The organism is Agrobacterium vitis, assembly GCF_014926405.1.
In the GTDB taxonomy this organism is placed as follows: Bacteria; Pseudomonadota; Alphaproteobacteria; order Rhizobiales; family Rhizobiaceae; genus Allorhizobium; species Allorhizobium vitis_H.
In genome coordinates, this window is sequence record NZ_JACXXJ020000005.1 from 2,235,862 (window position 1) to 2,349,629 (window position 113,768).

A 113,768-nucleotide genomic window follows, 5' to 3' on the forward strand; every position below is an offset into this window, starting at 1 on the left:
ACTGCGTCGACGTGATTACAAGAGAAGAACCTCGCTTCTGCTGGGTCAATTCCAACACCGAATAGGTTGGTTTGACTTGAAATAGTTAGCCACTGTCGGCCCTTTGCAGACATGTTGGCACATGATAGGCAAGACTATTACATTTGCAGACCCACAGGATCACCGATTTTGAAACAAGCTCTTGTTATCGTTGATATGCAGATGTACTTGCAGGACCGCCTTGATGGCGGGCGGGATCATGTCAATGGCGATGCCATCGTCAAGATCGCCGCACTAGCTGCGAAATTTCGTAAAGACAGTGAGACGGTAATCCATGTTCATCATGGCGACCCCGATCCGGCATCGCCTATGCACCCAGGTGCACCAGCACAACGGTTGATGCCAGGCGTCGAACCCCTTTGCGGGGAACCAGTTTTTGTCAAAAGCACATCATCGCCCTTTGCATCGACAGACATGGAAAACTATCTTCGAGACAATCACATCGAAACTCTCGTCGTCACGGGTGCCGTTGCAGGTTACTGTGTTAACACGACCGTTCGAGTTGGGTCAGATCTTGGGTTCACGATAATCGTGGTCCGCGATGCCGTCATGGGTTTCGACCTTCCCGATGAAAATCTATCTGCTCGTGCGATTTTTGATGTCACCATGGCCCATCTCAAATCCGATTTCGCCAATGTTGTCGACAGCTCCGAAATCATGGCGCCCCTTAGCGAATGACCTCACTTGGCGCAAAGCGGACCTCTAGCTCAAGAGAGTGACACGCTTACCCCTCCTCCCAAACGACAAAAGGCCGGTCCCGCCAGACCGGCCTTTCTCACATCCCCTACCTCAGCCTCAGGCCAGCGTAGCGGATACTTCCGTTGCTGTGCGCATGGCGTGGCTGTAGGGGCAGACAATGTGGGCGGCGGCGACGAGTTTTTCGCCGGTTTCGCGGTCGATGCCAGGCAGGTCAACGCTGATGGAGACTTCGATGCCGAAGCCGGTGCCGTCTTCGCGCGGGCCGATACCGACCGTGGCAGTGACCTTGGCGTCTTCAGGCACCTTCACCTTCTGCTGGCCGGCGGCAAATTTCAGCGCGCCGAGGAAGCAGGCGGAATAGCCAGCGGCAAACAGCTGCTCGGGATTGGTGCCGGTGGCGCCATTGCCGCCCAATTCCTTCGGCGTCGTCAGCGTTACATCCAGAACGCCGTTTTCGCTGACGGCGCGGCCTTCGCGACCACCGGTTGCAGATGCTTTGGTTGTGTAGAGAATAGCCATGAGAGTCTCTCCTTTTTGAAAACTGGTCGTTTTGGTTGGTTGAAGGCCGGAACAGTGTGCCAGCCGCTGCGTCTGCATTGTTAGTATCACGCAATTTAATTGTACGCAATTGTTTTTTGCACATTGCATTTTTATGACAAGGCTGGGAGAATGCGCCCTCACCTGCATGAAGGATAAGGCCGATGGACAAGACGGATCTGGTGCTGGACAAGCAGCTCTGCTTTGCGCTTTACGGCGCATCGCTGGCGCTGACGCGCACTTACAAACCGCTGCTGGAGCCGCTGGGCCTGACCTATCCGCAATATCTTGTGATGATGGTGCTGTGGGAAACCGACCATCTGGCGGTCAAGGCGCTGGGGGAGCGGCTGGGGCTGGATAGCGGCACGCTATCGCCACTGTTGAAACGGTTGGAACAGACCGGCTACGTCACCCGCCAGCGCCAAAGCCAGGATGAGCGGCAGGTGACTGTCTCGCTCACCCCCACAGGTGCCGCCGTGCAGAACAAGGCTCTCGGCGTTATGGCGGCAATTGGTACGGCCACCGGCTGTAGCCTGGAAGAAATCGCAGCGCTGCGCGATCAATTGCAGGATTTGCGCGGCAAGCTGAATGCCGCCGCGCAGGACTCTTGATCCCTATTGCAGGACGATGATCCGCGCCTTGTTCGGCACGCGGTCATAGAGGTCGATAATGTCCTGGTTCATCAACCGCACGCAGCCCGACGACATCGCCTTGCCGATCGAGTTCCATTCCGGCGAGCCATGCAGACGGTAGAGCGTGTCCTGACCGTTCTGGAAGATGTAGAGCGCGCGTGCGCCCAGCGGGTTCATCAGGCCCGGTGCCATCCCACCATTGGCGGAGGAATATTTGGCCAGCTGCGGCTGGCGGGCAACCATTTCATCCGGCGGCGTCCATTTTGGCCATTTCTGACGCCATTGGATCACGCCTTCGCCCTGCCAGGCAAAGCCCTCGCGGCCAATGCCAACGCCGTAGCGCATGGCGGTGCCGCCCTGTTCCACCAGATAGAGGAAGCGGTTGGGCGTATCGACCACGATGGAGCCCGCCGGATAGCCGGTCGGATCGCTGACCCGCTGGCGATAGTAGCGCGGCGGAATCTGCTGGTAGGGAATGGCCGGAATGACGAAGCCGCCATCGACCACTTCGCCATACATGGCGTCCAGCTCCGGCGTGGATGGCGCCATCGGGCCCGTGGGCTGCACCATGCCGCCCAGCGAACCCTGATCATAGATCGGAGGGCGATAGGACGAGGCGCAACTGGACAAAAGAGCTGCTGCGCCAAGGCCAGAAAAGGAGAGAAAGGCACGGCGGGAAAAATCGGGGCTTGTCATATACGGTGGTACATCCTGCTGGTCAGCAGCGCACAAACGCACGCTACGCGGTTTTGTTCCGCAAGATCCTATCTACAGTGATTTATCCGAATTTCACCGCCAATAGCGCACACAGACGTTCACATTTGCGCCATTGCGTGTCGTTCCGGCAACAGGCCGATAAGCGGACCCACAACCGTGGCTGCCTACACCTTACATAACCACGATCTCCGCTTTGTCCCGCACACGGGCATAAAGATCAATCACGTCCTGATTGAACATGCGTACGCAACCTGACGAAACGGCCTTGCCGACGGATTGCCAATCGGGCGTACCATGGATGCGGTAGAGCGTATCGCGGCCATTCTGGAAGATATACAGCGCGCGCGCACCGAGCGGATTGCGCAGGCCCGGCTCCAGCCCGCCTTGCGCGGCGGCAAACTGGCGCATGTCGGGCTGGCGCTCGACCATGTCGTCGCTTGGCGTCCAGCGCGGCCAGGTCTTCTTGAATTGAATGATGCCCCGGCCCTGCCAGGCAAAGCCCTGCTTGCCGAGGCCAACGCCATAGCGCATCGCCCGGCCATTGGCCTCAACCAGATAGAGATAATGCGCCTTGGTATCGACCACGATGGTGCCGGGCCGTTCCGTGGTCGGATAATCAACCTCCTGCCGCAGGAAGCGCTTGTCCACCCGGTCGAGCGGAATGGCAGTCAGCGTGTGGCCGTCATCGCTCATCTGCCCGTAAATCGCCTTCTGCATTGGCGTCGCAAAGGGCGAAACATAGGGCTCGGCTGCTGGCATACCATAGGTCTGGTGGAAAGGCGTTTTGAACAGGCCGAGGAATTTATTGGGCTTTTCCGTTGGCGGTGCAGCCATCGGCTGGTTCCAGGTCGGCGCGGTCTGGGCCGCAAACACTTCCGTATTCATCCGCTGCGTATCCGTCACGAAATAGCAGCCGCCAAGCACAGACAGCGACAGGCAACCAAGCCCTGCCAACAGGGCGCGAGCGACACGGGAAAACGGGCGGACAAAAACAGTAGACGACATTGCGCAACCTGGCCTGGTTCGAGATTGCCACAAGACTGACAGACGCGGCTGGCGCGAAGCTGGTGAAGGGATGAGCTTTGCGCAAAACGAAAACAATTAGGCCGCCGCCCCAATCACCATGGAGAAACATCGATTTGCAATCAAAGATAGAAAGTTACACGCAAGTTTTGATTGATAATTCGATTAAAAATTAAAGCCGGAGGTCGAGTTGAACGCAACGATTTCATCCACCACCACGACATCGTCCAGCGCCGTTTATCAAACGAAGCAGACGCCGAAGCTGCCAGACGATTTTTACGAAACCGAATACACAACGCTGGAAGATCTTCCCGCAGAAGCAAGCGCGGAGACTGAAACATCGGAGGACTTCGATGCTAACCTCTGGGGGGTATTACATATTGGCGGCCAAACGGTGAGAATCGGTGCATCCGGTGGGGTTGCATACTCGGTCAATCCGGAAGCCGAAGACTTTCTCGGAGAAGGCAAAGGCTTCGATCTCGACTGGGACAACCTCGATACGCCGGAAGAGATCGCCGACGCCATCATGTCCAAATACGGCGGCAAACTCACAGCAAGCTCTGTCGAAAGCGGGAGCAAGAGCCTGACCAGCGAACTGATGAGCAAGATGTTCAGCAGCGATGCGCTGGTGGACCGGATGTTGATGACCAGCTCCGGTGAAAGCCTGCAAGAGGGCTTACTGTCGTCCGATGAAGAGGCGAATGGGTCGCAAGCGAGTGCCTCGGCCACGTCAGCCACCAGCGCACCGCAAGCGCAATCCACAGCCGCCTGATCGAGCGCCGCATTGCGGCGTCGGGGTTTTTCATGTCCATGCTCACAGGAGGGGTCCGATGAGCACTACAATTTCATCCACCGCCGTTTATGCAAACACCTATACTCCAAGCCGATCCGAGGGCGTCACGGCGCAGTCAACGCAAACGACATCGAGCCAAAGCGATTCAAGCAGCACGATGGCGACGAGAGTCGCGCAGAGGTGGGCGGAAATAGCTGCCGCAGAAGCAAGCACGGAGTTAGACACGACGCCTCGCCAGATCTGGGCGACGCTACAAATCGGCAACACGCCCGTCGCCATCGATACGGAAGGCGGTGTTTCCTATAGCGGCACCGAACTGGATATCGATATCGACTGGGAAAACCTCAATACAGCCGAAGAACGCGCCGAGGCCATCATGTCCAAATACGGCGGCACGCTCACCACGAGCGCGGTCGAAAGCGGGAGCAAGAGCCTCACCAGCGAACTGATGAGCAAGATGTTCAGCAGCGATGCGCTGGTGGACCGGATGTTGATGACCAGCTCCGGTGAAAGCCTGCAAGAGGGCTTACTGCCCTCAGACGAAGACGCGAATGGGGCGCAAGCGAGTACCTCGGCCACCTCAGCCGCCAGCGCACCGCAAGCGCAATCCACAGCCGCCTGATCGAGCGCCGCATTGCGGCATCGGGGGTTTTCATTTCCATGCTCATAGGAGGGGTCACATGAGCACGACAGTTACACCCGGCATAGCGTATGCCTATGGCTATTCCTCGACCAAGGCTGCGGAGGCCGATACCGAGTTTATGGCGAGTTTGCCTGACGATAGCCAACCCAAGACCGCCTTGCAGGTGGAAATGGAAGCGATGTGGACGGAGGCGGCAGAGGCGGAAGCCAAGATGTGGGCCGAGAGCAAGCCTGCAACAATCTATTCAAAGATGGAAATCAGCATCGGAACGGTTACCATCTACAATGAGGGCGCCTGGATGTTTACTCCTTATAAACAAGGAGAAGGAAGTGCCGATGTCATGCAACAGTTTAGAAACAGTATCGACTGGGACAATCTCGACACGCCGGAAGAACGCACCGCTGCCATCATAGCGGAATATAGCGGCAAGCTCACCGCAGACGATTTCGAAAGCGGTGAAAAGAGCCTTAAGACCGAGCTGATGAGCAGGATGTTCAGCAGCGATGCCATGGTCAACAGGATGTTCCTGACCGATACCGGTGAAAATATTCAGGACGATTTGGCCGAGACGGATGAAGATACGGCGACGGATCAAGGCGCGGACGCTGCACCGTCTCCGGCCACCACCGCGGCGGCGGCCAGCGAGTTGTTGGCGGTGCAGGGGCTGGCCGCAGCCGTCTGATCGGCCTCCTCTGTCTCACCCATGACACAGATCTGCGGTTTGCTGATACCCAACCATTGATGGCAAAGGAGGATCGCCCATGGCCTTGCAGAATTATCGCTACGTTCCCGGCACGATCATCATCATCGGCAAGCAGCCGGATGGCGATTCGGTGCGGTTTCGCCCGGATGATGAAAACCTGCTTGCCGATATCTACCGCGCCCATCTGCTGCGACCCGCCAAGGATGGCAGCCATCAACTGCGGCTGGAAGGGATCGATACGCCCGAAACCCATTACGAGAGCAAGGCACAGCCGCGCGGCGGGGTGGCGCGGGATTATCTGCTGCGCGATCTGATCGGCTTTTCCTCCTTTTCCCTCTCGAAAGAAACCGTCACCGCTGCCGAGCCGCAAACCATCCAGGCCGGGATTCTGACGGCCTCCGCCGATGTTCACGGGCGGCCAATTTCCTATCTGACGTTTGACGGCAATCCGTTTTCCTCCGGCGATACCGGCGCGATTTCAACCAAGACCCTGGAGGCCAGCGCCAATTACCGGTTGATTTCCAGCGGCATGGCCTATCCCATGCTCTATAGTTCCGCGCCGGTAGACCAGCGCGAGACGATTTCCGAGGCCGCAAGACAGGCGCGGGATGCGGACCTTGGCGTCTGGGCGGTGGATAAGACGGAACGGTTTGCCCTCACCGACCTCACCGATCTTGGCTGGGCGAGCGGCAGCAAGCCGGGCGAGGAAGAGGAAGAGGAAGAGGAAGAGGAAGAGGAAGACGGCACCGGCAAGGCCCAATTGATCTTTCCGAAACTCTTCCGCCGTGGCTGCGATTTTCTCAAATCCGGTGAGACCGATCTGGTCGAGTGGCTGCGCAAGACGGAAAGCGAAAACGACAAGGTGATTATCGACAACCGCAGCGAAGTGCCGCTCTCGCAATTGCTGCGCCGGGAAAACGACCGCTACCGTTTCGATGCCGACCTGACACAGGCGGTGTTTGTTGAGAAATAGCTTCGCTATTCCATGCAGGGTGAACGCTGTATTCATCATCCTGCACGTTGCGAATGACCGCCTGCCCGCCTACATCGGGCAAGCAATTCTCCTCCAATAATAAGAACTGTCATCGAAGATGGCAGTTCGTATTTCCTTTTCGAATATCTCAAGCCTTTGCTGCATGTGAGATATTCGAAATTCTTCAAGGCGAGGATGCGTGAGCATTTTCGCCCCTTCGCATAAGGATAGTATCGTGCTGCTTGATAAGTTGAACTGGCGTTATGCCGCCAAGAAAATGGACCCGTCGAAGACTGTTGCCGAAGACAAGGTCGAGCGTATTGTCGAGGCGGCCCGGCTGGCGCCGACCTCCAGCGGCTTGCAGCCGTTTTCCGTACTTGTCGTGACCAACAAGGAGATCCGCGAGCGGATCAAGCCAATCGCCTGGAACCAGGGCCAGATTACCGATTGCTCGCATCTGCTGGTGTTTGCCGCCTGGGACAATTACACGGCGGAACGGATCAACACGATGTTTGATCTCACCAATGCCGAGCGCAATTTCACCAATGAAGGCTGGGAAAACTATCGCAAGATGCTGCTGGATACCTATCCGCCGCGCGACCCCCAAGTGAATTTCGAACATGCGGCCCGCCAGGCCTATATTGCGCTGGGGCTGGCCCTGGCGGCTGCCGCCTTCGAAGAGGTTGATTCAACGCCGATGGAAGGTTTCGACCCGGCAGCGCTGGACGAAATCCTCGATCTGCGCGCCAAGGGCCTGCGCTCCGTCGCCATCCTGCCGCTGGGCTATCGTCAGCCGGATGGCGACTGGCTGGTCAACCTGAAAAAGGTCCGCCGCGCCAGAGAAGACTTCGTTATCGAGGTGAAGTGAGAGCGTTCCTCGTCATCACTCCCGGCAATCGGCCAGTGCCGTCACCGGCGCATTGACGATCAGCACCCCGGAAGCCGGATAGACCCGGCTGAGAACGGCTGTTACATCGGGATTAACCACCCAGACCTCCCGGCCCTCGCCACTGCATTGCGCATGGTGGGGGCCGAAAGTGGCTTCCAGCGCCTCTTGCGCCTTGCGAGAGCCGAACAGGTCGTTTTCGCCGGTGGACAGGAAAAGGCTGGACGGTTTGCCGAACCTCGACACGGGGCAAAGGCGCAGGCTGGCTGAGAATGTGCCAATGCCGCCAAGCTGCTGCTGCGGTCTAGCGATATCCAGTTGCGCCGAGCAATTGTCCGGCCTTTCAATGGCGCTTTCACCATAAGGCTTCAGCCAGGCCGCCATGGCGTCCGCGTTGGTCCATGGCACCGGCTCGTTTTTCAGCCGCGTGAATAATGCCGTCAAAGCCGCTTTGTCCACCAGCGCATTGGGCGGCGCTGAATTGACTTTGCAATTGGCATCCGGTGGGGCAGATGCAAGCAGCGTCAATTGCGCAATGGTTTCCGTCTTATAGACATCAATCCGCAAGGCAAGCGAGTGGTCAGGGTGTGGTGCCCAATAGGCGTGGGTTTCATCGCGACAGGCCGGATCGGATGGCCCGAAGGCTTGATCAAGCTTTTGACGAAAACCATCCGCCGCCGCCTTATCGGTAAAACGCATGTCGATCAGCGTGCCGCGCACCTCGCCGTGAATGACCGGCAGGATATAGGCCAGACCCGGCACATTGCCCGTCAACTGGTGCAGGCTGGCCGTTTCTTCCGGCGGGGAGACCAGACCGGCGAAATGCCCGGCCAGAACCGCTTCATCCGCCAGCGCCTTTTCCAGATCGCCGACTTTTTCGACGATCCGCGCCGCATCCTCATCGCCCAGAAAGCCCGGATCACGGGCCGTAAACGGCTCCTCCGCCATGGTGGAGACGGTAAGGGAGAGGGCCAGCAAAACAGCAGCCGCAAGGGCGAAAATTATGCGGTGTACCGGGGCCATGCTCGCTATGCTACCAAAGAGTGCTTTGCTCTGTGGTAGCATAGCACCCTTATGCCGGGCAAATCACTCCGCCACGGCCTCCACCGGTTTCGGGGCCCCGCCGGTCGGCAACCGGACGTTTTTCAGGCAGCAGGACGCGATGAAGCCGCAGCCAATGATCAACGCCATACTGATGAATACCGGCCCGAACGCATGGGCATAGGTGGCCGAGACCGCTGCGCGGGCTGCCGGGTCCAGCGCCGCAATGGCCGCCGGTGTCAGGCTTTCGATATTACTGACGCCAGGGATTGCTGCACCGCCAGTCATGAAGGCCGACAGCACCGCACCATAGATGGAAATAGCGATAGAGGCACCACCCATGCGGGTCAGCGTCACCGTGCCGGTCGCCGCCCCGACATCCTTCTGGGCCACCGCATTCTGCACGCCAATCACCGGGATCTGCTGGCCGATACCGACGCTGATGCCATGCATCAGCATCAGCACGCCAATCACCGCGATCGGCGTGCCAACAGGCAATTGGCTGAACAGGATAAAGGCAATGCAGCTGCCCGCGCCGCCGATGATACCGAAAATCTTGTAGCGGCCAGTCGAGGAAATCAGCCGTCCGCTGCTAAGCGAACCGATGGCGATGCCGCCGGTGACCGCAATGAACAACAGACCAGCCAGCGTCGGCGACAGCCCGGTGGTGGTTTGCAGATAGAGCGCGACATAATTAACCGAACCGATGCCGACAGCACCGCTGGCGAGTGATATGATCCACAACAGCCGGGCGGTGGAATTGCGCATCAGGCTGATCGGCACCATTGGTTCTGCGGCCCGCTTTTCCACCTGCACGAACAGCACAGCACAGACCAAGCCGAAGGCAACGACGCCGAGGCTTCCCGGTGCCACCAGCGAACCGAAAATCTGGCCGCTATCGGCCCAAAACACCACGCTGGTCACAGCGCAGGCCAGCAGCAGCGCACCGGCATAATCGATCTTCGGACGGCGATGCGGCTTGCGATAGGGCAGATAGAGGCCAAGCCCGATCAGAACAAGGATGCCGATCGGCAGATTGACGAGAAAGATTGACCGCCAGCCGAACAGGTCGCTCATCGTGCCGCCCAATGTGGGGCCGACCGCGCCTGATGCCATCAGCACCAGGCTGGAATAGCTCTGATAACGGGCCCGCACCCGCGGCTCGAACAGATCGGCATTGATGGAAAAGATCGACACCATGATGCCGCCGCCGCCAAGCCCTTGCAGCACCCGTGCTGCAATCAGCGTGTTCATCGAGACCGCCGAGCCGCAGATCAGCGAGCCGACAGTGAAAATTGCGATGGCCGTCATCATTACATATTTGCGGCCGAACAGATCCCCCAACTTACCATAGAGCGGCATGACCGCGCTGGTGGCCAGAAGATAGGCGGACCCCACCCACCCGAACCGCTCCAGTTGGCCGAACTCGCCAACGATGGTCGGCAATGCCGTCGACACGATCTGATTGTCCAGCGTCGCCATGAACAGCGCCGTCATCAGGAACAAAAACAACATCGTCCGCAGGCGCGGGTCCGGCACCAGCGACTGGAAGGGGGGCGGCTCGACCGTCTTGGGAGCGACGGCCGGATCGGACAGGGCAGTATCCATGCGGAAATCTCTTTGGTTGCAAGGCAGAAGGAGGTGCAAAGGCTCGATTGTCTGGGATGCTACGGTCGGAACGAGCGAAGAACGGAATGTTCATTGCTCTTGTCATATATGTGATAAAAGCATATATTGCATTTTATTGTCAATGTGCACATATATGATAAAAGCACATATTTTCGTGAACTCCGATCTGCACTGGCTTGCGCATGACCCAACCTCAAGACCGCGCCGAACACGCAACCGCCCTGGGCGCCGATCTTGTTGGTGAGCAAGCCCCTGCGGGCGTCGAAAATGCCTTGGACGGCATTTCCCAGACCATGGCCCGGCTGCGGATGATGATGGGCCGGCGCTTCATGTCGCGCATTGCCCTCAGCCGGATGAGCGAGGGCCACGGCATGGAGCTTTCGCATTTCGATGTGGTGAAGGTGGTTTCCCATGCCGCGCGTGGTCAGGAAGTAACCGTCGGGGTGATTGCCGAGCAGATGCGCATCGATCCATCGCGGGCAAGCCGAGTCGTGGCCGATCTCGTCCGGCGCGGCGCCCTACGGCGCGAGGCGTCACAGGCCGATGCGCGGCGTACCATCGTAACCCTGACGCCAATCGGCGAGGAATTGTTGCATCACTTCGACACTGTGCGCCGCGAGGTGATTGGCCAGACCGTGGAAGACTGGAGCGCTGACGACATCATCACATTCGAAACCCTGTTCGACCGCTTCATCTGTGGGCTAGAATGCCGGGGAACGATACTGGCCAAAGAGGCCGGAGATAAGATTTAATACGAAGGGGCGCCTTCCAGTCATACCTCAGATTGTCGCCGGTTTTGCATGACATCGGGTGCGCATGAAACGATCGATCTGAAAATCGGTCTGATCTTGCCGATGCCGTGGTTGCAAGATCCGTTATGGGTGATACCTTTCGACCTCGCCGGATGACCGTATTTTCTTTCGGCCAATGATTGCCCCGGAAAAGGGAAATCCGATTTTTCCGAAAAGACAAACGAAAACCTGTTGTGCTCCAGAGGTCGTTTTCATGATTATGTTCCGCTCCAGATCTTGGTTGTTTCCATCATCGAGCCTGTTGACAGCGCTGGTACTGGTGCTTGCGCCGATGACATCGCTTCATGCCGCCTCGCCTGCTCCGGTCGAAGGCCGCAATGGCATGGTGGTCACGGCGCAGCATCTGGCCACCGATATCGGCGTCTCGGTGCTGAAATCCGGCGGCAATGCTGTGGATGCCGCCGTGGCCGTGGGCTATGCGCTGGCGGTCACCTATCCGACCGCCGGCAATATCGGCGGCGGCGGCTTCATGACCATCCGGCTGAAAGATGGCCGCACTGATTTCATCGATTTCCGTGAAAAAGCACCGCTGGCCGCCAAAAAAGACATGTATCTCGACGACAAAGGCGAGATTGTGCCGCGCGCCAGCCTGGATGGCTATCTGGCCGTCGGCGTACCCGGCACCGTCAAGGGCCTGGAACTGGCGCGGGACAAATACGGCGCCAAGGACCGCGCCACCCTGCTTGCCCCGGCGATTGCGCTGGCCCGTGACGGATTCACGCTCAATCAGGGCGATGCCGCCATTCTCGCCGGTGGCGCCAAGCGGCTGGCAAAAGACCCGGCGGCGGCAAAAATCTTCCTGAAAGCCGATGGCGCACCCTATGCTGTGGGCGAGGTGCTGAAACAGCCCGATCTGGCACAAGTGCTGGCCAGCATTGCAGAAAAAGGCCCTGACGCCTTCTACAAGGGCATGCCTGCCCAGGCGATTGCCAAAGCCAGCGCCGATGGCAAGGGCATTTTGACCGCCGCCGATTTCGAAACCTATGCGGTGCGAGAGCTAAAGCCGGTCGAGTGCGACTATCGCGGCTACCACATCATCTCCTCGCCACCGCCATCGTCGGGCGGGGTGATCATCTGCGAAATCCTCAATATTCTGGAGGCCTATCCGCTGGCTGAACAGGGCTATGGCGCAGCTACGACCGTCCACCAGATGGTCGAGGCGATGCGCTATGCCTATGTTGATCGCAATGCGGCGCTGGGCGATCCTGATTTCGTCAACAATCCGCTGCCAAAAATGCTGGACAAGGCCTATGCCGCCGAGATCCGTGCCAAGATTACCCCCGGCAAAGCGGGTCAATCCGCCAACCTGAAACCGTTCGGGGGCAAGGAAAGCACCGAGACCACGCAATATTCAATCATCGACGGTCAGGGCAATGCGGTGTCCGTCACCTATACGCTGAACGGTTCGTTCGGGGCGGGCGTGGTCGCCCCAGGCACCGGTATTCTGCTCAACAACGAGATGGACGATTTCACGTCCAAGCCCGGTGTGGCCAATCTCTACGGACTGGTGCAGGGCGAGGCCAATGCGATTGCCCCGAAGAAAACGCCGCTCTCCTCGATGAGCCCGACCATCGTCACCAAGGATGGCAAGCCCTTCATGGTCATTGGCAGCCCCGGCGGCTCGCGCATCATCACCATCACGCTGGAAGCGATCCTCAATGTGGTGGATTTCGGCATGGACATTTCCGCCGCCGTCAACGCGCCGCGCATTCACCATCAATGGCAGCCGGACAAGATCTATTATGAGCCCTATGCGCTATCGCCCGATACGCTCCAGAAGCTGAAGGATATGGGCTATACGCTCGATGGCGGCAATGACGGCCCGGTCTGGGGCCAGGCCGCCGGCATTCTGGTCGGCGGCAAGAGCGTCTCTGACATTGCCAAGGCCGCAGACAAGGCATCCGGCTATTTCGGCGCCATCGACACCCGGGCCGTCGCCGGTTCCGCCAAGGGTTATTGACGCAGCTTGCCGACAAAGACGGTGGCCTGGGCCGCCGTCACAGGCCGATCAAGGCCAGGGCGTCCGACGGCGGACGCCTTTCCACCCGCCGGTAGAGCCGGCAATCCAGCGTGCGCGACAACAGCCTGTTGTTGACCATTTCCCGACGCAGCAAGACATGGTCGCCAAAGCCGTTCAGGCTTTTGAGCAATGCATTGACCTCCGCTTCTGGCAGATCCCTGTCGGCGGAAAAGGCCGCCCAAAGCTTCCACAGGCTCAACCGCTGATGGCTGGTTTTCGATGGCCAGCGGATCAGCACGCCCTTGTCATCGAAGCAGCGCGCCACTGCCTCGACAAGCCGATAATCGACCGGCGGATCGGCGGCCTTTGGCAGAGCCAGCCTTGCCTGGGCCGCACGCGACGCTTTCCAGTGCTGGAAATTGGCGTGGCCTGAGGCGCGGGCGAGCATATTGAGAAGCTCGACATGGCCAGGCGCTCCGCCATGCTTCTGCAGCTCACGGCCAAGACTGCGGGCGAGATCGGAAATATCTGTGATTTCATAAGAGTAAGTCAGACGCGACATCGCTTTATCCTTCGATAGATGCGCCCATGCCATGCCGGTAACCACCGTCCTGCCAGCGGGCGCAATAAAGCGTGCCGTGGATCTACAGCGCCGTGCGCCATATATGGCGCACAAAGGTTCGCTGTAACTCTTTCATACCTACTGCATAATTTTCTCTTTAAACCGGAATGGGTTTAAAGAGAAAATTATGCAGTAGGATGATGCAGGTTTAGCTCTCCTTTGCAGGAGCGGTGATGTCTGGGTGAACTGCGGACCCTGTTAAGAGTGATAGAAGCAAATTGTTTTCAGTGTCAATCCCGTGCTTCCCAATGCTGCATTTCAAGGATAGCCTCACCTCCAAATCACCCTTGGGAGACACCGATGTTGAAAGTCTATGGCTGCTATAAATCCCGCGCCACGCGCGTCATATGGCTTGCGGAAGAGCTGGAACTGGCCTTCGATCATATCCCGGTCTTGCAGGCGGTGAAGCTGGACAATCCGCTGGCACCGGATGCGCCGATCAATACGCAGTCTCCGGCTTTTCTGGCGATAAATCCGTTCGGGGCCATTCCGGCCATTGAAGATGACGGGTTGGTTCTGTTCGAATCGCTTGCCATCACCCTCTACCTTGCCAAGCAATATGGCGGCGAGATCGGTCCGAGGGATCTGGAGGAAGATGCGCTGATGATGCAGTGGTCGCTGTTTGCTGCCACCGAAATCGAAGGCAATGCGCTGAAAATCTCCCGGATTGCCATGGATGGCCGGCTGGACAGCGAGGCCGGTCAATCGGAAGCCGCGGCTGCCGCCCGGTTGCTAAAGAGGCCACTGTCTGTGCTGGAAAAGCATTTCTCGGCCAAGGAATTCGCCGTTTCCGACCGTTTCACGGTGGCTGACATCAATCTCGCCGAAATCGTTCGCTACGCCCAACCTTATACGCCGGTGATGGACGCCCATCCGAGCGTCAGTGCCTGGCTTGACCGCTGCCAGAGCCGCCCTGCCTTCCAGGCCATGTGGGAACGGCGGGCTGCGGAGTAACCGATGTACCCGGCTCTGACCCTGGCGCCGCTGGCGCGCGACGACCGCGCCCGCGTGCTGCATCTGGCTTTGCCACCGGAGCAGCAGATGTTTGCCGGGCCCATCGAAAAAGTTATCGACGACGGTGATCAAACTGTGGATTTTCACATCGGCAGTGTCAGCGATGACCCTGTCTGCTTCTTCAAGATCGACCGGGACTATAATGCCCGCCTCTCCGGTTTTGATCTGGCGGAGCAAGGTTTCCAGCCCGGCGATCTCGGCCTGCGGGCGCTGATCGTCGGCAGCCAATTTCAGGGAAAAGGCTATGGCAAGGCAGCCATGGCCGCCCTGCCCGCCTATCTCGCCAACTATTATCCGGCCAGACACTGTTTCCTCACCGTCAACCTGCGCAATCCGGCGGCGATCGGCCTTTACACAAAAAGCGGCTGGCAGGATACCGGCCAAACCTATCTCGGCGGCAAGGCCGGGCCACAGATCCTGACGCGTCTGGAGCTTTGACAGGTCCGACAACGGCTCACCAGCAGTTAGGGAAACCTACACCCCTAAAACAATATGAAATTGCTTTTATCGCCAATACATTCTGTGGAAAGGTCTGCTTTTCGCGCCTGAATTTGTCTTTTAGCATTTTCCGATATTCAGCTTGCTGTCAGGACTGCGTGCCATGCGACCGACATAAAACGGTCATGTGGAGGATGTTGCTTGAATTATCGTGCCGGAAAAGCCAGTGTCTTCATGTTCAGACCGCAAATCGGCAGCGTGACGCTGTGCATCCTGACCACAGCCTATCTGCTGGCGGTGACCAACACCACTTTCTGGATCAAGGCGCATGGCTATCTGGCGGATACCTCGCCATTGGCCTTCGGCCTGTTTGCGCTCGGCATTTCCGCCATGTGCCTGGCGATCCTCACGCTGTTCTCGGCGAAATATCTGGTAAAGCCGGTGCTGATCTTCCTGGTGATAACCGCCTCGCTATCGTCATGGTTTACCGACCAGTTCGGCACGATCATCGACCGTGAAATGATCCGCAATGCGGCGGTTTCGACCGGGGCGGAGACGGCCCGTCTGCTGACGCCCCGTTTTATGATGCATGTGGTTCTAACCGGTCTTTTCCCCTCGTTGCTGATTGTCTGGCTGCGGATCCGCCACCGGCCGTTCTTCAGCAAGCTTGCCCATAATGCTGGCATCATCGTCGCCTGTGTCGCGGTGTTTGCCGCCGCCGCCTTCAGCGATTACCGAACCTTTGCGGGCGTCGGGCGCGCCCATAACGATATTCTCGACCGGCTGAACCCGTTCCTGCCGATTGCCAATGCCGTGCGCTATACCATCGACGCCAACCGGGACCGTAATATCGTCGCCCAACCGATTGGCACCGACGCCCACCGGATCAATACCGCCGCCCTCACCAAACCGCGCGTCACTGTCATCGTTGCCGGGGAAACCGCACGGGCCGCGAATTTCTCGCTGGGCGGCTATCAGCGCAACACCAATCCGCAACTGAAAGCCCGGGGCGTGACCTATTTCAGCAACACGACCAGCTGCGGCACGGCGACGGCCGTGTCCATCCCTTGCATGTTCTCCGACCTGACACGGTCGAGCTATAGCCACCGCAAGGCCGCCGAGCGGCAGAACCTGCTGGATGTGCTGGGCTATGCCAAGGTCTCCGTGACCTGGCTGGACAATGACACCGGCCATTACAATGTCGCCGACCGGGTGCCCTATACGTTTCTGCCACCGTCTGCCGATCCGCGCTTTTGCAAGGATGGCGAATGTCTGGATGGCATCCTGACCGACAAGCTGAACGGCTGGCTGGACGGGATCAAGGGCGACAGCGTGCTGGTGCTGCATCAGCTTGGCAGTCACGGCCCTGCCTATTACGCCCGCTATCCGGAGGAATTCCGCAGGTTCCAGCCGGATTGCCGCGCCAATGATTTTGGCAAATGCAGCCCGCAGGAAATCCGCAACGCCTATGACAACACCATTCTCTACACAGACCATATCGTTGCGCAGGTGATCGACACGCTGAAACAACGGTCCGGCACGTTGGCTGGCGCTGTCGTCTATCTGTCCGACCATGGCGAGTCGCTCGGCGAAAATGGTATCTACCTGCACGGCATGCCCTATATGGTCGCTCCAACAGAACAAACCCATGTGCCTCTGCTGTTCTGGCTGGCCGATGATCTCGCCAAGGATGCCGGATACGACCGGGACTGCCTGGCAAAAACCACAGCCGAACCGCGCTCCCATGACAATCTGTTCCACAGCGTGCTGGGCCTGATGGATGTGTCGACCAAAGTGTACAATCCCGCCCTCGATGTGTTTTCCGGCTGCCGGCGCGCACCGGGAACCGTGGCAGCGGCTGAGCCGGTCAACTAACCGACACCAACGTCTGTGCTCTCAACTATTCGTGTCCGCGCCTTGAAAGAGCAGCGGCAGAGGTCAGATCTGTTAGGATTATGGCGACAGGTTCAACAGAAAGAGCAGCACCATGCTACGCACAAAGATTGTAAGATCGAAAACCACCCTCTCCCTCCTCGCAGGCACCCTGCTGGCGATGGGTATCGGCATGAGTGCAGAGGCGGCGGAAGCGCTGCGCATTCGCGGCACGGTTGAAAGCTTTGAGGGCAAGGTGCTGACGGTCAAGACCCGCGAGGGCGAGACCGCGAAGATTGCTCTGAAGGACGGCTGGAAAATCTCCAGCGTCGCCAAGGCCTCAGCAGATGCGATCAAGCCCGGCGATTTTGTCGGTATTGCCTCGGCCCCAAAATCGGATGGCGGCAACAATGCGCTGGAAGTGGTGATCTTTCCCGCCGCCATGAAAGGCACCGGCGAAGGCAGCCGCCCCTGGGATCTTCAGCCCGGCAGCACGATGACCAATGCCACAGTGGCCAATGCCGTCAAAGCCGTCGATGGCCCGACCCTGACCCTGACCTATAAGGGCGGCGAAAAGACCATCTCCATTCCCGAAGGCACGCCCATCGTCACCTTCGCCCCCGCCGTTGAAGCCGACCTGAAGAGCGGCGCCACCGTATTCGTGAACGCCGAAAAGGCCGAGGACGGCACAATCGCCTCAAGCCGCGTGGTTGTCGGCACCAAGGGCGTCGTGCCGCCGATGTGATGCTACTAAGCTCTGGCTCTCGGCAGATTTCCGGTGGCCAGAGCTTACGTGCTTTGGCGAGGGCAAGCTTTAATAATAGCAGCCCCAAGGTCCGCAGCGACGATAGTAATGGTGCCGGTTGTCCAGGCTGGCACCAAGAACGGCCCCTCCCAGGACGCCGATTGCTGCGCCGGCAGCCACATTGCTTTCAGCCTGCTTGGCCTGAATGCGATTGCTTTGATAGGTGGCCCCGACACATTTCTGATAACGCGAGGTACCCGGCTTCAAGCCTTGCGCGCTACAGGTCATTTCCGCGTTGCTGGCAGATTCCTGAGGTGTCTGGCATGAGACCAGACCAGACAAAACCACCAGACTAAAAAGCCCATGCAAAACTCTTCTCATCAACATCTGTCCCCTATTCTCTCCACAATCCTGGCCACAATCCTGGCAGAAACTGCGATTTGATCGCTCCTGCCGGTCACCGCCGCAATCCTGCGGGTAATGCCGGGTCATCCAGTGGCATGGGAGATAGAGGGAATCCATTAGCTCATGTGTTCTATTGGATTTGCAACCGCGCCTCCTTTATGATCACCGGCCAAAACCGGGCAAATGCCCGGCTTCGGCTTGTCTGTTCTACGAAGGTTCGCTATCGCGCCTCCTCATATTACACGACCACATCGGGCACATCCTCCAGCCGGGTCCACACGGGAATGCCCCGCTCATTGGCAATCCGCACATCATTGTCGGCGCCTTTGGAAGCACCGGGCAAGCGCAAGACACCATCGCAAAGCGCCAGCAGCCGACCCGCGACCGGGTGGAAAATCTCCTCATAGAGCGCGTCGCCGACAGCCGTTCCACCCGCTGCGTGCCAGATCGGTAGCGCCACCCATTCCCCGATCATTGGCACATGACCCGCCTGAAACAGCGCATAGGACGGTGCCTCCAATGCCCTCAGGTTGGCCGCCATTTTCACCGGGTCGTCACCGGTGCCCGATCGATAAGGGCCTGCAATCAAAATCAGCATTTCTCTCTCCATTAAACTGCACGAATGTCCATAAATCTGCATGTTTTCTCTTGAGAGTCGAGTCAAAATCGTCAATATATGTAGTTATGTGAAATTTCAGGTAATTTCGTGCAATGCTGACTCATCAACGCAAGGCTCTCATTCTCTCCCGGCTACAACGCGACGGACGGGTGATCGCCAAGGATTTCGCCGCTGAACTCGACCTGTCGGAAGACACCGTTCGCCGTGACATGCGCGACATGGCAGCAGCGGGATTGCTCGCCCGTGTGCATGGCGGGGCGCTGCCACTTTCGCCAGACCTGCCGGATTTCTCGGCCCGGAAAAGCCGGGCGGGCAGCGAGAAACAGGCTTTGGCAACCCGTGCCGTAGCGCTGGTCCAGCCGGGGCAGATGATCTTTCTGGATGGCGGCACCACCAATGCTGAAATTGCCCGGCTGCTGCCGCAAAATCTCGGCCTGACCGTGATGACCCATAGCCCGACCATTGCTGTCGAGCTGGAAAGACGCAGCGATATCGAGGTTATCCTGATCGGCGGGCGGCTCTATCGGCATTCGATGGTGGCGGTGGGTGCAGTGGCGGCGGAGGCGATTGCAAGGCTGCGCCCGCACCTGTTCTTCCTGGGTGCGACATCCGTCCACCCCCAGCATGGTGTCACCACTGGCGATGCTGAGGAAGCGGCAATCAAACGGATAATCGCCTCGGTCAGTGCCGAAACCTATCTCTGCCTGACCTCGGAAAAGCTGGATACACTGTCGCCCTGCCAGATTCTGCCACTGCCAGCCCTGGCGGGATTGATCGTCGGGCCCAGTGTGGAGGCGGAGCGTCTTACCCCCTATCAGGCGACAGGGATCGCGCTTTTCCAGGCATGAGCCGTCGTCAGGATATGAAATCGCGAGAGATCAGGAAAACAGCACGTCGGTCACCCTGACATCACCGACATGGCGGCCTGTCCAATTGTGCATCGGCTTATTGGCCATGGCCAGCAGCGCCAGCCGCTCGGGACTGTCCTTTTCGAAATAGCGGGCCAGCAGCGCCGTCACCATCGCCTCGGCGGCGCGGGTCGCGCCGTCATCCGCCTTGACCGCAATCGACAGGCCCTGCTGCGGCAGAACGGCGCAAAACACCCCTTCAGCACCGGTCTTGGCGAAGATCTTTCCCGGAGCGACCTGCATCATCTTCGTGCAGGCGCGGGCGGTTCCTGCCACGTAATAGGGCTCCGCCATGCAGGCATCGATCAGCCGTCTGGAGGCCTTGGCGCGCAGCGGCTCCAGCCCCTGCCCCGTTGTCATCCTGGCAAAACCATGGGCCAGCGCCTTCAACGGCACTGCATAGCTTGGAATGGAGCATCCGTCGGTGCCGCAATGGTCGCGGTCCAGCACGGCGCCCGTCAGGCTTTCCATAGTCGCCCGGATATCGCGTTGCAGGGGGTGATCGTATTCCACATAGCCTTCAACCTGATAGCCAGCATGTACGCAGGCGCAGACGAAACCGGCATGTTTACCGGAGCAATTGTTATGCAGCGCCTGCGGCTTTTCCAATGTGCGGGCCTGATGGATCAGGGTTTTCTGGTCGAAAGACCAATGAGCGCCGCATTCCAGCGCATCCACATCCAGCCCGGCCCTGGCCAGCATCAGCGCCGCCAGCACCACATGCTCATCCTCGCCGGAGTGCGAGGAACAGGCCAGCGCCAGTTCCTTGTCGCCGAACCCATAAGCATCCGCAGCACCACTTTCCACCAAAGGCAGGGCCTGCATGGCCTTGCAGGCCGAGCGCGGAAACACGCCAGCCTCGATATCTCCGGCGGAAAACACCACATGTCCATCGCCATCCACCACCACGGCCACGCCATGATGGCGGCTTTCGACGCGGTTTCCACGGGTGACTTCAACAGTAATGGGATTGGTCATGATGGCGAGGCCTTACGTGTTTGGGGAGCCTGTTTGATTAACGCAGAATGCGACAGGGCGCATCCCTAAACAAGCTGGCAAGATTCTTACAGTGCTGTGCGCACCTATAAAGGCATTGACCGGATCGGCAGGGCCGGCACGTCGATATGGTCGGGCGCAAGCCCTGCCCTGGCCCGCGCCGCCATCATCTCATAGGCGCGTTCCAGATGCCGGGTGAAGCGCTCGGTGTCAAACAAAGGCTCCTTACGGCGGTTGGCTTCGAGCTTTTGTTTCAGGGCGACGATCTTTTCCGGGTGAGCGGCGAACTCTACCGCCCTTTCGACAAACTCTTCACCGTCCCGCGCCACCATTTCGGGCAGGCCGATAGCCGTCAGCAGGCTCTCAGATACTCTCGAAGCAAAGCTTCGGCCCTTTTTCGTCAGCACCGGCAGGCCGCCCCAGAGCAGATCCGAGGTCGTGGTATGGCCGTTATAGGGGAACGTGTCGAGCGCGAGATCGGCAAGACCCACCCGGCTGAGATGATCAGGATAATCGACCCCTTCAGCAAAGACGATACGGTCGCGGCCAATGCCGAGGCGAGCGAATTCCTCGGCGAAATTCGCCTGCAATTGCGGCCCGCTGCACAATATCCACAGCAGGCTATCCGGCACGGCGTTCATGATCGAGGCCCACAGGGTGATGCTTTGCGGACTGATCTTGGCGGGCGAGTTGAAGGAAGCGAAGACGAAGGCTCCTTCCGGCAGACCGTGATCGGCCCGCTTCAAGACTTTGGGGCGCGGCTTGGTCAGGCTGCAATTGCCCTGATAGGTTTCCGGCAGGCGGCAGAGCTTTTCCTCAAACCACGGCTTGGCATCGTCGGGTGTGACGATGGGGTCTGTTACGTGATAATCCAGCCCCGCACCACGCACCGAGCCGGGATAACCGATCCAGCTGGCCTTGACCGGTGCATCCGAAAGAGCGACGGCGGCAAGCCGGTTGCCCGCCGTGTGTCCCTTCAGATCGATGAGAATATCGATGCCGCGCCGGCTGATTTCCTGGGCGATCCCGTCATTATCCATCTGGCCGACAGCGATAATTTCCGATTGTAGCACCGGATCCCAGGTCTTCTGGATGGCGGCCTGACCAGGCGGCGTATGGCAAAAGAAAGTAATGTCGAAACGGCTGCGGTCATGGGCCAGAAAGACATCGTAAAGAAGATACATGGTGGCGTGGATGGTCAGATCCGAAGAGAGATAACCGATCTTGAGTTTTTCGCCCAAAGGGCGAACCGCGCGCCGTGGCATGACAGTGCCCACATTGCGCTGAAGCAGATCGGTGCCGCCGCAAGGACCGTTGATCACCGCCTGATCGTCGCTCCAGTAGCAGCGCGATAGAGGCTGGTCACGATAAAGGATCTCCGCCGTCAACGGATCTTCAGGCGTTTTCATCATGTCCAGCCATTGTCTTGCCACCGGAAAGAACAGGCTGGAGCGGCAGAACATGAAATAATTCACCGCGACAAAACTGTCCCCGGGGCTTTCCGCATAGCGCTTTTCGATGATCGGCTTCAGCTTGTCCGGTTTGCGTGTCAATTGGTAATGGTTGATGACGATCTGCAAATGCCAGTTATTGGTCATATCGAGAAGCGGCACCAATTCATCCAGTGGCGGATGCATGCCTGCCCCCAGCAGCATGTTGGCGATCTCGCCGACAAAACCCGCATCGTCTGAATTGGCGCGCGCTGCTGCAACAGCGATGCCTTCCAGAAGATCGGCCCGCCGCTCGGCCAGATAGAGCTTGGCGGCGAATTTCAGGAATTCGGCGCGCTTTTCCGGCAAAGCCGCGGCCGACCGGGCGAAGGCTTGCGCCGCCTCGATTTTCTGGCCGAGCTTCAGATGGATATTAGCGGCGAGCATTTCGGCCTGCCCAGCTTTTCCGGCCCGCGCCAATTGCCTGGCTGCCGCCTGCGCATGGCCCAGAGCCTTATCAAACGCGCCCTGCCGGTAGGCATTGAGCGCCAAATCCATATCCTGAGCCATGATCCGCCAAGCCACCTGCATGTTCAATCCATGCGACGGCAGGAACATGCCGCAGCATCATCTCGGATAGAGGAAAACCATTGCCCGAGGCTTGCCCGGCGGCAGCGTTAAACACTTACCCCGGCAAGGCCGGAACATCGATCCGGGCTGGCGCCAAGCCCGCGCGGGCGCGCTCCGCCATCATCTCATAGGCTCGTTCCAGATGTTGGGTGAAGCGAAGCGTATCAAACAGCGGCGCGGCATGGCGGCTGGTGGCAAGGTGGTTTTTCAACGCGGCGATCTTGTCCGGTTGCCGGGCCAGCTCTGCGGCCAGACTGACGAACGCCTCCTCATCATCAGCCACCAGTTGATCGAGGCCGACAGCCTTCAACAGGCTTTCCGACACCCGCCCGGCAAAACAATGCCCACGTTTGGTCAAGACCGGCAGCCCGCCCCAAAGCATATCGGAGGTCGTCGTATGGCCGTTGCAGGGGAAGGTATCGAGCGCCAGATCGGCCAGCGGCAGCCGGTGGACGTGGTCGCCATAATCCTGCTTGGCGGCAAACAGGATGCGGGCCGGATCGATGCCTTCCGCCACAAAGGCCGCCTCCAGGTTGGTTCTTGCAATGGCATCCGGGCAAAGCATCCACAACAGGCTATCGGGTGCGGCCCGCAATACTCTAGCCCACAGGGACATGGTCTGCGGCGTGATCTTGTGGACGCCGTTGAAGGACGCAAAAACGAAGGCATGCTCCGGCACCCCATGATCGGCACGCCGCGACGGCCTTGGTTGCGGACGGCTGGCAGCGCTGTTGGCCTGATAGCACTCCGGCAGGCGGCAGAATTTTTCCTGGTAAAAAGCCTCGGCACTGTCAGGCGTCACCACCGGATCGGTGATGGCATAATCCAGATCGACGCCGGACACCGGGCCGGGAAAGCCGAGATAGGTTGCTTTAACTGGCGCCGACGACAGATTGACGATGCCGAGCCTGGCACCCGGCGTATGGCCTTTCAGATCGACCAGAATATCGACTTTCCGACGGTCAATTTCGGCAGCGGCGGCCGCGTCGGAAAGATCGCGCAGGCTGACAAGCTCCTGGCGTAGCTGCTCCGGCATGGCCTGCTGATCGGCGCTGTAGGTCTTTGCGGTATAGCAAAATAGCGTGATCCTGAACCGACTGCGGTCATGGGCCAGCAGGCTGTCGAGAAACAGCGTCATGGTCGCGTGGGCGTGAAAATCGCTGGAGAGATAGCCGATATGCAGGGGGTGATCGCCGTTCCCGATTGTCCGGCCGACCATTTTCCGGCGAAGGGGGCGGGCGGCAAAGCTTTGCGACAGGGCCCGATGCTCGCGCACGGGCTTGGCCTGCACACTCTCGTCTTCGCACCAGAGCACACGGGACAGCGCCTGCTCGACCTGCAAGACAGCACGCGCGTAAGGCTCGTCCGGGGTGGTCATCAACGCCTGATGACGGGCGATGGTGGCGAGATCGACCAGATCATGGGCGCTGGCAAAGCGCAGGCCTTCGATGGCGGCATCGTCAGGCACGGTTTCGCGGGCCTCGTCCAGCAGCGTTTTCAGCTCGGGCAGCTGCCAATTGGCGCGGTAGAAACTGGCGGCAAAAAACATCGCCGGGCCACTCGTCCGGTCAAGATAAGGGATCAGTTGTGTCACCGCCTGACGGGCCGGGTCGTCCCAAGCTGCCAGTAGGGTCTGAGCCATAACAAGCACAAAGGCCGGATCGTTGCGATTGAGCAGACCCGCCTCTAGCCCGATCCGGCGAACATCATCCGTCTGTCCGGTCTGGAGAAACAGCGTCGCCGCCAGTTTCAGAAAGGCAGGTGCCTCGGCGCGATTGGCGCTTGCCGCCTGGGCAAAGGCGCTGGCGGCGGCTGGCTTATCGCCGCATTTCAGCAGAATATTACCAACCAGGGCCTGTGCCATCGCATGGTTAGGCGCTTTTTTGGCAATCACAGACCGCGCCGCACGCAGCGCCGCCTCGAAATCCCCGGTCTGATAGGCCTTTACCGCCACATCAAACGTTGCCATGGCCTGCCTCTTGCGGCGTAAAAAACGGCTCCTTGCGCGCAGGCAAGGCGGGAACATCAATATGATCGGGCGCAAGGCCCGCCCGCGCCCGCTCCGCCATCATCTCGTAGCCACGCTCCAGATGGCGTGTGAAGCGCTCGGCATCAAACAGCGGCGCGGTTAAAATCTGGGTGCGCAGCCGTGCTCGAAGGTCTTCCAACCGGTCTGGATGCTCGGCAAGATCAACGGCGCGGGCTATAAAATCATCCGCATCCTGGGCCACCAGTTCCGGCAGGCCGACGGCCTTCAGCAGGCTTTCGGAAACACGACCAGCGAACGCCTTGCCTTTCTTCGTCAGGACAGGAACCCCTGCCCACAGCGCATCGGATGTGGTGGTGTGGCCGTTGTAAATAAAGGTGTCGAGCACCAGATCGGTTGCCGACATCCGGGCCAGAAACTCCGCACTCGGGCAATTATCGAAGAAGATCAATCGCCCGGCATCGATGCCCTGCTGCGCGAAGGCGACGCGCAGATTGTCCGCCACCGCAGCTCGCGCGCAGCTTATGGAAAGGACGGCCTCAGGCACGCGCTTCAGAATCTGCGCCCAGATACGGATCGCCTGACGGTCGATCTTCTGCGACCCGTTGAACGAGCCGAACACAAACAGACCAGATGGCAACCCAACCGACTCGCGGCTTGCCCTCTGCTGCCAAGTCCGGCTAGACACGCTGTTGGCCATATAGGTTTCCGGCAAGCGGCAGAGCTTTTCCTGATAATAGGGCTTGCTGCTATCGGGCGTGATGATCGGATCGGTGATCGCATAGTCCAGATCGACCCCCATCACCGCACCGGGAAATCCCATATAGGTAACTTTGATCGGCGCGTCGCAAAGGTCAACGACATCAAGCCTTGCCCGCGCCGTATGCCCATTCAGATCCACCAGGATATCCACCTCATTTTGGCGTATCCATTCGATGATGGCGGCGCTGGACAGGTCGCGAACCCGGACGACTTCGCCGCGCAATTGCTCCGGCCACGTCGATTGATAAGTCTCGCAACCGACGGGAGAATGGCACAGCAGGATAATATCGAACCGCGAACGGTCATGCTGCAACAGGGCGTCATAGATCAACGTCATCATCGGATGAAGGCGAAGATCGCTGGAAAAATAGGCGATGCGAAGTCGGCCCTGCGGGCGGATCGCCCGGCGCGCGAGAGGTTCTGCCACTTGCGCACGGTGACGCATGACTTCGAGCGCTCCGAAAAACGGCTTTGCCGCCTCACGCTCATCATCGGTGCGGATGATCCTTGCCAAACCCAGCTCAAAAGCTGCCAGACGCTCCCCAAAACCCGGTTCCCGCAACCTGGCCGCAAAATGATCCGTCACCGCGAAATCGCAGCGCTCCAGGGCGCGTAGCGCTAGAGCGGCAAGCAGGAAAGCATTGTTGGGGTAGCGCGCGGCGTTGGCCAGCAGAACGGCATAGAGCCCGTCCCTGTCCCTCGAGGTCGCAATGAAAGCAATGAGAAGATTGAGATGCGGACGTTTTTCACAATCCAGTGCGCCGATGATCGCATGGGCCTCGCCGAGCCGTCCAAGCGTGGACAAGGCAGTCACAACCTTGAACACCGCTGTCTGATGATCGGCAAGCCGTTTTGCCACGAGATCGACAAGCCCGGCAAGCGGCTCGAACTGGCTCTCGGAAAACATCAGATCAATGGCCAGCACCAGACAATCATTCGCCTTGGCCGATGCACTGTGTGCCACCTTCAGAAAAGCCTTGGCCGCCCCGGCCCTGTCGGATTGCTTCAACCGGATGCCGCCGGTGAGGAAATCCAGATCAGCGATCCGATCCGGGTCCGTTTCATCGGTCGCATTGGCCAGCGCCAGCGCCTGGTCCAGATCGCCGCTTTGATAGGCCGAAAGTACCAGTTCCAGGGTGGCCACGCGATGCTCCAACAACAAACACCCGTGTCACCGGAATTATCGAATTCACAAGGCAACACCGGGTTCCAACGCCGGATACAGATGGCCCGGCCCTCTCATCCATAAAAACAAGAGTTTGCGCGGGGCTGGAGAGACATCATGGGATGAAGAGGAACGATCAACGGAACAGCAAAAAGGGCCGCTTTCGCGACCCTTTCCTCCTGGCCTTGCGGCCATGAATTTTGCATGAGTTTGGCCTGACTGAAGACCCGGCGGCACAGCTGCCGCCGAAGGAAGATGGGATCAGATCGAGGGCTGCCCCTTTCCGACCATCACCATTCCAAAGCCCTCTACGCAGACCGAAATCTCATTAGACATTGGATCACCTTCCTTTCTTTCTGTTGAAGTTGATAAGAAGGTAGGTGACGAATCGCGGATCGACAAGGCACATAAATTAAAAAGCTGCATTACTGAGTGATTGATCAACTTACCGTTGGCAGAACATCATACGAGCGTCAGCACAATCTTGCCGATATGTGTGCTGTCTTCCATCAGCCGATGCGCATCCGCCACCTTGTCGAACGGCAGAACGGTATGAATGACCGGTGCGACGGTGCCCTGCTCCAGAAGCGGCCAGGCGCTCGCCAAAAGGTCGTCGCGGATGGCGCGTTTTTCTTCCGCGGTGCGCGGGCGCATCGTTGATCCCGTCACCGTCAGGCGCTTGACCATGATCGGGCCGAGATTGACCTTTTCGGCCACGGCACCGCCTAGAAAAGCAATGATCGATAGGCAGCCGTCCTTGGCCAGTGATGCAATATTCTTTTCGAAATAGGACGCGCCGATCATGTCGAGGATGATATCGACCCCCTTACCATCCGTCTCGGCCTTCACCACCTCGGCGAAATCCTCACTCCGGTAATTGATGGCCCGGCGAGCGCCGAGCTTCAGGCAGGCCTCGGCCTTTTCAGCCGAACCAACCGTGGTCAGCACGTCGGCACCGAAAGCACGGGCAAGCTGGATCGCCGTGGTGCCAATACCCGAGGAGCCGCCATGGATGAGGACCGTTTCGCCTTCGGTCAGCCCCGCCATCTGGAACAGGTTGGCCCAGACGGTGAAGAAGGTTTCCGGCACCGCCGCCGCTTTCACCGCATCGAATCCCCTGGGCCAGGGCAGGCTTTGCCCTTCCGGAAGAATGCAGAACTCGGCATAACCGCCGCCATTGGCCAGCCCGCAGACCTTGTCGCCAATGGCAAAGTCGCTCACCCCTTCGCCCACCGCCACCACGGTGCCAGCCACTTCCAGGCCGAGAACAGGGCTTGCGCCCTTCGGCGGCGGATAACTGCCCTGGCGCTGCGCCACATCCGGCCGGTTGACACCTGCCGCTTCGACCTTCACCAGAATTTCACCGGCGCTTGGCTCCGGCAACGGACCCTGGGCAATTGTCATGACCTCAGGCCCGCCGAAGGATGGGGTATCGACATAGCGCATGTGCGTGGGAAGCGTCATCTTTTGCCTCTGGACTAAGTGTACCTCGACCTTATCTAGAGACCGAGAGACGAAAAGAAAAGAAGACGGATCGACGCGGGGCGGCATAAGTCCTTCTAATACCGAACGAATGACCAGGAATCCCGATAGTTCAGGACCATTTGAATGCACAAAAAGCCCCTTGCCCCGCATCTCTTCACCCGTCGCAGCGTTCTTGCCGGGGCGGCTGGCCTCCTGGCTTTCGGTAACGCCACAGGCACCTTCGCGCAGCAGCGCAAGGCTGGCCCTTATTTCAAGACAAAAGACGAACTCGACCAGTCGTTGAAGACGTTCGGCGTGGGGTCCTGGGATCGAAGCAGCTTGCTGAAACAGGCCCGGCCAACGACAATTCTCAGCTCGACAGCGCTGGAGGATAAGGACATTCCGGTCGGCGCAAGCAAGATCGGCGGCGCGCCGGACATGCCTGAGAACACGGACTGGCCAATGCGCAAGCCGTCCTCGAGCGGCAAAAGAGACGTTGACGTCCTGCGCAAGCTGAATGCCGAGAACCCCAGCCCCTATTACCAGCAGATGATTGCCGAGAAGGAACCTCTCGCCAACCGGGATGCTCCGCTTGCCTTCGTCCTGCAATTCGATCTTGCCGCAGCCGGCCCTGTCGATCCCGATATTCCCACGGACGGCCGGCTTCTGGTGTTTTTCGACCTGGTGCTGCTGCCTTGGTTTGGCGAGCAGCAGGCGGAAAAATCCTTTTCCCTTCTCTATCTTCCCGCCGCGCAGAGCGAGTTGAAACGCCGTCCCGTCCCTGATCTCGGCATGGCGCTTTGGGGTGAGCGGCGTGAGGGAGACACCGACGAGCAGGCGATGCGATTGCCATCCGCCCGGATCGATCCAACCTTTTCCTATACGCTGCCGGGCGATGGGTCCTATCCGATGCTGACCCGCTATCCCTATCCGCAGGAGCCGCCGCATCGGGCCTGGCTGGATGCGCTGACCAGCGGCCCCGGCGACGGTTTCCAATTCTACGGTTGGCCGAACTTCGTTCAATCCGACCCGGCCATCGATCTCGGTGCCGAAGACGTGAAATTCGATCTGCCGCGCAATGACGATTACATCCGCACCATAAGGGGTCTTGCGGGCCCCATCGAAAACTGGATTCCCCTGCTGACGATCACCGGCTATGCCAGCGACGGCGTCGATTTCAACGGCGGTTATTATGTGATGATCCGCCGCACGGATCTGCGCAACAAGGATTTTTCAAAGGCGGTCATTGTTTATCAGACCGATTGAGCCGAAACCCACCTCACCCGATCGGCTGCGGCGAACGGATGCCGGAGACAAAAAGGCCGCTATCGCTATCCTTGGCGCTTTTCTTGACGCTGGCGATTTCCGACGACAGGCGGCTGACATCATCGACAACCAGCCCCTGCGGTAATTCCAGAACACCGATGGAGCAGCGCATCAGCGGAAAATCGCGGTCGATACCATGACGGTCCGTGCCACGAATACGGCCTTGCGCCCGGTCTTCCGGTGAATAGAGAGCGGCGACATCGCCGTGGAAATCCGAGAGCAGCCGGTCGAGGATCTCGACGACTTCCTCGCCCGTCCAACCGATCAGGCCGATGAAGAAATCGTCGCCGCCGACATGGCCGAGAAACACGCCATCGGCGAAGAAATAACGGCGCATCAGCGCGGCAAACAGCGAAATGGCGTGGTCGCCCAGGTGAAAGCCGTAGTGATCGTTGAAGGGTTTGAAACTGTCGAAATCACAATAGCAGAAATGGCGAAGGTCATCGCTATCACGACCACTGTCCTGCATGAAATCGCGAATGGCGCGATTGCCTGGCAGGCCGGTCAGCGGGTTCTGCTCCTGAGCGGTCTTCAACTGCTTTTCATTGATGATGCGCACCAGCGAGGCCGCAGAAACCACGCCCGCATAGCGCAGGTTTTCGGTCAGCAGCACGCAATCGCTGCCTTCGGTATTAGAGAAGATCGCCATCAGCCGGTCGGCATCGGCATCGAGCCCCACGACTGGAGCGTGATCGACGAATTGCGATATGGTCCGCTCATAGACCTTGTTCTTCAGAAGATCGCGCCCGAAGGGCTGATAGATATATTCCTTCAAATGCACTTCGTGGATGATGCCGCGTGGTTCGCCATTGGCGTTCAGAACCGGAAAGAACGACTGGCGCGGATTGCGGCGAAACAGGTCGAACACGCTATCGACACTGTCATTTTCATAGACTGTCGGCAGGCGCTCGATCTGCTTGCGGATCAGGATTTCGTCCAGCGACTGGCTGGAGCGCCGTGACTGGCCGATATCCTTCAGATGCCGATAGTGGGATTTCAGCTCAGCCAGATGGGTGGTGGGCCGGGCAATGTACCAGCCCTGGACGAGATCCACGCCAAGCTCGCGACAGGCGATGAACTCGCCTTCCGTCTCGATCCCCTCGGCAATCACCCGCACGCCAAGCACATGGGCGGTCTGGACGATGTTTTTCACCAGATGGCGTTTGCGCGAATGACTGTCCAGCCCTGAGATGAAATGCCGGTCGATTTTCAGATAGTCGATGGGGAAATCGCAGAGCAGCTTCATCTCGGCATGGCCAACGCCGAAATCGTCAATGGCAATCTTGAAGCCGGCGCTGCGCAGCCGCACCATCAGACCGGCAAATTCCGGCACTTCGGTATTGTTGAACCGCTCCGATAATTCAAAACACACAGACGACGGCGCAATCCCGGCGGCGCGCAGATGCGCCAAAAGCCCGTCGATAATCGTCTCTCCTTGCGCAATCAGCCGCACATCGAGATTGAGAAACAGCGTATAGGCCGCATGATCGGGCAGGCTGGCAAATTTGGCCAGCGCCCTGCTCGCCACCATCTGCTCCAGGGCCAGCAATTGACCCGTTTCATGGGCCTGGTCGAGAATATCGAGCGGGGTCTCAAAGCCGATTCGTTCCTGACCGCGCATCAGCGTTTCATAGCCGAAGACCGCCCCGGTCTGAACCTCGACAATCGGCTGCATGGCATTTTCCATCACGACTTTCGCCAGCGTCAGCAATTGATCGCTGGCATAGCGGCGCAATACTCCGCGTTCCGTCGCAACCGCTACCATTGAAAATATCCCTGCGCCCAAATTGTTTAAGTTTACGGCACGGTGACGGCAAAGCCTGAAGGAAATCTTTACCGGGGATGAAAGTTTTGTGACAGTCCCCGGACTGGCTAAGTCCACCTGGTGTCAGCCCACGCTCGGCAATCATCTGGACCTCGGACCGGCATCCCGCTGGCTGATTTTTATTGATTGATCAGTCAATCAAGAATAGATTGATGATTATCAGAAAGGATAGGCCATGCCGAAACTGGGAATGGAGCCGGTCAGACGAAAAGCCCTTGTCGATGCGGCCTTGAAAGCCATCGGCACGCATGGTTCGCTAACCGTCACCATGTCTGAAATTGCCCGCACTGCTGGGGTTTCTCCCGCTTTGGCCCATCATTATTTCGGCTCCAAGCAGCAATTGCTGATCGAAACGATCCGCTCGCTGTTGAGACAATTGCAAGCCGATGCCGCCAGCGCGCTGACCGCGGCAACCACCCCGCGCCAACGGATTAGCGCCGTGATCCGTATCAGCTTCCAGGCCGACCAGTTTGCGCCCGATACCGTGGCGGCCTGGCTTGCCTTTTATTCCGAAGCGCAACGCTCGGAAGCGACCCGCCGCCTGCTGGTGATCTATGCCCGGCGGTTGCGCTCCAATCTGGTCGACGCCCTGTTGCCTCTGGCCAGCCGGTCCGACGCCGAGCGTATTGCCGAAGGCACGGCAGCAATGATCGACGGGCTTTACATTCGCCAGAGCCTGCGGGCTGCACCGCTGTCCATTGATGCCTCTGTCACACTGGTGGAGGACTATGTCAGCGGGCAGTTACATGCCATTAACCTTGGGGAGCCCAGACCGTGACCAGAGCCAATATTCTCATCATCATGGTCGATCAGCTCAACGGCACACTGTTTGCCGATGGCCCGGCAGACTGGCTGCATGCGCCGCATTTGAAAGCGCTGGCGGCGCGCTCCGCCCGGTTTCAAAACAATTATACCTCCTCGCCACTCTGCGCTCCTGCCCGCGCCTCCTTCATGGCCGGACAATTGCCCAGCCGCACGCAGGTTTATGACAATGCGGCGGAATATGTGTCGTCCATACCCACTTACGCCCATCATTTGCGCCGTGCGGGTTATTACACAGCGCTTTCGGGCAAGATGCATTTTGTGGGGCCGGATCAATTGCATGGCTTTGAAGAACGGCTGACCACCGACATTTACCCTGCCGATTTCGGCTGGACGCCGGATTATCGCAAACCCGGTGAGCGGATTGACTGGTGGTATCACAATCTCGGCTCGGTGACGGGCGCTGGCGTTGCCGAAACTACCAACCAGATGGAATATGATGACGAAGTGGCGTTTCTGGCCAATCAGAAACTCTACCATCTGAGCCGTGAGAGTGATGATGCAGATCGCCGCCCGTGGTGCCTCACCGTTTCTTTCACCCATCCGCATGACCCTTACGTGGCCCGCAAAAAATACTGGGATCTCTATGAGGATTGCGCCCATCTTCTGCCCAAAGTTGGCGCATTGGAGGATCAGGACCCCCATTCCAAGCGACTGATCTACGCCTGTGATTATGACAATTTCAACGTCACAGAAGAAGACATCCGCCGCTCGCGTCGCGCCTATTTCGCCAATATCTCCTATATTGATGATAAAGTGGGCGAGTTGATCGACACGCTGACCCGCACAAGGATGCTGGACAACACCGCCATCCTGTTCTGCTCCGACCACGGCGATATGCTGGGCGAGCGGGGCCTGTGGTTCAAGATGAATTTCTTTGAAGGTTCTGCCCGCGTGCCGCTGATGGTCGCTGGTCCCGGCATTACGCCCGGCCTGCATCAGGCCCCAACCTCCAATCTGGATGTGACGCCAACGCTGTGCGATCTGGCTGGAATTTCGATGGATGAGGTCATGCCCTGGACCGATGGCATAAGCCTCAAGGGCATGATCGGTGGCGAGGCCCGCACCGCGCCCGTGTTGATGGAATATGCCGCCGAAGGCTCCTATGCGCCGATGGTCTGCATCCGCGAGGGGCAATGGAAATATGTACATTGTGCGCTCGATCCCGACCAATTGTTTGATCTTGGGAGCGATCCGCAAGAACTGACCAATCTGGCCGCTGATCCGGCTTATGCCGATGTTCTGGCCGATTTCATCACCAAGCGGAAAGCCCGCTGGGACATGGCCCGCTTTGATGCGGCGGTGCGCGAAAGCCAAGCCCGCCGCTGGGTGGTTTATGAGGCGCTGCGCAACGGTGCCTATTACCCATGGGATCACCAGCCGCTGCAAAAGGCATCCGAGCGCTACATGCGCAACCATATGGACTTGAATGTGCTGGAAGAGAGCAAACGCTATCCGAGGGGAGAATGACAATGCTGACGATCTGGGGCCGAAAATCCTCCTCAAACGTGCAAGCGCTGATGTGGTGCATTGGCGAACTTGGTCTTGACTATGTTCGTCATGATGTTGGCCATCGCTATGGGGGCAATGACACGCCGGAATTTCTGGCGATGAACCCAAATGGCACGGTGCCAGTTCTGCAAGATGGCAATAGTGACCCTCTGTTTGAGACAGGGGCTATCCTTCGCTATCTCGCCAGCCGTTATGCATCGTCGCCATTCTGGCCAGATGATCTGGCGGGTCGCACCCGGGTTGATATGTGGGCGGAATGGTCCAAAGTGAATATTGCGCAAGAGTTTACCTATCCCATATTCTGGCGCGTGGTGCGCACTGCGCCAAAAGATCGTGATCCTAGCGCCATTGCAAAAGCCATGGGCGTGCTGGGCGCAAAGCTGGATATTGCCGAACAACGGCTGGCACACCACACCTATCTGGTGGGTGATGAACTGACCTTGGCTGACATTCAATTCGGCCATGTGCTGTTTCGCTATTTCGATATCGATATCACCCGGCCAGAGCGCCCCGCCCTTCACCGCTATTATCAAAACCTGACCACGCGCCCCGCGTTTCGCGAGCATGTGATGGTGTCTTACGAAGAATTGCGAGTTTTATGATGAAAGCCCAACCCAAAGCCTCCCACTTCATTGATGGCGAATACGTTGAAGACGCAAGCGGCACCGTGATTGACAGCATCTACCCCGCCACGGGTGAGGTGATTGCGCGGCTGCATGCGGCCACGCCTGCGATTGTGGAGCGGGCAATTGCAGCGGCCAAGCGGGCGCAGAAGGAATGGGCCGCTCTCAGCCCCACTGCCCGTGGCCGCGTGCTGAAAAAGGCCGCCGACATCATGCGCGAGCGTAACCGCGAATTATCGGAGCTGGAAACGCTGGACACGGGCAAGCCTATACAGGAAACCATCGTGGCAGACCCAACATCAGGCGCGGATAGTTTCGAGTTTTTTGGCGGTATCGCAGCGGTTGGACTCAACGGCAGCCATATTCCGCTGGGCAATGATTTTGCCTATACCAAACGGGTTCCCCTTGGCGTCTGTGTTGGCATTGGCGCGTGGAATTATCCGCAGCAGATCGCCTGCTGGAAATCGGCACCGGCCTTGGCCGCTGGCAATGCCATGGTGTTCAAGCCATCGGAAATGACGCCGCTGGGTGCGTTGAAGATTGCCGAGATTTTGATTGAGGCGGGTGCGCCAAAGGGCGTATTCAACGTCATTCAGGGCGATCGGGACACGGGACCGCTGCTGGTCAATCATCCCGATGTTGCCAAGGTGTCTTTGACAGGATCAGTGCCAACGGGACGGAAAGTTGCGGCTGCTGCGGCTGGGCATTTGAAGCATGTCACCATGGAGTTGGGCGGCAAATCGCCCCTGATCATATTTGATGATGCTGATATCGACAGCGCCATTTCCGGGGCAATGCTGGCGAATTTTTACTCCACTGGGCAGGTCTGCTCCAACGGCACGCGGGTGTTTGTGCACACGACTATTAAGCAGGTCTTCCTTGAGCGCTTGAAGGCCCGCACGGAAGCCATTGTGATTGGCGATCCGCAAGATGAGGCCACCCAGATGGGGCCTTTGGTGTCGATGGCGCAGCGGGAAAAGGTGCTGTCCTATATCGACAAGGGCAAGGCCGAGGGCGCGACGCTGATCACGGGCGGCGGCATTCCCAACAGCGCAGCGGGCACTGGTGCGTTTATTCAGCCCACCGTGTTTGCCGATGTAACGGACGGTATGACCATCGCCCGCGAAGAGATTTTTGGCCCGGTGATGTGCGTGCTGGATTTTGACGACGAGGCTGACGTGATTACTCGCGCCAATGCCTCGGAATTTGGCCTCGCAGGCGGCGTGTTTACCGCAGACATCACCCGCGCTCACCGCGTGGTGGATCAGCTGGAAGCCGGAACGCTGTGGATCAACACCTATAATCTCTGCCCGGTGGAAATGCCGTTTGGTGGCTCCAAGCAATCCGGCTTTGGCCGCGAAAATTCGCTGGCGGCGCTGGAGCATTATTCGGAATTGAAGACGGTTTATGTCGGCATGGGGAAGTGTGAAGCGCCGTATTGAGCTTTGAGGTCAAGGCTCCTTTCGCAGATCACGGCGCTTTTAAATTCGGGCTTCGCACCCCCTCATCCGGCTGCCGCCACCTTCTCCCCGCTGGGGAGAAGAGGGAAAGAACCGCAGCGCTTCGGGTCTCCTCTCCCCCCATTGTCTATAAAAGATGCGGAGAGGTCTACCGAGCGTAGCGGAGGCAGGGTGAGCTCCGGGTTCTGACCTACAACTTTAGTCCCCAAATCTAAGGGCTGGCAACATGCATCAGGCAGATTTCATCATCATCGGTTCCGGCTCGGCAGGCGCGGCCATGGCCTATCGCCTGTCAGAAGATGGCAAGCACACGGTCATCGTGCTGGAATTCGGCGGCTCAGACATTGGCCCCTTTGTGCAAATGCCAGCCGCCCTTGCCTTCCCGATGAATATGAACCGCTACAATTGGGGATATGTCACCGAGCCGGAACCACACCTCAACAATCGCCGCATGATTGCGCCGCGTGGCAAGGTGGTGGGCGGGTCGTCCTCCATCAATGGCATGGTCTATGTGCGCGGCCATGCGGAGGATTTTAACCGTTGGGACGAGCTCGGAGCGACTGGTTGGTCCTATGCCGATGTGCTGCCTTACTTCAAGCGCATGGAGCATTCTCATGGCGGTGAAGAGGGCTGGCGCGGCACCGATGGTCCCCTGCATGTACGCCGGGGCGAGGTGAAAAATCCGCTATATCAGGCATTTATTGATGCCGGAGCGCAGGCCGGATTTCCCGTGACCGAGGATTACAATGGCCGACAACAGGAAGGCTTTGGCCTGATGGAGCAAACCAGTTGGCAAGGCCGTCGCTGGTCCACCGCCAATGCCTATCTGAAACCGGCACTGAAGCGCGACAATTGCCGCCTGATCCGCTGTTTTGCCCGCAAGATCGTGCTGGAAGGCCGCCGCGCTGTGGGCGTAGAAGTGGAAATTGCTGGCAAGATCGAGGTGATCCGCGCCAACCGCGAGGTGATTGTTGCCGCCTCCGCCTTCAACTCGCCGAAACTGCTGCTGCTCTCCGGCATTGGCCCGGCGGCACATTTGCGCGAAATGGGCATTGATGTGGTGGCGGATCGGCCCGGTGTTGGCCAGAACCTGCAAGACCATCTGGAATATTACCACCAGTTCAAATCAAAATTGCCCATCACCCTGCATTCCAAAAACAACTGGTTCTGGAAGGGCGTGGTCGGCGCGCAGTGGCTGTTTTTCAAAACCGGTCTTGGCACCTCCAACCAGTTCGAGGCCGCCGCCTTTATCCGCTCAAGCGCGGGCGTGAAATGGCCCGACCTGCAATACCACTTCCTGCCGATTGCCGTGTCGTATGATGGCAAATCGTCAGTGGAGGGCCATGGCTTTCAGGCCCATGTCGGCTATAACATGTCGAAATCGCGTGGCTCTGTTACCTTGCGTTCACCGGATGTCAAAGACGCTCCCGTATTGCGGTTCAACTATATGAGTGATCCGGAAGACTGGATAAAATTCCGCCACGCCGTGCGGATCACCCGCGAGATTTTTGCGCAAAAAGCCTTTGATCCCTATCGGGAATCCGAAATCGCGCCGGGATCGAAAGTCCAAACCAATGACGAGATTGACGCCTTCCTGCGCGAACATCTGGAAGGGGCCTATCACCCCTGTGGCACAGCCAAAATGGGCAATAAAGATGATCCAATGGCCGTGGTCGATCCCACTTGCAAGGTGATTGGCGTCGAAGGCCTGCGCGTAGCAGATTCATCGATCTTTCCGCATGTCACCTATGGCAATCTCAACGGCCCATCGATCATGACTGGCGAGAAGGCATCAGATCATATTCTCGGCCGTGATCCCCTACCCCGCAGCAATCAGGAGCCGTGGATTAATCCGACTTGGCAGGTGAGTGATCGGTAAGACATCACAGCCGATAGGGAATGCGGATGCCGGGATGGCTGTCCGGCAAATCCTTGGTATCGCGAGTTACCAGCAGCATGTCATGGGCCTGAGCACTTGCCCAGACAATCGCGTCAGGCAGTTTCAGCCGATGCGCACGCCTCAACGCAACTGCACGCTCGGCCACGGTCTGATCGATAGCAATGCAGCGAAAACTGCGCAGAAAAGCAGCGGTCGCTTGCCCGTTCTCATCGGATGCGCCAACCATGACCTCCATCCAGGTCACCATGCTGATCGCCTTTTCCTCGTAAAGCGAAAGCTCCTGCCTGGCTGGTTCCTTGCCGTTCAGAAAATCGATCAGGATATTGGTATCGAACAGCGCTTTTACCATTCGTTGCGCAAGGCCTGCTGATAGGCAAGGCCATCCGGCTGGTTTTTCCAGAGACCAAAGCCGTGATCCAAATCAGGCTTCTGCCGTTCTTCCAGCAACGATGCCACGGCTTGGCGGATCAACGCTGCCCGGGAAATTTTTTCCTGGCGGGCAATCCGGTCCAGTTTCACCACGGCATCGTCATCAAGATCAATCAATGTTCTCATAGCGCACCTATCATATATCGCTATATGATATACATCGCCCGATGGTTACGATCAAGCAGGCGCGAGACACCGCTATCGCCGCACCAGTTTTTTGATCCCGCCGCTGATCAGCAGCGCGGTATCGACCACGGCGGGCAATGCTTGACGCCGGTCGCTGACGGCAAGATAGCGGGGTTGCCAGTCGGGATCGAACTTAGCCTTGAAGGCGTGGACGCCCTTGAAATTATAGAGCCGCTCGCCGTTTTCATAGACCAGACGGCCAAGGCGGTGCCAAAGCGGGGCGGACGCTCGGTCCGACAGGCCGGACAGCGGCGCCATGCCCATGTCGAGCTGGCGATAGCCTTCCGCTTTCAGATGCAGCATGATCTTCACGAACAGCAGGTCCATCATACCACGATGCGTGCCGGGCAGATGCCGCATCAGGTCGATGAAGGCGTCCTGTTTTGTCTCGGTGGTCAGAATATTGGCAAAGGCGACAATCCGGCCTTCAAGACGAATGATGGCAACTGGATGGGCGCAGAGATAGCAGCGCTGGAACGTGCCAAGCGAAAAGCCCTTTTCTCCGGCCTTGTGATGAGCCAGCCAGACATCCGAAACGTAAGCCAACTCATCCAGCAGCCCCGCCACCTCGGCTGGCGGCACGATGGAAAACTCCAGTCCGTCGCGCTCGGCGCGGTTGATCGAGCGGCGCAGCTTCAGCCAGTCGCCACCCTTCAGGTCGAAGCGATGCAGATCGACAATCGCCTGATCGCCCAGCTTGAACAGTCGCAGGCCCGCATCCGCCGCAACAGGCAGAAAATCCGGGGAGACCTGGTAGAAGGCAACGCGGCAGCCGCAAGCCTTTGCCTCTTTCAGCAATTTCGTCACCAGATGCGGCCAGGCAGCCCGTGGCCCGACCGGGTCGAACAACACGACGAACCGACGGCCACGACGCGCATACATTATAAACGCATCGCCCGCGTCAGAAAACAGCACCTGTTTGTCGCCAAGCGCCACCAGGCCTGCCGCCGCCCGGGAATTTTCCCGCACGATGCGCCCAGCCAATTGTGTATGAGCAGGTGATGCACCCGCCCGAACCGGCCTGATCTGCTGCTGAACAACACGGCCAGCCGCGATGGCACCCAGCAATGACAGCGTCGCTAAGCTCGCGCCGCCAATATCCTGATGCAGTTTGTAAACGAGGCCAAGCTCCGCCAGGGGCTCCAGCAGGAATTCAATCGACAGCAGCGACAAAGCCGCAAGGCCAAGCGCCAACACAAGGCGCAAGAGCTTGCTGGCCGCATGCCAGCCAAGACCTATCCCGGCAACCAGGAAAAATCGTCCGGGCTTGATTGAAACGTCGGTTTCCAATGCATTCACCATCAGCCCCGACGTCCTTCGCCCGAGAAATATTAGGGATTATTCACTCCGCCATGCTTATGGCAGCGCCCGGTAAACATGTCGTGAAGCGGATACATGAACAATCGGTAAAATACCAGACCCGTACAGGCGCAAAGGCCATTGCCGCCCTTATGGTCAAGTGACGATTTTTGAAAACCCGTCGCCAATGTTTGTCCCAAATCGCTAAATCCCCAACCTTCTAAATCTCTTGGGATTTCATCGATTTCGATTTAAGGAATAATGCAGTAGCCATCTGGGAGTTGCCTCATGCCGCGTTCCACGCCCTCGAAAATGCTGCGGCGCTCGCGCGCGCTCAGCGGTTCCTGGCGGATGTGGAAAATGCGGCTGGTCTTCTGGGCCGGTGCTGGTGCCATCGGCGTCGTTAGCGTCGGCTTTGCCTGGCTGGCAGACCGCGCCCAAGCGCTGTTTCACACGATCACCCACGCCACGCAATGGACCTTTCTCCTTCCGCTTCTGTTAACGCCGGCAGGCTTTGCGCTTTGCGCGCTTCTGGCGGCCAAGGTTTTTCCCGCATCACAAGGCTCCGGCATTCCCCAGGCGATTGCCGCCCGTCATATCGATGATCCGGCTGGGCGCAGCCGGTTGCTGTCAATGCGGATTGCTATCGGCAAGGTGCTTTTGACCGCAATCGGTCTGCTCTGCGGCGGATCGATCGGACGCGAGGGACCGACCGTGCAGGTCGGGGCCTCGATCATGCTGTTTTGCGCCCGCATTGGCGGGATGGCGCGGGCAGATGGGCTGATCCTGGCCGGATCGGCCGCCGGTATTGCCGCTGCGTTCAATACGCCGCTGGCCGGGATCGTCTTTGCCATCGAGGAAATGAGCAAGACCTATCACTCCCGCGTCAACAGCCTGGTTTTGATCGCGGTGATCGTTTCCGGCCTTGCAGCCCTCGGTCTCGTTGGCAGCTATACCTATTTCGGCACCGCCAATCCCACCGTCTCCGGCTTGCGTGATTGGATGCTGGTCGGCCTGTGCGGCATTGGCGGCGGCGCCTTCGGCGCGCTGTTCAGTGCGGGGGCGCTGACCTTTATGCGTCGGATACGCCGCTGGACCCAGTTGTCGGCAATGCCCTTGCGGCGCGCCGTGCTGCTCGCCGCCGTTTGCGGACTGGGCGTGGCGCTGATCGGCATTCTGACTGGAGGCGCCACCTACGGCACCGGCTATGAACAGGCGCGCGGCGCGGTGGAGGGCCAAGCCCTGCCGCTGCTGTTTTTCGCGCAAAAGCTGGCGGCCTCGTTCCTGACGATGATTTCCGGCATTCCGGGTGGAATTTTCGCGCCTTCCCTGTCAGTGGGGGCGGGGCTCGGCAGCACCGCCGCCAGCCTGACCGGCTCCAGCATTGCGCTTGGCGCCATTCTCGGCATGGCCGGCTATTTCGCTGGTGTGGTGCAGGCGCCAATGACCGCTTTCGTGATCATCATGGAAATGACCGCCAGCCATGATAGCGCCATCGCCATCATGACCGCAGCCATGCTGGGCTATGCGACGTCGCGGCTTCTGTCACGCGAACCGCTCTATCACGGCCTGTCGCGCCCATTCCTCGCCGAAGCGATCCGCGCCAGCCGGGCGGCGGAGCGCAGCCAAAGCTGACAGTTACAACAACTGCGAGAGGGATTGCACACTGGTATTGACGATAGACAGGGATTTGATGCCGAGTTGCTCCTTGGCCTGGAGGGCTTTCAGGCGGCTCGATTCCAGGTTCATGTCGGTATCGACCATGTTGCCGACGCCCTTGCTGATCGAGCCTTGCAGGTCCTTGGAAAATTCATACTGCATCTCCACCCGGTTGCTCATCGCACCCAGCGTACTCGCCACGCCATTCATCCGTTCGGCCATCGCATCAACCACCTTGATCATGTCATCGATATCGGCATTCGTGGTGCTGTCTTCCAGCCTGATCTCGTCATGAGTCGTAGAGGCCTTGGAGCCATTGAACATCACCCAGGTCTTGGCCGTGCCAAGCTCCGTCGCAAAGCCGGACCCGGTGAGAATACCCCCTTCCCCATCGACATCGTCGATCAGGTAATTGACCTTGGACGTGCCCGGTTCGCCGCCGACATTGTAATCAATCGTGTTGATGCTGATCCTGCCAGCGCCATCGCGCACGAAGGAGCCGACGAGGTTGCGATTGTCCTTGTCGCTGGCGGCATCGCGCAACAGCCAGTTTTCCTTGGAAAAGGAGGAGGATTCAGCAATGGAGCGGAACTGATCGCGGATCTCGTCCAGTTCGGTATTGATCTTGTCGCGTGAGGTGCCGCCTTCACGCGCCAGCACCAGACGCGCCTTCACATCCATCATCAGATCGGTCGACGTACTCATGCCACTTTCAGCCGTGTCCAGCACGCCAGCGGCCATGGACAAGGCATCCTGCACGGCAGACAAGGATCGATTGTCGGAGCGCATCGTCGTTGCAATCGACCAATAGGCGGCATCATCAGCCGCGGTAGCGACCCGGTAACCGGTCGTGACCCGCGCCTGACTATCATCGCGGCTGGACACTGTATGGCGCAGGCTTTGAAGCGCGGTATACGCCGCAACATTGGTGTTTTTACTCGTCATACGCTCACTCACATACTCAGTACAAAACGGGCTCAGTACAAAACGGGCTCAATACAAAACAGGCGAAACACAAGCCGTCCGCAATACTGGACGGCATGTCACCTCGCTGTCGCGAGGGCTGCAAACATCCAGTCACCCGACGACAACAGCAAACGGTTCGTGGATGCGCAGGCAACCACGTTCAACGGCTCCAAAGTCCGAATTTCCCCAACCAGACGCCTCCGCCAGACGTCCCCAAAAGACCGAATTTTCCAAAAGCGGATGGGTGATTTATAGGGCCGTTAAGGTTAAGTCCCACCCAAGGAAGATGGTGAACGGAGGATAAAGAACGCGCTTTTGCGATTAACTTTCTGGATTTTGCCCTTCGTTGCAGACACCGCAGCGACGAGAGCATCGTGCGGCAAAACCGAAACAGAACGATGCTATCAACGATGAAAAAACGGCGCCCTCCGTCCTCCGCCCATTGACTTTCATGGGTGTCAATCGATATTCGATTGTAACGGCAATGGATTCTGCCGGGCACGACGCCGAACCGCTTCCTTGATGAAGCCGATGACTCCTACTCAACACGCCAAGGCGGAGGAGTAGAGTCATGTCCAGAATTTCCAGGCTGTTTTTTGCAATTGAATTTGCTGTTTTGGGAGCGTCAAAATGAGGACGATCCCGGCATTTCCTGACCTTCGCTTATTTATTGGTCTTCGTTTGCACCAGATCCGCAGCCTGGTGAAATGGATCGCCGTCACAATCCCGATGGCCGTCATGGTGGGCTCACTCGTCGCCCTGTTTCTGTGGAGCCTGGATGAGGCGACCCGGCTACGGTTTGCCTATCCCGATCTGATCTATGCCATGCCAATTGCCGGGTTTGCCATGGTCTGGGCCTATCAGCGTTTTGGTAAAGCGGCAGAAGGCGGCAATAACCTGATCGTCGAGCAGATCCACGAGCCGGGCGGCGGCGTGCCGTTGCGCATGGCGCCGTTCATTCTGGTCAGCACGGTGCTGACCCATCTGGTGGGCGGCTCTGCTGGGCGGGAAGGCACGGCGGTGCAGCTCGGCGGTAGCCTTGCCAGCGCCTTTGCAAAGCTCTTTCGGCTGGCACACGGCGATGTCCGCATCCTGCTGATGGCCGGAATTGCCGCTGGCTTCGGCGCCGTGTTCGGCACGCCGATTGCTGGCGCAGTGTTTGCCCTGGAAGTGCTGACCATTGGCCGGATGCAATATGAGGCCCTGCTCCCGGCTCTACTGGCTGCCGTGGTGGCCAACTGGACCTGTCAGGCCTGGGGGGCGAGCCATACCCATTACGTCATCGCCTATCTCAAGAACATGCCGGATAGCGGCGGGTTTCACCTGGATGCAATGATCATGCTCAAGGTGGTGTTTGCCGGAGCCGTATTTGGACTGGCGGCGCATGGTTTTGCCGAGATTTCGCATCTGGCAGGTGCTGCTTACAAAGCCTTGCTTCCCTCTGCACCCCTGCGTCCGGTGCTGGCCAGCGCCATTCTGCTTGCCTTGGTCTGGCTGCTCGGCACCCGCGATTATCTGGGGCTGGGCGTCTGGTCACCCAATCCGGGTGATATCACCATTCTCAGCTTTTTCCGCCCGGACCATGTGGATTACGCGAGTTGGGCCTGGAAGGCGCTGTTTACCGTCGTCACCCTCAGTGCCGGTTTCAAGGGCGGTGAAGTCACGCCGCTGTTCTTTATCGGAGCGGGGCTTGGCAATGCATTGGCGGGCCTGACCGGCGCGCCGACCGACCTGTTTGCTGGCCTCGGCTTCGTCGCCGTGTTTGCCGGGGCCACCAATACGCCGCTTGCCTGCATGATCATGGGCCTGGAGCTGTTCGGCGCCACCCATGCCGTCTATCTCGCTGTCGCCTGTTTCACCGCCTATCTCACCAGCGGCCATTCCAGCATCTATCTTTCGCAGCGCATCGGCGTGCCAAAGCATGCCGCCGGTCACATCCCCGCAGGTATCGCGGTGCGCCATCTGCGCGTAAATAGGTCTGCGCCAAGCCAGGAAGACAACGACAAAAGCCGCAGCAGCAAATCCCTGGGTCAGACATGTTCCGATGATCACCAACAAGGAGGGCCAAAATGCCGGTAAAACAGCTTGTGGACCAGTACCGTGCCTATATCGATTGCCTCAACCGCCAGGCCTGGGATGAATTGGGCCTCTTTGTCGATGCCGAGGTTCGCCACAACGACCGCTTGCTCAAGCTTCATGGCTACCGCGACATGTTGGTTCAAGACTTTATCGATATACCGGACCTGCGGTTCGACATTCAACGGATCGTCTGCGAACCACAGCAGATTGCCGCGCGACTCTCCTTCGATTGCTCTCCCAAAAGCCTGTTTCTGGGAGTGCCCGTCAATGGGCGCCGGGTGGCTTTTACCGAAAACGTCTTCTATGAATTCAACGGATCGAAAATCGCCAATGTCTGGTCGGTCATAGACAAGGTCGCCATCGAGGCTCAACTTCGGTCGCCATCTGGCACCAAGCCTTGAAGAGGCTATTTTCGACAGAGTATGATCTTACTCGTCCGGCGCGTCCGAGGGCTGGATGGCATGTACCAGTCTTTGGACGATCTCTTGCTTGACGCGGGCCTTCTTTCCTCCCGCTTCCAGAAGCTCTTTCAGGAACTCCGAAAACAGCCGCGCTCTTTGAAACACAATCGAGTGGTTGGACGAGGCAGCCAGAAATACGTCAATCGATGCCACATGCGCGATCTTAGCCATATGCAAATGGTCCATCCAGAAATGATTATAATACGGATTGGTAAATTCCGAGGCTGAAAAAATTGCTGCGGCCATGCCCGTCCGGGTGGAAACCCTATACAAATCCTCGATATCGAGCAGGTAATCTGGCGTATGCTGCACCGCCAGCGAGGGTGATATTTGCAAACGGCGCTTCAACTCCGCATCGGCAAAGGTTTGCGGTGAACAGGCAAGCACGTCGTAATGGGGGCACATGGCACCAAGCGCAAGCGCCGCATAGCCGCCGGAAGACTGACCAAACACCAGACAGGGCCGGCTCCCGATAAATTGGCGCCCGATATAGCGACGCAGAAATGCCGCGATACCATCGATATCAGGAAGTAAATTCGAGCCGCCATACCACCAGCTGACCGTATCCTGGAAATAGAAAACCCTTGATCCGAGGCCTCGGGCCACCGACAGCATCGAAAAGCGCTCAAGATTTCCGCCGAAGATCACCAGATCGGTCTTGCTCGATCCGTCTCCCTCGAAGACCACGCAGCCCAGCTGTTCGGAAAACATATTGAGTTCGGAAATGAGATGTCGCAGCTCACCCAGCGTCAGGGCAGATAACGATGTCGGGGAATATTTGAAGGATATGCCATGCCCGACACTATCCTGAAAATCTACATTCACGGCCCACAACCTTCAAAGCATGCTTTTCGGCGGCATAGGTAATCGATCTGGTATGCATTGGCAAACCATGAAACAGCGATCTCTCATTGAATTTACCAGGCAGCGGCGATGGTCCAGGAACGTCATCGCCTGGTCGGGATTGGAACTCAAGTCAGCCTAGATCGTTGAAAGACCTGAAACAGTCAGTCGCGGATCGCATCTTCTATCGGCTGCTGACAATCGAAGGAGTAGAAAAATGCTGAAATTCATTGGTGGCACGATCGGGGCCATTTTCCTGATTGGTCTGATCGTCGTCGTCTTGCTGCTCAAGCTTATTTTTTGAGAGGACGGGCTTTCAAAAGCCCGTTTCAGGCGTTCGTCCAGCAAAAGTCTCACCCGTTTTCGAAGGCAATCCACTTTTGTTTTCGACCATCAGCCTTCTAACGGCGATCTCAACGATGTGGCATCGGAGGAGTGGCTGGGGCGCCTGGAACAAAATCCAATATTTCCTAGCGCCTTGGTTTCATTCAAGCTATTGCGTTTAAATGACTTTCCTCGCTATAAGTGTTCCGGTTTAGTGTTCCGGAATGATGGGGCGGTGGCGTGGCACGACAGGCAGCAATGAAACGCAGAGCGACGAGCGGTGTCTGGTATATCCGTATCTTCATACCTGTAGATTTGCAGCCCCATTACGGTGTCGAGGATAAGAAGATTTCGCTTCGCACGACCGATGAGGCGAAGGCAAAGATCGCCTACAATCGCGAGAGGGTGAAGTGGGATGAGATCTTCTATGACCTCCGCAGCCGGCGTAATCTGACAAGCGAAGACAAGGCCGTTGCAGTTTGGGAGCACTACGAAAGCACCCTTCAGCGCGACGACGAGAAGCGGAAAGCCATGCCCTCCCCCGCTGATATCGCGGCTGAAGAGGAAAAGGTTTGGCGTAAGATCGAACGCAACATCATTAGCTCAGATGATTTCATCGGTATGATAAATGCACATGCTGACCTTGAGATTATGATTCGTGCTCGAAGCGATGACGCCAATTATCGCACTCGTCGTCTCGCCGCGCTCAAGCGTGAAATTGTCACTCGCGATTTCCGGCTCATTATGACGGACACAGATGCATTCATTGCAAAACATCGCCTTATTGTTGACAAGCCGTCCGATGAATACGGCGACCTGTGTGTTCTAATGATGCGCAGCGAGATCCAGGCTCTTGAACGAACCATTGAGCGTGATGCAGGCAATTATTCTGGCATCTCTACCGATTCAATTGTGAAGCCCGCACGCCATGCAGTTAAAGAGGTAGCGGCCCCGGGTGAAACCATTTCTGAGCTTTTCGAAAAATATGCACGTGAAAACCCAAACGGCGTCACTGCTGATACACTTAATCAAGCTCGCCGGGACGTCGGCACATTCATTCAATATGTTGGGAATAATTTTCCGGCGCATTGTATCAATAAGAAAGCAGCTCGCGAATGGAAAGATCTGCTAATCCGATATCCCGTTAAGGCGACAGAAACGAAGGTATTCGCGGGAATGTCTATCATGCAGATCGTCAAGCACAACGAAACGGTCGGCAAGCCTGCTTTAACCTCGCGCACCGTCAACCGTTATCTCTCAAGCCTTGCAGCTTTTTGCCATTGGCTTGCCTCGCATGGCTATATTGACGGCAATCCTATCGAAGGCATGTCCTTGCCGAAAGATAAGAGGAAGAAGGTATTCCCTTTCTCGTCAGAACAAATGGACCTACTGTTTCACTCGCCACTATTTACTGGATGCCAGAGTGCGGATGCTCCGCGCTTCTGGAATAAAGCAGGCAACGTCCAAATTCGTGATCATCGATTTTGGGTGCCGCTTGTCATGCTCTATTCTGGTGCGCGACCGGCAGAGATTGCACAGCTTCTTCTTTCCGACGTTAGGAAAGATCATGGACATTGGGTGATGGACATCACCGAAACCGAGGGCGACCCCGAGGATATCGAAGGGTTTAAAAGCCTAAAAACGGCGGGGTCGCGCCGTGTGGTTCCAGTCCACAAAAAACTCATCAAACTTGGCTTCCTCGACTATTATAATTCTGTCAAGCAAGCCGGACATACCCGTCTTTTTCCTCTTGCCGAGCGCAATTCTCGCGGACAGATGATTGCCGATTTTAGTCGGGAATTCGGTCGCTACCTTACCCGTATAGGAGTGAAAAAGGGGCGTGGTATTTCGTTGTATTCCTTCCGTCATGGCGCTTTTGACGCAATGCGCCGGGCGGGCTTTTTAGATGAACAGTTCAACTTCATTTTCGGCCATGTGAGCGGAAACAAGGTGACACGCGGCTATGGTGTGCTTCCCCAGGGCGTTCTCGAAAAGCGCGTCGAGCTGGTGAATGCCATTTCTTATCCCGGTTTATGCTTGCAGCATTTAGCGAACTCTAAAGCAATTACCTAGAATCTCGATCATATGGAAAGAAACCATTAGATCTTCTGAGAAATTTTAAAGAACGATTCTAAGATATTAGCTTCGTTCACTTGGCCGAAGTAGCACATGGACATGTCCGACGGATCGAACACCACTGCCATGTCATGTTGTGGGCTTAGACTGGCGCAGACAGATTTTGCAAAGTTGACGGTATCTAATGACGACTCGATTAGAATGAAAGACGTCGTGCTATCCCAAAACCCCCTTTTCTGATCATACGCGGCTTCGATTAGAGCCTTGCGCCGCTCATCATAAGATTTACCCAGCGCAGTCTGGTCAGCAATGCGGAACGATATGCAATAGTATGCCATTCTATTCTCCTATGTAGGATCTTAAAGAGTAGCTTAAGCCCGTCCGCTATTCTCTAAGGCGGCGAATTAGTTCGGTTCCCACGGCAGAGCGCTGCGGTGCCTATAAGTCATATGGAAATGCGGTCAGAAACAAGCCCTAAAAGCATAAATATTTAGACTATACTCAAACAGAGATGTTTTTAATATAAGGCTTATTTTCATATTTTAGGATTATTATCACTTTAAAGCTTCACACAAGATTCCAAGCGTGAGACAATGTTCCCAGATTGAATTTCTGGGAACATTTGATGAAGCTCACGTCGGCAATTGGTAAAGTTGTGAAAGCCTTCGGGCCTCGGCAAGAGCAGAAGTCATATTCGTTTTCTGATCCCGGAATTCATGCCATTGTTGGCATGGTTCCAACCGCTTCTGGTGTTTCCGTTACTGGAACCTCGGCGTTACATGTTCCCGCAGTGCTTCACGCGGTCCGGTTGATCTCCGAAACTATCGGCTCTCTTCCTTGCAAGCTCTATCAAGAAGCCGAAGAAAGTAAGGAAGCCGCGAAGGACCGCAGCGCCCATAAGATCACCCATAGTCGCGCAAACGAATGGACCAGTGCCGGGCAGCTTCGCATTGACCTCACCATTGACGCCCTGCTTCATGGCGCTGGCTATGCGCAGGTAGTTCGCGCTTCCGATGATCGTCCGCTTGAGGCTCATCGGCTGGACCCGTCTAAGGTGCAGCGGAATTGCGAGGACGACGGCGAACCCTTCTATCTGATTTCGTCCGAACGTGGACAGGTGCGGCTTTCCTATCGTGACGTTCTCTATATCCCTGCCTTCGGTGGCCTCTCGCCGGTCAAACTAGGCCGCGAGGCCATTGGCATCGCCTCCCTGCTTGAAAAACATGCAGCGCAATTGTTTGGCAGCGGAGCACGCCCGGCTGCGATGATCTACAATGAAGGCAAGGCGCTCGTCGGCGAAGACAACGGTGCGAAGACCATCGGCAATATTTTCAAGTCGTGGCGCACCGCTTTCAGCGGCAGTAAGCAAACAACCCCACTCATTTTAGACGCCGGTTGGAAATATCAGCAAATCGCCCTGACCAGCACCGACGCACAGTTCATCGAAAACCGCCTGGAGCAGATCAACGAGATCGCTCGCATCTTCGGTGTTCCACCTTCCATGCTCTACCAACTGGAAAGGGCGACCTGGAGCAACGCGGAACAGATGGCGGCAAGCTTTCTCCAGCTCTGCCTTCGACCTTGGCTGGACAAATGGCAGGATGCCTATGCGACCGTGCTTCTCACCGACCAAGAGCGCGACAATCATTATTTCGAATTCGTCATTGATGATCTTCAGCGCGCCGATGCCGCAGGTCGCGCCGAAATCTTCGGCAAGCTGGTCGCTATGCGCGCCATGACTCCGAACGAAGTTCGCGCCACAATGAATCTACCGGCACTACCGGGCGGTGATGAACTTGCAAATCCCTACACAACCACAACCACGACCGGCCCGGCAGATCGCCAGACGCCGAAGGAGAACGCATGACCGACAATATCACCCTCCAGATTTCCGGCTCGCCGGAAGAAGCTGCCGACCTTGAAGCCAGCACTTACGGAAAGTGGAAGCTCGCCTAATGCGGCACACCGCCTATTTTGGTGACGGCGAAAAGACTTTCACCCTCACGTCACCCATGATCGATGAATTGCAACGCAAGACCGGCGTCGGCATCGGCGCTCTTTATGCGCGCTTCATGCGACAAGATTTTCACTTCGCCGACATCATCGAAATCATCCGCACGGGCCTCATCGGTGGCGGGACCTCGCCGGCAGAAGCGCAGACACTTGTCGATACTTACGCAAAACCCCGACCGATCATGGAGGTGCTGCCTCTTGCATTCGACATTCTTGATGCTCGATGGAGCGGAAAGCCGGAAGAGGCTGGCGAATGATCGAACCTCAAAGTCTCGAAATCAAGGCCGATGTCTCGATTGACGACACCGGCACCGTCACCGGCATCGCATGGCCTTTCGGATCGCCGGATAGCGTCGGTGACGTTATCGAGAAAGGCACCATCTCATTCGCCAATTCAGTGCCAATGGTCATGGAACACGACCAGAAGAAAGTTGTCGGCGTTTGGGAAACCTACGCCGAAACCGACAAGGGCCTCGAGGTGAAGGGCCATTTGTTTGTGGAAGGCATCGAACCCGCTCGCGATGCACACCGGCAACTAAAGGCCGGGAAGATCGCCGGCTTATCCATTGGCTTCCGTCACACCGGCTTTGAACCACATGGCGCAGGAGGCCGCGTCTTCAAGTCCATCACCATCAACGAGATCAGCCTTTGCCGTCGCCCGGTCCATCCAGGCGCCCGCGTCACCGTCATCAAATCCCAGATTGAGGAAAACATGGAAAACGAAATCGAGAATGCAATGGAGGCTAAGGCCGACCCGGTTGTTACCCCGCAGGAACTGAAGGCCATTAAGGCCCGCATGGACAAGCTAGAGGCAAAGGCAAACCGCCCGCTTGCTTCAAATAATAACCAGCCCAACGGCGAAAACGACAACGCGCGCAAGGTGTTTGGCGATTTCCTCCGCACCGGCTACCAAGACGCACCGGATATGGTGAAGAAGGCGCTCACCGTGTCGAGCGATGCGCCCGGCTACATTCTGGCCCCGGAAGAAACCAGCAGCGAATTCATTCGCAACCTCGTCGAGTTCTCACCGGTGCGCGGCATCGCTGATGTTCGTTCGACCGGTTCGCACACCGTCATTCTACCAAAGCGCTTGACGGTCACGAACGCAAAGTGGAAGGGCGAAGCAGTTGCGTCTGAGGCATCCGAACCGACGTTCGACCAGATGGAATTTTCCGTCAAGGAAATGACCACGCACGTCGATGTTGGCAATTGGCTCATTGAAGATGCCAGCCATGACGTCGAACAGGAAATCCGCCTCGCGCTGGCCGAAGACTTTGGCGCGAAGGAAGGCCTCGCATTCGTCAACGGCAGCGCCACCCTTGAGCCGAAGGGCTTCATGGCCGAAGCCGGCATCACCAACAGCCTGAACGGTCATGCCACCAACCTGAACGCCGACGCGCTTATCAAGCTTATGTATTCGCTGCCGGGCGTTTACCGCAATCGCGGAACGTGGGCCATGAACGGCACCACGCTCGCCGTCATCCGCACTCTGAAGGACGGCAACGGCAATTATCTGTGGCAACCGTCCTATCAGGCAGGCCAGCCCGAAACCATCCTTGGCCGTCCGGTGGTCGAACTTCTCGATATGCCCGATGTTGCCGCGAACGCCTTCCCGATCATCTTCGGCGACTTTAAGGCCGGTTATCGCATCTATGACCGCATCGAGCTTCAGGTTCGCCCAAACCCTTATCTTCTGGCGACCGAAGGCCTGATCCGATTCCATGCTCGCCGTCGTGTCGGTGCTGGCGTGGTCCGCACCGATGTCTTCCGCAAGCTGAAGATGGCAGCGGCCTAATCCATGACATATCAGCGGCCCGCATATGAGGAAGTGGCGATTGCGCACGGTGGCAGCACCTTGACGCTTCGCCCAACCCTGCGGGCCGCTGCCACTCTTGAGGCCCGCTATAGTTTTCCGGCACTCTTCCGTGCGCTGGACGAATGCGACTTCACAATTGTTTCTGACATCATCCTGACGTGTTCCACCTCGCGACAGGATGCAGTGGCCTTCCTTGGGGCGGGAACCGGAAGGCCACTTTCACCCTTCTTCCGCAGCGTGCAAGCGCCTCTCTATCAGCTAGTCAGCATGTTGACGCCGGCACCGGCACCGAACGCGAAGCCCGTCACCAACACCGGCAAGCCTTTGCCATGGGCGGAATACTATGCCGCCCTTTTCGAACACGCGACCGGCTGGCTTAATTGGTCGCCGGAAACTGCTTGGAACAGCACGCCGACCGAGATTGACCGCGCTTATGCCGGCCATATCTCCAAGTTGAAGGCCGTTCATGGCAGCAGCGAAGAGGACGAGAAGCAAGCAGCAACGCCTGAGCCTGATGCCAGCTTCGACCGCAACGGCCTCGAGGCCTTGCGCAGCAACATCCAGAGGCATGGCCGATGAGCAAGCCGCCCCGCATCTGTTCTTGTGGCCGTGTCGTGGCCCATGGCGTCCTCTGCGAATGCCAGCGCGCCCAAACCCGCGAACGTAACCAGCGCCATGATGCCCGGCGCGCTTCAGCCCGCGAACGCGGCTACGACCATCAATGGCGCAAGGCCCGGATCGAATACCTCGCCTCGCATCCTTATTGCGCCATGTCCGGCTGTGGCAAGCCCGCCTCTGTTGTCGACCACATCAAACCGCATCGTGGTGACAAGAACCTGTTTTGGAGCCGCGCCAACTGGCAACCCCTTTGCGCACCCTGTCACAACTCTGTCAAACAGCGGCAGGAGCGTGGGCTATGACGCTATGCTTTCTGTTTCTGAATCCACTGAAGTGCTTCGGCCCGACTGGCGAACCCGACATCGGAATTCGCTTTGTGGATGCGCCGCTCTTTCACGACAATAATGCGCCCAACGTCGAAGAATTCGGTTACTCGCCCGTCAGCGTCAGCGATTGTTTGCCTGTGAAGGTAGAAGTTGCCGTGCTCTTCTATTTCCATGATTTCAAATTCTCCACGTTTGAGAGTGCATATCCCTATCCGACTCAACCCTCGAATGTCGAGCAGGTAATAGCAACCCCGACGCCGAAGCAGCGCCGGGCGGGGGCGATCTCCAACTTGCCAGCCTTTTCGGGGACCGGCGCGGGGAGCACCGCACAAGAGACCCCGAATATAACTTTTTCTAGAAAGGCCGAAGACGCATGAGCAGCATCACGCTTTCGCTCGCAAAATCACACATGAACATCGACGGCACGAACGACGATGAACTGATTTCCTTCTATATCGAGGCCGCCGACGTTTGGCTTGGCAACTTCATCGGCAAGCCACTCACCGACTTCGATCCTGTCCCGGCAGACCTAAAGCGTGCCGTGCTGTTGCTGACTTCATATTATTATGAGCAACGCGAGGCCATCGCAGCCGGCATTTCCATGCAGTTTGCACCGCTTGGCGTGACGAATATCGCCAATTCTTACCGTGAAGATTGGTTTGGCAATGGCGAATAATAAGGACAACGGGCTCGCCAAGACACTTGCGGCTATGGATCGCGCCCGGCGCGCACCGCGCGAAGCCATCATGCCTGCCCTTCTAAAGTCCGGCCAAGAGCTTGCCAATACTCAAAAAGCACTTGCCGAAACGTCGCGCGATACCGGCGCGCTCATCGACAGTATTGCCGTTACCATGCCCGGCCAATCAACGCCGGCATATAGCCAACCGGGTGGTTCACGTGTTGCCGGTGAGACGGAAGTCATCGTCACCGCTGGCAACACCGATGTCCGTTATGCGCACCTTGTCGAATACGGCACATCCGACACGGATGCCCAACCATTCTTTTGGCCGGCGCTTCGCCTGCTACGTAAGCGCCTGCAAAACCGCATCAATCGTGCCGCGAAGAAGGCCGTTAAAGACGCATGGAATAAGCAATGATCGAACCCACGCTTGCCGTTCAAACTGCAATTCGCGAAAGCTTAATCGCCGATCCTGCCATCATGGCTCTTGTGCCTTCCGATCATATTCGCGCCGGTGGCTCGCGCCCTGATAAGACGCCAGCCATCATTATGTCGGATGGCAGCACCACGTTACACGGCCACGATTACCGCAGCCAGCGCACAGCATGGGTCTATCTTGACCTGCATGTTTGGACGCTGGACGCCGGGCAGGATGCAGCAAAAGAGATCGCAGGCGCGATTATTTCAACGCTCGACAGACCCCTTAATATTGAGGGCGGTGCATGCGATCATTTCCGCCTCACGGCATCACGGTTCCCCCGTGATCCAAATCCAGCCTATGGACACGGCGTCTTATCCGCCGAAGCCCTCATCCGGTGGGTCATTTAATGCGCGCCGGGAAACTTGATCGCATTATCACCATCGAACGACAGATTGAAACTGTGAAGCCATCCGGCGCGGTGGCCGCCGCCTGGACGAATTTTGACACCGTGCGTGCGGAGATCGTGCAGCAATCGGCGTCTGAATTCCTGACTGGCTTCGGTGAAGCAGAGAGCAACAGCGTCATTTTCCGTATCCGATATCTCCCCGGCATCACAACCGCCGACCGTGTAAGCTATAACGGTGCGACTTATGACCTGAAGGAAGTCAGCGAAATCGGTAGACGGCGTGGCCTTGAGCTTCGGGCCGTCGCCACGACATGACCCATCTTCGCGGCGTGAAGCCCGCGCTCACACCGGATCGCGCACCGCTTACGAAAGCACCTTCGGCCCCTAAATGGATGACCGATGAGGCTCGCGCGGAATGGAAACGAATCATGCCGCGCTTGATCGAAGATCGAATCGTCACGAAAGCGGACCTGACCGGCGTCGAAAACTATTGTGTCGCCGTAGGCCGTGTCCGCGAGATCGAAGCGATTTTCCGCTCGTCCGGCCTGGATAAGACTCTTTTTGGAATGCAGAACCGGGCGATGCAGACTGCACGGCAGCTTGCCGCCGAATACGGCCTCTCGCCGGTATCACGCGCCCGTGTCGGCAGTGCGACCGGTGAGGACGACGACGAACCGAACGCCATGATGATCGGCAGGAACCGCAATCATGCCTAAGAGCGCTTTTCCGCACTGGATTTTTGACGGCAGCGCCATCGCTGACCCGTTCGGCTATGGACAGGAAGCGGTTGATTTCATCCGGGCGCTGAAGCACCCGGCCAGTGTCGGCGCTAATGGCCGGTTCCAGCTTTACGACTTTCAGGAGCGTATGACTCGGCGCATCTATGGCCCGCGTAAGCCCGATGGAAGCCGTATCGTCCGCACGGTCTTTCTTATGCTGCCCCGTGGCAACCGCAAGACCAGTATCGCCGCAGCTTGGGCGCTTCTCCACACCATCGGCCCGGAAGCGCGGTCGGCCGGACAGGCTATATTTGCTGCATCCGACCGCGAGCAGGCCGGAATCGGCTTCAAAGAAGCCGCGAACATCGTGCGGGAAGATAGGCGCTACGTCGCGGCGACCCGCATCTATGATGCCCATAACTCGGCGAAAAAGATCATCTGCAAACCAAACAAGGCGGAATTGCTCGCCGTCTCCAGCGATGGCGCGGCCCAGCACGGCAAGACGCCCAGCTTTGTGCTTGTTGATGAAATCCACGCTTGGAAGGGCCGCGACCTTTGGGAAGCGCTCAAGTCCGGCATGGCGAAGGTTCCCGACACGCTGATGATAATCGCCACGACCGCAGGCCGTGGACAGGAAAACATCGGTTTCGAGATTTACGATTACGCCCGGAAGGTCGCAACAGGCGAGATTGATGACCCGTCGTTTCTGCCGATCATTTTCGAAGCCGAACCCGGCGACGATTGGCGCGATGAGGCCGTCTGGCAAAAGGTCAATCCCGGCCTTACCCACGGCTTTCCCGATCTCGGCGGCTTGCAGACGATGGCGCGCGAGGCCGAACATCGCCCTGCCGAACGGTTCGCGTTCCAGCAGTTCCACCTTAATATGTGGCAGGCTGCTTCCCGCGATCCTCTGTTTGATATGGCCGTCTACGATGCCGGGTGCGATCCGAACTTCGACCTCGCCGACCTTGAAGGCCTCCCGTGCTGGCTCGGCGTGGACTTGTCACGTTCCGGTGACTTGACTGCTATCGTCGGTGCATGGCGTCACGATGATGGCCGTATTTCTGTTCACCCGTGGTTCTTTCTGCCGTCCGAAGGCCTAGAGGACAAGGCGAAGGTCGAACAGGTTCCATATCCGCGCTGGCGCGACGACGGCCTGTTGACTGTCGTCGGCGGCAGAGTGATTGAACCCGACGTGATCGCCGACAAGATTATCGACCTCTGCGGCACCTACGACGTGCAGGAGGTCGTCTTCGACCCTTCGCTTGCTGGCCCGATCATGGGCAGGCTGATGGATTACGGCATTAACGTGCTTCAAGTGCGCCAATCGCCCTCCAATATGCACGGCCCGATTTGTGACCTTGAGCGTGTGGTGAATGGTCGCCGCATCCGTCACGGCGCGCACCCGATCCTTCGCAATCACTTTGAAAGTGCTGTGATCAGGCGGGCAGCAAATGTTTCCGAGACAACGACGATGCACAAAGGCACCAGCCACAGCAATCACATCGACGGCGCTATCGCGTCGGCGCTGTCCGTCTTTCGGGCAGTCGCCAACGATAACCGTCGCTCTATCCTCGACATGGACCCAGACGACCTCGACCATCTTTGGTCAGAAGCAGCATAGGAATTACCAAAATGGACGACACACAGCGTCTTGTCGTGAGCCTGGAGGCCCGGCTTAACAAGTATGAGAAGGACATGAGCCGGGCGGCCAAAGCCACAAACGACAACTTCCGAAAGATGGAAGGCCGCGCCCGGCAGTCGGCAGAGAACATGGAAAAGACGATGGATAACGCCGCGTCGTCCATTGGTAGCAAGCTCGAAACGATGTTCGCCCCACTGATGCGTGGCGGTGCTCTTGTTGCCGGCGTGGGTGGAGCAACCATTGCGCTGAAGGAAATCGCGAACAGCGTCGCCGAAGTAGACCGTGAGGCCCGTAAAGCTGGTGTCTCATCGAAGGTATGGCAGCAGTGGACCTATGTCGCCACTGGCACCGGCATGAGCATCGACGGCGTGACCGACGCATTGAAGGATTTCCAGATCAACGCGGACGAGTTTGCCACTACCGGCAAGGGCACTGCCGAAGAGGCTTTCCAGCGTCTCGGCTATACCGCGACCGACGTTGCGCAGAAGTTGAAAGACCCCAGCCGCTTCCTTGATGAGATCATCGGCAAGCTTCAGACGATGGATGCAGCCGCGCAAACCCGTATTCTTGACGAGGTATTCGGCGGAACCGGCGCGGAACAGATGGCGAAGGTGCTTGGCCTATCCGTCGCCGAAATTCAAAAGATGCGTAGCGAGGCAACCCTCTTCACCGATGAGCAGATTGAAGCCGCGAAGAAGATTGACAGAGAGTTCTCGACCATGTGGCGGAACTTCATGGTCTATGCCAAGCAGGCCGCTGTCGAAAGCGTCAACGTCGCTTCGAAAGTGATCGGCTATATCAATGACCCTTCAGGTGGAGCACGCAATCGTGCCGTCGCCAGCTATAACAGTTCCGATAAACAGCTTCGGCGCCTTCAGACACAACGTGCCGACCTTGCCAAGCAAATCGCCGAAACAGAAGCGAATCCGCTCAACGCCCTGAAGGAGACCGAACTTCGCCAGCTTCGCGCGGCTCTCGCTGCCATCGAAGACCAGATCGTCGCTCTGGGAGGCGGCAGCGACGAATTGAAGGCCGCGCTCCGAGAACTGTCCGGTATGACCACTAATGTCGGCAACAGCTTCACGTCGAACACGACCGCAGCAAGGAACTTCAAGACCGCGCTCATCGAACTGAAGAACCTCGTCCCGGAACTGAAGGCCGAACTCGACACCCTCGCCACGACGAACGGCATCGACGCGGCCTACAACAAGGCCGTGAACAGCGCCCGGACGATGGGGGAGGTCATGAACGCGACCGACCTTGCAAACCGCGCCAAGAGCATCGCCAAGTTCGGCAAGCACGATAATATCCTTGATCTTATCGCCAGCGTAGAAAGCGGCGGGGACTATAACGCGACACTCGACAATGGCCGGTGGACGGGCGGCGCTCAGAACCTCACGGGCATGACGCTCAATCAGGTGCGTGACCTTCAGCGCAAGATGCTCGCTGACCCGGCTAACCGCGCCCTCTACGGCGACGGCAAAGGTTCGTCCGCGCTTGGCCGCTACCAGATCACGGGCGCGACCCTTGAGGGCCTTATCAAGGAACTAGGCCTGTCCGGTGATCGTCTCTATGATGAAAAGACCCAGGACGAACTTGCCCGCGCCCTTCTTCGCCGTCGTGGTAGTGATCCGGCAGCGCTTCGGCAGGAGTGGACCGGCCTTAACCGCGTGGACGATGGCACTATTCGCAGCACCTATAACGGCACGCCGACCGCAGCGCAGCCGCTGGCCCCGACCGACAGCGATAAGCAGCGGACAGAGTTACTGAAGCAGCAGGACGCGGCTCGCAAGAGCTTAAACCAGACAGTGCAAGAAGGCCTTGATCTCGCGCGGTTTGAACAGTCGATCTCCAGCATGTCGGCATCGCAACAACAGGTTGAGCTTGCGGTCTATCAAGCCCAACAAGAGGCTAAGCGCGCCGGGATTACCTTGTCAGATGAGGAAATCGCCAAGCTCCGCGAGAAGATCGCTCTGACACAACAGATTGATGGAGAAAACAAGAAGGTCGCGGCTTCCACTGATGGCTTGAAAAATGCCCAGGTCTATTTCGCCGAAAGCTTCACCAGCAACTTATCAGGCCTCCTCACCGGCACACAGACCCTCGAGGGGGCGCTGAAAGGCCTCTTAAACAGTCTCGTTGACGCCAGCCTTCAGGCGGCGCTACTCGGCAAAGGACCGCTTTCCGGCCTGTTTGGCGGCGGAGGCACCGGCAGTGGTATCCTCGGGTCAATCTTTGGCTTCGCGGACGGTGGCTATACTGGCGACGGCGGAAAATATGAACCGGCTGGCGTCGTCCATAAGGGCGAATACGTCATGTCAAAGGCAGCAACGCGCCGCATCGGTCTGGGAAATCTTGAGGCGATGCACCGTGGGGCGCTTCGTGGCGGATATGATGAAGGGGGCTATGTTGGGAATACCCCTGCTTTGCGCGCAGCGGACTTGAAGCCCAGCTACAATAATGCCTCATCAGTCCAAAACATCAGCATTTCCACCCCCGTAACGGTGAACACTTCAGGCGGTGGAACGCCAGAACAAAACGCCGACCTCGCAAAACAGGTATCGCGCGAAATGGAAGCGACGATGCGCTCGGTCGTAGTTTCAGAACTCCAGCAGCAAATGAGACCAGGTAATCTACTCAGCGCTGGACGCGGCAGATAAACGCAAGACGCCGGAGGTCATCCCTGACTTCCGGCGCTCGCAATCAATTTTGATCTGTCTAGCAGCACAATGCCGCTTTTGATCGTCGCCATTATCGCACTATATCACGAATTTCGTCAATACTATTATGTATAAATTACCTGTCTAATTGCTTAAAATATCAAGGAAACTAGACATTTGAACGTATAGATAAACATTGCTACAATGACATAATGCAAAAAATAAAGGGCCGGTCCGCTTTCGACGGAAGACCGAGCCCTTAGAGGTATTATGAATGGATCTATATTACCCGAAGCCGGGTAAAAGTCAACAATCCCCCGTGGGTTTTGTTGACCACAGCTCGACAAACGACATCTGCAAAAACGGGTGTTTTGCAACATTTTCGGCATGCGCAAATCGGCCTGAAACCCCTACGGCACAAGGTATTCCCGCCGCCCAAGGGGACGAGGCTCTAGTATATGCAAACAACCATACAAACACCCCTAAGCCTACCTACCTAACCATCGTTGCCCAGGAGCTTAGTAAGTATGAGGCCCACCAGCAGAAGCATAAGCCCAGGGGCCGCAATGCGAAGAACTCCATCAAGGCGCAACGAGCATCACACGAGAAATCGAAGGCCTGGAAACGACTGCCGGCTGATGATCGGGAAAGCCGTGTCCGCGATTACGCCTTCCGCAGTGAGTCCGTTGCCTTCACCTTGAACCTGACACCAGAGAAGCAGGCGAAGCTTCAGAAAGAAGAACGTCCGGCTAAAGCGCTTGCCGACGCCCTCAACCGACGCTGCAAGACCTTGCTTGGCCGCGCCGTGCCGATCTCACTAGCGTTAGAAGTCAGCCCGACCGGGCGACTTCATGCCCATGGTATCGCGACCCTGGAGCGCGGTGAATGGAAGTCTTTCCGGGAAGCCCTGAAGAGCGCGGGTGGCAAATTGCAAGCCCCGGCCACCGGACGGGAAACCGACACCCGTCGGCTTTGGAGCGCTACCGGATGGGCCGCTTACATGCGCAAGAGTTTCCACGAGACGGCTGAAGCGCTTGGCACCGACAAGATCGTCTATCAGTGCAACGCAACCCGCGCCGGTGCGCGTGAGGAGTATGAAGCCAGCCTAGCCAGACAGAAAATCGCACGGAGAAATCGCCGGTAAATCAATTTTTACTTACTAAGTATCTGATATTATTTAATATTTTTCAATTTAGCGGTTTACATTTCATTCAGAATTACGGATACATAGAACCGTAGATGTAACCGAAGGACGTGGAACATGGATAACCAGCTTGATGAAATTTATCTTCCGAATGATCTCTATGAGGCCGTGACTAACCGCCTTGTCGAGGTTCTACCACTGCTTGGAAGCCGCGATGATCTCGTGCAGAGATTAGGAGAGGTCGCCCGTATTTGGCCCGCATATTCGCAGGCCCCTCGTGAGCGGGAAGAATTCCTAGAAGCAGCATAAGTTTTCACTTGCAATTTTGGTTTCGGTTACATAGTAACTGTAACCGAACAAGGATGACAACGAATATGGCTATGACGAGTGCTGAAAAGGTTCGACGTTTTCGCGAACGACAAAAGGAGGAGGACAAGCAGGCGCGTAGGCAAAGCGAGCCGACACAACACTGGTATTTGAGGCGAGGCTTCTCCGAATACGCAGACCATTCCGGCGAGCGCATTGATTATGAGATGGCCCTTGATGTGGCGGGATTGCAAGCTGATGGGTTTTATGATGAGGCAAGCCCAAAGTCAGCAACCGGCGACATCGAACCCTCGACTTACGAAAATATCAATGGCGCAGTCGGCAGAGCCGAACTGACAATTGGTATGCTTCTCGAAGCTGCCACCACACTCGCCGGTATGGTCAACGACTTCAAACAGCAAGAAATCAACGCCAGGATCGCGGAATTAGAGACCTCCGACCTCAACGATCCGGACGCACGCAAACAGGCTTTGGCGGATATCGTCAAGCTTACGAAATACCGCGACCAGTTATCTAAGCAGGTCCGGTGGACCCTTCCACAGTGGAAGGTGAAGGGCGAATAGCCCGAAGGGGAACGGCAAAGCTCTGCGACCAAACTTCGCTTCGCCGTCCCTCTATCTCAGTGTCACCAAACAAAGGAGTTCAAATGACACCCGAAAGTAACACAAGCAACGAAACCGCCGCAATCCTCTCCACTGTCGATCTAATCGACAGTGCAATTGCCGCTTTAGAATTTTCAGGCCTGGATCTCCGGGCTGAAAATGCCGAAGAGCTAATCGCGGATCTCACCGACCCCGCTCAAGCAATCATTGAACTTCGGCAACTTGCAGACCTGATCGAAGCCCACGAGCATGCACGTAAGGAGGCCGCATAATGTCTGCAAAGCACACCTTCATCCAAACAGAAACCCGAGTGTTTCGCGGGGAAGAATACCATTTCCATGTTTTCACGGACGACAAAATGATCCATGTCCTCGGTAGAGGTGACAAAGAATCAACAGGGAAGCCGATCGATCAAGAGAGCCGCACGCTTATTGCCAACGACATGATTTCCAGATTGTTCACTCGTGGGAATGTCGCCCCAGGCGCATGGGAGATTGCCTAATGACAAAGGCTACTAAATCACATTTCTCGCCAGATCTTCAGGCAATCATTGATGCAAACCGCAAACGGTATCATGACGCTTCAGGCAAAGAAGAAGACAACATTCACCAGCTAGCCGTCTTGATCAAGGCCGCGGAGGTCGCCACGCAAGCTATGCCGGACGACCCTCATCATTTTCTTTTCGCAGCCGGATATATCGGCGCTTTGATCACAGGGAAGAAGGGTCTCGAACGAGCAAACGCGATTGCAGCAACCCTTTAAACGCTAAGGCCCGCTTCGGCGGGCCTTTCTTTTGACAGCTAAAATCGTTCACTTCGCAAGGACGGCACGCACCTTCGGGAAGCGCTTGATTGCCAGCTGACCAAGGGCCATATAGTCTACAAGCGTCGTCTGTGGACGCGGCTCGTAGCTGCCCCTTGCCGGCTGATTGATTGCCGATTTGATGATCATAGCCACAACTCCCGTGCTTATTTTGCACTGGTCTTTATATAGCATATTATAGGCATAGGTTCAAACCCCATTAAGAACGCCTACATATGGCGCTTAATCCTTAATCGCCACTCAAAGTCAGCTTGCTCGCGGAGGCGCGAAGTCTACCATCTATGAGATGAGCCCTCCGGTATTTAGAGATCTTCGGCTTATCCGCCATCAATCTCAGCAAACTCTTCCACATGTTTCCAATCGATCCGACGTTAATAACCACATAATGACTTCGAAAAGTGCTTTCCGCCAATTCATATGCATTTAGCTGTTCTTTATAGCCGTGGACTATTTTCTTATTAGTTGACAGCTTTATCTCCACAAGAACTTTTTCTTTCCCGCGCGAAAACTTGAAATCAACTGGCCCTGCACCAGCATCTGACTCCGGAGAAATATCCAGACCGTTGGCGTCACAATAAGCGAACGCAATAGCAAGAAATAATAACTGAGCGTATCTTTCATGACGAGGATTCTCGTCCACGTAAAAAGTTCGATTAAGCCTGTTTTGCTCAACTAATTTTTTAAACTGATCAATAATCGCCTCAACTACATGCTCGACTCGGTCGATTTCCGGCAGACTTTCGTCGTCTTCAATTTTTAATTTATACAGATTCGAAAAGGTTTGAGCATTTGGCTTCCACTGCATTAACCCTTGTGGGTCAGTTGCCATATTATACGGCGTTTTTTCCAATATTTTCAGGACATCCAAAAGCGCCTGAAATGCTTGGGCGTCTTCCATCGCCCGCTGTTTAATTGCTTCCTTCTCAGCTTTAGTTCGTATCTTAAAAATTTCGCCAATATGTGCGTTTACTCGTTGCCGAACATCGTTGTCCGTCTCAGCGGCTTCACTAAGGCTCGTAGCATCACTCATCACCGGCAAATGTTTTAATATATCAACGGGTAGAAGTAATAAAGGAGTTTTACTAAATGGATTCACAAGAAGTCTACACTTAATTCCAGAAATTGATGTAGTAACCGGCCTTTCAACAATTTTTTGTTCCTCAATAAGGGAATCTATTATGCGTTCATTAAACGCAATGATTGATTTGACCGTTATACTAGCTACCATATCAGATATCCGGTCAGCACCAATTCCATCTTCAAACAACGAAAGTGTGGAGAATAGCTCAGGATCTTTAACGCCCATATTTACTACAGTGCGGGCCCAGTCGAGAGCCTTTTTAGCGAGCTTGACTCCTATTCCACGACCGCTCGCTGTTGAGCTTTTGCCATAACCCAAACACGTCCCCCCGAGCCCTTTGACCTCTCCCGTTTTAAAAAGCTGCAGCGCTGAGTAGTAGGCTTTTTGATCTTCATCCGGCGTTCCTTTCGCCAGGAGCAAACCACATATTTGTGTAAACCTAGCTTCATACTCGGATGAAGCGTTGTCAGAAAATTCCGGATGCACACTATAATGAAGTAGAAACGGATCAATGAACAAAGGCGAGTCAAGATCAAGAGTAGGATCAAAGACGCCATTTCGTTCTAGCCATTTTGGATCGATTGCAAAATGGTCAGAAAAGCTAACTCCAAATCTATTTCGCACTTTATTTTTCTCCCAGCCCACACATACAAGATGGGTGACCAAAATAAGAAGTGCAACCGTAAAGAGTCGGCGGACCCGCGATATCAACAGAGTTAATTAGCCTGAGCTGATTAAAGATCTAATACACACAAAACCACGCCGCAGCTTGGTCGATATTAACTGCCACTAAGGCGCCCATGACACGCGTATAGATTTTTCTGATTCTCAACTGCGCGATATCCGCTACAGACGAACCGTGAGTATTACGAAGCCAATTCATGCACCGTAAAAGTGTTCCGGTTTCCGAATTGCTAAAACTCTCAACCCATTGATATCGATTGGAAAACACAGTGTGGCTGGGGCGCCTGGATTCGAACCAGGGATGGCGGTACCAAAAACCACTGCCTTACCGCTTGGCTACGCCCCATCACAATGCACGCGGATCAATGATGCCGCGCGTTTGGCATGCCGGTCATTAGCAAAAGCGCGCACGGGCTGCAATCGCTGATTTGATATTTTTCGTGGAAAGCGTCGAGGAGTATCGTCTTTCAAAGGTTAATAAATTTCGGAACGATCCCCGGCCCCATCTGTTGTGATGATGAACCACCACGAAACAGAAAAGGACTTAGAGATGACAAAGATTAATGAAGCAAAGATCCTTATTCTTGCCACTGATGGCTATGAGCGTTCGGAATTGCGGGTTCCGCTGGATCAGTTGAAGGCCAAGGGCGCGTCCGTGACCATCGCCTCCTTGAAAAAGCAGCCGATCAAAAGCTGGGACGACAAGAACTGGGGTGACACGGTCGATGTCGACCTCACTGTCGAAGAGGCTTCCGCCAGCAATTACGATGCGCTGGTTATTCCCGGTGGCCAGATCAATCCGGATATCCTGCGCGCCGATGCCAAGGCCGTCCAACTGGTGCGCGATTTCGTCGCCTCCGGCAAAGTCGTCGCTGCTGTTTGCCATGGGCCTTGGCTGCTGGTTGAAGCTGATGCATTGCGCGGCCGTCAGGCAACATCCTATGCCTCGATCCGCACCGATGTGAAAAATGCCGGTGCGCGCTGGGTTGACCAGACTGTGGTTGCCGATCAGGGGATCATCACCTCGCGAAATCCCGGCGATCTCGATGCGTTCGTCGCGAAAATCGTCGAGGAGGTCGAAGAAGGCCGCCATGAGCGGCGCGCCGCCTGATCTGTTTTCCCATCTGAAAAATGAAGCACCCCTTCCCCTGGAACGGGGTGCTTTCTTTTGGCGCGTCAACAGCTTTACTCCGCAACCAGCATGCTTATCATAGGATTTTTTCGAGACACGCTTGTGTGACAAGGATTTCGACATGCCCGGATATTCCGCTCGCCCGCCTGCCATTTCCACGCTTTTGATCGATGATGCCGTGGTGCGGGTGACGCGCTGGGATTTCGAGCCGGGTGCCGCCACCGGCCATCATGTCCATGGACTGGGCTATGTCGTGGTGCCGATGACGGATTGCGACTTCCTGATCGAGGACAAGGCTGGCGAACGGCGTGTTACCAGCCGGGCTGGAGAGGCTTACCGGCGCGAGGCGGGCGTGGAGCACAATGTCGTCAATGGCGGCACGCGACCGATGAGCTTTATTGAAATCGAATATAAATGAGGGGGCCTGCCATGTCTGTTCCTGGCACCGTTCGCCCTTGAGTTCTGATAGATCATGACAACCCAGCCACAAATAAGCTCCGATTATCGTGCCGATCATGGACGCCGCGTGCCCATTATCAGCGGCGTCGAACGGGTCACCGCCAATAATCCTTCCGCCATGACCTATATGGGCACGAACACCTATATCATCGGCGAAAAATCCGTTTGTGTGATCGATCCCGGCCCCGATAACCCTGCGCATTTCCATGCTTTGCAATTGGCGCTGCGCGGTCGCGAAGTCAGCCATATCATCGTCACCCATACCCACCGCGACCATTCCGGCCTTGCCCTTCGGCTGCAAGAGCAGACCGGGGCAAAGCTGGTGGCCGAGGGCCGACACCGGTTGGCGCGCCCCTTGCACCCTGGCGAGACGGCGGCGTTTACCGAGAGCGGCGACCGGGATTTCGCTCCTGACATTACCCTTGGCGATACCGAGCGGCTGGAGGGGGATGGATGGACACTGGAAACCGTGCTGACCCCCGGCCATGCCGCCAACCATGCCGCCTTCGCGCTTGTAGGAACCGGCATCCTGTTTTCCGGCGATCACGTCATGGCCTGGGCGTCAACGGTGATTGCGCCACCCGACGGATCGATGCGCGATTACATGGCCTCGCTGGATGTTTTGCTGGCGCGCGACGACCTGGCCTATCTGCCCGGGCATGGCGGGCCGGTCCTGTCTCCCCTCGACCACGTCTCCAGGCTGAAAGGCCATCGACTGAACCGTGAAGAAGCCATTCTGGCCCGTGTTCAGGCCGGAGACAGGACGATAGACGAGATGCTGGCCGCCATTTACCACAATATCAGCCCGGATCTCTACAAGCCCGCTGTCCTGTCGATTTTGGCGCATCTGGAAGATCTGGTGGCAAGGGGCGCCGTTCGATGCGAGGGGCCAGCCTTGGCAGACGGCCGGTTTCATCCGGCTTGATCGGCATATGAGCTGAAGATATCACCGGTCCGATCAGCTATCACTGGCTGGCGATGCCCAGCAATTCGCCATCCAGCGCGGTCAGGTAGCCATTGGCGATGGCGGCGGCAAAACCGAGATCGTGGGGACCATAGCGGCTGGAAACCCTGATATCGACGAGTACCGTTTCCTCTTCTTCCCGCAGCCGAATGAGAATATCGAAGGGGAAGCCCAGAATGAAATTGCGGGTGGTGGCCTGAATGCGGATCACCCCAGGCGGCTCGTCATCGGGAATGAGATCCTGGGCTTGCGGCTGGGGACGCGGGGTTGGCACCGGCACGGGTGCAGGCCCGGCGGGCGTCCCGGAGGCTGGCGCCGGGGCCTGGAAATCCGGGCGGGCATAAGCGGCCCCGCGCGTCGCCGTTACGCTCCAGCGCTGGTCGGACGCCACTTTGCGCACCGCCTGATAAACCCGGTCCAACGCTCCGTCATAGCGGCGCACGGTCAGGGTCGGATAGGCCTCGGCCTGTAGTCGGGCTTGGACAACGGCATCGCTCAGTGGGCGCGGCAGCCAGCTGGATTTCGACGCTGGGGACAAGATCCAGCCGGGCGGATCGGTGAGGTCGCTGACCACTTCATAAAGCTCTGGGCGCGTCTGGTAGCGCTCAGCGGCCAGACCCAGCACCGAAAGCGGCAGAGCCGCAATCACCAGCGCCCGGCTGGCGGCCATGCCGCCCTTGGCGCCAATCGACCAGAGCCGCCACAGGCCCCAGAGAGCAAACGGCACCGATAGCGCCGCCAGCCCGCCGCAAACCAGTACCGCAAGCACGAAGCTCGGCATGGACAGCGGGCCGAAACGGAACCCAAGCCAGGCCACCACCAGCAACAGCAGGGACAAAAACGCCAGCCGCCAGGCCCAGCGGGCGGCGATGGAAACGGGACGAATGAAACGGATGGTCATGCGGAATGCGCCGTCTCCAGATCTTCTGCTGAACAATGTCTGAAACCAATGGCGAGTTCTGAAATTGTGCAGCAGGTATCAAAATTTCCACGATCTCAAAGGCATCAAAAACCCCGGTCGATGACCTGGCAGTGTCAGCTTTCAATGCATGTACAGCCTTGCAGCTGGAAACCGTAGTCTCTCTCACCCCATACCGCATAAATTCTCCGGTCGGAATCGATTTCAGGAAAGTTGCCGCAAAACATCCTTCGCGCACTTGATAAAACGCAAGGCGCTTTGCGAGGACTTGCTGCATATATGTTGTATGAATATTCGCTATAATAGCTTATTTCTGTTGTATAATTTCATCCGCAGCGCCAACCGGAACCGAGCAACACTCTCATGGAAACACAGTATGATCAGGCTAGCCTACCGATCTTTTCTGACGGCCGCGTCCACGCCTTTAATGTAAAGGACGAGGAATTCAGCAATTTTTAGTTGCTTTACTCTTAAGTTCAGGTTGTCTTGTTCTGAAGTGCTTATTAGAATGTGTCAATATTTGCTCCGGTCTATTTCTTGGGAAAAACCGGTGGGTGGGAGCCTTGGGAGGGGTGCATGACATGAACCGACATAAAAGCCTTTTGCTTAAAGGTATGCAGACATGCGGCAGATTTCAGAAGATTTAAAATCCCGTCGGAATCAATGGCTTCAGATATCTTCAAAGTAACGAACATGGCTCGTTTTCAATGATTTCCGACAGGAAATCAAAAGCGGAGGACACAATCGGCGATAACGGCATGCATGATCTTTGCCGATCCCGATAGGCGGATCGTTTATCCAGGTGAATATCCGCAGTGCCAGCAAATGAGTGCGCAAGCAAATGACCGGGGGCAGAGTGGGGAAAAAAATCAGGGCGTCGGGCAATCGCCTGACATTGAACGAAGTTGCGGAGAAAGTCGGCGTTAGCCCGATTACCATTTCAAGGGCGCTGAACAAGCCGGAAAAAGTCTCTCCGGGACTGCGCGAAACGATTCTGAAAATCGTCGAGGAACTCGGCTATGTGCCAGACTACGCCGCGCGGGCCTTGGCGAGCAGAAACAGCAATACAATCGGCGTGCTGTCCTCGTTGCTCGGCACCAATATTTTTCCCAGGGTCATGAAAGGCATCGAGGATCGGGCCCGGGGCACGGGCCTGCGCATCCAATATGTGAATACGCGCTACGATCCCGATGAAGAGCTTTACCAGCTCAGACAGTTTTTCGCGCAGAAGCCGACAGGCATCATCATTGGTGGCGTGCAGGTCGATCCGCGGGTGACGGAAATGCTGCATGATGCGCCCTGCCCTGTCGTGCAGTTTATCGATATCAGCTATCCGCCGGTCGATATGGCCATCGGCATCAACAATGCCGCTGCCGCCGATGTCGCCATCCGGCATCTGCTAGATGTTGGCTATCGCCGGATCGCGTTTTGCTCGACCGGTACCGATATTCCGGTGCGGATGCGGCTGGAGAGCTATCGCAACCGGCTGAGGGAAGCAGGGCTTTACAATCCTGATCTTGAAGTCAATGTCGACGCGAACGATTGCTTCGGATCAGCGGGCAAGACGCTCGACACATTGTTTGCCGCCGATCCCGAGGTCGATGCCGTCCTATGTTGTCACGACGATCTGGCGCTTGGCCTGCTGTTTGAATGCCAGCGGCGCGGCATCAGTATCCCCGACCAGCTCGGACTGTGCAGCTTCACCGACCTCGATTATTGCGCCCACACCGTGCCTGGCCTGACGACGGTGCGCACCCCGCTCTATCAGCTCGGCTACCGCGCCACCGACATGATCATCCGCAGCCAAGACAAAAGCCGCCAGAAACACACGACGGATCTCGGTTTCGAACTGATCGTCCGAGGCTCCACCCGCCGTCTCAAACCATGAACCATATGGCGGCCCACCAGCCGCCAACCGGGGCTTGAATATCAGCCCAAAACCTGTAGACAGACCCCGAACGCGACCGCCGTTATCTATAGAACGGGGTCGGGCGGCCGATTGACGTCACGCTGCTGCCACGAGATCACGTGGCCGTTCTTTTGGTTTTGAGTTTCTCTCGTGGCGAAACCAAACTGTATTTTCCTTAGACACTTTTTTGTTTTTGTTTGTCTTTTCAGGAAAAACGGATTCCATTTTTCCTCGACAAACTCTATCGTACAGAGCACGTCTTGAAATGTCAGTTCATCTGCCACGGCAAGATAAGATGTCTCGAATGCTCGCAGAGCGTCATTAAACGCGTTTTGCCCAGTCCATCGCGCGCAGCCTGAGCCAGACCTTGAAGAAGCACGGCGTAAAGATCGGACAATTCCTGAACAGGCGTGTCATCGCGTAGCTTGCCGGCGCGCACATCTTCTCTCAGCCGTTCGGCTATCTGTTCCGAGCGTTGCCACCGCAATTGTGCCATCGTTTGCGCCAGTTCCAGCCCGTTTGGCGCATTGCTTGCCACCGAGTTGACCACGAAGCATCCCCCCGGCGTATCAAGGCGCGTAAACAGCTCAATGGCTGCCGCGAACATAGCCTCTATGCCACTTGCGGCATCAGCCGCATCATTCAAAGCTTGAAGCAATTCGCTCGCATAGGCCTCACGATAATAATCAATCGTCTCTGCAAACAAAGCTTCCTTTGATCCAAAGGCCGCATAGATGCTTGGCGAATTGATCTGCATTGCCTCAACAAGATTGTGCATGGACGTCGCCTCGAAGCCGTTTTGCCAAAACGCCATCAACGCCCGGTCCAGCGCTTGTGTACGATCAAAACTCCTTGGGCGTCCTCGCTGAGCCATGCGCGCTCCTTTCTGTGTCGATCAACATATAAATCGCTCGACAGGATGAGTCCAACATTCTATTTTGTGTTGATTGACACACAAATAGGTGATGGATGTCCGACTTCGATTTTTCAGGCAAAACAGTTGTTATTACCGGTGCAGGCAGCGGCATCGGGCGCAGCATCGCCTTGGGCTTCGCCAAGGCCGGAGCAAAGACAGTCATCGCCGGACGACAGCTCTCAAACCTTGAAGAAACCGCCTGCATGATCCGTGATGCGGGCGGTGACACCCTCACAGTCGCAACCGACGTGACCGACGAGGCATCGGTGAGAGCCTTAATGGAGCGCACCGGACCCTTGCATATTGCGGTGAACGCCGCAGGTATAGTGGCTGGCGGATTGATCGATGATATGGAGGCGGAGGCGTTTGCCCGGATCTTCAATTCCAACGTGACCGGGCTTTGGCTCTGCATGAAACATGAAATCCGCGCAATGAAAATGACGGGCGGCGGTGCGATCGTCAACATCGGCTCGAATGTTGGTGCGCGGATTGTCCGCCCAACAATGGGCGCTTACGCCGCCTCCAAAGCCGCGGTCAGCAGCTTGACGCGCACAGCCGCGCTGGAAGCCATTCCCCATGGCATTCGTATCAATTGCCTTTGCCCAGGCCCAGTGGACACACCACTTTCCATGCGCCCAGGGGAAGATCGCGCCGCACGCGATGAGCGAATAGCGACGACCAATCCATCCAAACGGGTCGCAAGCACCAGCGAGATTGCAGCCACAGCGCTTTGGCTTGCCTCGGATTCGGCATCCTATATCGTTGGTCAGGATATCATTATTGACGGTGGGGCATCTGCCTGATGATTGCCATGTGCAAACAGCATTCTTTCAATAGTCAGCATACCAATCGCTATCCCTCAACCCCATCTAGGAAATCACGAGCAACAGCCGTTGTCACACGGCGCATTTCCACCCCATCAAGGCGGGACGCTAGAAATTTGGTTACCATAATCTGATCGCGGGGCGGGCGATAGCAGCACGCGGTTTTCACCTGCATTCACCTCATCCATATCCGAGCGCTTGGGCGTGATCATGCCCCTGCCACAGAACGGAATCGGACGGCGGATTGATTTAACGCAAATGCCACGAGATCACGTGGCCATTCTTTTGATATAATGTTATGCCGGAGTAGCGGAGACGGGTAATGCCAATAGTGTCCGTTGGAATGTCACGCGACCTGCTGTTCAGTTAGATTACAGAGGGCGGGAAAATAACAATTGCTTTAAGTGAGAATTTTGCGTCATAGGGGATGGCGTATAGGCATGATCAAAATTGAGAATTTCGACAATAAATATACTGATGATCTTTTTTCAATATCGCTCGCCACTGGTCACCTCGGAGGAGATGCATCGCATCTATATGACGATCCGAAATTAATAGGCCTGATCTACTCAACTCCTTATGCTACTCTGGAACCATCCATGGTTCTCCTTGTAACGGATGATCAGGGTGTTGCCGGATTTGCACTTGGGGTGACAGATACTTCGCTTTGGGAGGATCGACTGGAGAGGGATTGGTGGCCGCGACTCCGAGCAGAGTATCCAGACCCCAGCTATCTTCCATCGTCAGAATGGACACACGATCAGCGTCGTTTTCATATGATTCACCATCCATCCCGGATACCGACAGCGATTTTGGGCTCATACCCGGCACATCTCCACATGAATTTACGACCCCGAGCACAGGGAGCGGGTGTAGGGATGCGGCTTCTCAATGCGTGGCTGGATCTTATCGCTCCATACGCCCCGTCAGGAGTGCATGTAGGAGCCAATCGGCACAATGAAAGAGCGGTCAACTTTTGGAAACGAGCAGGTTTCCGTGAGCTGGAAATAGAGCCCATGCAACTTAGTCGGACGATATTGTTGGGCCGTGAATTTTCTGCATCCGAGCCAGCTTTGTCGGGCAATTCCTAACATCCGCGACAAAATCACCATCCCTGATTTTTCAAATAAAATTCCGCCGCAAAACCCTCTCGCAAAACACACACTTCACGGAGATTTTGAAGACGGCCTCATAGCAAATAAAAGCCGCCATGCGTTTCTCCAACACATGACGGCTTTCACAAATCAGTTCACCGGCCAATACAGCCGATGAAAATTACCCCTCAATCCCGTCCAGCAAGTCCCGCGCCTTGGCGGTCGTCACGCGGCGCAGTTCCACTTCATCGCGGCGGGCGGCCAGCAGTTCGGTGGCCATGAGCTGGTCGGCGAGATCGGCGGGCAGCGAGAGAAGAACGCGGGCTTCGCCGGTGTTCAGGCCATCGACATCCGAGCGCTTGGCGGTGATCATGCCACCAGCCACCGTGTTGTTGGTGTCGGGGTCGATCAGGATGAAGGCACCGGTCGAGCGGTTCTGCTCGTAGGGGTCAAACACCGCCTTTTCATCGAAGCCCAAATGCACCTTGCCGATGGCGTTCATGGCCAGGCTTTCCGCCGGACCCCATTTGCCGTTTTTCAGATCCAGTTGCTGGACTGGCTTGACCTGGACGCGCTGGCGGCGCGATCCACTTTTCAGCCAGTAGCGCTTGTTGGGCAGAATGCCATCAGGCTGCAAAGCCACGAGCTGTGCATCGAAGGCCAGGCCAACCTGTGGCTCGGCATCGAGCGAGACGATCATATCGCCGCGCGATACATCCACCTGCCGGTCGAGCACCAGGGTAATGGCATCGCCAGCCACAGCCGCATTGCGCACCAGGTCGAAGGTGACGATCTGCTTGACATTGGCAATGGCGCCCGAGGGCAGGATGGCAACGCTGTCGCCTGGCTTGACCGCGCCACCGGCCACCGTCCCCTGGTAGCCGCGAAAGCTTTCACCCGGACGCGACACGCGCTGCACCGGCAGGCGGAAACCCGTCGATTGTGCCGAACGCGAGGTGGCGCGTTCCAGCGCTTCCACCAGCGTCGGGCCGTCATACCACGGCATACGCTCCTGGCCGGAATAGACGACATTTTCGCCCTTCAGCGCCGACATCGGAATGGCCGTGGTCTGGCGCACGCCGAGCGTCAAGGCGATGTCCTTGAATTCCTGGACGATGGCGTCGAAACCAGCCTTGTCGTAATTGGTCAGGTCGATCTTGTTGACGGCCAGCACGAATTGCTTGATGCCCATCAAGGATGCAATCGTCGCATGGCGACGGGTCTGCTCCAAAATACCGGCGCGGGCATCGACCAGCAGCACCGCGAGGTCGGCAGTCGAGGCACCGGTTGCCATATTGCGGGTATATTGCTCATGGCCGGGCGTGTCGGCGACGATGAAGGAGCGCTTGTCGGTGGCGAAATAACGATAGGCGACATCGATAGTGATGCCCTGTTCGCGTTCCGCCTGAAGACCGTCGAGCAGCAGCGCGAAATCCGGCAGGCCAAGATCGTTCTGCTTGCCGCTGTCGCGTCGCAGCGTTGCCGCCTGGTCTTCCTTGACCGCCTTGGTATCCCACAGCAACCGGCCAATCAGCGTCGATTTGCCGTCATCGACCGAACCACAGGTGATCAAGCGCAAGGGCCGGGAATCACGACCGGTATAGGCCGCTTCGGACTGAGGAACAGCATTTGCCAAGGAAAGCCCCTGCGACGATTCTTTGGAGGAAAAATCCGATGTGGACGCCAGATTGGCGGCGAGTGCGGTTGCGCTTGCGGTCATCTCAGAAATATCCTTCGCGTTTCTTCTTTTCCATCGATCCGGACTGGTCACGGTCGATAGCGCGACCCTGACGCTCGGAGACGGTGGCAATTTCCAGTTCGGCGATCACGTCATCCAGGGTCCGGGCCTCGGATCGGAGCGCGCCGGTCAGCGGGAAGCAGCCGAGCGTGCGGAAGCGGATCGAGCCATGCTGGACCTTTTCGCCCGGCAGCAGTTCCAGCCGCTCGTCTTCTGCCAGGATCATCATGCCATCGCGCTCAATGAAGGGCCGCTTTTCGGCGAAATACAGCGGCACCAGCGGAATGTTTTCCGCCTGAATATAGCGCCAGATATCGACTTCCGTCCAGTTGGACAGCGGGAAGGCCCGCACGCTTTCACCCCGACGGATCATGCCATTATAGACATTCCACAGTTCCGGGCGCTGGTTGCGCGGGTCCCATTTATGGTCGGGCGTACGGAAGGAATAGATCCGCTCCTTGGCGCGCGAGGCTTCCTCATCGCGACGCGCACCGCCGAAAGCAGCATCATATTTGCCAGCGTCCAGCGCCTGACGCAGCGCCTCGGTCTTCATGATATCGGTATAAAGCGCCGAGCCATGGGAAAAGGGTGTGACACCTTCGGTCTTGCCACGCGGATTGGTATGGACGACCAGATCCAGATCATAGCGCTTCGCCATCTCGTCGCGGAAGGCGATCATTTCCTTGAACTTCCAGCCGGTATCGATATGCAGCAGCGGAAACGGCACCCGGCCCGGATAAAAGGCCTTGCGCGCCAAGTGCAGCAGCACGGACGAATCCTTGCCGATCGAATAGAGCATCACCGGATTGTCGAACTCGCCAGCCACTTCGCGGAAAATATGGATCGCCTCGTTTTCCAGCGCCTTCAAATGCGGATCAAGCGGCGCACGGGCCACGACCTCCTTGGAATGCGGATCAAACTCGGACTGGTGCAAATGCATGACTTGATTTCCAGATGCGTGCGGCCCAGATTCGGGCTGCGATGACGGCTGCGGGGGCAGGCTCTGTACGGACATAAAACATATTCCTAGTTGCCGATGACTGGTCTTGGCTAGCCTTGAACGGGAAAAACCTCGCCAAAAGCCCAGAAACGGCTGTTAAAGGGAACTGGAATTCAGCGATGGGATAGCAGCGTCCGGCACATGCAGGCCGCATTCGCGCTTCTCGTCGTTTTCCCACCACCAGCGGCCGGCCCGCTCGGGCTCGCCCGGCTTGATCGCACGAGTGCAGGGTTCACAGCCAATCGAGGGATAGCCACGCGCATGCAGCGGGTTGATCGGCACAGCCTCACTCTCCACATAGGCATTGATATCGTCCAGTGACCAATCGGCCAGCGGGTTGATCTTGATCAGGTTGCGCTCGGCGTCATATTCGGCGAACGGCGTGGTGGCACGATTGCCGGACTGGCTGCGGCGCAGGCCCGTCACCCAGACAGAAGCACCTTGCAGCGCCCGCGCCAGAGGAACAAGCTTGCGCACATGACAGCAGGCATGGCGCGCTTCGACGCTTTCGTAAAAGCCGTTCAAGCCATATTTTGCCGCATAGGCGTCAATATCGTCCTGATCGGGCGCATATTGCGTGATGGAAAGGCCGAAACGCTCTTCAGTCTCAGCGATCAGATCAAGGGTTTCCTTGAACAGGCGACCGGTCTGCAAGGTTGCAACCTCAATGGAAAGACCGGCAAGGCCGATTGCCGCCGTAATCACCTGATCCTCAAGACCGAGGCTCGTGGTGAACACCGACCGGCCACCAAGCTCCTGAACAAGACGCAGACGGGCGGTGAGATCAAGATCAGCGAGAGCCGCGTCCAAGGTGGCAACGGCCTGAGGATTGGATTGCGATGTCATTCGTTCTAATTCCTAGAGGGCGATTTCCCAGAGGGTAATTTCCTAGCGGGCCTACTGAATGTCCGACCAAGGCCCACTCCCAACGGTTGCGCTTGGCATATCCTGGCTGCACCCGGCATAAGCCTGTCATTTGGCCAAGTATCGATGGTTTTATCGCCAAAAGACAGGAATTGCCTTTTATGCTGCCGCCAATGCGGAGCAAATATCACTCAAAGCCAAAGATATGGCGCAATTCCTGCCGCCTCGTCCTTGTCGCTCTTATCCTTCTTGCCACCTCTTTACCTCTTGCCTTTTTGGCTGCCCGCCCGGTTCATTCCAAACGAAAACGCCGGAAAGCAAAGCTTTCCGGCGTAATATCATTGATAACAAGGGGATCTCCCCTTTGAGCGTTGCAGCGACAGCGCCTGCAACCCCTTATCAGTCTGGCAAACCATACAGCGCCGTGCGTTTTATAAAACGCACGGCGCTGTAACACTTTAAATCTGTTGCATAACTTTCTCCTGCAATCGATTCCGATTTAAGGAATTATGCAATAGCCTCAGAACTCTTCCCAGGACTGATCGGCAGTGGCAGCCGTCGCTGACGATTTTCCGGAAAAGGCACTGGCGATCTTGCGGCCAAGCGCACGGGCGGGTGAAGCCACCGGAGCCTGGGCGGGATGAATGGGGGCGGGACGAACCGGGGCGGCATAGGCCGATCCAGAATTAAACCCACTTTGCCCGCCGCCAGCCAGCTTGAATTGCGACAGCAACTGGTTCAGCGAGGCGACTTCTCTTGCCAGGCCGTGGCTTGCAGCCGTGGATTCCTCCACCATCGCCGCGTTCTTCTGGGTATCCTGGTCCATCTGGTTCACAGCGGTATTGATCTGCTGGAGACCGGAAGACTGTTCGTGGGCCGCCTCGACGATAGCGCTGACATGCCGGTTAATTTCCTGCACTTCGGCCACCATGGTTTGCAGTGCGGTACCAGTTTCACCCACCAGCTGCACACCGGACTGGACCTGGCTGTTGGAGGTGGTGATCAGCGCCTTGATGTCCTTTGCTGCATTGGCGGAACGCTGGGCAAGCTCGCGCACTTCCTGGGCAACGACTGCAAAGCCCTTGCCTGCTTCACCGGCGCGCGCCGCCTCGACGCCGGCATTCAGCGCCAGAAGATTGGTCTGGAAGGCGATTTCATCGATGACGCTGATGATGTTGGAAATCTCAGCCGATGATTTTTCGATCTGTTCCATGGCGATCACGGCGCGGCGCACCACTTCACCGGATTGCTCTGCTCCAGCCTTGGTGCGCGAAACCAGGGTTCCCGCTTCCTGGGCACGACGGGTCGAATCCTTCACCGTGGTGGTGATCTGTTCCAGGGCTGCGGCCGTTTCCTCGACGGAAGCCGCCTGCTGCTCGGTGCGCTTGGCCAGATCGTCCGCTGCCGATTTTATTTCATTGGCGCCCGCATCGATTGCCCGGGCATTCTGAGCAACATGGGTCAGCGCTTCCTGCAATTTTTCAGCCGAGCTGTTGAAGCTGGCGCGCACGCCGTCCAGATGCGAAACGAAAGGCTGTCCAATGCGATAGGAGACATCGCCATCGGACAGATGCGAAAGCCCGTTTGCCAGATTGTCGACCGCAAATTGGATATCCGCCGCTTCCCTGGCCTTTTGCTCCTCGCGCTCCAGACGCTCTTTTTCCGAGAGGCTGCGATTGGCCGCGGTTTCCTGCTCCAGACGGACACGCTCGATGGCATTGTCGCGGAACACGCCGACAGCGACAGCCATCTGCCCGACCTCATCCTTGCGCGACAGGCCAGGTATCTCCTGCTGCGATTCACCGTTTGCTAGCGCTATCATCCGACTGCGAAGCTTATCGATCGGACCGATAATGCCACGCGAGGTGACGAACAGCGCCAAAAGGATGGCCATCAGCATGACGCCGCCAAGAACCGACAGCGAGGTCAGGATCGTCGAATTGGTCTGATCGGTGAGATCATCGCTTTTCTTGAGAAGAGCTACGGAGTTCGCGTTGTTCCAATCACGCAAGTCATCCCGCCATTTGGCAATCAACGGATCCGCCTTGAGCAGCACAAGTCTTGCTTCTGGACGCTTTCCATCAGCAACGAGTTGAACCGCCTGGTCGGTCAGAGCCTGAATGTCGCGGGCGCGGCTGGCAAATCTATCGATATCGCCGCTCAACTCCGGCGTCAGTGTCTTAGCTGTCTCCAGGCGCTTAAAAACGGTCGCAATCGCGTCCGTATAAGCCGCATTGACGCTTGCGACATCGACCGACCCGGCATCATAGGAGATCATCTGGTAAGCACCATATCCCATTGCCACAAGCGAGGTTGTGGCGCGGAACATCTGGCTTGCCGCAATAGTATCCGTCGTCATGAAGTCGGAATACTTCGTATCCGTCGATTTATAGCTGCTGGCCATATAGCCCAGGCCACCGATACTGATCACGCAGACCGGAACGATCAGCGACAAAATTTTCGTGCGAATGCTCGCATTGGCCAAAAAAGACATTATGCCTCGCCTCTTAAAATTATGGGGGTGGGGAAGGAACAGAGGGAGAGGCAAGCTCTCACGAACCTGACGCTGCTTTCTTGGCTTGGCAAGAGTGCGACAGGCCACCCATCATGGGTGTTTTTACGATAGATTTCATATAGCACAATTAAGATTTAATATTTCCCTAAAATAGGTTGGGTAAATTCGAAAGGTCGAAGTCGTAACGGCAACGAAAAATCTGCCCTCACCCAGACCGTGGAAATATTCGACCAAAAGGTATTGAAAACCGGTCGCCGGGACGCAATTTTGCCGCCGTCGCAAGGCCAGATTTCCAAAGAAACCCGTTTTGAGCAGGTCTGTGCGTGAAAACACGAATCTCTACACGCCGCACACACAACAAAAAAGGCGAGGTTGCCTGACAACCTCGCCTTCATCCATTTTCGTGCGCTTTAGAAGACACGGTTTCGAAAACCGGGCACCGTCAATTGACGTTTGCCCGACCTCTCATCACGCAGATCACAGCATTATGCGCCGCCCAGAAACTCTTCGCACCAGGTCTTGCCGCTTTCGACAGGCCTGTCGATGACAGGCTTGATCGCACGGATGACATAATCCGGAGAGACTGTGACGCGCACTTCACAGCGCAGATATTCGGTGCGCCCGGCCTTGGTAACCTTGCCGCGCTTGCCATCGGGCGTTTGCGCATAGGTCGGAGCGACCGTGCGGGTCCTGAAGCCGCCGCGCCAGCTATAGACGGTAGCACCACCAGCCTGTTCGTCGTTGATCGGTGGTCCGAACTTGGCAAAGAAGGCGCCCGCCGGCTGGCCGACCCAGCGCTCTTCCACCAGATTTTTCTTCTGTACAGGTATGACACCCGATGTCGTGGTACATCCAGCCAGCGCCAGCGCCAAGCCAGCCGTCAGCATGATCCGAAAATTCATAATTCTGTCCCTTGGTAACCCGCTTCAAGCGGCCCGGCCGGGCAGAGCCCTGCCCCGGCCACACCTGTGCCACTTTGTCTTTCGCCTTTATCCCCAAAACCTTAAATTGGAAATCACCAAGTTTCTTGCTCACGTCAACTTGTTTCAAAACGGCAACATTGAAATACCGCGAACCGAAATTGATAAAAGATAATATTATTCATTAAATACAAAGAATTAACTCAATTTTTCCGCAACCGTTCGAGGCACGCGGCACCCTCTGCGTGCGGCATTCTCACCCCTGTTGAAAAGCCATGATTTTTTTAAAGCCACCCGCTTGTCTATTGTGAAGCCCTGGTTTATACGGGCGCCACTGGTCACGGAGTGTAGCGCAGTCTGGTAGCGCACCACGTTCGGGACGTGGGGGTCGAGTGTTCGAATCACTCCACTCCGACCAGGTCAAAGGCTTTTCCCGAAGCCTGTTTTTTCCTCACTATTTAAAGCACCTGCTTCTCGTGGTATCATCCTATACGATGTTATTTCGTGACCGATTTTAACTGGCTGCGCAGTCAAGGGCCTGAAGTTCAGGTATCTGGGACTAGCCAAAAAATCATAATATGGAGGGATTTTTTTTAAATCCTGCATGGTGGAGGGAATTGTACCTTAACGAGAAGATTGTCATAAAGACATAAAAGTCTGGGTTGCAGACTGCGAACGCGGCAAGGTTCACCAAATGTCGTCATAATAATTTGTTTTTTCTGCATTATTTGTAAAAGTCATTCCCCTCGGAGGGGATGATGCAGAGGCCGGACAGGTCTCAGCCAGGGGTGGCTGTTCTGTCGGGCTCCGATTCAGGGGTTTTCAATGATCAAGAACTATTCATGAGCCGGAGTAAGACCACGCGCGGCGGCGTCGAGGAGTTACGGGCAGCCCTGGCGCGCAGCAAGGCGGGCTTCCTGTCCATTGCCCTGTTCAGTTTCTTCGTCAACCTTCTGGTCCTGACCGGACCCTTGTTCATGCTTCAGGTCTATGATCGGGTGCTGGCGGCACGCTCGGAGGCGACGCTTCTGGTCCTGTTCCTGCTGGTCATCCTGCTCTATGCGATCATGGGCATTCTCGACCACGTCCGGTCACGCATCGCCGCCCGGATCGGGGCGCGGCTCCAGGGCGAATTTGACATCAGGGTGTTTCGTGCCCTGCTCGATCGATCCGCACTGGCATCGAAGGGCGTTGCCGGTCCACGCGGCATGCGTGATCTGGACGCCCTGCAAAAAATGCTGTCTTCCTCGGCGATTTTTGCCGTTTTCGACATTCCCTGGACGCCGGTTTTCCTGTTCGTGATCTTCGTTTTCCATCCATGGATGGGCTATCTGGCGCTGGCGGGCGGGCTGCTGCTGATCGCGCTGACGCTGCTGAACCAGCGCGGGACGAAGCGTATCCAGGCAAAAGCTACCGATGCCAGCCGGATCAGCGACGAGATGACCATGGCCTTGGCCCGCGACGCCGAAACGGTCAAGGCCCTGGGCATGCGCAAGAGTGCGGCAAGACGCTGGAAGGCGACGCGCCATGCGGCGCTTGCCGCCAACATTGCCTATTCGGATACCAATGGCTTTTACACCGCCATGTCCAAGACCTTCCGGGTTTTCCTGCAATCGGCCATTCTGGCGCTCGGCGCCTGGCTGGTGCTGCGCGGCGAAATCAAGGCTGGCGCGATGATCGCCGGATCGATCCTGATCGGTCGGGCGCTTGCACCGATTGAGACGGCCATTTCCCAATGGGGATTGATGCAGCGGGCGCAGGAAGGCTGGCGCAATCTGTCCCTGCTGCTGGAACAGATCCCCGAAGACGACACCCGCACCACGCTGCCGCGGCCCCGCGCGCTGTTGCAGGTTCAGCAGGTTACCGCCGTACCACCCGGCGAAAACGTGGCGACGCTGCGGATGATGAGTTTCGAGCTTGGCCCCGGCCACGCGCTGGGCGTGATCGGCCCCAGTGGTTCCGGCAAATCGACCCTTGCCCGGCTGCTGACCGGTGTCTGGCAGCCGATGGCGGGCAAGATCCGGCTGGACGGCGCCGCTCTGGACCAGTATGGCCCGGACGGGCTGGCCGACCATGTCGGCTACCTGCCGCAGGACGTGGTACTGTTTGAAGGCACGATTGCCGAAAACATCGCACGCCTCACCGCCGATCCCGACCCGGACAAGGTGATTGCCGCCGCTCGCAAGGCCGCAGCCCATGAGATGATCCTGAAACTGCCACAGGGCTACGACACCCCCCTGCCCGCCACCGGCCAGCGGCTTTCCGGTGGGCAGAAGCAGCGCATCGGCCTTGCCCGCGCGCTCTACGGCGATCCGGTCCTGCTCATTCTGGACGAGCCGAATTCGAATCTGGATGCAGAAGGCTCCGTGGCGCTGAACATGGCCATCCGCGCCCTCAAGGCCAGTGGTGGCGCTGCCGTGATCATGGCGCATCGCCCGGCGGCGATTGAGGAATGCGACCTGGTGCTGATCATGGACCATGGCGCCCGCACCGCTTTTGGCCCGCGCGACGAGGTGCTGCGCACCCATCTGCGCAATGCCCAGCAAGTGGTGGGTACGAAGACAAATACGTCATGGGGGAATGCCAAACAGGAAACCACCATGACCGGTTTCGTACCCGGCGCCCCGCGCAAGCCATAGGAGAGAGACGATGAGCCTGTTTTCCCAGACATCGGCGTCAGCCTCCTCTTCCCCGGCAAGCCTGCCCGCATCGCCCGCCGCAAACCGGGTGTCCTCCACCCCGGAACGCCACGTCTGGCATGCCCACGGTCACACGGCGCTCGGCTATGGCGCGCTGGCGGTCCTGGTGTTGGGGTTGGGTGCCTGGAGCGCACTGACCACCATCCAGGGCGCCGTGGTCGGCAGCGGCACGGTGGAGGTCGAAACCAACCGTCAGGTGGTCCAGCATCAGGCCGGTGGCATTGTGCAGGACTTGCTGGTCAAGGAGGGCGATGTCGTCCAGCCCGGCCAGGTTCTGCTCAGAATGGATGAAAAGCTCGACCAATCCGAGCTGACGATCATTGAAAACCAGTTGTTTTCGTTGCTCGGCAATGCCGGGCGGCTGACCGCGGAGCAGGATGGCAAGAGCGAGATCAGCTTCGATCCTGAGCTTGTAGAACGGGCCAAGACCGACAGCCATGTGCGCGAAATTATCGAGGGCCAGCGCAACCTGTTGCAGGCGCGACAGGAAAACCGCGACAAACAGGTCGGGCAATTGCAGGAGCGCAAGCACCAGACCGCCCAGCAAATCGAGGGCTTGAACGCCAAGCTCAATGCGCTGCGCCAGCAAAGGCAGTTGATCAGCGAGGAACTGGCCGTGCAGCAGAAATTGCTGCGCGACGGCCTGACCCAGACCAGCAAGGTGATGACGCTGCAACGGTCCGAGGTCGAGGCAGACGGCGAGATCGCCTCGTCCATGGCCAGCATTGCCGAAAGCCGCGCCAAGATCGCCGAGATCGAAATCGCTATTCTGAATGTTAGTGGCGAACTGCGTGAACAATCGATCACCGATCTGCGCAATGCCGAAGCGCAGATTGCCGAATTGCGTCAGAAACGGGTGTCTTCCCTGGAAACCCTTGGCCGCACCGAAGTGACCGCACCGACCGGCGGCGTGGTGTTCGGCCTGACCGTGCATGCGTTGCGCACCGTGGTCAAAGCGGCGGAACCGATCCTCTATATCATCCCGCAGAATGTCGGGCTGGTGATCACCACCAATTTGCCGCCCAATGAAATCGATCAGGTGCATGTCGGCCAGAAGGCCGATCTGGTATTTGCCGCCTTCGATCGCCGCCAGACGCCGGATATCCATGGCACGGTGATCGAGGTCTCCGCCGACGTGTTCAATGATGAAAAGACCGGCAACAGCTTCTACAAGGCGAAGATCAGACCCGATGAACAGGAAATTGCCCGGCTGGGCGATGTCCAGGTCCTGCCGGGGATGCCGGTCGAAACCTTTATCCAGACCACGGAACGCTCACCCTTCACCTACCTCACCAAGCCGCTGGCCAGTTATTTCAACAAGGCCTTCCGGGAGCGATAACGCTGATGCATATTTAAAGCGCTACAGCACCCTGCGTTTTATAAAACGCAGGGTGCTGTAAAGAAAACTATAGCTTTACGCGTGGCCGTATACGCCGTCAGCCGAAGGCGCTCCCCAGGAAAGTCGTGGCCCTCTTTGAGGCCGATCTGCCATTGATATAAATGGCTTCATCGAGGATATCGAGGACTTCACTATAGGATGATGTAGCCCGCAGATCCGGCGCGGCCAGCAGCGTCGCCATCGAGGGCTGAAACAGCACGCCATAGGTCGCCGCACGGATCATTGAAATGTCGTTCAACGCGTCGCCCATTGCAAAATGGGCGCACCCCTCGGTATCGACGGCGTCGAAACAGAGATGTTTTCCAGCCAGCCCATTCCAGAAGTCGAAGCCGGTGACGATATCCTCGTCATTGGTCTGAAAACTGTGACAGAGGACCTGATCTGCAGCGATCTGCTCGATAAAATGCCGGTTCATCGGGCTGAAGGAATCTGAGACGATCACCACACGCCCACGCAGCTTGAGCGCGGCGAGGAATTCCACCGCCCCATTGAACAGATCGAGTTCCGCGACACTGGCGCAGATTTCGGCCAGGGTAACGTGGTGATCGGCCAGATGCTTAATCCGCTGGTCCAGCAATTGACGGTAATCGGGAATTTCCCGCGTGGTCGCCTGGAGTTCTGGAATTCCGAACGACTTGGCGATATGCGGCCACATTTCCGGAACGAGAACGCCTTCGAGATCGATGAAGGAACAGATGGATGCGGTCATTGAGCGCCACTCCCCAAAGTGCCCGCGGTGAACAGAATGGCCCCCAGCGAGGCGAGCACGACCCCGATCAGGATATTGAACAGGCGCTGGCGACGCAGCACAACGGTTCGAATGGCCGGGTTGGACAGAAAGGTCGAAACGGACGCAAACCACAGAAAATGCGACAGGGAGATGAACAGGCCCCAAAGCAATTGGTGAGACAGCGGCGTGTCCTTGCCAATGAATTGCGTGTAGAGACTGATCACGAAAATCGACGTCTTCGGATTGAGACCATTGGTCAGAATACCGGTCATCATTTCCCGGCCCATGGATCTGTCGCTGGGAACCAGACTGCCTTCGATATCGCGTATCTTGCTGAAGGCCGTGGCCAGGCCCGCATAAACCAGATAGGCTGCGCCGACGAATTTAATGATATCCAGAATATTGGGGAAAATATGCTGGATGATCGCAATGCCGAACATGGCATAGATCACATGAAACCAGCAGGCGATGGCAATACCCATCGACGCTGCAAGCCCGGATTTGCGGCCATAGAGAAAACTATTGCGCGACACCATGGCAAAATCCGCGCCGGGGCTGAGAACGGCCAGCCAGGTTATCGAAGCAATCAGAAGTATTTGTTCCATAAATATGTGGGCTCCGGCTCCGGCAACAGCCGCGCGGTTCCGCGCGGCTGACATCTGCATTTATTTTCGGCGGAAGGTCAGGACCAGAACATCGCGCAGGCCTTGTTGGTCGGGATCGAGCTTGGTGATTGGCGTTACGCCATGGGCAACGCGTTCATCATTGACAATGGCAGCATCGAAGGGGTCCGTCAGCGTAAATTCCGCCAGCTTGACGCCGTCCCGATCCAGAATGGAGGTTTCGCCTCCAACAATATTCTGCCGGTTGATGAGCACCATCAGCACGAAATCCACACCATCGCGGTGAACACCTTCAGGTGTTGGCTTGCCACCGGTCTGCACAGCCTCAATGCGGAACTGATGCAATTCGACATGCCATGTCGAAAAAGGCGACAGGGCGCCAAAGGTGGAAGAGGCGAACGAGAAAATCGCCTGCATCACCGGATTTTCAATGGTCGATGCCAATACCGGCTCGAAATGGCGCTCAATGCCGCCATTCAGAGGATTGTAGGAGGTCGTCTGGAAATGCGGCTGATGCTTTTCGAGACTGACGGGCCCGCCCTTAGGCGCGCCCGTCAGGGTTGCGTGCCGGCGAAGGCGATATTTGCCGCCGTCGGCCATATAGGTATCCGGCTTAAGATCATCCCAGGATGCCTGAAAATCAGCAATATCCTGGCTGCTAAAATGGCTTTGATGAATGACATTGAGAAAATTGTTGCCTTCAAGAAACACAAAATCGAAGTCATGCAACTGTTGGCAGACATCGATATTGGTCACATTGGCCGGATCGCTGTGCTTTAAAACTGTAATATTGCCTTGCATTGAAAATGGCTCCGATTTCATCGGCGTAACCCGCCGACACCGATTATCAATCATATGTTGTGTTTCGTGAAAACCGATATATTTTCGAGCAAACGCGTGAGGTAAATTCACACATATGTCCGACAATTCCGAATTCAGATCCAGGATGGCGCGCCTGCCGCAATTGGGGGCTTTGAAGGCCTTTTCGGTGGCGGCGCGGTATGAAAGTTTTGTGCTCGCGGCCCGGGAATTGCACGTTACACATGGGGCAATCAGCAAGCAGGTCAAGAATCTGGAGGAAAGTCTGGGCGAGCCGCTGTTCCTGCGTCGCAACCGAGCGGTCTTCCTGACGGAGCGGGGTCGTCAATTGGCGGCCAGGCTTGCCTCCGTGTTCCAGGATCTGGAAAATGTCGTCACGGATTTTCGCAGCAATGCCTATGCCCAACCCCTGATCGTCTCCTGCGAACCAACGCTCTGCCTGAAATTCCTCATCCCAAACCTTGGCGATCTGAAAGAAAGGACCGGTCTGGATGTCAAGGTTCTCGCAGCGGGCGGAAAAATCGATTTTCGCCGCGATCACGTCGATCTTGCCGTGCGGCGCAACGATTTTGCCATCGACCCCCGCCTGCATGTGAGGGAGCTGGCGCCGGAAGCGATGGGCATGGTCTGCACGCCGCAGGTGGCGGCTGACCTCAGCAAAGCGCCTCGCCCCAGCGTGCCTGCTCTGCATACCCGCTCGCGCCCCGATGCCTGGCTGAACTGGTGCAAGACCCAGCCAGGGACCCGCAAGTTCAACTCGGACATTTTTTACGAGCATTTCTATCTGGCCCTTGAGGCGGCGATGGCCGGCCAAGGCGTCGCACTGGCATCGATCCATATGGTGACGACGGATATGGCAGCCGGACGACTGGCCGCGCTCGGTGCGTTTCATGAGGATGGCACCCATTATCTCGCCGTCTCCAATAGCGATTTTGCCGCCGACGAAAGACGGCTGGTGTTTACCGACTGGCTGTCACGACGCATGCGCGCCCATCTGGCGCAGGCATCCACTGCGCGTCCGACCGCAGAAACCCGGCATCTGCCATAGGCATTCTCATCCACCAATTTTCGGCGTTTTCAGCCCCTCAAACACGGAGGGCGCATTGGGATCGGGCTTTGGCTCCTCTTCCAGAAAATCGGGCACCTGCGTGCCATTGGAATTCATCGAGCCGTAAGCGCCCTTATCCTGCAAGGCAGAGGGGTCCTGCAAGGCAGAAGGGTCGCTCGGAGCCGTACCGGGGTCCTCGCCATCGATCGACAGGTCCGGCTGACCGAGATCGACGGGCGGCTGGGTCTTGATTGGTAGCGGCACATAGAGCGAGACGGTGACGATAATGGCAATGACCAGCAGCCAGCTGCCGAGGATGCGCGAGGGAATGTTCAGCCAGGGGCCCTTGAAGCAGCGTAGCAGAAAGGCCGGGGTGAGGATGATCCACAGGGCCGAAAGCACAGAGGCAATCGCAAAGGACGGAATGCCGACGCCGAAATCGTCCAGGCCAAGAAACAGCGAGAAGGAAAAGGCAACAACGGCAGCGGATGCCAGCATAGCCCGATCCCGCCAGCGCCCCGAAAGCCAGAGACTGGCGCCGGTGATGGCGACGGCCACCGGCGCGATCAGGTACAGCACCTGCCCCAGCGCGCTGTCGCGGATGACGACGAAGATCGGGTCGAAAAACAGCAGCATGACCGACAGCACGCCGAGAAACACGCCGATGGTGATGGCGAATTGCCGGACGCTGGGCATCAGCGCACACGCAACCGCGATGCCCAGCATGGCCAGAACCAGGTCATAGACTGAGAAGGTGAACAGCGCGCCCAGTTCGGTAAAGCCATAATCGTGCGGCAGGCTTTGCGACACCGCCAACAGGAACAGGCCGAAACCGGCCAGAAGCGCACTGGCACGAAAACGATCCGTCTTCATAACGCGACGGGCTTGCGCCCATTTATCAGTGCCGGGCGCAGCCGCAGGAACGGCCTTGCCCTGGCCCTCGCGCTGCTGCTTGCCGGAATGAGAGCCAGGCGGCGGCGTGTCGCGGCCCTTCCGACGGCGTTTGCGGGAGGTGGGCGCCGTGGAGGATGTCCGGTGGGTGTCGTTCATCGGGCCTGGCCTTTGCGAGTGTGACGACCCGGCCTATCTCACAATCAAGGCAATTTGTCACCCATGCCGCGATTGATCCTGCCTTTCCAGCGCCCTGCGTTTTATAAAACGCACAAAGGACGCTGTAACATTCTAAATATGCTGCATAATTCCTTCAATCGAGTCCGATTGAAGGAATTATGCAGCAGCCGTCCGGTTCACTGCGTCAGCCGCACCGTGCTGCCGATGATGTTTTTGGAGATCGCCGTATAGACATCCTTGATATTGGTGGTGGAGGCGCTGAAGTAATATTTGGTGCCGCTGGAGCAGGTCTGCAAATTCTGGACATCGGCTTCCGAACTATAGGAAATCGCATAGATATCGATATTATTGGACTTGATCGAATTGCAGGTGGTTAGAAGCGCGTCAGTGGCGGTGTTGTTGCAGCTGTCCGTACGGTCCTTGTCACAGATCCAGTCGAGCTTGTCCTTATTTCCCGGGCCGTATTTCACATTCATCTCGCCATCGGTCATGAAGACGATGACTTTTTTGACCTTTTCGGAATAGTCGGCGGGCGCGGTCCCGCCACCCCATGCCGAGCGCCATTTTGGCGACAGCGTATACCAGCCCGCCAGCATTCCGGCATCAAGCCGGGTGGAGCCTTCCGACGTCATGTCCGCGATAGCACTTTGCAACGTGCTAAAGCTCGACGTCAGGGGAACGATCGGCGGTGGGCAGAAGCTGGTGGAAGAACCGGTGTTGTAATCCTGCGCCACGAAGGCCTCGGTGCTGGGTGAAACATCGCTCAGGCCATTGGTGCCGATGGCGCCATTATCCTTCATTTCCACGTCGGCGCGCGGCTCGACGCAGCCGATCCAATAATAGTTACTGGAGGTATAGGCGAGCGTCGTGACATTATCGATCCACTGGCTGAAACTATATTTCGAGTCCTTATAATAGGATTTGGGATCGGTCCAACGGCTGGGCACGGCGGCATTGCCGCCATAGGCTTTCAGCCAGTCCTTATGGGTGAGGCCGATGTTGAAACGGCTGGAAAACGGCGCGATGGCGATCTTGCTGCGCTTGGCAACCGTGGCATCATTGGCAAAGGAGGTCAAAAAGCTCTTCACCGCCGTCTGCATCGGCACAAAACGGCCTTCCTCGATCATCGAGCTGGAGACGTCGAGCACCAGGGACACTTCGAGATCAATATTGCCCGGCAGCGCTGCACAGGATTTGGCCGAGACATCTACGGTCTTGACGCCAGCGAGCTGCATGAAACTGGTCGGCACGCCCTCGCCAACGACAATGCAAATTTCCTTGCCGTCCGCCGACAAGGTCGGCCCACTCAACCGCTTGGGCACCGCGGCGGTATCAACGTCATTGGAACCCTGATCCGCCAATTTGGACTCGAGATAGCTGTCGATCCCCGCCGCAAGGGCGTCGACGCCGGAAGACGAGGAATAGCTCGACGCCGCAGCCAGGATAGCCGAATCGGCGGTCACCTGAATATCATTGCGATGATCGCGTGCCGAACTGTAATCTACCGCCGCACCGACAGCCAGAAGCAACGGCATAAGCAAAATAGCCGACATGACGGCGAAATTGCCCTTGTCATCGGCGAGAAGCTTTGAAACTGTATCTTTAAGGCGCATTTTACCCAACCATGTGTTGAAGCGTCCGGGACATCAGTCCTGACCTTCAATCCTTGTTGGGTAACTGTTTTATAAAACCATTTAAAACAAAGCCGAAATCTAATTGATAAAATGCAACTCAACAGGCGATTTTGTGCCGAAACGGCGAATAAACATACGGTAGCTTCAAACTTCCTTCGCCATGAGGCGCCTCTGCTTTATGCTTGCCTGGGCGGCGGACAGCCGGGCGATCGGCACCCGGAAGGGTGAGCAGGAGACATAATCCAGCCCGACATCCTCGCAGAAATGGATTGAGGCCGGGTCGCCGCCATGTTCGCCGCAAATACCGAGCTTCATATCGGGACGGGTCTGGCGACCGCGCTCGGCGGCCATGCGGATCAACTCGCCGACCCCGTCGAAATCCAGCGAGATGAATGGATCGCGCTCGATAATCCCCTTGCGTTGATAGGTGGGAATGAAGGCGGCCGCATCGTCGCGTGACATGCCGAACGTGGTCTGGGTCAGGTCATTGGTACCGAAGGAGAAAAATTCCGCAGCCTCGGCAATCACATGGGCGCGGATGGCGGCGCGCGGCAACTCGATCATCGTGCCGACCAGATAGGAGATTTCCAGCTTGCCTTCCCGCATCACTTCGGAGGCAATCCGGTCGATCACGCCCTTCACATAATCCAGCTCGGAACGCAGCCCGACCAGCGGCACCATGATCTCAGGCACGACCGGTGCACCGGTCTCAAGGCCTGCGGCAACAGCGGCTTCGAAAATCGCCCGCGCCTGCATCTCGGCAATTTCAGGATAGGAAATCGCCAACCGGCAGCCGCGATGGCCGAGCATGGGGTTGAACTCGTGCAAAGCCTCGACCCGCTGCGCCAGAGCGCGCGGCTCCATGCCCATCGCCACCGCCACCTCGGCGATTTCCTTGACGGTCTTCGGCAGGAATTCATGCAATGGCGGATCGAGCAGCCGAATCGTCACCGGCAGGCCATGCATGATGGTAAACAGCTCGGTGAAGTCCGAGCGTTGCATCGGCAACAGCTTGTCGAGCGCGGCGCGCCGTCCGGCCTCGTTTTCAGCCAGAATCATCTCTCGCATCACATGGATGCGCTCACCTTCGAAAAACATGTGTTCAGTGCGGCAAAGGCCGATACCCTCCGCTCCAAAAGAGCGGGCGGCACGGGCATCGCCCGGCGTATCGGCATTGGTGCGCACCGTCATGCGACGCGTGCGGTCGGCCCATTGCATCAGCTGGGCAAAATCCCCCGACAGTTCCGGTTGCAGCATCGGCACGGCGCCCTGCAAAACCTGGCCGGAGGAACCATCTATGGTGATGATATCACCCTTCTTCAGCTTGACGCCGACGCCCAGCAGCACGCCATTGCGGATATCGACCCGCATGCTGCCCGCACCGGCCACGCAGGGAATGCCCATGCCGCGCGCCACCACCGCCGCATGGCTGGTCATGCCGCCACGGGTGGTCAGGATGGCTTCGGCGGCATGCATGCCGTGAATGTCTTCCGGGCTGGTTTCCATGCGCACCAGAATGACCTTGCGGCCTTCTTCCTTGGCGCTGACAGCATCTTCGGCGGTAAAGACGATTTCGCCGGTAGCCGCCCCCGGCGACGCCGGCAGGCCTGAGCCGATCACATCCCGCGCCACGCGCGGATCGATGGTGGGATGCAAAAGCTGGTCCAGCGACGCCGGCTCGATGCGCGACACCGCCTCGTCCTCGTCGATCAGCCCTTCCGCCACCATATCGACAGCGATCTTCATGGCCGCCTTGGTGGTGCGCTTGCCGGAGCGGGTCTGCAACATCCATAGCTTACCGCGCTCGATGGTGAATTCCACATCCTGCATGTCACGGTAATGGGTTTCAAGCTGCGCGCAGACCGCCGTAAACTCGGCAAAGGCCTTGGGCATCAGCTTTTCCATCGACGGCTTGTCGGAACCGCTTTCCAGCCGCGCCCGCTCACTCAGGGATTGCGGGGTGCGGATACCCGCTACCACGTCCTCACCCTGGGCATTGACCAGAAACTCGCCGTAAAGCTGGTTTTCGCCCGTCGACGGATTGCGGGTAAACGCCACCCCTGTGGCCGAACTGGAGCCGAGATTGCCAAACACCATGGCCTGGATATTGACCGCCGTGCCCCAATGGCCGGGAATATTGTGCAGCTGCCGATAGGTGATGGCGCGGGCGTTCATCCAGCTGGCAAACACCGCGGCCACCGCCCCCCAGAGCTGAACCTCAGGGTCCTGTGGAAAGGGTTCGCCCAGCTCATCCTCGATCAATTGCTTGTAGAGGTCCGTCACATGCTGCCATTCATCGGCGCTCAGTTCGGTGTCGAGTTCATGGCCAAACCGGCCCTTCTCATGCTCAAGGATTTCCTCGAACACTTCATGATCCAGCCCCAGAACGACATCGCCATACATCTGGATGAAGCGGCGGTAACTGTCCCAGGCAAAGCGGGCGTCTCCGGCGCGATGGGCAAGACCGACCACCGTCTCATCGTTCAGGCCGAGATTGAGAACCGTATCCATCATGCCCGGCATGGAGGTGCGCGCACCCGAGCGAACCGACAAAAGCAAGGGATTTTTGGCATTGCCGAACGTGCGTCCTGTCTCGGCTTCGATCAGGTCGATACCGGCCAACACCTCTGCCTTCATGTCGTCGGCCAAACAGCGACCATGGGCGTAGAAATGCGTGCAAGCATCCGTGACAATCGTCAAACCCGGCGGCACGGGCAGGCCGAGACCCGCCATTTCGGCAAGATTGGCACCTTTACCGCCCAAATGTTCAACATCGCCAGCACCGCCTTCAGCCTTGCCACCACCGAAGCTGTAGACCCACTTCCCCATGGTCGTTTTCTTTCTCCGCCCGACTGTTCTTGTTTTCGCATCGGATTGCCCGAAAACCGGTTTCCACTTTTCGGTCCGATGCTTGTATCCCTCAAAAGACTTAGCGCATTCGTGATCCGTTGAAAATCTCATAATATCAATCGTATCCCGCATTGCAGCATAATTGCGGCATCCCGCGCGAAAGATCCGTGTGTCGAGGCTCGACGCGGTATAGAGCGATGACTGATACCGGAACGCGGCCTACATCTGTTTCGATGGTAATTTTCTTGGTCAATCCATTGATATTTCACGAATTTGCGACGGAATGTCGCAAATTGGCTCAACCAATTGTGAAGAGAAATTAACGCCTCGGTAACCTCATGGCTGGCGGATTGGGGTAGAGAACGAACCGCGACCCACTCAACCAAAGGAGATTGCCAGATATGTCATCACTACAAACCGTTGCATTAATGCTTGCCATTCTTGGGTTTTCGGCGAGCTTTGCATCGGCAGCCCCTCGGATGGTCAAGCAGTTCGATCACTGGGGGCTGTTTTCCTACAAGGATGGCGGCAAGACCGTTTGCTATGTGCTGTCCGTGCCTTCAAAGGAAGATCCTGTGGGCATTGACCATGGCAAGAATTTCTTCCTGATCGCCCCGAAAAAGACCGGCGGCGTCAATTATTACCCCCAGGCCGTGATGGGCTACAACGTCGCTCAGGGCTCGACCATCGATGTGAACGTCGATGACAAGACGTTCCAGATGGTGCCGAAAGCCAATGTCGGCTGGACCCGGCTGGAAGCAGAGGACGCCAAGGTGATTGCCGCCATGAAGCAAGGTCGCCGGATGACCGTGAAAACCACCTCGAAGCGCGGCACCCACACGACCTATACCTATTCGCTACAGGGCGTTTCGGCGGCGCTGAAACAGGCCCAGGCCTGCCGCTGAGATGTCCAAAACCGACAATGCCTGAAAAACGCCCCCTGACCGCCAAAGGTGGTTTCACACAAAGGCTCCAAGATGACGACGCCTTCTCACCGTCAACAGATTTCGCCGATCTCAAATGCAACAAAGGCTTGAGACAGTCGAAAACTGAATACGGTCCGTCATGTTCAGTGGCTCCCCGTGTGAACCGCCGCGCCCTGCTGGCCACCCTGTTGCTGACCCCGTTGATCGGGGCGGCAAGCCTGCTTGCGCCCGGCACGGCTGCGGCCATGCCGATGCTCCGGCAGACGGGCCGCGTCACCGGCTATCCCCTGCCCCGATTTGCCTCGTTGAAGGCCGACAGGGTGCGGATGCGGGCTGGCCCTTCCACCGATTACCCCATCCGCTTTATCTACGAGGCTCGGGGCCTGCCGGTGGAAATCATCGAGGAATATGACAATTGGCGGCAGGTTCGCGATAGCGACGGCACCAGCGGCTGGATGTCGGCTGTCATGCTCAGCGGCGCGCGCACCGGTCTTGTCGCCCCCTGGCGCGGCTCAAAAGGCGATCTCGTCATGCTGCGCACCCGCCCGCTTGCCACGGCTGCCATCACCGCCCAACTCCAGCCACGGGTACGGCTGAAAATCGGTGGCTGCGATGGGCATTGGTGTTCCGTCTCGGTAGAACGAGGTGGCCCTTCCGGCTTTGTCCGGCAAGGCCTGGTCTGGGGCGTTTATCCCGGAGAAACCATCGGCAATTGAGGTTTTACAACCAGAATGCCAGATGGTTTCCCAAGCAAGATCCGCAGCCGGTCAAGGCTTGACCATGGAGGGCGTTGCATGGCCTGGCACGCCCTTCGCGGTGCTATCCTGCGGCAGGTCGCGCAGCCGTGACAACAGCAGAACGGTTGCGATACCAGCGATAACAGCCACCGGCACGATCGCCATCAACACCTCGGTCGGCGAGCGTCCAGCGGCAATCAAACCACCGGCAAACAGCGGCCCGACCACCGAGCCGACCCGTCCGACGGCGACAGCAAGCCCGACACCGGTGCCACGAACATCCGGCGCATAGCATTGCGGCGCAATGCCGTAGAGCAGCGACTGAGCCGCCATGACGCTCACCCCGATCAACGCACCGGCAATGGCATTGGCGGCAAAATTGGCCGGTGCCAGTCCCAGCAGCACAAGAGAGACCACCAAAAGAAGGAAGCAGAGCGAACCGTTGAGAACCTTGCGCTTCCCATCAAGGAACCATCCACCCGTCAAGCCACCCACGGCCCCGGCGATATTGAAAATCACCTGAATGAGGCCAGCCTGCTGGCGATCCAGCCCGCGCGTCACCAGAAGGGTCGGCAACCAGTTGAGAAGCAGATACAGGACCATAATGCCAAAGAAAAAGCCCGTCCAGAGCAGGACGCTACGCAGCGCCGTATCGGCGGAGAACACCTGACGCCAGGCACCCTCCTTCTTGGTCTTTTCTGACTTTTCGACCTTGAGCTGCGGCAGCATCATAAACAGCGGCAACACGAGCAGCATCGGCATGATGCCGCCGGCAATGAAGATGGTGCGCCAGTCGTCGTGCAGACCGGCCATAGCCACCACGCTGGCAATCGCGCCGCCAAACGGAATACCGGCATACATGATAGACACCGCCCGGCCGCGCCGCTCCGGCGTGGTCGATTCGACAGCAATGGCCACCAGATTCGGCAGCGCCCCGCCCAAGCCGACGCCGGTGAGGAACCGCATGGCGATCAGCCCTTCCACGGATGTGACTGCTGCCGTGGCGAGCGAGAAGATCCCGAAGATGAAAAGCGCCAGGCTAAGGCCCAAACGGCGTCCGAACCGGTCGGAGATCATACCGCCGGAAACGGCGCCAAAGATCAGGCCGAAGGTAGCGGAAGAAAAGAACAGTCCCATCTGGGCGGGTGTCAGCCCGAAGACCGGCGCCAGTTTCGGTGCCGCCACGCCCGCAGCCTGAAGGTCGAAACCTTCAATCATCGCCGCCAGAAAAATCAGAAAAATGATCCGGGACGAGCCCGGTCGCGATGTTGTCGACAGCATAATGCCTCCCATTGATGCCGATAACGGTTCAACCGCTCGCCTCCTCGCGCCCGGTCAGACCTTTTGGATAATCCCTCAGCCATCCTGACCGCGCTATCTGCGCGGCAAGATGCCGTAAAGTATGTTGAGCATACTATTGGAATTGGCATTTAGCAATCGTGGCTTGCCAGCGAGGAGAAAATACCTCCGCAAAAAGGAAAACCTATATTTTCTATTTCAATACAAAGGATTGCGATCTTTCATCCGTCGCACCTAGCATGATTTAAAATCGCTATTTCTCAGACCATCAGCCGGGAGCGCGCGCCAATGCGGTCTTTTCCGCCTCGCTTGGCGTGCCGAGGAAGATCTCGCCTTCCGCCTGGTCCTGAATACGCATCACCGCATGCTTGCCATCGGCGGAAAACAGCACACGAACGGCGCTTTGCTCGCATCGTTTTGGCTGGCAGGCGTAGAATAATTGCATGGGCTTGGCGTCAACAGGCATTTCGACCGAAGCCAGCCCGATATAATCATCCTTACGGACCATGTTCAGCACCCAGAGCGGAATGCCCTGCCGCCCGCGCACCAGCCTCGTCAGCGCCTCGCGATGCGGCTTGGAGGTTTTCACGGTCTGCGCAAGGAAATTGCCGGAAAGATTTTCGGCTGCTGCTGGAATCGCAAAAAAGCAGGCAAGAGCGGTCAGCAGCAGTATCCAGCGGGGCATGGCGATCTCCTGTTGTATGCCTGCCCGACAGGTTCACGTTGAACCAGCCAGGCCATCCCTTCCTCTGTGTTTCTTTTGGTCCGATGCTCTATTTGCCTGCTAAATCGACGATGTCATGGATGTTGACCTCGCCAAGCCGCACAAGAGCTTCAGCAGATGCCAGCCTTACGCCCGGATTTTCTTCGACCGCTCGCCCATACCAGTATTTGGCGGCATGCAGATCGCCGATTGCCTCGTAACAGATCCCGAGTCGCTCCCCAAGATATCCACCATCGAGAGACTGATCGCCATCGGCCATGAACAGATAGATCTTGATCGCATCCGCGCTCCGGCCCGCTTTGATGAGGTCCTTGGCACGCCGCTCAAGCTGATTGAAATTGTACACGACGCTTTCCTCTGTATCTAAGGTGGACTTGCTCCCGTAGAGCATTCCAATCGGCCTTGTGAACCCTCACACAGCCTCGCGTAGCTGCTCCGCCGTCTGCAAATCCACGGACACCAGTTGCGAAACGCCCTGTTCGGCCATGGTGACGCCGAACAGCCGGTTCATGCGGGCCATGGTGATCGGATTGTGGGTGATGATCACGAAACGGGTCTGGGTCGAGGCGGCCATTTCGTCCATCAGGTTGCAATAGCGCTCGACATTGTGGTCATCGAGCGGGGCGTCCACTTCGTCAAGCACGCAGATCGGCGCTGGATTGGTGAGGAAGACGGCGAAGATAAGCGCCATGGCCGTCAGCGCCTGTTCGCCGCCCGATAGCAGCGTCATGGTCTGCGGCTTCTTGCCAGGCGGACGGGCGAGGATTTCGAGGCCAGCATCCAGCGGATCGTCACTTTCGATCAGCTGCAATTCCGCCGTGCCGCCGTTAAACAAGTGGGTGAACAGCCGCTGGAATTGCGCATTGACCACGTCGAACGCCGCCACCAGCCGTTCCCGGCCCTCGCGGTTCAGGCTCTGGATCGCGCCACGCAGCTTGCGGATCGCGTCGATCACGTCGTCGCGCTCCTTGATCAGGGCCGCGAGCTTGTCGGACAATTCCTTCTGTTCTTCATCGGCGCGCAGGTTGACGGCACCCAGCCGTTCGCGCTCGATTTTCAGCCGGTCCAGATCGCGCTCAACTTCGCGCAGGTCAGGGATCGCGTCATCGGGTTTCAGCCCGGTCAGGCGGAAGGCTTCGTGCGGGCCGACATTGAGCGCTTCCTGAATACGGGCTTCGGCATCCTTGCGCCGCTCGCGTCCAGACAGCAACCGTTCTTCCGCCCGGCCCCGGCGCTCCCTTGCTTCGGCCAGCGCTGACAAGGCGCTAGCAGCGACCTGATCGGCTTGACGCTGGCGGGCCTCGGCTTCCACCAGCCGGTCCGCGGCAGTGCGCCGTGCGGCTTCAGCCTTGTCCAGCTCGCTCATCAGCAGGCGGCGCTTTTCATCGAATTCGTCGGGGGCAGCGTCCAGGTCGGCCATTTCGTCGCGGGCTTCCGCCTCGCGCTCCCTCAGCGTGGCGATATGCTGGCTGGCACTTGCCGCCCGCTGCGCCCAGCTTTGCCGTTCCTGACGGATCGCCATGATCCGGCGCTGGCGCTGGTCGTTTTCGCGGGCAAACCCTTCATGGCGGGCGCGAGCTTCGGCCACCAGTCCGCGACCGGTGGCAACCTCCATCTGTAATTGCCGCAATTGGTCGTCCAGCGCCGTCAGGTCGGCCTGATCGGCAAGAGCGATCTGCGCCTCTTCGGCCAGGCTTTCAGCCTCTTCGATCTGGGCGCGAAGACCGTTTACCGCCTCTTCCACCACGGCGCGGCGGCGCAGCAGATCGCCGCTGGCCCGCTCGGCAGCGCTTAACGCATCGCGGGCTTCCGACAGCTGACGCAGGATCAACCGCTGGCGCTCACGCCCTTCGCCAAGACGCGCTTCGCTCGACGTTACCGCCTCGCGCCCTGCCTTCAATCGTTCTTCAGCCTCTTCCAGCCCGATGCGAGCCTCGTCCGTTTCTTCCTCCAGCACCGCCAAACGGTTTTTCTGGGCAAGACGAAGAGCCGCAGCACTTGGCGCTTCCGAACCGGTAACATGGCCGTCCCAACGATAAACCGCCCCCTCCCGCGTCACCAGCCGCTGGCCGGGTTTCAGGTCCGGTTGCAGGCGTTGCGCGGTATCGGCATCGGTGATGCCGATCTGTTTTAGCCTACGCAGCAAAGCTTGCGGTGCCGAGACATGCGTGGCGAGAGCGACGATGCCAGCAGGCAAAGCCGGGTCATCACTATCAGGCCCGGGCATGGCCCAATGGGCGGGCGCACGCGCATCGAGTGGGCTTTCCAGATCATCACCAAGCGCCGCCCCCAGCGCAGTTTCAAAGCCGCGCTCCACCGTCAGTGCGTCGGCCACCGGCGAAAATTCTCCGGCGCTGGCTGAAGCGGCCAGCATTTTGGCAATGGTTTTCGCCTCGGTTTCCAGCGCCGCCAATGCAGAGCGGGCCGCTTCCACCGGGCCGCGGGCCAGTGCCTCGGCCCGGCGCGCGGCACTTAAAGCCTCTTCCGCTTGCGCAACCGTGCTTTCGGCCTCTTCCACGGCATATTCACCGGCTTCCACCGCCTCGCGCTTTTCCTCCGGGTCCGGCAGGGCCGCGAGCTTTTCGGCCACGGCGTCGAGTTCGCGGCCTGCCTCATCGGCCTGACGCTCCAGCCGCAGCCGCTTGTCGGCGAGGTCGCGCAGCGCCCGTTCCAGCTGGTTGCGCCCGGCTGCCGCCTCGGCGCGGTCAGCAGTGGCGGCGGAAAAGCGGGCTTCGCTATCGGCAAGGGTTGCCGATGCTTCCTCGAAAGCAATGCGCAGATCGTCCGCCTCCTGACCGCTTTCCGTCAGCACGTCTTCCAGTTCGGATTCCTCGGCAGCGAGCCGCTCGAGAATTTCGGCATTGTCATCGACCAGCCGCTGTTCGCGGGCAATGTCCTCTTCAAGCTGCAACAGCCGCCGGGTCAGTTCGTCGCGGCGCTTGAACAGCCGTCCGGCATCTTCCTCCAGCTGGCTGCGGGCAATCTGCAAGCGTTGCAGGCTGGCTGCGGCCTTGACCTCTTCGTCACGCAACGCAGGCAATTGCAGACTGGCAATGGCTTGGGCCTTGGCCGCTTCCATCTGCGCCTGCGCCCGCTCGGCAACCAGCGATGTCGTCTCGTTGAGCGAGGCTTCCGCCTCGGCCTCGGCCTGCCGCGCTTCCGTCCAGCGGATGTGCAGCAGCATGGCATCACGGGCGCGGATATCGGCAGACAGCATCTTGAAGCGATTGGCCTGACGGGCCTGACGTTTTAGGCTCTCGATCTGGCTTTCCAGCTGGGCGACGATATCCTCCAGCCGCTCCAGATTGGTTTCGGCGGCACGCAGCCGCAGTTCTGCCTCATGGCGGCGCGAATGCAGGCCGGAAATACCGGCGGCCTCTTCCAACAATTGCCGTCGTGCCTGCGGCTTGGCCTGGATCAGTTCGCCAATCCGCCCCTGGCCGACCATCGACGGCGACCGCGCCCCGGTCGAGGCATCGGCAAACAGCAATTGCACATCCTTGGCGCGGGCTTCCTTGCCATTGATGCGATAGACCGAACCGTTTTCCCGCTCAATGCGGCGGCTGACCTGGATTTCGTCGCTGTCGTTGAAGGCGGCGGGCGCGGTGCGGTCTGAATTGTCGAGATAAAGCCCAACCTCCGCCGAATTGCGGGCGGGGCGGTTGCCGGAGCCGGAAAAAATCACGTCATCCATGCCGGAAGCGCGCATGTTCTTATAGGAATTTTCCCCCATCACCCAGCGCAGCGCCTCTACCAGATTGGACTTGCCGCAGCCGTTCGGCCCGACCACGCCGGTCAATCCGCGTTCGATGATGAATTCGGTGGGCTCAACGAAGGATTTGAAGCCGACGACCCGAAGCTTGGTGAACTTCATGGGCGGGCCTCTTGGGGACGGGTCTGATGAGATGCAGGAAACGCTTCGGCCAAGGATACCCCCCTCTGGCTTGCCAGCCATCTCCCCCTCAAGGGGGGAGATCGGGTCAGGATGGGTCTCACTCCATCATTTCGGCGGGCTTGCGCAGATCCGGGCGGACAATACCTGGGAACGACGGCAGCGTCTCTTGCCGATCTCCCCCCGTGAGGGGGAGATGTCCGGCAGGACAGGGGGGGGTAGACCCCACGCTCATCACGCCAAAACCCTGACATCGGGCACGAAAAAACGGGCGCATGGCTTTCGCCACCGCCCGCCTTGATCGGATGCGCAGTGTCAGAGAAGGCTGTCGATGAGCGCCGACATGGATTCAACCGACATATCTCCAGAATAGCTTTTGCCGTTGATCAGGAAGGTCGGGGTTGCGTTGACGCCGAATTGCTTGGCGCCAAGGTCCCGCATTGCGGTTACATCACCGGCAAGCTTGGTGTTCGTCAAGCAAGCCTGGAAGCTTTCCTGTGTGAAACCGGCCATTTTCGACATTTGCAGCATGGCACCGCGCACATCGCCATTGTCAGGCGCGGCCCAGGAGCGCTGCTGCTTCAGGAACATGGTGATGAAGGGATAATATTGATCCTTCGGGGCGCAACGCGCCAGCATGAAGGCGGCGGTGGCGGCGGGATCGAAAGGAAACTCGCGGAACACGAAATAGACCTTGCCGGTATCGATGTATTTTTCCTTGATCGTATCGAAGGTCGTGGCGTGGAAATGGGCGCAATGCGGGCAGGTCATCGAGAAATATTCAACGATCTTGACTGGCGCGTCGGGCTTGCCGAGTGCCATATCCGGCAGCGGGCCGGGTTTCATCACCTCTGCCATATCGACATCATGGTCAGACTTGGGCATTTCGGCAGCCGCAAAGGCCGGGCTTGCCACGGTAGACACGGCAATGCCCGTAGCCACGGTGGCGATACCAGCCAGAAGATGGCGCTTGGTCAGGATCAGTTCAGAATTCGACATTATTTCACCCACATAGAGTAACGATCGTGCTTTAAAGTCCTGAGCCGGTTATACCCGCCTGATCTGGCGAGGCAAGGTCGATGGCAAAGCAGGCTTGCGAAGCCGTGCAACCCTCAGCACGGTTTCCCCAACACAGTTTCCAACTGTATGTGAAGCGTCCGGCCCCTCAATTCAAATTACAAAGCTGTCATTTCGGCTTTTTTTGCGACAATACCGCCCGGCCCAGCCGCTCGACTGCTTTTTTGAGCTTGTCGCTCTCAATCCCCTCAGTCATTTCCGAGAGCTTTTTCGCCTGCACCGCGTCCAGACGGCCCGGCCCGCGCCGGTGCTTGGCGGTATTCGACACCGGTTTTTGCACGATGCGAATCTGCCCGATGGCCGGATAGCCGAAAAACCCGTTGATGCGGGCAATCAACTCGCCCTGCGCATGGTTGAGAAACAGCGCGCGCGCGCCTTCGCAGGCAATGGTCAGCACGCCCGCCTGATACCCGCCGGAACGACCGGCAGGCGCACTCGACTTCGGGCCGGATTTCTGACCCGAATCCTGACCGGCATAATCACGCCGCGGCCAGACGATTTTCTCGGGCCGGGTGCAATCGGCAAAATCGGCCCCGGCAATCTCGTCCCAGGACGACAGCAGCGCCGTCGAAATCCCGGCGCGCCGTGCAATCACCGGATCGATGATACCGTTGGCCAATTCGGAAATCTGGGCAGCGCCGCGTTTTTTGAAGGCCATGGCTGGATGGTGCCTCGTCATTGCAATCCGGAACGCTTGATATGCGCCGTGATTCGTCACCATATATATAGTATGAGCATGAAAACCCGAAAACCTGCCGAACAAACCCTTCACGAAGACGGGCTTCACCAAGATGGGCCTCACCAAGATGGGCCAAGCGCTGACGAGCTTCTCGCCTGGTATGACCGCCATCACCGTGATCTGCCCTGGCGGATTTCGCCGCCGATGGCGGCGCGCGGTATCAGGCCCGATCCCTATCACATCTGGCTGTCGGAAGTGATGCTGCAACAAACGACGGTGCAGGCGGTCAAACCCTATTTCCTGAAATTTCTGGCCCGCTGGCCGAAAGTCACCGATCTGGCTGCCGCCCCCACCGAGGACGTGATGGCGGCCTGGGCGGGCCTTGGCTATTATGCCCGCGCGCGCAACCTGAAAAAATGCGCCGAGGCCGTCGCCGATCTGCATGGCGGTGTCTTTCCCGACACCCAGGAAGGCCTGCAATCGCTGCCGGGCATTGGCGATTATACCTCCGCTGCCATTGCCGCCATTGCGTTTAACCGGCAGGCGGCGGTGATGGACGGCAATGTCGAGCGGGTGATATCAAGGCTATACGCGATTTCCGATCCGCTGCCCGGCGCCAAACCGGCGATCAAGGCGCGGGTCGCAGCGCTGACGCCCACTGAGCGGCCCGGCGATTTTGCGCAAGCGATGATGGATCTGGGCGCGACGATCTGCACGCCGAAACGGCCTGCCTGTTCGCTCTGTCCGTTCAACACCCACTGTCTGGCGCTGCAAGCCCATGACCCCGAGCATTTTCCGGTCAAGGCAGCGAAGAAGACTAAGCCGGTGCGGCTTGGCGCCGCCTTCATCGCCCTTGACGACTGCAACCGCATCCTGCTGCGCAAGCGCGCCGACAAGGGGCTTCTGGGTGGCATGACAGAAGTGCCGACCACCGAATGGACGGCTCGCATCGACGGCGACGACAGCGAGGCCAGCGCGCCGATGGACGCCAATTGGCGGTCCTGCGGGGTCGTCACTCATGTGTTTACCCATTTCGAGCTACGGCTGACGATCTTCCGCGCCGATGCGGTCAAAGGACGGCCCGATGATTACCATTGGGCCGATCACGGATGGTGGGAGCCGCTCATCAATCTTGAAGCCCAGGCCTTGCCGACGGTGATGAAAAAGGCGATCACCCAGGCTATACCCGAGGCCTTCGCAGCCAGAAAAATGGAATAGAGCATGGCAGAGATCCGGCATATCGTTTTCGACATCGGCAAGGTACTGATCCATTACGACCCCAACCTGCCCTTCAGCCGGATCATCCCGGATGCCAAGGAGCGGCAATGGTTTTTCGACAATGTCTGCACCCATGACTGGAACATCGAACAGGACCGGGGCCGTACATGGGCCGATGCCGAAGCCCTGCTGATTGCCCAATATCCCGACCGCGAAGCGCATATCCGCGCCTTTCGCCAGCATTGGCGCGAAATGGTGCCGCATGCCTATGACGGCACCGTCGAGATCTTCAATGGCCTGATTGATGAGGGCCGCGATGTGACCATGCTGACCAATTTCGCCGCCGACACATTCACTGAAGCCCGCGAGATGTTTCCCTTCCTCAACCGCCCGCGCGGCGTCACAGTGTCGGGCGAGATCGGCCTGATCAAGCCGGATGTGGCGATTTATCACCGCCATGCCACGGATTTTGGTCTCGATCCCGCCCATTCGATTTTCATTGATGACAGCCTGCCCAATGTGGTGGGTGCCAAGGCTGCTGGTTGGCAGGCGGTGCATTTCGAGAGCCCGGAAAAGCTCAAGGCCGATCTCACAAACGTCGGCGTGCTCTGATGGCCAAAGTGTTTCTCGACGGCCATATCGACGTGCCGGAGGATCGGCTGGAAGCCGTAAAGGCGGCTCTGCCTGAGCATGTCGCCCTGACGCGGGCCGAGCCGGGGTGCCTGTCTTTCAACGTCGAAGCCTGCCCTACTATCGCCGGACGTTTTCTTGTTTCGGAAGTCTTTGTTGATCAGGCATCTTTCGACGCGCATCAGCAGCGCACGAAAGCATCGAACTGGTTCGCGGTGACGCAGGGCATCGCCAGGGATTATACGATCAGGGCTTGATAGCCCTGATCGCCAGCCTACTCCCTCAAAGCCTCGTCATAGGAACGGCCTTGCCGGAACATCCATGTGATCCGGCTCCAGCCCGGCCTTGGCGCGCGCCACCATCATCTCGTAGGCATCTTCGAGGTGGCGCGTGAAGCGTTCGGTATCGAACAATGGCATTGTGCGCCGGTTGGCGGCGATCCTGTCGCGCAAGTCTTGAAGACGGTTTCTGTTGTGCGCAAGGTCTTGCGCCTGGGCAATGTAATCATCAACGGTCGCAGCCACCAGTTCCGGTACGCCAAGCGCGGTCAGCAGGCTTTCAGAAACGCGGGAGGCGAAATTCTGGCCCTTCAGCGCCAGAACGGGCACTCCGGCCCAAAGGCAATCGGATGTGGTCGTATGGCCACAATAGGGAAAACTGTCGAGGACAAGATCTGCTGCGGACAGCCTGGCGAGGTGATACGGGTAGGCAAGTGGCGGCGTGAAAATCAGTCGTTCCGCTGACAGGCCATGACGCGCGAACAGTGTCCGGAGATTGTCCTTGGCAATGTCGTTTCTGCACAGGATCCACAGGATGCTGTCCGGCAGATCCGCCATAATCTTCAGCCATGCCTCGACAGTTTGCGGGCTGAGCTTCTTGATGCTGTTGAAGGATGCCAGAACGAACCTGTCCTGCGGCAAGCCCAAAGCTGCTCGCGGCACTGCTGGCGGCAAGGGCCGGTTGATATTGTCATTAGGTTGATAGGTTTCCGGCAAACGGCAAAACTTTTCCTGGTAAAACGGCTTGCTGGACTGAGGCGTCACAATCGGATCGCTGATGATATAGTCACAGTCTATGCCGATGCCGCTGCCCGGAAAACCAAGCCAGGCCACCTGTATCGGCGCAAGGCCGGAATTGACCAGGCCTATTCTGGCATCCTTGGTATGGCCTTTCAGATCGACAAGAATGTCCAGGTCGTTATTCTGGATCATCGTGCTGGCTGCCGCATCAGACAGGTCGCCGATTTGCTTGATCATGCCCATGCGAGCGCGCGATCCATTATCGCTTTCGACCAATGCCTTGCTTGAATAGCAATAGAGGATAATCTCGAAACGGTTCCTGTCATGGCGCTCAAGCACGCCCTGCAACAGGATCATCGTCGCATGAGCACTGAAAAAATCGTTGGAAAGATAGCCAATCCTGACCTTATCACCAAAGACATGCGGTTTTTGCCGGCGCATTGCGCGGATCTGCGGGGATATGTCTGGCCGGCCCTCGCCCAGGATGCGGGCTTGAATGCTCTCATCGCTGCACCAGTGAAGAATGTTGAACGGCAGCTCGCAGGACATGGCAAATTCATCACCCGCCAGGATTGCCGCCAATGCCGCGTCATTGGCGGCTTTCAGCTCATCCAACCGGAGAAAATCGAACAAATGATGCCGGCGAAAAATAGCGGCAGCATGATCTCTCGGCTCAACCTGCAATATGCGTTCGGCTGAGGCAAAGGCTTTTTCAGTATGCCCGGCCTTTTTATAGAGTTCGAATGCAACTTTGTTCAGCCTTATGCCATCGGTGGCAACGAGGTTCGCTGCACCGCTATAATGATCCGCCGCCGCCTCCAAATGCCCAAGCCGATAATGGCATTGGGCAGCCATGATGACCATTCGCGGATCTTGCCTGGCAGGCGGCAAGAGTGCGGCAAGTTCATCGAGCGCCTGTTGAAACAGACCCTGTTTATAGGATGAGGTGACTTTCTCGGTAGCATCCAAGGTCATGGCTTTCTGAAAACTCTACCGAGGATCAATACAGGCTATTCCTTGATCGCTCCGGCAATTCCTTGTCATAGGCTTCGCCATCGAAGCCATTGACGATGTTTTTCAGCATCAAGCCCGGTGATGGCAGGGTGGAGCGCTCGACATAGCGGGAGGCGTCCCAGAGATTTGAGCGGAGAATAGCCTTGGCGCAGTGGAAATAGACGCTGTCGATGGCAAGCAAAATTACGCTTTTCGGCAGCTTTCCATCGACGGCAAAGCGGGCCAGCAGGTCCGGGTCGGCGCTGATCGTAGCCCGGCCATTGACCCTCAGCGTTTCGCCGACGCCGGGGATGAGAAACAGCACAGATGTCCGACCGTCTTCGATGATGTTCTTCAGGTTATCGATCCGATTGTTGCCAGGGCGGTCGGGGATGGCCAGCGTCTTGCGGTCAAGAATTGCCACGAAGCCAGGCGCATCGCCCTTGGGCGAGCAATCGGTGCCATCAGCGCCGACTGTAGCGAGCAGGATGAAAGGCGAAGCGCTAACGAAGGCGGCGTAATCATCGTTCAGATGGTCGATTTCCTTGGCAAGTGACGTCTCCTTCACTGTGCCATAGAGGGCTTCCAGCTGTTGCAGCGTGGTAATGGTCATCATCCGCCTCCCGCGTTATCGCGCTTTATACCATGCCAGATTGCGCGCCATAATCATCGTTTACCGTGATGATTCACCCGGATCAACCCTTGGCGGCATCCGCGCAGATCGCCTCCAATGCCGCCTCGAAATCGCGGGTGAAGCGGGGGGTATCAAACAGCGGCGCGGTATCACGGGCTTGAAGGAGGTTCTGGCGCAGGTGAGATTGGCGGACCTCATCCTGCGCCAGTTCGACCGCCAGGCGGCCGAATTCGGTAAGATCGTCGGCGACCAGTTCGGTCAAGCCAACGGCACTCAAAAGACTTTCGCTGACGCGGCCGGCAAAATTCGTGCCTTTCCAGGTCAGAACCGGCACACCAGCCCAAAGGGCATCCGCCGTGGTCGTATGGCCGTTACAAGGCCCGGTATCGAGGGCGATATCAGCATAAGGCAACCGGCGCAAATGCTCCGAGAGCGGTTTTTTCGGCGCAAAGATCAATCTCTCGGGCGCCACGCCAAGCCGGATGGCGGCGGCGCGAAGATTGTCTCGCGTCGTTGGTAGCATATCAATCAGCCAAAGCACCGACCCATCAACCGATTTCAGGATTCCCATCCAGGTTTTGAACACCTGATATCGAATTTTCACCGCTTGATTGAAGGAGCAGAACACTACACCCTGCTCCGGCAGACCGTGGAGGCTGCGCGGGCCGTCGCGCATCACTTTTTCACGGGTGTTGTCGTTGCACTGGTAGCTATTGGGCAGCCGGATGATTCTCTCGGCGTAAAACGGGTCCGATGACGGCGGGACAACGATGGAATCGGCAATGGCATAATCGATGCCGACACCGACGACGCTGCCTGGAAAGCCGAGATAGGCCACCTGTATAGGGGCCGGACGGCGACAGAAAATCCCCAGCCGGTTCTCGAAAGTAAATCCCTTGAGGTCGATCAGGATGTCGAGATCAAGCTGCCGTATGGCGGCAGCGGCCTGATCGTCATCCAAGTCAAGAATGTCGACATAGTGATCGATGGCCTCAAGGAAACGTTGGCGCAGCATGCCCTTGCGGTTCTTGGCTGCGGTATGGCAAATGCCGAAAATCTCAAAACGGTCGCGATCATGGTTTTCGATCACGCCGGTCAAAAGAGACAGCGTCGCATGCTGGTATAAATCCGCTGAGACATAGCCGACCCTCAGCCTTTGTCCGGGCCGCACCGTATAAGGCCGCCGCGGCGCAACCGTGGCTCGATGCTTCTCCCCTGTCCGGATCGCACTCAGGACATGATAGGCCTCATCGCCAGACCATTGCAGCGCCCGGAAGACGCTTTCGCGGATGTCCAGCACCGCGCCATCCGCAGCATAGGCAGCCTCAAGCTCTCCCTGCAGCCGCGTGGCCAGATCAAAATCGCAGAGGTTCATGGCGCACCAGAACAATTCCGTCAGCGCCAGCCGTTCCGTCGGGCGGGCCTCATAGGCGGCCTTCAGCACGTTAAAGGCTTTCTCTGCCTGATCAGCACCCAGCAGTACCATGCCTGCATTCAACCAATTGTCGAAATCGCGGCCAATCGTTAGCAGCTTAAGCGCATAGGGTAGCGCCTCCGGATAGCGGCCCGCTTCGCGGTAAAGGCTGCAAATCGAATGATTGGCATCGACATCGTCAGGCATATAGCGGTGCAGCACCAGCAAGGCACGCAGAGCCAGATCGTCGTGACCGGTTTCCAGATAATGAGAGCAAGCGCGAAAAGCGACATCACGTTTGCGCGACGGTGTAAGCGCAATCACACGCTCAAACAGTCCGGCGGCCTCAAGCCGGTTGCCGAGACGCTCATGCACGGTGGCGGCGAGAATATGGGCTTCGGCATTGCTTCGTTCGGCTTGCAACAGGCGCGAAACGGTGTTCAGGGCCGCCTCATAGGCGCCCTCCCCGTATTGCTCCAGTGCCTGCCTGTATAAAGCCGCCAAAACCCGTCCCCCATCTGTTGAAGATGGGAAATAAAGCGGCAGACTTGTCCGAACCTGTTTAGTGCTTCGAGAATAACCGCTAAGTGCTTATAACTAGATATCTAATTTATATTAGCTGCACATATGCAACTTGAAGATACGACAACCTAGACCTATCATAAAAATTACAACCTGCGTACTTGAGGCAATGCCAAAATGCCCGGCGCGGAAACCGTGCCGGGCATTGTCACTTTCATCGGGACTGAATACAAAAACCGACGAAGATAGTCAGCATCGGCGCCGATGATTAAGAAATCGTAACGGCGGCAGACACTGCGCCGACCCGACACGATAAACTCATCCCGCCAACTTGCCCATGCTGGCGCGCACCAGGCTGCGCAAGTCATCGATCGGCTTCAACTTGCCTGCGTCCTCGTAGTGCCAGAAGGTCCAGCCATTGCACGCATCCAGGCCACGCACCCGGGCGCCAACCCGGTGGATGGAGCCGGCTTGCGTGCCGGAAACCAGCGTGCCATCGGCGCGGATGATGGCGCTATGGCGACGTTTTTCGCAGCTCAGCACCTGACCGGGCTGCAAAAGACCGCTGTCCAAAAGCGTATTGAAGGCGACGCGCGGCTCGGATTTCTTGCCGGTCAAGACCGTCAGTTCCACCTTGCCCAATGCCTCGACGGCGTCGATGCGGGCGGAAGCGGCGTCGATATAGTCCTGTTCCCGCTCGATACCGACGAAATTGCGGCCCAGACGCTTGGCAACAGCGCCGGTCGTGCCGGAGCCGAAGAATGGGTCGAGCACCACGTCGCCGGGCTTGGTCGAGGCCAGGATGACGCGGGCCAGCAGGGCTTCCGGCTTCTGGGTCGGATGGATCTTCTTGCCGTCCTCGCCCTTCAGACGCTCGCCGCCGGAGCAGATCGGGAACAGCCAGTCGGAGCGCATCTGCACATCGTCGTTGGACGCCTTCAGCGCATCGTAATTGAAGGTGTAGCTCTTGGCCTTGGCATCGCGCGAGGCCCAGATCATCGTTTCATGGGCGTTCTGAAACCGGCGGCCCTTGAAATTCGGCATGGGGTTGGTCTTGCGCCAGACGATATCATTCAAAATCCAGAAATTCAGATCCTGAAGCGTCGCGCCGACCCGGAAAATATTGTGATAGGAGCCGATGACCCAGATGGTGCCATGCGGCTTCAACACGCGCCGGCAGGCTAGCAACCAGGCGCGTGTGAAGGCATCGTAAGCCTCGAAAGAGGCGAACTGGTCCCATGCATCGTCCACGGCGTCGACAACAGACTGGTCCGGCCGGTGGAGCATGCCCCCCAACTGCAGATTATACGGTGGATCCGCAAAGATCGCATCCACCGATTGATCCGGCAGAGCCTCCAAAGCCGCAACACAGTCGCCCTTGATGATACTGTTCATCCAGGCGAAGGGATCGTTGGAGCGACGAAGGTCGGCGAGCGGGAAAACAGAGGCCATGGAATACTCACTGGTTACGCTGACGCAGCACATATTTAACAGTGCCTATGGTTACCGAACTTGGTTACCAAATGCTGAACGGTGAGCTTAAATTTCCATGCAATTTCAGGTCGGCAGCCAGATTGCCTCTTGTCGGGTCTCAACGGCCAGGGAATTCGAGGACGGATGATCCCGAGATGGGCGATCAAGCCGCGGGCGGATTCACCAACGCTCCGCTGTAGCCCTCAGCCGCTATGCCATCGCAGAGCGACGACCATTCGCAATCATGACAGGCAGACCGCACCGAGCCCGTGGCAAAGGCGGCCCGCAACCGCGCCAGCAGGGTGGCATCCGGGGTGATGACCGTGCCGGTCGCCACCGGGCGAGACAGCAACTGGGCCACGGCATCCTTGGCTTTCCGGTCGCGCTCCAGCACACTGTCGCGGAAACAATGAGCCGTTTGCGAATGGGTCAAGGGCTGACAGAGATCGTCGGGGCCATCGACGATCTCAATGGTTTCGCCCTCGGTCAACCGCGCTGCGACGCGGCGATAATTGGCGACGAAATCGGCAGTATAGCCTTCACCGACAAAGGTCAGCATGCAGAGCAGATGATGACCGCGCAACCGCACCGTCATGGCATTAATCCTTCATTCGTTGGGCTTTATAGGTTGGGCTGGGCTTTTCCGCCTGATCAACACGTTTGTCGTTTTTTACCGACCGTTTTTGCGCGCTCACGCCTCATCATCCGACAATCGCAAAACGCTCCGGCTGCGGCTCACCGCGGCGCGGCGCGGGCGCCCGGCCAATCCACTGCACATGCCGCTCCAGGATGGCTGTCGCCTCACCCACGGCGTTGCGGCGCAAGGCATCCAGGATGGCGCGATGGTCATGATCGGTGCGGCGCTCCCAGCCACTTTGCCAGCCTGCCAGCAGGAAATGAGCGCTGACCGCGTGCAGGTCGTCGATGGCGGTCAACAGGCGCGGCATATCGCAGGTGGAAACGATCAACCGGTGAAAGCGTCGATTGGCCGCCTCCCAATCCTCGACATTGTCGGCGCGATCGCAGGCGGAGGTCGCGGCTTCCGCTTCGTCCAGCAGCGCGGGCGTCAGATGGGGAGCGGCATGCTTCAGCGCCAGCACTTCAAGTGCGGCGCGCATTTCCGCCACTTCACGCACCTGTTTCAGATCGAAACTCGCCACCCGGACCCCGCGGCGCGGCAGACTGACGACAAGGCCCTGCGCCTCCAGACGCCGGAAGGCCTCCCGCACCGGCACCTGGCTTACCGAAAATTCCTCGGCAATATGGTCCTGTGCAAGCCGAATGCCGGGCTGCAAGTCTCCATGCACGATGCGTTGCGCCAACACGCGGGCAATCCTCGCGGCTATAGTGTCGTCCTTGGCTTTGCTCATGTCTCCTGATTAGGCTTAAGGGGCAAATTTGTCGAGAGATACGCAGATCTGCCCTGAACATCTGGGCCAAGAACATTCGGCAGATCTGCGCAATTGTTCTTTACCGCCATATCGTGTAGTCAGGCATTTCCCCCGACAACAGGATATGATGTGCATGGCTGGCTTCGACCTCACCCTTTTCGATTGTGACGGCGTGCTCGTCGATTCCGAAATCATTGCCGCCAAAGTGGAATCCAAGCTGCTGACCGAGGCAGGCTACCCGATTTCAGTCGAGGAAATGGGTGAGCGTTTTTCCGGCATGACCTGGAAAAACATCCTGATGACCATCGAGAAGGAAGTGGATATTCCGCTCTCGGCCAGCCTGATCGACAAATCGGAAGCCCTGCTGGACCAGCGACTGGCCCGCGAGGTCAAGCTGGTGGAAGGGGTCACCTACGCCCTGTCACGTCTGCAGGGACCGCGCTGCATCTGCTCCAATTCCTCGTCACAGCGGCTGGACATGATGCTGACCAAGGTTGGCCTCAAGGAGTTTTTCGCGCCGCATGTCTATTCCGCCAAGGATCTCGGCGCTGACCGGGTCAAGCCGAAGCCGGATATCTATCTGCATGGCGCCGCCCAGTTCAACGTCAAGCCGCAAAATTGCGTGGTGGTTGAAGACAGCGTGCATGGCATCCATGCCGCCCGCGCCGCTGGAATGCGGGTCATCGGCTTTACCGGCGCCTCCCACACCTACCCCTCCCATGCCGACCGCCTGACCGAAGCCGGGGCCGAAACCGTGATCGCCCGAATGATGGACCTGCCAGCCGTGATTGCCGCCATGGCCGAATGGGACCATGTGATCTAAAGCTCGCTTCCAGCTTTTTGAAAGCGCCTGCGCTCATTCACCCAGGCGCCACTACTGGCGGGAGGCGAACGGTGAGCGCTTGTGGCAGAATGCTGAAGCGCAATGCGCCGGGCCTGATCACTTCACCATCGGCCTCGGCCATGGGGATCTTGCCGTGCGGCTCGATGTCGATCACCTGGCCGCGATGGGTCTCGATCGCGGCCGAATTCGCCGGACTGCCATTGGCGAAAGCGGCAAAGATCTTCAGATTGCCGATGGCGCCGCAATGGCGTGCAAAGACCAGATCGAGCTGGCCATCGTCCAGCAAAGCCTGCGGCGCGGCGCGCACTCCGGCGCCAAACCAGCTGCCATTGGTAACGGCGGCCACAAGAACCGCGCCGTCATAAACGCATCTTCCATCCACCGAAATGCGCAGGGCCGCTCCCTTGTAGCGGGCGATGCGCGCCAATGACATGAGCCGGTAGCGCAGGAAAGCCGGCAGACGCGAGGGTCCACGGTTTGCCTCGATCGCAGCGACGATCTCGCCCGAGACGCCGGTACTGGCGACATTGATGAAATGCGTGGTCTGCGCCTCGCCACCGCCCACATGGCTTTGCAGAACTCCGACATCGATACGGCGCGGGGCGGCCGTAGCAATCGCCTGCAATTGGCGCTCGGTTGTTGCGGGCCAATCGAAATTACGGGAAAAATCCGCGCCCGTGCCACCCGGCAGGAAGGCAAAGGCGGTTTTCGGATAAAGCGACGTCAGCAGCCCATCCACGGCCTGACCAACCGTGCCATCGCCACCCACCACCAGCACCAGATCGGTTTCCGGCGTGACGGCGGCACGCGCCTGGGGACCCGTCATGCCCTTGACGGTTTCGACCAGCGAATAGCCGGGAAAAATCTCCGCAAGGGCACGGGCCGTGGCAGGCCATGTATGAGCCCCGCCCGCCACCGGATTGCGAACGACCGTCACCCTCATGCCGGACTCATTGATGCAAGACCCATTATTGCCGCGTCACGACAGGCTTATTTACGCTTTTTGCCGGACGGCTTGCCCGTGGTCTTGGCCGGACCTTCATCGAAGCCGACAAAGATCTGCGTCGCCGCCGTGGCATTGGCAGCCATGGTGATATCGCGGCTAAACAGGAACTGGGCCGGCTGATCGGCGCTGGCGAGGTTGGCGGTAAACGGCACCAGTTCCGAGGACACCACCGTATCGCCATCGACGACGGCAACCCGGATCGGCATGTTGATCGATCCGGCATGGCCCTGCGGACCCGCCACCAGCCGTCCGGCCACCTGGACCTTGACGGTCAGCGTGGTGTCGGACTGGGTGCAGGCGCGGGTGGTTTCGGCAAGCGAGGCCTGGAACACCACATCCTGCGGGTCCTTGGAACCCGACTTGGCATAGGTGCGGTAGAAAGACGTGCCATCGCGCAGGGAGATCTTCGGGCAGACGGCCTGAACCACGGCGCCAGAAGACGCTGCCGGGGCGCCAGCCGTGGCTGCACCAGAGACCGATGTCGTGGCATTGGAGCTGAACAGGCTGCCTCCACTGGCGCCAGAACTGGAGCCGGCCCCGGAGCCGCTGGTATTGCAACCGGCCAGAAAAACCGCCAGGACCGGAACAATAACCAGAGCCGACTTATTAACCTGAGCCAAATTATTCACCTGAGATGAGGCGGACGAGCCGCGCATTATAGATTGAAACACCGGGTCACACCTTCTGCATCATGACTTCGTCTCACCGCATGGAGAATGCGGTCTGGAAACAGGAAAATCTCCCGCAATCAGCCTTTCCTTATCGGTTGGCGATGGTCTATACCAGCGGCGTGGCAAAAAATCGATCAGCTAGCACGTGCTTTGTTGCAATTTTCAGCAAGGCATCGGCAAGACTCTGAATCATTGTGGCGGCCATGAAACTTTAGACCGGGCGTGACCTTTAGACCGAGGATACTGGCATGGACTTTATTTCCACTCGCGGCGAGGCGCCCGCTCTCAATTTTTGCGACGCGCTTCTGGCAGGCCTCGCCCGTGACGGTGGCCTTTATCTGCCCCGCGAATGGCCGAAAATGCGCAAGCGCGACATTCGGGCGCTGCGCGGCAAGACCTATCAGGAGGTCGCGTTCGCGGTGCTAAAACCCTTCGTGGACGGCGAAATCAAGGATGATGCCCTTCAGTCGATGATCCATGACGCCTATGCCACCTTCCGCCATCCTGCTGTCGCGCCTTTGGTGCAGACCGGGCCGAATTCCTATATTCTCGAACTGTTCCACGGCACGACGCTGGCCTTCAAGGATGTCGCCAT

110 protein-coding genes, 2 tRNA genes, 1 pseudogene and 1 riboswitch (2 of these 114 only partly in view) are annotated in these 113,768 nt (G+C 57.7%); of the genes and pseudogenes, 63 read left to right on the forward strand and 50 right to left on the reverse strand.

Features of this window, described 5'->3' with window-relative positions:
- On the forward strand, positions 1-65 hold the 3' portion of the coding sequence (locus IEI95_RS21730) for a hypothetical protein (protein ID WP_156533978.1). Its footprint begins 334 nt before the window's first position; 65 of the gene's 399 nt are visible here — the last part of the coding sequence; the start codon falls outside the window, past its left edge; the stop codon is at positions 63-65.
- Between the two features lie 103 nt (positions 66-168).
- Positions 169-717 (forward strand): isochorismatase family protein, encoded by a 549-nt coding sequence (locus IEI95_RS21735; RefSeq protein WP_156533980.1) that lies wholly within the window; start codon positions 169-171, stop codon positions 715-717.
- A 117-nt stretch (positions 718-834) separates the two neighbouring features.
- Here IEI95_RS21735 and IEI95_RS21740 read toward each other — a convergent pair whose 3' ends face one another.
- Positions 835-1,257, reverse strand: a complete 423-nt coding sequence (locus tag IEI95_RS21740; protein ID WP_015915272.1) for an organic hydroperoxide resistance protein — start codon at positions 1,255-1,257, stop codon at positions 835-837.
- Between the two features lie 182 nt (positions 1,258-1,439).
- Between IEI95_RS21740 and IEI95_RS21745 the strand changes: the two genes are divergently transcribed.
- Positions 1,440-1,886 (forward strand): MarR family winged helix-turn-helix transcriptional regulator, encoded by a 447-nt coding sequence (locus IEI95_RS21745; RefSeq protein ID WP_141747330.1) that lies wholly within the window; start codon positions 1,440-1,442, stop codon positions 1,884-1,886.
- 3 nt (positions 1,887-1,889) lie between these two features.
- Here IEI95_RS21745 and IEI95_RS21750 read toward each other — a convergent pair whose 3' ends face one another.
- Complete coding sequence (locus IEI95_RS21750) at positions 1,890-2,603, reverse strand: L,D-transpeptidase (RefSeq protein ID WP_156533983.1); 714 nt, start codon at positions 2,601-2,603, stop codon at positions 1,890-1,892.
- Positions 2,604-2,795: 192 nt separating this feature from the next.
- Complete coding sequence (locus IEI95_RS21755) at positions 2,796-3,629, reverse strand: L,D-transpeptidase (RefSeq protein ID WP_420360069.1); 834 nt, start codon at positions 3,627-3,629, stop codon at positions 2,796-2,798.
- Between the two features lie 208 nt (positions 3,630-3,837).
- Here IEI95_RS21755 and IEI95_RS21760 point away from each other — a divergent pair, with 208 nt between their 5' ends.
- From IEI95_RS21760 to IEI95_RS21780, 5 genes are all read left to right on the forward strand, one after another.
- A complete protein-coding gene (locus tag IEI95_RS21760; protein ID WP_156533984.1) occupies positions 3,838-4,419 on the forward strand; it encodes a hypothetical protein in 582 nt (193 codons plus the stop codon).
- 58 nt (positions 4,420-4,477) lie between these two features.
- Positions 4,478-5,062 (forward strand): hypothetical protein, encoded by a 585-nt coding sequence (locus IEI95_RS29495; RefSeq protein WP_234891051.1) that lies wholly within the window; start codon positions 4,478-4,480, stop codon positions 5,060-5,062.
- 58 nt (positions 5,063-5,120) lie between these two features.
- The gene (locus tag IEI95_RS21770; protein WP_156533986.1) at positions 5,121-5,765 is read left to right on the forward strand and encodes a hypothetical protein; all 645 of its coding nucleotides are present in this window, start codon (positions 5,121-5,123) and stop codon (positions 5,763-5,765) included.
- A 79-nt stretch (positions 5,766-5,844) separates the two neighbouring features.
- Positions 5,845-6,759: a thermonuclease family protein gene (locus IEI95_RS21775; RefSeq protein WP_194417004.1), complete on the forward strand. Its 915-nt coding sequence runs from the start codon at positions 5,845-5,847 to the stop codon at positions 6,757-6,759.
- Between the two features lie 235 nt (positions 6,760-6,994).
- Entirely contained in the window at positions 6,995-7,627 is a 633-nt protein-coding gene (locus IEI95_RS21780; protein WP_194417342.1) for an NAD(P)H-dependent oxidoreductase, read from the forward strand.
- Between the two features lie 15 nt (positions 7,628-7,642).
- Here IEI95_RS21780 and IEI95_RS21785 read toward each other — a convergent pair whose 3' ends face one another.
- Together IEI95_RS21785 and IEI95_RS21790 are read right to left on the reverse strand one after the other, a co-directional pair.
- A complete protein-coding gene (locus tag IEI95_RS21785) occupies positions 7,643-8,668 on the reverse strand; it encodes a hypothetical protein (protein WP_156533990.1) in 1,026 nt (341 codons plus the stop codon).
- 63 nt (positions 8,669-8,731) lie between these two features.
- The gene (locus IEI95_RS21790) at positions 8,732-10,201 is read right to left on the reverse strand and encodes an MDR family MFS transporter (protein ID WP_194417343.1); all 1,470 of its coding nucleotides are present in this window, start codon (positions 10,199-10,201) and stop codon (positions 8,732-8,734) included.
- A gap of 296 nt (positions 10,202-10,497) precedes the next feature.
- On the opposite strand from IEI95_RS21790, the gene IEI95_RS21795 reads away from it, so the two are divergent.
- Together IEI95_RS21795 and ggt are read left to right on the forward strand one after the other, a co-directional pair.
- A complete protein-coding gene (locus IEI95_RS21795) occupies positions 10,498-11,067 on the forward strand; it encodes a MarR family winged helix-turn-helix transcriptional regulator (RefSeq protein WP_234665087.1) in 570 nt (189 codons plus the stop codon).
- A gap of 253 nt (positions 11,068-11,320) precedes the next feature.
- Positions 11,321-13,087: a gamma-glutamyltransferase gene (gene ggt / locus IEI95_RS21800; protein WP_194417005.1), complete on the forward strand. Its 1,767-nt coding sequence runs from the start codon at positions 11,321-11,323 to the stop codon at positions 13,085-13,087.
- A gap of 37 nt (positions 13,088-13,124) precedes the next feature.
- On the opposite strand, the gene IEI95_RS21805 is transcribed toward ggt, so the two are convergent.
- On the reverse strand, positions 13,125-13,649 hold the full coding sequence (locus tag IEI95_RS21805) for a DUF2087 domain-containing protein (RefSeq protein ID WP_156533992.1): 525 nt from the start codon (positions 13,647-13,649) through the stop codon (positions 13,125-13,127).
- A gap of 360 nt (positions 13,650-14,009) precedes the next feature.
- On the opposite strand from IEI95_RS21805, the gene IEI95_RS21810 reads away from it, so the two are divergent.
- The 4 genes from IEI95_RS21810 to IEI95_RS21825 all read left to right on the forward strand — a co-directional run bounded on the left by IEI95_RS21810 (position 14,010) and on the right by IEI95_RS21825 (position 17,778).
- Complete coding sequence (locus IEI95_RS21810) at positions 14,010-14,663, forward strand: glutathione S-transferase family protein (RefSeq protein WP_156533994.1); 654 nt, start codon at positions 14,010-14,012, stop codon at positions 14,661-14,663.
- A 3-nt stretch (positions 14,664-14,666) separates the two neighbouring features.
- The gene (locus IEI95_RS21815; protein ID WP_156533996.1) at positions 14,667-15,161 is read left to right on the forward strand and encodes a GNAT family N-acetyltransferase; all 495 of its coding nucleotides are present in this window, start codon (positions 14,667-14,669) and stop codon (positions 15,159-15,161) included.
- 234 nt (positions 15,162-15,395) lie between these two features.
- Complete coding sequence (locus tag IEI95_RS21820; RefSeq protein ID WP_156533998.1) at positions 15,396-17,036, forward strand: phosphoethanolamine--lipid A transferase; 1,641 nt, start codon at positions 15,396-15,398, stop codon at positions 17,034-17,036.
- 112 nt (positions 17,037-17,148) lie between these two features.
- Complete coding sequence (locus IEI95_RS21825) at positions 17,149-17,778, forward strand: hypothetical protein (protein ID WP_156534001.1); 630 nt, start codon at positions 17,149-17,151, stop codon at positions 17,776-17,778.
- Between the two features lie 69 nt (positions 17,779-17,847).
- Here IEI95_RS21825 and IEI95_RS21830 read toward each other — a convergent pair whose 3' ends face one another.
- Both IEI95_RS21830 and IEI95_RS21835 read right to left on the reverse strand, forming a co-directional pair.
- A complete protein-coding gene (locus tag IEI95_RS21830; protein ID WP_156537712.1) occupies positions 17,848-18,159 on the reverse strand; it encodes a hypothetical protein in 312 nt (103 codons plus the stop codon).
- Positions 18,160-18,421: 262 nt separating this feature from the next.
- Positions 18,422-18,781 carry a DUF4406 domain-containing protein gene (locus IEI95_RS21835; protein WP_156534005.1) on the reverse strand — a complete coding sequence of 120 codons (360 nt, stop codon included), beginning with the start codon at positions 18,779-18,781 and terminating at the stop codon, positions 18,422-18,424.
- A 113-nt stretch (positions 18,782-18,894) separates the two neighbouring features.
- Here IEI95_RS21835 and IEI95_RS21840 point away from each other — a divergent pair, with 113 nt between their 5' ends.
- Positions 18,895-19,650 (forward strand): DeoR/GlpR family DNA-binding transcription regulator, encoded by a 756-nt coding sequence (locus IEI95_RS21840; protein ID WP_156534007.1) that lies wholly within the window; start codon positions 18,895-18,897, stop codon positions 19,648-19,650.
- A 30-nt stretch (positions 19,651-19,680) separates the two neighbouring features.
- On the opposite strand, the gene IEI95_RS21845 is transcribed toward IEI95_RS21840, so the two are convergent.
- The 5 genes from IEI95_RS21845 to IEI95_RS21865 all read right to left on the reverse strand — a co-directional run bounded on the left by IEI95_RS21845 (position 19,681) and on the right by IEI95_RS21865 (position 28,144).
- Positions 19,681-20,688: an asparaginase gene (locus tag IEI95_RS21845; RefSeq protein WP_156534009.1), complete on the reverse strand. Its 1,008-nt coding sequence runs from the start codon at positions 20,686-20,688 to the stop codon at positions 19,681-19,683.
- 104 nt (positions 20,689-20,792) lie between these two features.
- Positions 20,793-22,754: an O-linked N-acetylglucosamine transferase, SPINDLY family protein gene (locus tag IEI95_RS21850; RefSeq protein ID WP_156537711.1), complete on the reverse strand. Its 1,962-nt coding sequence runs from the start codon at positions 22,752-22,754 to the stop codon at positions 20,793-20,795.
- 67 nt (positions 22,755-22,821) lie between these two features.
- Positions 22,822-24,735 (reverse strand): O-linked N-acetylglucosamine transferase, SPINDLY family protein, encoded by a 1,914-nt coding sequence (locus tag IEI95_RS21855; protein ID WP_194417006.1) that lies wholly within the window; start codon positions 24,733-24,735, stop codon positions 22,822-22,824.
- The gene (locus tag IEI95_RS21860; RefSeq protein ID WP_194417007.1) at positions 24,722-26,659 is read right to left on the reverse strand and encodes an O-linked N-acetylglucosamine transferase, SPINDLY family protein; all 1,938 of its coding nucleotides are present in this window, start codon (positions 26,657-26,659) and stop codon (positions 24,722-24,724) included. Before IEI95_RS21860 ends, IEI95_RS21855 begins: the two co-directional genes overlap by 14 nt.
- A gap of 483 nt (positions 26,660-27,142) precedes the next feature.
- Positions 27,143-28,144, reverse strand: coding sequence for an NAD(P)H-quinone oxidoreductase (locus IEI95_RS21865; protein ID WP_156534017.1), 1,002 nt, complete (start codon positions 28,142-28,144; stop codon positions 27,143-27,145).
- Positions 28,145-28,288: 144 nt separating this feature from the next.
- Here IEI95_RS21865 and IEI95_RS21870 point away from each other — a divergent pair, with 144 nt between their 5' ends.
- Positions 28,289-29,410 (forward strand): DUF1963 domain-containing protein, encoded by a 1,122-nt coding sequence (locus tag IEI95_RS21870; protein WP_156537707.1) that lies wholly within the window; start codon positions 28,289-28,291, stop codon positions 29,408-29,410.
- Positions 29,411-29,423: 13 nt separating this feature from the next.
- Here IEI95_RS21870 and IEI95_RS21875 read toward each other — a convergent pair whose 3' ends face one another.
- The gene (locus IEI95_RS21875) at positions 29,424-31,235 is read right to left on the reverse strand and encodes a GGDEF domain-containing protein (protein WP_194417008.1); all 1,812 of its coding nucleotides are present in this window, start codon (positions 31,233-31,235) and stop codon (positions 29,424-29,426) included.
- A gap of 235 nt (positions 31,236-31,470) precedes the next feature.
- On the opposite strand from IEI95_RS21875, the gene betI reads away from it, so the two are divergent.
- The 5 genes from betI to betA all read left to right on the forward strand — a co-directional run bounded on the left by betI (position 31,471) and on the right by betA (position 37,591).
- Positions 31,471-32,073 (forward strand): transcriptional regulator BetI, encoded by a 603-nt coding sequence (gene betI / locus IEI95_RS21880; protein ID WP_156537706.1) that lies wholly within the window; start codon positions 31,471-31,473, stop codon positions 32,071-32,073.
- A complete protein-coding gene (gene betC, locus IEI95_RS21885; RefSeq protein WP_194417009.1) occupies positions 32,070-33,587 on the forward strand; it encodes a choline-sulfatase in 1,518 nt (505 codons plus the stop codon). Before betI ends, betC begins: the two co-directional genes overlap by 4 nt.
- Before the next feature lie 2 nt (positions 33,588-33,589).
- Complete coding sequence (locus tag IEI95_RS21890; protein WP_194417010.1) at positions 33,590-34,231, forward strand: glutathione S-transferase family protein; 642 nt, start codon at positions 33,590-33,592, stop codon at positions 34,229-34,231.
- Positions 34,231-35,694: a betaine-aldehyde dehydrogenase gene (gene betB, locus IEI95_RS21895; protein ID WP_194417344.1), complete on the forward strand. Its 1,464-nt coding sequence runs from the start codon at positions 34,231-34,233 to the stop codon at positions 35,692-35,694. Before IEI95_RS21890 ends, betB begins: the two co-directional genes overlap by 1 nt.
- Positions 35,695-35,938: 244 nt before the next feature.
- Positions 35,939-37,591, forward strand: coding sequence for a choline dehydrogenase (gene betA, locus IEI95_RS21900; protein ID WP_194417011.1), 1,653 nt, complete (start codon positions 35,939-35,941; stop codon positions 37,589-37,591).
- A 4-nt stretch (positions 37,592-37,595) separates the two neighbouring features.
- Here the strand turns inward: betA and IEI95_RS21905 are convergent, their stop codons facing one another.
- The 3 genes from IEI95_RS21905 to IEI95_RS21915 all read right to left on the reverse strand — a co-directional run bounded on the left by IEI95_RS21905 (position 37,596) and on the right by IEI95_RS21915 (position 39,529).
- On the reverse strand, positions 37,596-37,961 hold the full coding sequence (locus IEI95_RS21905) for a type II toxin-antitoxin system VapC family toxin (RefSeq protein ID WP_156534031.1): 366 nt from the start codon (positions 37,959-37,961) through the stop codon (positions 37,596-37,598).
- Positions 37,955-38,167: a ribbon-helix-helix domain-containing protein gene (locus tag IEI95_RS21910; RefSeq protein ID WP_156534033.1), complete on the reverse strand. Its 213-nt coding sequence runs from the start codon at positions 38,165-38,167 to the stop codon at positions 37,955-37,957. Before IEI95_RS21910 ends, IEI95_RS21905 begins: the two co-directional genes overlap by 7 nt.
- Before the next feature lie 72 nt (positions 38,168-38,239).
- Complete coding sequence (locus IEI95_RS21915) at positions 38,240-39,529, reverse strand: phosphatidylglycerol lysyltransferase domain-containing protein (protein WP_156534035.1); 1,290 nt, start codon at positions 39,527-39,529, stop codon at positions 38,240-38,242.
- Positions 39,530-39,814: 285 nt separating this feature from the next.
- Here IEI95_RS21915 and IEI95_RS21920 point away from each other — a divergent pair, with 285 nt between their 5' ends.
- On the forward strand, positions 39,815-41,161 hold the full coding sequence (locus tag IEI95_RS21920; protein WP_234891052.1) for a chloride channel protein: 1,347 nt from the start codon (positions 39,815-39,817) through the stop codon (positions 41,159-41,161).
- 3 nt (positions 41,162-41,164) lie between these two features.
- On the opposite strand, the gene IEI95_RS21925 is transcribed toward IEI95_RS21920, so the two are convergent.
- Positions 41,165-42,130 carry a flagellin N-terminal helical domain-containing protein gene (locus IEI95_RS21925; RefSeq protein ID WP_156534037.1) on the reverse strand — a complete coding sequence of 322 codons (966 nt, stop codon included), beginning with the start codon at positions 42,128-42,130 and terminating at the stop codon, positions 41,165-41,167.
- 492 nt (positions 42,131-42,622) lie between these two features.
- Positions 42,623-42,699, forward strand: a riboswitch (Fluoride riboswitch).
- 82 nt (positions 42,700-42,781) lie between these two features.
- On the opposite strand from IEI95_RS21925, the gene IEI95_RS21930 reads away from it, so the two are divergent.
- Positions 42,782-44,230: a chloride channel protein gene (locus IEI95_RS21930; RefSeq protein WP_156534039.1), complete on the forward strand. Its 1,449-nt coding sequence runs from the start codon at positions 42,782-42,784 to the stop codon at positions 44,228-44,230.
- Positions 44,221-44,631, forward strand: a complete 411-nt coding sequence (locus tag IEI95_RS21935) for an ester cyclase (RefSeq protein WP_156534041.1) — start codon at positions 44,221-44,223, stop codon at positions 44,629-44,631. The genes IEI95_RS21930 and IEI95_RS21935 overlap by 10 nt, the downstream gene beginning before the upstream one ends.
- 27 nt (positions 44,632-44,658) lie before the next feature.
- Here the strand turns inward: IEI95_RS21935 and IEI95_RS21940 are convergent, their stop codons facing one another.
- The gene (locus IEI95_RS21940) at positions 44,659-45,516 is read right to left on the reverse strand and encodes a hypothetical protein (RefSeq protein ID WP_194417012.1); all 858 of its coding nucleotides are present in this window, start codon (positions 45,514-45,516) and stop codon (positions 44,659-44,661) included.
- Positions 45,517-45,751: 235 nt separating this feature from the next.
- Between IEI95_RS21940 and IEI95_RS29875 the strand changes: the two genes are divergently transcribed.
- Both IEI95_RS29875 and IEI95_RS21945 read left to right on the forward strand, forming a co-directional pair.
- Entirely contained in the window at positions 45,752-45,838 is an 87-nt protein-coding gene (locus IEI95_RS29875) for a small membrane protein YohP (protein ID WP_444875226.1), read from the forward strand.
- Between the two features lie 260 nt (positions 45,839-46,098).
- Positions 46,099-47,931, forward strand: a complete 1,833-nt coding sequence (locus IEI95_RS21945; protein WP_194417013.1) for a site-specific integrase — start codon at positions 46,099-46,101, stop codon at positions 47,929-47,931.
- Between the two features lie 26 nt (positions 47,932-47,957).
- Here the strand turns inward: IEI95_RS21945 and IEI95_RS21950 are convergent, their stop codons facing one another.
- A complete protein-coding gene (locus IEI95_RS21950) occupies positions 47,958-48,272 on the reverse strand; it encodes a hypothetical protein (protein ID WP_194417014.1) in 315 nt (104 codons plus the stop codon).
- A 287-nt stretch (positions 48,273-48,559) separates the two neighbouring features.
- Between IEI95_RS21950 and IEI95_RS21955 the strand changes: the two genes are divergently transcribed.
- The 19 genes from IEI95_RS21955 (at position 48,560) to IEI95_RS22045 (ending at position 62,072) form a co-directional block, all read left to right on the forward strand.
- A complete protein-coding gene (locus IEI95_RS21955) occupies positions 48,560-49,801 on the forward strand; it encodes a phage portal protein (protein WP_194417015.1) in 1,242 nt (413 codons plus the stop codon).
- Between the two features lie 88 nt (positions 49,802-49,889).
- Positions 49,890-50,204 (forward strand): gene transfer agent family protein, encoded by a 315-nt coding sequence (locus IEI95_RS21960; protein WP_194417016.1) that lies wholly within the window; start codon positions 49,890-49,892, stop codon positions 50,202-50,204.
- Entirely contained in the window at positions 50,201-51,742 is a 1,542-nt protein-coding gene (locus tag IEI95_RS21965) for a phage major capsid protein (protein ID WP_194417017.1), read from the forward strand. Before IEI95_RS21960 ends, IEI95_RS21965 begins: the two co-directional genes overlap by 4 nt.
- 3 nt (positions 51,743-51,745) lie before the next feature.
- Positions 51,746-52,342, forward strand: coding sequence for a hypothetical protein (locus tag IEI95_RS21970; protein WP_194417018.1), 597 nt, complete (start codon positions 51,746-51,748; stop codon positions 52,340-52,342).
- Complete coding sequence (locus IEI95_RS21975; protein WP_194417019.1) at positions 52,339-52,683, forward strand: HNH endonuclease signature motif containing protein; 345 nt, start codon at positions 52,339-52,341, stop codon at positions 52,681-52,683. Before IEI95_RS21970 ends, IEI95_RS21975 begins: the two co-directional genes overlap by 4 nt.
- Complete coding sequence (locus IEI95_RS21980) at positions 52,680-53,084, forward strand: hypothetical protein (protein ID WP_194417020.1); 405 nt, start codon at positions 52,680-52,682, stop codon at positions 53,082-53,084. The genes IEI95_RS21975 and IEI95_RS21980 overlap by 4 nt, the downstream gene beginning before the upstream one ends.
- The gene (locus tag IEI95_RS21985) at positions 53,081-53,383 is read left to right on the forward strand and encodes a head-tail connector protein (protein ID WP_194417021.1); all 303 of its coding nucleotides are present in this window, start codon (positions 53,081-53,083) and stop codon (positions 53,381-53,383) included. Before IEI95_RS21980 ends, IEI95_RS21985 begins: the two co-directional genes overlap by 4 nt.
- Entirely contained in the window at positions 53,355-53,804 is a 450-nt protein-coding gene (locus IEI95_RS21990) for an HK97-gp10 family putative phage morphogenesis protein (protein ID WP_420481796.1), read from the forward strand. Before IEI95_RS21985 ends, IEI95_RS21990 begins: the two co-directional genes overlap by 29 nt.
- The gene (gp17, locus tag IEI95_RS21995; protein ID WP_194417022.1) at positions 53,801-54,214 is read left to right on the forward strand and encodes a DUF3168 domain-containing protein; all 414 of its coding nucleotides are present in this window, start codon (positions 53,801-53,803) and stop codon (positions 54,212-54,214) included. Before IEI95_RS21990 ends, gp17 begins: the two co-directional genes overlap by 4 nt.
- Positions 54,214-54,528, forward strand: a complete 315-nt coding sequence (locus IEI95_RS22000; protein ID WP_194417023.1) for a phage head closure protein — start codon at positions 54,214-54,216, stop codon at positions 54,526-54,528. Before gp17 ends, IEI95_RS22000 begins: the two co-directional genes overlap by 1 nt.
- A 77-nt stretch (positions 54,529-54,605) precedes the next feature.
- Positions 54,606-54,929 (forward strand): P27 family phage terminase small subunit, encoded by a 324-nt coding sequence (locus IEI95_RS22005; protein WP_273545188.1) that lies wholly within the window; start codon positions 54,606-54,608, stop codon positions 54,927-54,929.
- Positions 54,922-56,556, forward strand: coding sequence for a terminase large subunit (locus IEI95_RS22010; RefSeq protein WP_194417025.1), 1,635 nt, complete (start codon positions 54,922-54,924; stop codon positions 56,554-56,556). The genes IEI95_RS22005 and IEI95_RS22010 overlap by 8 nt, the downstream gene beginning before the upstream one ends.
- A gap of 11 nt (positions 56,557-56,567) precedes the next feature.
- On the forward strand, positions 56,568-59,237 hold the full coding sequence (locus IEI95_RS22015) for a phage tail tape measure protein (protein WP_194417026.1): 2,670 nt from the start codon (positions 56,568-56,570) through the stop codon (positions 59,235-59,237).
- A gap of 274 nt (positions 59,238-59,511) precedes the next feature.
- On the forward strand, positions 59,512-60,381 hold the full coding sequence (locus tag IEI95_RS22020; protein ID WP_194417027.1) for a hypothetical protein: 870 nt from the start codon (positions 59,512-59,514) through the stop codon (positions 60,379-60,381).
- Positions 60,382-60,498: 117 nt separating this feature from the next.
- On the forward strand, positions 60,499-60,690 hold the full coding sequence (locus tag IEI95_RS22025) for a hypothetical protein (RefSeq protein ID WP_194417028.1): 192 nt from the start codon (positions 60,499-60,501) through the stop codon (positions 60,688-60,690).
- Between the two features lie 65 nt (positions 60,691-60,755).
- The gene (locus IEI95_RS22030) at positions 60,756-61,271 is read left to right on the forward strand and encodes a hypothetical protein (RefSeq protein ID WP_194417029.1); all 516 of its coding nucleotides are present in this window, start codon (positions 60,756-60,758) and stop codon (positions 61,269-61,271) included.
- A gap of 83 nt (positions 61,272-61,354) precedes the next feature.
- Entirely contained in the window at positions 61,355-61,582 is a 228-nt protein-coding gene (locus tag IEI95_RS22035) for a hypothetical protein (protein ID WP_194417030.1), read from the forward strand.
- Entirely contained in the window at positions 61,582-61,812 is a 231-nt protein-coding gene (locus IEI95_RS22040; RefSeq protein ID WP_194417031.1) for a hypothetical protein, read from the forward strand. The genes IEI95_RS22035 and IEI95_RS22040 overlap by 1 nt, the downstream gene beginning before the upstream one ends.
- Entirely contained in the window at positions 61,812-62,072 is a 261-nt protein-coding gene (locus tag IEI95_RS22045) for a hypothetical protein (protein ID WP_194417032.1), read from the forward strand. Before IEI95_RS22040 ends, IEI95_RS22045 begins: the two co-directional genes overlap by 1 nt.
- A 48-nt stretch (positions 62,073-62,120) precedes the next feature.
- On the opposite strand, the gene IEI95_RS22050 is transcribed toward IEI95_RS22045, so the two are convergent.
- The 3 genes from IEI95_RS22050 to IEI95_RS22060 form a co-directional block, all read right to left on the reverse strand.
- Complete coding sequence (locus IEI95_RS22050; protein WP_194417033.1) at positions 62,121-62,261, reverse strand: hypothetical protein; 141 nt, start codon at positions 62,259-62,261, stop codon at positions 62,121-62,123.
- Between the two features lie 100 nt (positions 62,262-62,361).
- A complete protein-coding gene (locus tag IEI95_RS22055; protein WP_194417034.1) occupies positions 62,362-63,837 on the reverse strand; it encodes a DUF8370 family protein in 1,476 nt (491 codons plus the stop codon).
- A 332-nt stretch (positions 63,838-64,169) separates the two neighbouring features.
- A tRNA-Gln gene (locus IEI95_RS22060) sits at positions 64,170-64,243 on the reverse strand.
- A 204-nt stretch (positions 64,244-64,447) separates the two neighbouring features.
- On the opposite strand from IEI95_RS22060, the gene IEI95_RS22065 reads away from it, so the two are divergent.
- From IEI95_RS22065 to IEI95_RS22075, 3 genes are all read left to right on the forward strand, one after another.
- Positions 64,448-65,008, forward strand: coding sequence for a type 1 glutamine amidotransferase domain-containing protein (locus IEI95_RS22065; RefSeq protein ID WP_015915230.1), 561 nt, complete (start codon positions 64,448-64,450; stop codon positions 65,006-65,008).
- A gap of 142 nt (positions 65,009-65,150) precedes the next feature.
- Entirely contained in the window at positions 65,151-65,447 is a 297-nt protein-coding gene (locus IEI95_RS22070; protein ID WP_087727574.1) for a cupin domain-containing protein, read from the forward strand.
- A gap of 54 nt (positions 65,448-65,501) precedes the next feature.
- Positions 65,502-66,413, forward strand: coding sequence for an MBL fold metallo-hydrolase (locus IEI95_RS22075; protein WP_156534045.1), 912 nt, complete (start codon positions 65,502-65,504; stop codon positions 66,411-66,413).
- A 40-nt stretch (positions 66,414-66,453) separates the two neighbouring features.
- Here the strand turns inward: IEI95_RS22075 and IEI95_RS22080 are convergent, their stop codons facing one another.
- A complete protein-coding gene (locus IEI95_RS22080; RefSeq protein WP_156534046.1) occupies positions 66,454-67,353 on the reverse strand; it encodes a DUF1499 domain-containing protein in 900 nt (299 codons plus the stop codon).
- 859 nt (positions 67,354-68,212) lie between these two features.
- Between IEI95_RS22080 and IEI95_RS22085 the strand changes: the two genes are divergently transcribed.
- The gene (locus IEI95_RS22085) at positions 68,213-69,259 is read left to right on the forward strand and encodes a LacI family DNA-binding transcriptional regulator (protein WP_156534048.1); all 1,047 of its coding nucleotides are present in this window, start codon (positions 68,213-68,215) and stop codon (positions 69,257-69,259) included.
- Between the two features lie 289 nt (positions 69,260-69,548).
- On the opposite strand, the gene IEI95_RS22090 is transcribed toward IEI95_RS22085, so the two are convergent.
- A complete protein-coding gene (locus IEI95_RS22090) occupies positions 69,549-70,097 on the reverse strand; it encodes a TetR/AcrR family transcriptional regulator (RefSeq protein WP_273545183.1) in 549 nt (182 codons plus the stop codon).
- Between the two features lie 152 nt (positions 70,098-70,249).
- Here IEI95_RS22090 and IEI95_RS22095 point away from each other — a divergent pair, with 152 nt between their 5' ends.
- Together IEI95_RS22095 and IEI95_RS22100 are read left to right on the forward strand one after the other, a co-directional pair.
- Positions 70,250-70,999, forward strand: a complete 750-nt coding sequence (locus IEI95_RS22095; protein WP_156534051.1) for an SDR family NAD(P)-dependent oxidoreductase — start codon at positions 70,250-70,252, stop codon at positions 70,997-70,999.
- Between the two features lie 461 nt (positions 71,000-71,460).
- Positions 71,461-72,111, forward strand: coding sequence for a GNAT family N-acetyltransferase (locus IEI95_RS22100; protein WP_156534053.1), 651 nt, complete (start codon positions 71,461-71,463; stop codon positions 72,109-72,111).
- 184 nt (positions 72,112-72,295) lie between these two features.
- On the opposite strand, the gene cysN is transcribed toward IEI95_RS22100, so the two are convergent.
- From cysN to IEI95_RS22115, 3 genes are all read right to left on the reverse strand, one after another.
- The gene (gene cysN / locus IEI95_RS22105) at positions 72,296-73,834 is read right to left on the reverse strand and encodes a sulfate adenylyltransferase subunit CysN (protein ID WP_194417035.1); all 1,539 of its coding nucleotides are present in this window, start codon (positions 73,832-73,834) and stop codon (positions 72,296-72,298) included.
- Between the two features lies 1 nt (position 73,835).
- Complete coding sequence (gene cysD, locus IEI95_RS22110; RefSeq protein WP_041696300.1) at positions 73,836-74,792, reverse strand: sulfate adenylyltransferase subunit CysD; 957 nt, start codon at positions 74,790-74,792, stop codon at positions 73,836-73,838.
- A 156-nt stretch (positions 74,793-74,948) separates the two neighbouring features.
- Positions 74,949-75,698 carry a phosphoadenylyl-sulfate reductase gene (locus IEI95_RS22115; RefSeq protein ID WP_156534057.1) on the reverse strand — a complete coding sequence of 250 codons (750 nt, stop codon included), beginning with the start codon at positions 75,696-75,698 and terminating at the stop codon, positions 74,949-74,951.
- 130 nt (positions 75,699-75,828) lie between these two features.
- On the opposite strand from IEI95_RS22115, the gene IEI95_RS22120 reads away from it, so the two are divergent.
- Positions 75,829-76,170, forward strand: coding sequence for a hypothetical protein (locus tag IEI95_RS22120; protein WP_156534060.1), 342 nt, complete (start codon positions 75,829-75,831; stop codon positions 76,168-76,170).
- 66 nt (positions 76,171-76,236) lie between these two features.
- Here the strand turns inward: IEI95_RS22120 and IEI95_RS22125 are convergent, their stop codons facing one another.
- Both IEI95_RS22125 and IEI95_RS22130 read right to left on the reverse strand, forming a co-directional pair.
- Entirely contained in the window at positions 76,237-78,210 is a 1,974-nt protein-coding gene (locus tag IEI95_RS22125; protein ID WP_194417036.1) for a HAMP domain-containing methyl-accepting chemotaxis protein, read from the reverse strand.
- 506 nt (positions 78,211-78,716) lie between these two features.
- Complete coding sequence (locus IEI95_RS22130; RefSeq protein ID WP_156548276.1) at positions 78,717-79,133, reverse strand: hypothetical protein; 417 nt, start codon at positions 79,131-79,133, stop codon at positions 78,717-78,719.
- Positions 79,134-79,492: 359 nt separating this feature from the next.
- Here IEI95_RS22130 and IEI95_RS22135 point away from each other — a divergent pair.
- From IEI95_RS22135 to IEI95_RS22145, 3 genes are all read left to right on the forward strand, one after another.
- Positions 79,493-79,569: transfer RNA gene (locus IEI95_RS22135), tRNA-Pro, on the forward strand.
- A gap of 424 nt (positions 79,570-79,993) precedes the next feature.
- Positions 79,994-81,790 carry a type I secretion system permease/ATPase gene (locus tag IEI95_RS22140; protein WP_194417037.1) on the forward strand — a complete coding sequence of 599 codons (1,797 nt, stop codon included), beginning with the start codon at positions 79,994-79,996 and terminating at the stop codon, positions 81,788-81,790.
- Positions 81,791-81,800: 10 nt separating this feature from the next.
- Positions 81,801-83,189 (forward strand): HlyD family type I secretion periplasmic adaptor subunit, encoded by a 1,389-nt coding sequence (locus IEI95_RS22145; protein WP_194417038.1) that lies wholly within the window; start codon positions 81,801-81,803, stop codon positions 83,187-83,189.
- 97 nt (positions 83,190-83,286) lie between these two features.
- Here IEI95_RS22145 and thrH read toward each other — a convergent pair whose 3' ends face one another.
- Genes thrH through IEI95_RS22160 form a run of 3 tightly spaced genes read right to left on the reverse strand, consistent with a single transcriptional unit; the run spans position 83,287 to position 85,403 of the window.
- Positions 83,287-83,958: a bifunctional phosphoserine phosphatase/homoserine phosphotransferase ThrH gene (thrH, locus tag IEI95_RS22150; protein ID WP_194417039.1), complete on the reverse strand. Its 672-nt coding sequence runs from the start codon at positions 83,956-83,958 to the stop codon at positions 83,287-83,289.
- A complete protein-coding gene (locus tag IEI95_RS22155; protein ID WP_156531589.1) occupies positions 83,955-84,584 on the reverse strand; it encodes a LysE family translocator in 630 nt (209 codons plus the stop codon). The genes thrH and IEI95_RS22155 overlap by 4 nt, the downstream gene beginning before the upstream one ends.
- 60 nt (positions 84,585-84,644) lie before the next feature.
- Entirely contained in the window at positions 84,645-85,403 is a 759-nt protein-coding gene (locus IEI95_RS22160) for a 2OG-Fe dioxygenase family protein (RefSeq protein ID WP_156531588.1), read from the reverse strand.
- Positions 85,404-85,518: 115 nt separating this feature from the next.
- Between IEI95_RS22160 and IEI95_RS22165 the strand changes: the two genes are divergently transcribed.
- On the forward strand, positions 85,519-86,469 hold the full coding sequence (locus IEI95_RS22165) for a LysR family transcriptional regulator (protein ID WP_234890875.1): 951 nt from the start codon (positions 85,519-85,521) through the stop codon (positions 86,467-86,469).
- Between the two features lie 6 nt (positions 86,470-86,475).
- Here the strand turns inward: IEI95_RS22165 and IEI95_RS22170 are convergent, their stop codons facing one another.
- From IEI95_RS22170 to ppdK, 3 genes and pseudogenes are all read right to left on the reverse strand, one after another.
- Positions 86,476-87,519, reverse strand: coding sequence for a hypothetical protein (locus IEI95_RS22170; RefSeq protein WP_156531587.1), 1,044 nt, complete (start codon positions 87,517-87,519; stop codon positions 86,476-86,478).
- Between the two features lie 1,460 nt (positions 87,520-88,979).
- Positions 88,980-89,153, reverse strand: a pseudogene (locus IEI95_RS29830) (pilus assembly protein TadG-related protein); the annotation flags it as partial.
- Between the two features lie 165 nt (positions 89,154-89,318).
- A complete protein-coding gene (ppdK, locus tag IEI95_RS22180) occupies positions 89,319-92,003 on the reverse strand; it encodes a pyruvate, phosphate dikinase (RefSeq protein ID WP_194417040.1) in 2,685 nt (894 codons plus the stop codon).
- A 422-nt stretch (positions 92,004-92,425) separates the two neighbouring features.
- Between ppdK and IEI95_RS22185 the strand changes: the two genes are divergently transcribed.
- The gene (locus IEI95_RS22185) at positions 92,426-92,929 is read left to right on the forward strand and encodes an invasion associated locus B family protein (RefSeq protein WP_015915210.1); all 504 of its coding nucleotides are present in this window, start codon (positions 92,426-92,428) and stop codon (positions 92,927-92,929) included.
- A 179-nt stretch (positions 92,930-93,108) separates the two neighbouring features.
- Positions 93,109-93,666 (forward strand): SH3 domain-containing protein, encoded by a 558-nt coding sequence (locus IEI95_RS22190; protein WP_234934251.1) that lies wholly within the window; start codon positions 93,109-93,111, stop codon positions 93,664-93,666.
- A gap of 51 nt (positions 93,667-93,717) precedes the next feature.
- Here IEI95_RS22190 and mhpT read toward each other — a convergent pair whose 3' ends face one another.
- The 6 genes from mhpT to IEI95_RS22220 all read right to left on the reverse strand — a co-directional run bounded on the left by mhpT (position 93,718) and on the right by IEI95_RS22220 (position 101,337).
- Complete coding sequence (mhpT, locus tag IEI95_RS22195; protein WP_234934252.1) at positions 93,718-94,968, reverse strand: 3-(3-hydroxy-phenyl)propionate transporter MhpT; 1,251 nt, start codon at positions 94,966-94,968, stop codon at positions 93,718-93,720.
- A gap of 286 nt (positions 94,969-95,254) precedes the next feature.
- Positions 95,255-95,671 carry an Ivy family c-type lysozyme inhibitor gene (locus IEI95_RS22200; RefSeq protein ID WP_194417042.1) on the reverse strand — a complete coding sequence of 139 codons (417 nt, stop codon included), beginning with the start codon at positions 95,669-95,671 and terminating at the stop codon, positions 95,255-95,257.
- Between the two features lie 88 nt (positions 95,672-95,759).
- Complete coding sequence (locus IEI95_RS22205) at positions 95,760-96,056, reverse strand: hypothetical protein (protein ID WP_234934253.1); 297 nt, start codon at positions 96,054-96,056, stop codon at positions 95,760-95,762.
- Between the two features lie 66 nt (positions 96,057-96,122).
- Entirely contained in the window at positions 96,123-99,584 is a 3,462-nt protein-coding gene (locus IEI95_RS22210; RefSeq protein ID WP_194417044.1) for a chromosome segregation SMC family protein, read from the reverse strand.
- Positions 99,585-99,917: 333 nt separating this feature from the next.
- Entirely contained in the window at positions 99,918-100,601 is a 684-nt protein-coding gene (locus IEI95_RS22215) for a DsbA family protein (RefSeq protein ID WP_156531579.1), read from the reverse strand.
- A gap of 187 nt (positions 100,602-100,788) precedes the next feature.
- On the reverse strand, positions 100,789-101,337 hold the full coding sequence (locus tag IEI95_RS22220; protein ID WP_087727570.1) for a DUF721 domain-containing protein: 549 nt from the start codon (positions 101,335-101,337) through the stop codon (positions 100,789-100,791).
- Between the two features lie 72 nt (positions 101,338-101,409).
- Here IEI95_RS22220 and mutY point away from each other — a divergent pair, with 72 nt between their 5' ends.
- Genes mutY through IEI95_RS22235 form a run of 3 tightly spaced genes read left to right on the forward strand, consistent with a single transcriptional unit; the run spans position 101,410 to position 103,463 of the window.
- On the forward strand, positions 101,410-102,576 hold the full coding sequence (mutY, locus tag IEI95_RS22225) for an A/G-specific adenine glycosylase (protein WP_194417045.1): 1,167 nt from the start codon (positions 101,410-101,412) through the stop codon (positions 102,574-102,576).
- A gap of 3 nt (positions 102,577-102,579) precedes the next feature.
- Complete coding sequence (locus IEI95_RS22230) at positions 102,580-103,188, forward strand: HAD family hydrolase (RefSeq protein WP_156531577.1); 609 nt, start codon at positions 102,580-102,582, stop codon at positions 103,186-103,188.
- A complete protein-coding gene (locus IEI95_RS22235; RefSeq protein ID WP_156531576.1) occupies positions 103,188-103,463 on the forward strand; it encodes a putative quinol monooxygenase in 276 nt (91 codons plus the stop codon). The genes IEI95_RS22230 and IEI95_RS22235 overlap by 1 nt, the downstream gene beginning before the upstream one ends.
- Positions 103,464-103,499: 36 nt before the next feature.
- Here the strand turns inward: IEI95_RS22235 and IEI95_RS22240 are convergent, their stop codons facing one another.
- From IEI95_RS22240 to IEI95_RS22265, 6 genes are all read right to left on the reverse strand, one after another.
- The gene (locus IEI95_RS22240) at positions 103,500-105,200 is read right to left on the reverse strand and encodes an O-linked N-acetylglucosamine transferase, SPINDLY family protein (protein WP_194417046.1); all 1,701 of its coding nucleotides are present in this window, start codon (positions 105,198-105,200) and stop codon (positions 103,500-103,502) included.
- A 25-nt stretch (positions 105,201-105,225) separates the two neighbouring features.
- Positions 105,226-105,834 carry a pyridoxamine 5'-phosphate oxidase family protein gene (locus IEI95_RS22245; RefSeq protein ID WP_194417047.1) on the reverse strand — a complete coding sequence of 203 codons (609 nt, stop codon included), beginning with the start codon at positions 105,832-105,834 and terminating at the stop codon, positions 105,226-105,228.
- Positions 105,835-105,913: 79 nt separating this feature from the next.
- The gene (locus IEI95_RS22250; RefSeq protein ID WP_194417048.1) at positions 105,914-107,770 is read right to left on the reverse strand and encodes an O-linked N-acetylglucosamine transferase, SPINDLY family protein; all 1,857 of its coding nucleotides are present in this window, start codon (positions 107,768-107,770) and stop codon (positions 105,914-105,916) included.
- A 336-nt stretch (positions 107,771-108,106) separates the two neighbouring features.
- Positions 108,107-109,240 carry a site-specific DNA-methyltransferase gene (locus IEI95_RS22255; protein WP_156531572.1) on the reverse strand — a complete coding sequence of 378 codons (1,134 nt, stop codon included), beginning with the start codon at positions 109,238-109,240 and terminating at the stop codon, positions 108,107-108,109.
- A 184-nt stretch (positions 109,241-109,424) separates the two neighbouring features.
- Positions 109,425-109,856 carry a DUF1284 domain-containing protein gene (locus IEI95_RS22260; protein WP_156531571.1) on the reverse strand — a complete coding sequence of 144 codons (432 nt, stop codon included), beginning with the start codon at positions 109,854-109,856 and terminating at the stop codon, positions 109,425-109,427.
- Between the two features lie 106 nt (positions 109,857-109,962).
- Positions 109,963-110,631: a GntR family transcriptional regulator gene (locus tag IEI95_RS22265; protein WP_156531570.1), complete on the reverse strand. Its 669-nt coding sequence runs from the start codon at positions 110,629-110,631 to the stop codon at positions 109,963-109,965.
- Positions 110,632-110,785: 154 nt separating this feature from the next.
- On the opposite strand from IEI95_RS22265, the gene IEI95_RS22270 reads away from it, so the two are divergent.
- On the forward strand, positions 110,786-111,475 hold the full coding sequence (locus IEI95_RS22270) for an HAD family hydrolase (protein ID WP_071202642.1): 690 nt from the start codon (positions 110,786-110,788) through the stop codon (positions 111,473-111,475).
- A gap of 37 nt (positions 111,476-111,512) precedes the next feature.
- Here the strand turns inward: IEI95_RS22270 and IEI95_RS22275 are convergent, their stop codons facing one another.
- Both IEI95_RS22275 and IEI95_RS22280 read right to left on the reverse strand, forming a co-directional pair.
- The gene (locus IEI95_RS22275) at positions 111,513-112,439 is read right to left on the reverse strand and encodes a diacylglycerol/lipid kinase family protein (RefSeq protein ID WP_156531569.1); all 927 of its coding nucleotides are present in this window, start codon (positions 112,437-112,439) and stop codon (positions 111,513-111,515) included.
- 47 nt (positions 112,440-112,486) lie between these two features.
- The gene (locus tag IEI95_RS22280; protein ID WP_234626816.1) at positions 112,487-113,122 is read right to left on the reverse strand and encodes a hypothetical protein; all 636 of its coding nucleotides are present in this window, start codon (positions 113,120-113,122) and stop codon (positions 112,487-112,489) included.
- Between the two features lie 299 nt (positions 113,123-113,421).
- Between IEI95_RS22280 and thrC the strand changes: the two genes are divergently transcribed.
- Positions 113,422-113,768: the beginning of a threonine synthase gene (gene thrC, locus IEI95_RS22285; RefSeq protein WP_156531568.1), read on the forward strand. The gene runs 1,051 nt beyond the window's last position; 347 of the gene's 1,398 nt are visible here — the first part of the coding sequence; its start codon is at positions 113,422-113,424; its stop codon lies beyond the right edge, outside the window.

What these genes read in the sequence shown, in the direction of transcription:
- IEI95_RS21955 (WP_194417015.1), top strand. Translation starts at nt 48,560, where the DNA reads ATGAAGCTCACGTCGGCAATTGGTAAAGTTGTGAAAGCCTTCGGGCCT.
- mhpT (WP_234934252.1), bottom strand. Translation starts at nt 94,968, where the DNA reads ATGCTGTCGACAACATCGCGACCGGGCTCGTCCCGGATCATTTTTCTG.
- IEI95_RS21835 (WP_156534005.1), bottom strand. Translation starts at nt 18,781, where the DNA reads ATGCTGATTTTGATTGCAGGCCCTTATCGATCGGGCACCGGTGACGAC.
- betI (WP_156537706.1), top strand. Translation starts at nt 31,471, where the DNA reads ATGCCGAAACTGGGAATGGAGCCGGTCAGACGAAAAGCCCTTGTCGAT.
- IEI95_RS21785 (WP_156533990.1), bottom strand. Translation starts at nt 8,668, where the DNA reads ATGGCCCCGGTACACCGCATAATTTTCGCCCTTGCGGCTGCTGTTTTG.
- IEI95_RS22170 (WP_156531587.1), bottom strand. Translation starts at nt 87,519, where the DNA reads ATGAACGACACCCACCGGACATCCTCCACGGCGCCCACCTCCCGCAAA.
- IEI95_RS21850 (WP_156537711.1), bottom strand. Translation starts at nt 22,754, where the DNA reads ATGTTCCTGCCGTCGCATGGATTGAACATGCAGGTGGCTTGGCGGATC.
- IEI95_RS22145 (WP_194417038.1), top strand. Translation starts at nt 81,801, where the DNA reads ATGAGCCTGTTTTCCCAGACATCGGCGTCAGCCTCCTCTTCCCCGGCA.
- IEI95_RS22210 (WP_194417044.1), bottom strand. Translation starts at nt 99,584, where the DNA reads ATGAAGTTCACCAAGCTTCGGGTCGTCGGCTTCAAATCCTTCGTTGAG.
- IEI95_RS21830 (WP_156537712.1), bottom strand. Translation starts at nt 18,159, where the DNA reads ATGAGAAGAGTTTTGCATGGGCTTTTTAGTCTGGTGGTTTTGTCTGGT.
- IEI95_RS22010 (WP_194417025.1), top strand. Translation starts at nt 54,922, where the DNA reads ATGCCTAAGAGCGCTTTTCCGCACTGGATTTTTGACGGCAGCGCCATC.
- IEI95_RS22245 (WP_194417047.1), bottom strand. Translation starts at nt 105,834, where the DNA reads ATGATGACCATTACCACGCTGCAACAGCTGGAAGCCCTCTATGGCACA.
- IEI95_RS22045 (WP_194417032.1), top strand. Translation starts at nt 61,812, where the DNA reads ATGACAAAGGCTACTAAATCACATTTCTCGCCAGATCTTCAGGCAATC.
- IEI95_RS29495 (WP_234891051.1), top strand. Translation starts at nt 4,478, where the DNA reads ATGAGCACTACAATTTCATCCACCGCCGTTTATGCAAACACCTATACT.
- IEI95_RS22125 (WP_194417036.1), bottom strand. Translation starts at nt 78,210, where the DNA reads ATGTCTTTTTTGGCCAATGCGAGCATTCGCACGAAAATTTTGTCGCTG.
- IEI95_RS21920 (WP_234891052.1), top strand. Translation starts at nt 39,815, where the DNA reads ATGCCGCGTTCCACGCCCTCGAAAATGCTGCGGCGCTCGCGCGCGCTC.
- IEI95_RS22035 (WP_194417030.1), top strand. Translation starts at nt 61,355, where the DNA reads ATGACACCCGAAAGTAACACAAGCAACGAAACCGCCGCAATCCTCTCC.
- mutY (WP_194417045.1), top strand. Translation starts at nt 101,410, where the DNA reads ATGAGCATGAAAACCCGAAAACCTGCCGAACAAACCCTTCACGAAGAC.
- IEI95_RS22235 (WP_156531576.1), top strand. Translation starts at nt 103,188, where the DNA reads ATGGCCAAAGTGTTTCTCGACGGCCATATCGACGTGCCGGAGGATCGG.
- IEI95_RS21740 (WP_015915272.1), bottom strand. Translation starts at nt 1,257, where the DNA reads ATGGCTATTCTCTACACAACCAAAGCATCTGCAACCGGTGGTCGCGAA.
- IEI95_RS22160 (WP_156531588.1), bottom strand. Translation starts at nt 85,403, where the DNA reads ATGCAAGGCAATATTACAGTTTTAAAGCACAGCGATCCGGCCAATGTG.
- cysD (WP_041696300.1), bottom strand. Translation starts at nt 74,792, where the DNA reads ATGCATTTGCACCAGTCCGAGTTTGATCCGCATTCCAAGGAGGTCGTG.
- IEI95_RS22165 (WP_234890875.1), top strand. Translation starts at nt 85,519, where the DNA reads ATGTCCGACAATTCCGAATTCAGATCCAGGATGGCGCGCCTGCCGCAA.
- IEI95_RS21825 (WP_156534001.1), top strand. Translation starts at nt 17,149, where the DNA reads ATGCTACGCACAAAGATTGTAAGATCGAAAACCACCCTCTCCCTCCTC.
- IEI95_RS21965 (WP_194417017.1), top strand. Translation starts at nt 50,201, where the DNA reads ATGATCGAACCTCAAAGTCTCGAAATCAAGGCCGATGTCTCGATTGAC.
- IEI95_RS21775 (WP_194417004.1), top strand. Translation starts at nt 5,845, where the DNA reads ATGGCCTTGCAGAATTATCGCTACGTTCCCGGCACGATCATCATCATC.
- IEI95_RS22140 (WP_194417037.1), top strand. Translation starts at nt 79,994, where the DNA reads ATGAGCCGGAGTAAGACCACGCGCGGCGGCGTCGAGGAGTTACGGGCA.
- IEI95_RS21970 (WP_194417018.1), top strand. Translation starts at nt 51,746, where the DNA reads ATGACATATCAGCGGCCCGCATATGAGGAAGTGGCGATTGCGCACGGT.
- thrH (WP_194417039.1), bottom strand. Translation starts at nt 83,958, where the DNA reads ATGACCGCATCCATCTGTTCCTTCATCGATCTCGAAGGCGTTCTCGTT.
- gp17 (WP_194417022.1), top strand. Translation starts at nt 53,801, where the DNA reads ATGATCGAACCCACGCTTGCCGTTCAAACTGCAATTCGCGAAAGCTTA.
- IEI95_RS21820 (WP_156533998.1), top strand. Translation starts at nt 15,396, where the DNA reads ATGTTCAGACCGCAAATCGGCAGCGTGACGCTGTGCATCCTGACCACA.
- IEI95_RS21770 (WP_156533986.1), top strand. Translation starts at nt 5,121, where the DNA reads ATGAGCACGACAGTTACACCCGGCATAGCGTATGCCTATGGCTATTCC.
- cysN (WP_194417035.1), bottom strand. Translation starts at nt 73,834, where the DNA reads ATGACCGCAAGCGCAACCGCACTCGCCGCCAATCTGGCGTCCACATCG.
- IEI95_RS22265 (WP_156531570.1), bottom strand. Translation starts at nt 110,631, where the DNA reads ATGAGCAAAGCCAAGGACGACACTATAGCCGCGAGGATTGCCCGCGTG.
- betA (WP_194417011.1), top strand. Translation starts at nt 35,939, where the DNA reads ATGCATCAGGCAGATTTCATCATCATCGGTTCCGGCTCGGCAGGCGCG.
- IEI95_RS21750 (WP_156533983.1), bottom strand. Translation starts at nt 2,603, where the DNA reads ATGACAAGCCCCGATTTTTCCCGCCGTGCCTTTCTCTCCTTTTCTGGC.
- IEI95_RS22115 (WP_156534057.1), bottom strand. Translation starts at nt 75,698, where the DNA reads ATGACATCGCAATCCAATCCTCAGGCCGTTGCCACCTTGGACGCGGCT.
- IEI95_RS21925 (WP_156534037.1), bottom strand. Translation starts at nt 42,130, where the DNA reads ATGACGAGTAAAAACACCAATGTTGCGGCGTATACCGCGCTTCAAAGC.
- IEI95_RS22270 (WP_071202642.1), top strand. Translation starts at nt 110,786, where the DNA reads ATGGCTGGCTTCGACCTCACCCTTTTCGATTGTGACGGCGTGCTCGTC.
- IEI95_RS22005 (WP_273545188.1), top strand. Translation starts at nt 54,606, where the DNA reads ATGACCGATGAGGCTCGCGCGGAATGGAAACGAATCATGCCGCGCTTG.
- IEI95_RS21795 (WP_234665087.1), top strand. Translation starts at nt 10,498, where the DNA reads ATGACCCAACCTCAAGACCGCGCCGAACACGCAACCGCCCTGGGCGCC.
- IEI95_RS21845 (WP_156534009.1), bottom strand. Translation starts at nt 20,688, where the DNA reads ATGACCAATCCCATTACTGTTGAAGTCACCCGTGGAAACCGCGTCGAA.
- IEI95_RS21865 (WP_156534017.1), bottom strand. Translation starts at nt 28,144, where the DNA reads ATGACGCTTCCCACGCACATGCGCTATGTCGATACCCCATCCTTCGGC.
- ppdK (WP_194417040.1), bottom strand. Translation starts at nt 92,003, where the DNA reads ATGGGGAAGTGGGTCTACAGCTTCGGTGGTGGCAAGGCTGAAGGCGGT.
- IEI95_RS22025 (WP_194417028.1), top strand. Translation starts at nt 60,499, where the DNA reads ATGGATAACCAGCTTGATGAAATTTATCTTCCGAATGATCTCTATGAG.
- IEI95_RS21930 (WP_156534039.1), top strand. Translation starts at nt 42,782, where the DNA reads ATGAGGACGATCCCGGCATTTCCTGACCTTCGCTTATTTATTGGTCTT.
- IEI95_RS21960 (WP_194417016.1), top strand. Translation starts at nt 49,890, where the DNA reads ATGCGGCACACCGCCTATTTTGGTGACGGCGAAAAGACTTTCACCCTC.
- ggt (WP_194417005.1), top strand. Translation starts at nt 11,321, where the DNA reads ATGATTATGTTCCGCTCCAGATCTTGGTTGTTTCCATCATCGAGCCTG.
- IEI95_RS21855 (WP_194417006.1), bottom strand. Translation starts at nt 24,735, where the DNA reads ATGGCAACGTTTGATGTGGCGGTAAAGGCCTATCAGACCGGGGATTTC.
- IEI95_RS21840 (WP_156534007.1), top strand. Translation starts at nt 18,895, where the DNA reads ATGCTGACTCATCAACGCAAGGCTCTCATTCTCTCCCGGCTACAACGC.
- IEI95_RS21805 (WP_156533992.1), bottom strand. Translation starts at nt 13,649, where the DNA reads ATGTCGCGTCTGACTTACTCTTATGAAATCACAGATATTTCCGATCTC.
- IEI95_RS21890 (WP_194417010.1), top strand. Translation starts at nt 33,590, where the DNA reads ATGCTGACGATCTGGGGCCGAAAATCCTCCTCAAACGTGCAAGCGCTG.
- IEI95_RS21975 (WP_194417019.1), top strand. Translation starts at nt 52,339, where the DNA reads ATGAGCAAGCCGCCCCGCATCTGTTCTTGTGGCCGTGTCGTGGCCCAT.
- IEI95_RS21915 (WP_156534035.1), bottom strand. Translation starts at nt 39,529, where the DNA reads ATGGTGAATGCATTGGAAACCGACGTTTCAATCAAGCCCGGACGATTT.
- IEI95_RS21910 (WP_156534033.1), bottom strand. Translation starts at nt 38,167, where the DNA reads ATGAGAACATTGATTGATCTTGATGACGATGCCGTGGTGAAACTGGAC.
- IEI95_RS21935 (WP_156534041.1), top strand. Translation starts at nt 44,221, where the DNA reads ATGCCGGTAAAACAGCTTGTGGACCAGTACCGTGCCTATATCGATTGC.
- IEI95_RS21810 (WP_156533994.1), top strand. Translation starts at nt 14,010, where the DNA reads ATGTTGAAAGTCTATGGCTGCTATAAATCCCGCGCCACGCGCGTCATA.
- IEI95_RS22255 (WP_156531572.1), bottom strand. Translation starts at nt 109,240, where the DNA reads ATGGCCTCTGTTTTCCCGCTCGCCGACCTTCGTCGCTCCAACGATCCC.
- IEI95_RS22155 (WP_156531589.1), bottom strand. Translation starts at nt 84,584, where the DNA reads ATGGAACAAATACTTCTGATTGCTTCGATAACCTGGCTGGCCGTTCTC.
- IEI95_RS21815 (WP_156533996.1), top strand. Translation starts at nt 14,667, where the DNA reads ATGTACCCGGCTCTGACCCTGGCGCCGCTGGCGCGCGACGACCGCGCC.
- IEI95_RS21755 (WP_420360069.1), bottom strand. Translation starts at nt 3,629, where the DNA reads ATGTCGTCTACTGTTTTTGTCCGCCCGTTTTCCCGTGTCGCTCGCGCC.
- IEI95_RS21870 (WP_156537707.1), top strand. Translation starts at nt 28,289, where the DNA reads ATGCACAAAAAGCCCCTTGCCCCGCATCTCTTCACCCGTCGCAGCGTT.
- IEI95_RS21980 (WP_194417020.1), top strand. Translation starts at nt 52,680, where the DNA reads ATGACGCTATGCTTTCTGTTTCTGAATCCACTGAAGTGCTTCGGCCCG.
- IEI95_RS22100 (WP_156534053.1), top strand. Translation starts at nt 71,461, where the DNA reads ATGATCAAAATTGAGAATTTCGACAATAAATATACTGATGATCTTTTT.
- IEI95_RS21950 (WP_194417014.1), bottom strand. Translation starts at nt 48,272, where the DNA reads ATGGCATACTATTGCATATCGTTCCGCATTGCTGACCAGACTGCGCTG.
- IEI95_RS22040 (WP_194417031.1), top strand. Translation starts at nt 61,582, where the DNA reads ATGTCTGCAAAGCACACCTTCATCCAAACAGAAACCCGAGTGTTTCGC.
- betB (WP_194417344.1), top strand. Translation starts at nt 34,231, where the DNA reads ATGAAAGCCCAACCCAAAGCCTCCCACTTCATTGATGGCGAATACGTT.
- IEI95_RS22020 (WP_194417027.1), top strand. Translation starts at nt 59,512, where the DNA reads ATGGATCTATATTACCCGAAGCCGGGTAAAAGTCAACAATCCCCCGTG.
- IEI95_RS22085 (WP_156534048.1), top strand. Translation starts at nt 68,213, where the DNA reads ATGACCGGGGGCAGAGTGGGGAAAAAAATCAGGGCGTCGGGCAATCGC.
- IEI95_RS22030 (WP_194417029.1), top strand. Translation starts at nt 60,756, where the DNA reads ATGGCTATGACGAGTGCTGAAAAGGTTCGACGTTTTCGCGAACGACAA.
- IEI95_RS22220 (WP_087727570.1), bottom strand. Translation starts at nt 101,337, where the DNA reads ATGGCCTTCAAAAAACGCGGCGCTGCCCAGATTTCCGAATTGGCCAAC.
- IEI95_RS21790 (WP_194417343.1), bottom strand. Translation starts at nt 10,201, where the DNA reads ATGTTGTTTTTGTTCCTGATGACGGCGCTGTTCATGGCGACGCTGGAC.
- IEI95_RS22275 (WP_156531569.1), bottom strand. Translation starts at nt 112,439, where the DNA reads ATGAGGGTGACGGTCGTTCGCAATCCGGTGGCGGGCGGGGCTCATACA.
- IEI95_RS22080 (WP_156534046.1), bottom strand. Translation starts at nt 67,353, where the DNA reads ATGACCATCCGTTTCATTCGTCCCGTTTCCATCGCCGCCCGCTGGGCC.
- IEI95_RS22230 (WP_156531577.1), top strand. Translation starts at nt 102,580, where the DNA reads ATGGCAGAGATCCGGCATATCGTTTTCGACATCGGCAAGGTACTGATC.
- IEI95_RS22015 (WP_194417026.1), top strand. Translation starts at nt 56,568, where the DNA reads ATGGACGACACACAGCGTCTTGTCGTGAGCCTGGAGGCCCGGCTTAAC.
- IEI95_RS22215 (WP_156531579.1), bottom strand. Translation starts at nt 100,601, where the DNA reads ATGTCGAATTCTGAACTGATCCTGACCAAGCGCCATCTTCTGGCTGGT.
- IEI95_RS21745 (WP_141747330.1), top strand. Translation starts at nt 1,440, where the DNA reads ATGGACAAGACGGATCTGGTGCTGGACAAGCAGCTCTGCTTTGCGCTT.
- IEI95_RS22200 (WP_194417042.1), bottom strand. Translation starts at nt 95,671, where the DNA reads ATGCCCCGCTGGATACTGCTGCTGACCGCTCTTGCCTGCTTTTTTGCG.
- IEI95_RS29875 (WP_444875226.1), top strand. Translation starts at nt 45,752, where the DNA reads ATGCTGAAATTCATTGGTGGCACGATCGGGGCCATTTTCCTGATTGGT.
- IEI95_RS21985 (WP_194417021.1), top strand. Translation starts at nt 53,081, where the DNA reads ATGAGCAGCATCACGCTTTCGCTCGCAAAATCACACATGAACATCGAC.
- IEI95_RS22000 (WP_194417023.1), top strand. Translation starts at nt 54,214, where the DNA reads ATGCGCGCCGGGAAACTTGATCGCATTATCACCATCGAACGACAGATT.
- IEI95_RS22185 (WP_015915210.1), top strand. Translation starts at nt 92,426, where the DNA reads ATGTCATCACTACAAACCGTTGCATTAATGCTTGCCATTCTTGGGTTT.
- IEI95_RS22240 (WP_194417046.1), bottom strand. Translation starts at nt 105,200, where the DNA reads ATGACCTTGGATGCTACCGAGAAAGTCACCTCATCCTATAAACAGGGT.
- IEI95_RS22065 (WP_015915230.1), top strand. Translation starts at nt 64,448, where the DNA reads ATGACAAAGATTAATGAAGCAAAGATCCTTATTCTTGCCACTGATGGC.
- IEI95_RS22130 (WP_156548276.1), bottom strand. Translation starts at nt 79,133, where the DNA reads ATGAATTTTCGGATCATGCTGACGGCTGGCTTGGCGCTGGCGCTGGCT.
- IEI95_RS21875 (WP_194417008.1), bottom strand. Translation starts at nt 31,235, where the DNA reads ATGGTAGCGGTTGCGACGGAACGCGGAGTATTGCGCCGCTATGCCAGC.
- IEI95_RS22260 (WP_156531571.1), bottom strand. Translation starts at nt 109,856, where the DNA reads ATGACGGTGCGGTTGCGCGGTCATCATCTGCTCTGCATGCTGACCTTT.
- IEI95_RS21905 (WP_156534031.1), bottom strand. Translation starts at nt 37,961, where the DNA reads ATGGTAAAAGCGCTGTTCGATACCAATATCCTGATCGATTTTCTGAAC.
- IEI95_RS22070 (WP_087727574.1), top strand. Translation starts at nt 65,151, where the DNA reads ATGCCCGGATATTCCGCTCGCCCGCCTGCCATTTCCACGCTTTTGATC.
- IEI95_RS22095 (WP_156534051.1), top strand. Translation starts at nt 70,250, where the DNA reads ATGTCCGACTTCGATTTTTCAGGCAAAACAGTTGTTATTACCGGTGCA.
- IEI95_RS22050 (WP_194417033.1), bottom strand. Translation starts at nt 62,261, where the DNA reads ATGATCATCAAATCGGCAATCAATCAGCCGGCAAGGGGCAGCTACGAG.
- IEI95_RS22075 (WP_156534045.1), top strand. Translation starts at nt 65,502, where the DNA reads ATGACAACCCAGCCACAAATAAGCTCCGATTATCGTGCCGATCATGGA.